The organism is Microcoleus sp. B9-D4, assembly GCF_036705105.1.
GTDB lineage: Bacteria > Cyanobacteriota > Cyanobacteriia > Cyanobacteriales > Microcoleaceae > Microcoleus.
Genome location: NZ_JAUBTS010000013.1, coordinates 1 through 115,343, shown reverse-complemented (window position 1 = coordinate 115,343; position 115,343 = coordinate 1). Strand labels below are relative to the sequence as shown.

General features: G+C 45.1%; 70 protein-coding genes, 1 tRNA gene and 2 pseudogenes (1 of these 73 running past the window's edge). 25 read left to right on the top strand and 48 right to left on the bottom strand.

Annotated features, from left to right (window positions below; all coding sequences use genetic code 11):
• On the top strand, positions 1-2,355 hold the 3' portion of the coding sequence (locus QUB24_RS11005; RefSeq protein WP_333153211.1) for a CmcI family methyltransferase. It extends 66 nt beyond the left edge of the window; 2,355 of the gene's 2,421 nt are visible here — the last part of the coding sequence; its start codon lies off the left edge, out of view; it ends in the stop codon at positions 2,353-2,355.
• A 9-nt stretch (positions 2,356-2,364) separates the two neighbouring features.
• On the opposite strand, the gene QUB24_RS11000 is transcribed toward QUB24_RS11005, so the two are convergent.
• From QUB24_RS11000 to QUB24_RS10970, 7 genes are all read right to left on the bottom strand, one after another.
• Positions 2,365-3,027 (bottom strand): TylF/MycF/NovP-related O-methyltransferase, encoded by a 663-nt coding sequence (locus QUB24_RS11000; protein WP_333153210.1) that lies wholly within the window; start codon positions 3,025-3,027, stop codon positions 2,365-2,367.
• A gap of 73 nt (positions 3,028-3,100) precedes the next feature.
• Entirely contained in the window at positions 3,101-5,350 is a 2,250-nt protein-coding gene (locus QUB24_RS10995) for an N-acetylneuraminate synthase family protein (protein ID WP_333153209.1), read from the bottom strand.
• Positions 5,340-6,029: an acylneuraminate cytidylyltransferase family protein gene (locus tag QUB24_RS10990; RefSeq protein ID WP_333153208.1), complete on the bottom strand. Its 690-nt coding sequence runs from the start codon at positions 6,027-6,029 to the stop codon at positions 5,340-5,342. Before QUB24_RS10990 ends, QUB24_RS10995 begins: the two co-directional genes overlap by 11 nt.
• A 78-nt stretch (positions 6,030-6,107) precedes the next feature.
• Positions 6,108-6,797, bottom strand: coding sequence for a hypothetical protein (locus tag QUB24_RS10985; protein ID WP_333153207.1), 690 nt, complete (start codon positions 6,795-6,797; stop codon positions 6,108-6,110).
• Between the two features lie 128 nt (positions 6,798-6,925).
• Complete coding sequence (locus QUB24_RS10980) at positions 6,926-11,674, bottom strand: tetratricopeptide repeat protein (RefSeq protein ID WP_333153206.1); 4,749 nt, start codon at positions 11,672-11,674, stop codon at positions 6,926-6,928.
• A gap of 121 nt (positions 11,675-11,795) precedes the next feature.
• Positions 11,796-12,368 (bottom strand): hypothetical protein, encoded by a 573-nt coding sequence (locus QUB24_RS10975; RefSeq protein WP_333153205.1) that lies wholly within the window; start codon positions 12,366-12,368, stop codon positions 11,796-11,798.
• Positions 12,369-12,554: 186 nt separating this feature from the next.
• On the bottom strand, positions 12,555-17,144 hold the full coding sequence (locus tag QUB24_RS10970) for a tetratricopeptide repeat protein (protein WP_333153235.1): 4,590 nt from the start codon (positions 17,142-17,144) through the stop codon (positions 12,555-12,557).
• Positions 17,145-17,483: 339 nt separating this feature from the next.
• Between QUB24_RS10970 and QUB24_RS10965 the strand changes: the two genes are divergently transcribed.
• Positions 17,484-17,618: a hypothetical protein gene (locus tag QUB24_RS10965; RefSeq protein WP_333153204.1), complete on the top strand. Its 135-nt coding sequence runs from the start codon at positions 17,484-17,486 to the stop codon at positions 17,616-17,618.
• 280 nt (positions 17,619-17,898) lie between these two features.
• Here the strand turns inward: QUB24_RS10965 and QUB24_RS10960 are convergent, their stop codons facing one another.
• The 4 genes from QUB24_RS10960 to QUB24_RS10945 form a co-directional block, all read right to left on the bottom strand.
• Positions 17,899-18,501, bottom strand: a complete 603-nt coding sequence (locus QUB24_RS10960) for a 50S ribosomal protein L25/general stress protein Ctc (RefSeq protein ID WP_333153203.1) — start codon at positions 18,499-18,501, stop codon at positions 17,899-17,901.
• A gap of 64 nt (positions 18,502-18,565) precedes the next feature.
• A complete protein-coding gene (locus QUB24_RS10955) occupies positions 18,566-18,934 on the bottom strand; it encodes a hypothetical protein (RefSeq protein WP_333153202.1) in 369 nt (122 codons plus the stop codon).
• Positions 18,935-18,971: 37 nt separating this feature from the next.
• On the bottom strand, positions 18,972-19,343 hold the full coding sequence (locus QUB24_RS10950; RefSeq protein WP_333153201.1) for a hypothetical protein: 372 nt from the start codon (positions 19,341-19,343) through the stop codon (positions 18,972-18,974).
• Between the two features lie 406 nt (positions 19,344-19,749).
• A complete protein-coding gene (locus tag QUB24_RS10945) occupies positions 19,750-21,090 on the bottom strand; it encodes an adenylosuccinate synthase (protein ID WP_333153200.1) in 1,341 nt (446 codons plus the stop codon).
• Positions 21,091-21,490: 400 nt separating this feature from the next.
• Here QUB24_RS10945 and QUB24_RS10940 point away from each other — a divergent pair, with 400 nt between their 5' ends.
• From QUB24_RS10940 to QUB24_RS10920, 5 genes are all read left to right on the top strand, one after another.
• Positions 21,491-22,528 (top strand): adenosine deaminase, encoded by a 1,038-nt coding sequence (locus tag QUB24_RS10940; protein WP_333153199.1) that lies wholly within the window; start codon positions 21,491-21,493, stop codon positions 22,526-22,528.
• 249 nt (positions 22,529-22,777) lie between these two features.
• The gene (locus QUB24_RS10935) at positions 22,778-24,082 is read left to right on the top strand and encodes an aspartate aminotransferase family protein (protein WP_333153198.1); all 1,305 of its coding nucleotides are present in this window, start codon (positions 22,778-22,780) and stop codon (positions 24,080-24,082) included.
• Positions 24,083-24,349: 267 nt separating this feature from the next.
• Positions 24,350-25,828, top strand: coding sequence for a TldD/PmbA family protein (locus tag QUB24_RS10930; protein WP_333153197.1), 1,479 nt, complete (start codon positions 24,350-24,352; stop codon positions 25,826-25,828).
• 125 nt (positions 25,829-25,953) lie between these two features.
• On the top strand, positions 25,954-27,300 hold the full coding sequence (locus QUB24_RS10925) for a TldD/PmbA family protein (RefSeq protein WP_333153196.1): 1,347 nt from the start codon (positions 25,954-25,956) through the stop codon (positions 27,298-27,300).
• Between the two features lie 232 nt (positions 27,301-27,532).
• The gene (locus tag QUB24_RS10920) at positions 27,533-28,657 is read left to right on the top strand and encodes a THUMP domain-containing protein (protein WP_333153195.1); all 1,125 of its coding nucleotides are present in this window, start codon (positions 27,533-27,535) and stop codon (positions 28,655-28,657) included.
• 207 nt (positions 28,658-28,864) lie between these two features.
• Here the strand turns inward: QUB24_RS10920 and hpxZ are convergent, their stop codons facing one another.
• From hpxZ to QUB24_RS10905, 3 genes are all read right to left on the bottom strand, one after another.
• The gene (hpxZ, locus tag QUB24_RS10915; protein ID WP_333153194.1) at positions 28,865-29,257 is read right to left on the bottom strand and encodes an oxalurate catabolism protein HpxZ; all 393 of its coding nucleotides are present in this window, start codon (positions 29,255-29,257) and stop codon (positions 28,865-28,867) included.
• Between the two features lie 91 nt (positions 29,258-29,348).
• Complete coding sequence (locus QUB24_RS10910; protein WP_333024554.1) at positions 29,349-29,768, bottom strand: peptidylprolyl isomerase; 420 nt, start codon at positions 29,766-29,768, stop codon at positions 29,349-29,351.
• A gap of 236 nt (positions 29,769-30,004) precedes the next feature.
• Positions 30,005-30,874, bottom strand: a complete 870-nt coding sequence (locus QUB24_RS10905) for a prohibitin family protein (protein ID WP_333153193.1) — start codon at positions 30,872-30,874, stop codon at positions 30,005-30,007.
• Positions 30,875-31,009: 135 nt separating this feature from the next.
• Here QUB24_RS10905 and QUB24_RS10900 point away from each other — a divergent pair, with 135 nt between their 5' ends.
• Together QUB24_RS10900 and QUB24_RS10895 are read left to right on the top strand one after the other, a co-directional pair.
• Positions 31,010-31,810 carry an RNA ligase family protein gene (locus tag QUB24_RS10900; protein ID WP_333153192.1) on the top strand — a complete coding sequence of 267 codons (801 nt, stop codon included), beginning with the start codon at positions 31,010-31,012 and terminating at the stop codon, positions 31,808-31,810.
• Positions 31,811-31,935: 125 nt separating this feature from the next.
• Positions 31,936-33,090 (top strand): AAA family ATPase, encoded by a 1,155-nt coding sequence (locus tag QUB24_RS10895; RefSeq protein ID WP_333153190.1) that lies wholly within the window; start codon positions 31,936-31,938, stop codon positions 33,088-33,090.
• 86 nt (positions 33,091-33,176) lie between these two features.
• Here QUB24_RS10895 and QUB24_RS10890 read toward each other — a convergent pair whose 3' ends face one another.
• A complete protein-coding gene (locus tag QUB24_RS10890; protein ID WP_333153189.1) occupies positions 33,177-33,386 on the bottom strand; it encodes an acetyltransferase in 210 nt (69 codons plus the stop codon).
• Between the two features lie 27 nt (positions 33,387-33,413).
• Complete coding sequence (locus QUB24_RS10885; protein ID WP_333153188.1) at positions 33,414-34,580, bottom strand: zinc-dependent alcohol dehydrogenase; 1,167 nt, start codon at positions 34,578-34,580, stop codon at positions 33,414-33,416.
• A gap of 686 nt (positions 34,581-35,266) precedes the next feature.
• Between QUB24_RS10885 and mutS the strand changes: the two genes are divergently transcribed.
• The 4 genes and pseudogenes from mutS to QUB24_RS10870 form a co-directional block, all read left to right on the top strand.
• Positions 35,267-37,894 (top strand): DNA mismatch repair protein MutS, encoded by a 2,628-nt coding sequence (gene mutS, locus QUB24_RS10880; protein ID WP_333153187.1) that lies wholly within the window; start codon positions 35,267-35,269, stop codon positions 37,892-37,894.
• 235 nt (positions 37,895-38,129) lie between these two features.
• Positions 38,130-38,456, top strand: a complete 327-nt coding sequence (locus tag QUB24_RS33600; protein WP_445300399.1) for a hypothetical protein — start codon at positions 38,130-38,132, stop codon at positions 38,454-38,456.
• Between the two features lie 141 nt (positions 38,457-38,597).
• A pseudogene (locus QUB24_RS33595) lies at positions 38,598-38,765 on the top strand (ISKra4 family transposase); the annotation flags it as partial.
• A 19-nt stretch (positions 38,766-38,784) separates the two neighbouring features.
• Positions 38,785-39,144 (top strand): annotated as a pseudogene (locus QUB24_RS10870) (IS1 family transposase); the annotation flags it as partial.
• Positions 39,145-39,392: 248 nt separating this feature from the next.
• Here QUB24_RS10870 and QUB24_RS10865 read toward each other — a convergent pair.
• Positions 39,393-39,474: transfer RNA gene (locus QUB24_RS10865), tRNA-Leu, on the bottom strand.
• A 432-nt stretch (positions 39,475-39,906) separates the two neighbouring features.
• Positions 39,907-40,617 (bottom strand): peptidoglycan-binding protein, encoded by a 711-nt coding sequence (locus tag QUB24_RS10860; RefSeq protein WP_333153186.1) that lies wholly within the window; start codon positions 40,615-40,617, stop codon positions 39,907-39,909.
• 612 nt (positions 40,618-41,229) lie between these two features.
• On the opposite strand from QUB24_RS10860, the gene QUB24_RS10855 reads away from it, so the two are divergent.
• Positions 41,230-41,370 carry a hypothetical protein gene (locus tag QUB24_RS10855; RefSeq protein WP_333153185.1) on the top strand — a complete coding sequence of 47 codons (141 nt, stop codon included), beginning with the start codon at positions 41,230-41,232 and terminating at the stop codon, positions 41,368-41,370.
• Positions 41,371-41,417: 47 nt separating this feature from the next.
• Here QUB24_RS10855 and QUB24_RS10850 read toward each other — a convergent pair whose 3' ends face one another.
• The 13 genes from QUB24_RS10850 to QUB24_RS10790 all read right to left on the bottom strand — a co-directional run bounded on the left by QUB24_RS10850 (position 41,418) and on the right by QUB24_RS10790 (position 63,547).
• Positions 41,418-43,838: a sucrose synthase gene (locus QUB24_RS10850; protein WP_333153184.1), complete on the bottom strand. Its 2,421-nt coding sequence runs from the start codon at positions 43,836-43,838 to the stop codon at positions 41,418-41,420.
• Positions 43,839-43,966: 128 nt separating this feature from the next.
• Positions 43,967-45,490 (bottom strand): carboxypeptidase M32, encoded by a 1,524-nt coding sequence (locus tag QUB24_RS10845; RefSeq protein WP_333153183.1) that lies wholly within the window; start codon positions 45,488-45,490, stop codon positions 43,967-43,969.
• Positions 45,491-45,569: 79 nt separating this feature from the next.
• Positions 45,570-46,772, bottom strand: coding sequence for a tetratricopeptide repeat protein (locus QUB24_RS10840; RefSeq protein ID WP_333153182.1), 1,203 nt, complete (start codon positions 46,770-46,772; stop codon positions 45,570-45,572).
• A 422-nt stretch (positions 46,773-47,194) separates the two neighbouring features.
• Positions 47,195-47,938, bottom strand: coding sequence for a Uma2 family endonuclease (locus tag QUB24_RS10835; RefSeq protein WP_333153181.1), 744 nt, complete (start codon positions 47,936-47,938; stop codon positions 47,195-47,197).
• A gap of 90 nt (positions 47,939-48,028) precedes the next feature.
• Positions 48,029-48,430, bottom strand: coding sequence for a type II toxin-antitoxin system Phd/YefM family antitoxin (locus QUB24_RS10830; protein ID WP_333153180.1), 402 nt, complete (start codon positions 48,428-48,430; stop codon positions 48,029-48,031).
• 148 nt (positions 48,431-48,578) lie between these two features.
• Positions 48,579-51,263 carry a tetratricopeptide repeat protein gene (locus tag QUB24_RS10825; protein WP_333153179.1) on the bottom strand — a complete coding sequence of 895 codons (2,685 nt, stop codon included), beginning with the start codon at positions 51,261-51,263 and terminating at the stop codon, positions 48,579-48,581.
• 185 nt (positions 51,264-51,448) lie between these two features.
• Positions 51,449-51,967, bottom strand: a complete 519-nt coding sequence (locus tag QUB24_RS10820; RefSeq protein ID WP_333082593.1) for a Ycf51 family protein — start codon at positions 51,965-51,967, stop codon at positions 51,449-51,451.
• A gap of 154 nt (positions 51,968-52,121) precedes the next feature.
• Positions 52,122-53,180: an adenylate/guanylate cyclase domain-containing protein gene (locus QUB24_RS10815; protein WP_333153178.1), complete on the bottom strand. Its 1,059-nt coding sequence runs from the start codon at positions 53,178-53,180 to the stop codon at positions 52,122-52,124.
• A complete protein-coding gene (locus QUB24_RS10810) occupies positions 53,177-53,551 on the bottom strand; it encodes a response regulator (RefSeq protein ID WP_015177895.1) in 375 nt (124 codons plus the stop codon). The genes QUB24_RS10815 and QUB24_RS10810 overlap by 4 nt, the downstream gene beginning before the upstream one ends.
• Positions 53,544-57,272, bottom strand: coding sequence for a response regulator (locus QUB24_RS10805; RefSeq protein ID WP_333153177.1), 3,729 nt, complete (start codon positions 57,270-57,272; stop codon positions 53,544-53,546). Before QUB24_RS10805 ends, QUB24_RS10810 begins: the two co-directional genes overlap by 8 nt.
• Before the next feature lie 848 nt (positions 57,273-58,120).
• Entirely contained in the window at positions 58,121-60,631 is a 2,511-nt protein-coding gene (locus tag QUB24_RS10800) for an MASE1 domain-containing protein (protein WP_333153176.1), read from the bottom strand.
• 572 nt (positions 60,632-61,203) lie between these two features.
• Positions 61,204-62,544: an ABC transporter substrate-binding protein gene (locus QUB24_RS10795; RefSeq protein WP_333153175.1), complete on the bottom strand. Its 1,341-nt coding sequence runs from the start codon at positions 62,542-62,544 to the stop codon at positions 61,204-61,206.
• A 52-nt stretch (positions 62,545-62,596) separates the two neighbouring features.
• Positions 62,597-63,547 (bottom strand): RsmB/NOP family class I SAM-dependent RNA methyltransferase, encoded by a 951-nt coding sequence (locus QUB24_RS10790; protein WP_333153174.1) that lies wholly within the window; start codon positions 63,545-63,547, stop codon positions 62,597-62,599.
• A 421-nt stretch (positions 63,548-63,968) separates the two neighbouring features.
• Here QUB24_RS10790 and fmt point away from each other — a divergent pair, with 421 nt between their 5' ends.
• Complete coding sequence (gene fmt / locus QUB24_RS10785) at positions 63,969-64,967, top strand: methionyl-tRNA formyltransferase (RefSeq protein WP_333153173.1); 999 nt, start codon at positions 63,969-63,971, stop codon at positions 64,965-64,967.
• A gap of 93 nt (positions 64,968-65,060) precedes the next feature.
• Here the strand turns inward: fmt and QUB24_RS10780 are convergent, their stop codons facing one another.
• From QUB24_RS10780 to QUB24_RS10770, 3 genes are all read right to left on the bottom strand, one after another.
• On the bottom strand, positions 65,061-66,302 hold the full coding sequence (locus QUB24_RS10780; protein WP_333153172.1) for an exonuclease SbcCD subunit D: 1,242 nt from the start codon (positions 66,300-66,302) through the stop codon (positions 65,061-65,063).
• 192 nt (positions 66,303-66,494) lie between these two features.
• Positions 66,495-67,070 (bottom strand): Uma2 family endonuclease, encoded by a 576-nt coding sequence (locus tag QUB24_RS10775; RefSeq protein ID WP_333153171.1) that lies wholly within the window; start codon positions 67,068-67,070, stop codon positions 66,495-66,497.
• 89 nt (positions 67,071-67,159) lie between these two features.
• Entirely contained in the window at positions 67,160-68,437 is a 1,278-nt protein-coding gene (locus QUB24_RS10770) for an ATP-dependent DNA ligase (protein ID WP_333153170.1), read from the bottom strand.
• A gap of 328 nt (positions 68,438-68,765) precedes the next feature.
• Between QUB24_RS10770 and QUB24_RS10765 the strand changes: the two genes are divergently transcribed.
• From QUB24_RS10765 to QUB24_RS10755, 3 genes are all read left to right on the top strand, one after another.
• Complete coding sequence (locus QUB24_RS10765) at positions 68,766-69,071, top strand: glutaredoxin family protein (RefSeq protein WP_333153234.1); 306 nt, start codon at positions 68,766-68,768, stop codon at positions 69,069-69,071.
• A 200-nt stretch (positions 69,072-69,271) separates the two neighbouring features.
• Positions 69,272-70,774 (top strand): UDP-N-acetylmuramoyl-L-alanyl-D-glutamate--2,6-diaminopimelate ligase, encoded by a 1,503-nt coding sequence (locus QUB24_RS10760; protein ID WP_333153169.1) that lies wholly within the window; start codon positions 69,272-69,274, stop codon positions 70,772-70,774.
• A gap of 169 nt (positions 70,775-70,943) precedes the next feature.
• On the top strand, positions 70,944-76,460 hold the full coding sequence (locus tag QUB24_RS10755) for an AAA family ATPase (RefSeq protein WP_333153168.1): 5,517 nt from the start codon (positions 70,944-70,946) through the stop codon (positions 76,458-76,460).
• A gap of 180 nt (positions 76,461-76,640) precedes the next feature.
• Here QUB24_RS10755 and QUB24_RS10750 read toward each other — a convergent pair whose 3' ends face one another.
• A complete protein-coding gene (locus QUB24_RS10750) occupies positions 76,641-78,257 on the bottom strand; it encodes a HAMP domain-containing sensor histidine kinase (protein ID WP_333153167.1) in 1,617 nt (538 codons plus the stop codon).
• Positions 78,258-78,660: 403 nt separating this feature from the next.
• Here QUB24_RS10750 and QUB24_RS10745 point away from each other — a divergent pair, with 403 nt between their 5' ends.
• Complete coding sequence (locus QUB24_RS10745) at positions 78,661-80,067, top strand: TldD/PmbA family protein (protein ID WP_333153166.1); 1,407 nt, start codon at positions 78,661-78,663, stop codon at positions 80,065-80,067.
• 305 nt (positions 80,068-80,372) lie between these two features.
• Here the strand turns inward: QUB24_RS10745 and patX are convergent, their stop codons facing one another.
• The gene (patX, locus tag QUB24_RS10740; RefSeq protein ID WP_333153165.1) at positions 80,373-80,585 is read right to left on the bottom strand and encodes a heterocyst-inhibiting protein PatX; all 213 of its coding nucleotides are present in this window, start codon (positions 80,583-80,585) and stop codon (positions 80,373-80,375) included.
• Positions 80,586-81,439: 854 nt separating this feature from the next.
• Complete coding sequence (coaE, locus tag QUB24_RS10735; protein WP_333153164.1) at positions 81,440-82,165, bottom strand: dephospho-CoA kinase; 726 nt, start codon at positions 82,163-82,165, stop codon at positions 81,440-81,442.
• Between the two features lie 207 nt (positions 82,166-82,372).
• Between coaE and QUB24_RS10730 the strand changes: the two genes are divergently transcribed.
• Positions 82,373-87,520, top strand: a complete 5,148-nt coding sequence (locus tag QUB24_RS10730) for a CHAT domain-containing protein (protein WP_333153163.1) — start codon at positions 82,373-82,375, stop codon at positions 87,518-87,520.
• Positions 87,521-87,612: 92 nt separating this feature from the next.
• Here the strand turns inward: QUB24_RS10730 and QUB24_RS10725 are convergent, their stop codons facing one another.
• From QUB24_RS10725 to cobA, 7 genes are all read right to left on the bottom strand, one after another.
• Positions 87,613-88,245 (bottom strand): restriction endonuclease subunit R, encoded by a 633-nt coding sequence (locus QUB24_RS10725; RefSeq protein WP_333153162.1) that lies wholly within the window; start codon positions 88,243-88,245, stop codon positions 87,613-87,615.
• A gap of 204 nt (positions 88,246-88,449) precedes the next feature.
• On the bottom strand, positions 88,450-89,028 hold the full coding sequence (locus QUB24_RS10720; RefSeq protein WP_333153161.1) for a Uma2 family endonuclease: 579 nt from the start codon (positions 89,026-89,028) through the stop codon (positions 88,450-88,452).
• A gap of 39 nt (positions 89,029-89,067) precedes the next feature.
• Positions 89,068-89,646 carry a Uma2 family endonuclease gene (locus tag QUB24_RS10715; RefSeq protein WP_333153160.1) on the bottom strand — a complete coding sequence of 193 codons (579 nt, stop codon included), beginning with the start codon at positions 89,644-89,646 and terminating at the stop codon, positions 89,068-89,070.
• Between the two features lie 87 nt (positions 89,647-89,733).
• Positions 89,734-90,924: a tetratricopeptide repeat-containing serine protease family protein gene (locus QUB24_RS10710; RefSeq protein WP_333153159.1), complete on the bottom strand. Its 1,191-nt coding sequence runs from the start codon at positions 90,922-90,924 to the stop codon at positions 89,734-89,736.
• Between the two features lie 226 nt (positions 90,925-91,150).
• Positions 91,151-91,513, bottom strand: a complete 363-nt coding sequence (locus QUB24_RS10705; RefSeq protein ID WP_333153158.1) for a type II toxin-antitoxin system death-on-curing family toxin — start codon at positions 91,511-91,513, stop codon at positions 91,151-91,153.
• 16 nt (positions 91,514-91,529) lie between these two features.
• On the bottom strand, positions 91,530-91,721 hold the full coding sequence (locus QUB24_RS10700; protein ID WP_333153157.1) for a DUF2281 domain-containing protein: 192 nt from the start codon (positions 91,719-91,721) through the stop codon (positions 91,530-91,532).
• Between the two features lie 32 nt (positions 91,722-91,753).
• Complete coding sequence (gene cobA, locus QUB24_RS10695; protein ID WP_333153156.1) at positions 91,754-93,340, bottom strand: uroporphyrinogen-III C-methyltransferase; 1,587 nt, start codon at positions 93,338-93,340, stop codon at positions 91,754-91,756.
• Positions 93,341-93,530: 190 nt separating this feature from the next.
• Between cobA and QUB24_RS10690 the strand changes: the two genes are divergently transcribed.
• The gene (locus tag QUB24_RS10690; protein WP_333153155.1) at positions 93,531-96,749 is read left to right on the top strand and encodes a glycosyltransferase; all 3,219 of its coding nucleotides are present in this window, start codon (positions 93,531-93,533) and stop codon (positions 96,747-96,749) included.
• A gap of 73 nt (positions 96,750-96,822) precedes the next feature.
• On the opposite strand, the gene QUB24_RS10685 is transcribed toward QUB24_RS10690, so the two are convergent.
• The 3 genes from QUB24_RS10685 to QUB24_RS10675 all read right to left on the bottom strand — a co-directional run bounded on the left by QUB24_RS10685 (position 96,823) and on the right by QUB24_RS10675 (position 108,943).
• Positions 96,823-106,743 (bottom strand): tetratricopeptide repeat protein, encoded by a 9,921-nt coding sequence (locus QUB24_RS10685; protein WP_333153154.1) that lies wholly within the window; start codon positions 106,741-106,743, stop codon positions 96,823-96,825.
• A gap of 148 nt (positions 106,744-106,891) precedes the next feature.
• Positions 106,892-107,887, bottom strand: a complete 996-nt coding sequence (locus QUB24_RS10680) for a homogentisate phytyltransferase (protein ID WP_445300398.1) — start codon at positions 107,885-107,887, stop codon at positions 106,892-106,894.
• Positions 107,888-107,986: 99 nt separating this feature from the next.
• Positions 107,987-108,943: a methyltransferase domain-containing protein gene (locus tag QUB24_RS10675; RefSeq protein WP_333153152.1), complete on the bottom strand. Its 957-nt coding sequence runs from the start codon at positions 108,941-108,943 to the stop codon at positions 107,987-107,989.
• 222 nt (positions 108,944-109,165) lie between these two features.
• On the opposite strand from QUB24_RS10675, the gene QUB24_RS10670 reads away from it, so the two are divergent.
• Both QUB24_RS10670 and QUB24_RS10665 read left to right on the top strand, forming a co-directional pair.
• The gene (locus tag QUB24_RS10670) at positions 109,166-110,500 is read left to right on the top strand and encodes a TrkH family potassium uptake protein (protein WP_333153151.1); all 1,335 of its coding nucleotides are present in this window, start codon (positions 109,166-109,168) and stop codon (positions 110,498-110,500) included.
• 140 nt (positions 110,501-110,640) lie between these two features.
• The gene (locus QUB24_RS10665; protein ID WP_333153150.1) at positions 110,641-111,336 is read left to right on the top strand and encodes a TrkA family potassium uptake protein; all 696 of its coding nucleotides are present in this window, start codon (positions 110,641-110,643) and stop codon (positions 111,334-111,336) included.
• Positions 111,337-112,650: 1,314 nt separating this feature from the next.
• Here QUB24_RS10665 and QUB24_RS10660 read toward each other — a convergent pair.
• The gene (locus QUB24_RS10660) at positions 112,651-112,920 is read right to left on the bottom strand and encodes a hypothetical protein (RefSeq protein WP_333153149.1); all 270 of its coding nucleotides are present in this window, start codon (positions 112,918-112,920) and stop codon (positions 112,651-112,653) included.
• A gap of 275 nt (positions 112,921-113,195) precedes the next feature.
• Here QUB24_RS10660 and QUB24_RS10655 point away from each other — a divergent pair, with 275 nt between their 5' ends.
• The gene (locus tag QUB24_RS10655; protein WP_333153148.1) at positions 113,196-113,795 is read left to right on the top strand and encodes a sulfite oxidase-like oxidoreductase; all 600 of its coding nucleotides are present in this window, start codon (positions 113,196-113,198) and stop codon (positions 113,793-113,795) included.
• Positions 113,796-114,422: 627 nt separating this feature from the next.
• Positions 114,423-115,115 (top strand): PEP-CTERM sorting domain-containing protein, encoded by a 693-nt coding sequence (locus QUB24_RS10650; protein ID WP_333153147.1) that lies wholly within the window; start codon positions 114,423-114,425, stop codon positions 115,113-115,115.
• The last annotated feature ends 228 nt before the right edge of the window (positions 115,116-115,343 follow it).

The window sequence follows — 115,343 nt, the reverse complement described above, 5'->3', positions numbered from 1 at the left end:
GAATATGGAAAAATCATAAAATATAATCCATATTTTTATACTGCTCACTATGAAATGGGTATAGCCTTAGCTAAACATGGTAAATTAGACGATGCAATTAAGCAATTACAACTAGCTATTAAAATCAACCCCAACTCTGCTTTATCACACTATTATTTAGGGGAATTTTTCCTTACCAAAAGTGACTTAACAGGTGCAATTGAGTCTTATGATAGAGCCATCAAAGTTAATCCTAATGTTTATCGATTTTATGAAGGTTTAGCTAGAGCTTTGGCTAAAACAGGAAATGTAAAAAGAGCTAGAGATACTTATCAGCAGGCTGTGAAGTTAAAGCCTGATTTGCTAATCCGAATTAGTGATATTAATTTGTGGGTTAATCAATCCCTAAGTCAATCTTCTCAAGTTCAGTATTTGCCTTTGATTTTTGGTGACATTGAATCAGCAAAAACAGTTTTAGGTATTGAAAAAGCTGATGACTGGGTTGAAATTTATTCGAGAGCTATTGAATCACAACTGATTAAATATATTCCGAATACAAAAAACAATGGATTGCCTAGTTATGATTCACTTGTTGCTCATTATTCCAGTGACGGAGAAAAAATTATTATCAGTAGTGAGGGTCACAAAGAACAACGAGTTTGCCTAATTAGGGATGAGTCTGGCAATGGGAATCATTTGGTTCAATCACAACTGAATCAAATGCCTATTTTTCAAGATGGGCTTAATAATAGAGGCAAACTCAGATTTGATAATGTTCGTCAAACTTTGCTTAAAAGTTGTGGTAATTTAGCCATTAATAAACCTCAAATTACTTGGTTCACAGTGTTTAGTCTTGGAATTGAATACAATCATGATAAACAACTGCCTCATGGTGCAGTTTTTAGAGCGGAAGTTAATAATTTCCCAGGGTTTTATGGTACTTTTATTGGTAATGACAAGGGTTTATATTATTTAGCAATCAATTGTCGTAGTGAAAATAAAAATTTTCATAGTATAAAAGAAACTAAAATTATGACAGGTAAAATTTACTTATTGACTGCTACTTGGGATGGTATAGGAGATAGATTTACTCTCAGAATTAATGGTTGTGTGGTGGGAGAAATTAATAATGTTGTACATACAGAAGATTTTAATCATGGCTTAATTGGTATTGGTGCAGATACCAATAATAACCACAACTTTAATGGCGATTTTTATGAACTACTTGTATATAAGTCAGTTTTACAATTAGATGATATTGTTGCAGTTGAAAAGCACCTATGCCAAAAGTGGGGTATAGAACATCCTATATTTAAAATTGATATTTTGTCTTCTCAAATTACAGAAAATCCTAATTTTTCTTGGCATTACTATTATTTGGGTGAATATTTTGCTAAACTAGGCTATTTTGGTAAGGCTATCGAAAACTATAATTTAGCATTTACGTTAAATCCTGAATCTAGCTTAATGAGGTATAAGTATGGGAATTTTATAGCTGAATATTTTAATCCAGAAGATGCTGTTGAATGGTTGGAATCAGCAGTGAATAAATCTGCCAATACTCCGGTTTCGTGTTATGTAAATCTCGCTGATATTTTAGAAAAAATAGGCAGACTTGATGAAGCGATTTATTGCTATCAAAAAATACTATCCTTAAATATTACACAAAATCCCTCCCTTTATTTTAAGAAAATAGATGACTTAAAATCTAAAAAAGATCAGAGTCTATTTTTGAAAATCAAGACTGAAATTATTACTTATTCTAATCAAATGTTGTCAGCCGGCACATCTAATGAATTAAAAAACAAAATAGAAGAAAATATAGACGGCAGGTGTTGTCATCATAAAGTAATTGTTTTAAAATTTATAAGAGATTTTTTTGCCAACAGAATTAAGCGATATTTAGAAATTGGAGTTCATAATGGTACTTCCATGAGTTATGTACTAAATTCCAATATTCCAATTGTGGCTATTGGAGTAGATTTGTTTGAGGATACCTACGGATATTATCAGCAACATGATCACATTAATATAAAACAAACTAAAAACAATATTAAAAAAAATAACCCCTACAATTACCAGTTCACCTTGATCAAAGGTAATGCTTGGGATACCAACACATTTGATCAAGTTGAACAGACTTTGCAAGGAGAACCAGTAGAACTATTATTTATTGATGGAGACCACTCTTATGAAGGTGTCAAAAAAGATTTTACCATTTATTCCCCTTTAGTAACTTCAGGAGGTTTGATAGTCTTAGATGATTATGAACCCCGGTATCCTGGTATTTTAAAATTTGTAGCTGAAATTGATTGGAATCAGTACATTGTGTTAGGAATTTTTCAGGAAAATGAGTTAATTTTGCAAAAGAAGTAAATCTGATTTTCACGACTTAACTACATAACAAGGAGTCATACAAAAAGGGAACTTATAAATTTTTACTCCTATGTCCTGAAAATAGTCATCAATGGCTTTTGTTTCTCCAGGAAACACGGAATAATCATCAAGAATCAAAATTCCACCGCTCACAATTCTAGGGAATAAATGTTCTAAAATTGTCACTGCCGGCTCATAAATATCAGTATCTAAATTGAGCAAAGAAATCTTTAACTCTGGATGCTTTTCTACATAACCAGGAACAGTATCTAAAATATTACCTGCGATTAACTCCACATTTTTGTCAACTCCCTTATTTTCCAAAACTGCCATTAACTGCTCCGTCGCAATACTTTGTTCTCCGGCAGCCTCCACAAACTTTTTTCGTGGCTCGATATCCGCAGCAAAATTTGTTTCTGGAAAGGGGCCAAACATATCAAAGCCAATAATTTTTTTAGAGTAAGCACTTCCCAGTAAATCTCTAAACATAGCAAACCGTGCCAGAGATGTTCCCTTGAACACTCCACATTCAACAATTGCACCGGGTAAATTTTCTACTTGTTTATAAAGTTCATAGTGGGCGATTAATTTTCCGATTCTAGTAGGATTACAAGAAAGGTAAAAATCGTTCTCGTATTCAAAAGCATTGTTAAAATTCGGTAGTTGAATCATAATTAAGCAAAGTGTTTTTAGAAATTGATATGGATGTGGATCAAAGCTATGTTAACATTAGCTATCTTAACATTTATTGTGAAAAATATTCAAGCCGTTCTAAAGAAATCCAAAAACCCTCCCCGTCGTTTTTATGACCTTGCCAAATTTCAGGAATAAAAGAAGCATTGGGAGCAACACTGTTCAAAGTCTGGAATAATGAATAAAAATCCATTTCTCCATCTCCAATCTGTAAACCTTCCCCGTCAGTGCCTTCTGCATCAGCTATATGCAAATGAGCTACATAATCGCCGACTTGTTCAATAAACTTTCTAAATGACCAACCTCCATAATTACAAGCAAGTTGAGAGTGGGAGACATCTAAACAAACACGATATTTGTACTGATGACAGAATTCAACTATTTCTTGGGGTTCTACAAAAATATTATGATATCTTTGCCCGCCAAAATGCCAGGGAAAAGGTGGCATGGTTTGAGGAATTATTTCCACCCCCGATAAATGTAGTTGCGATAAGCTGCTAACTAACCTCTGATAAAGTTGTGACTTCTCAGAATTTGGTAAAATCTTGTCTATCGTAAACCCACCAATGTTAGTTACAATTAATGGGCGAGTAGCTTTCTTAAAGAATGAAGCGATTTGCTTAGTTAAGTTAACAACTCGTTGCAATTCATTAATAGAGTGTTGACGATAGCTTTCATCTTCAGCACATAAATCAAGAATGTGGTCTCCAGCAAATAATTCTGGACTATGTACCACCAGATCTAAATCATAAGACCGATCAAAATATTTATGAATATCTTCCTCTAAATCTTTATAGCTTAAATGAAATTCCAGAAGGTTAGGGTTAGACTTAGCCAATATTGCCTTAAAATCATGGTAGCGCACAGGTACGCCCCAAGGACGATTAAACTTGTAAGGACGGGCTTTTACCTGTTCCTCCTCTAAATCGCTAAGGAAAAAGAAATCTCCTGTCCTAAAATTTCGTTTGGCTTTTTTACCAATTAATTCTGATTTACGGTTAGGTTGTAACCCCCGCCCAGGACTTTTGACCTCTATCATCTTGCCTGTGATTTCTTGTCCTACCGTCAAATCACAATTAATAACTAAACTCTTAGCTAAATTTTCTCGGTTCATTAACTCGCCTTGGCTGGGGCGACGCTCTCCTGCTGTTCCTAAAGCTTGTTCGACTTGGCGAATCCCTTCTACCATTGCTTTAAACTCTTCTGGCAACAGGCTCACCTTATGGTCGTTGCCTTCCATTGTTTTATCCAGGGTAAAGTGCTTTTCAATGACTTTGGCTCCTTTAGCTACGGCTGCGATCGCCACATGATAACCCCGCTCATGCCCCGAATAACCCACTGGACAATTCCCGATTTGAGCTAACTTATCTAAATAATTTAAGTTAATATCCTTAAAAGGAGCAGGATAAGTAGAGTTACAATGAAGCAATATATACATTGCCCCCATTTTTTGCAATAATCCGACTGACTCCTTAATTTCTGACTCGGTAGACATCCCTGTAGAACAAATGAGGGGTTTACCTGTGTCTACCAAGGCTTTAAGTAAATCGTGATTAGTCAAGTCTGCGGATGCGATTTTATAGGCAGGCATTCCATAGCCTTCTAGGAGTTTGACGGTGTTAAGATCCCAGGGTGTACAAAGAGGTAAAATTCCGCGTTCCTGACAATAATCAAATGCTTGCAACATTTCCTCGGAGGTTAACTGAAAACGCGAAAGCAAATCTAAAGTATATTGCGCTCCCAAGTCTTCTTTTGCGTCATTAGCATCGCCTGCATTACGATATAAGGATGCCATATCCCGCATTTGGAACTTAGCACAATTAGCACCCGATGCTATTGCATGGTCTATCAGCCTTTTCGCTAAATCCAAACTGCCATTATGGTTAATGCCTATTTCAGAAATAATAAATGTGGGCGAGTTGTCGTCAATGGTGAAATCACCAATTTTTATGCCAGCCGGTTCCTGTTTAGCGATCGCGACTAGGTGGTTATTTTCATCTACGATGGGAATAAATTCAATCCCTTGAGAAAAGTAGGAATGGATTTGAGTCGGTTCATCACTAATAAAAGCAAATTTAAAATGCTTATTAGAAGCCACTGAAACAGGTTGATTGAGGTCAGTAGTTTCCTGTTCTATCAGCCAACGCCTAAAATCACCATCGGTTAAAACTCCGTCTAAAACACCTGCTTCAGTAACAGAAAAAATGATTCTATGTTTGTTATCACTAATTTTTTTCAGAGCATTAATCAAACTATCCTCTGAAAAAACAATATATTGAGATAGGTTTCTATCAATTTGCATGGTTTGTGTGTTGTTTGGTTAACAAAAATTCAGCAATTTCAAAATCTAACATCGAATCAATATCAACACATGGCTCAGCCATAACATATAAAGATATTTTACCACCCAATCTATTATTATATTCCCGCAACACCCAAGGTTTAAAGATATAAATCGAGCCATTTTCCCTGAATTGTGGATTCATTTCTTGCCTTCGAGGTCGGTTACGGTAGTCATAGTTAATTGATCTAGCCACCCCATCAATTTGTTCCCATAGGAAGGAATGACCAGGAGAAACCGATAGCAAGGAATCTGCTTGCTCTTGCTGAAACTGAATAATGGCTTTGTCAATATCATCATCTTTTCTCAAGGGTGATGTACATTGCAGAAAAACCACTAAATCGGGTTCATAATTTTCTGTGTCTTTAAGGTAGTCGAGAGCATGAATAAGTGCTAACTCCGAAGAAGCAGTATCTCCGCTAATTTCTGCGGGACGCACGATAACTTCCGCACCATAGCTTTTAGCGACCGTGGCAATTTCTTGGTCGTCAGTGCTGATGATAGTGCGATCGGCATGAGATGATTGTTTTGACTGTTCTATGCTGTAGAAAATGAGGGGTTTGCCTGCAAGGGACAAAACGTTTTTGCGAGGTATGCCTTTAGATCCACCTCTACAGGGGACAATGGAAACTATGGTCATTTTTATTTTATCTTAATTTGCTCTGAACAATTAAAAGTCGATTAATTTGATTTTTAAGATTTTATTTTTACTCTATACTTATGTATAAGTAGAGGACTTGACAAAAATAGACGTAATGTGTCTTTGTTGGTGAGTGGGTATTAGTTTTATATCTAATTCTTCAAACTCTTTTTCTTCAAAACCTAGATTAAAAAGTTTGAATTTCTGATTCTGCATTGTTTGTGATTCCATATTATCAATACAAACAATCAAATTAGGATTTTTCTTGATGTAGATTAAAGTTGCATCTAATGTTTGTTCTCTAATAGCACCATCTATTAAGACGAAATCAATTTTTTTAGGTATTTCCAAACAATAATTAACCTGTAAAAGACGATGATCATCTTCTGAAATGAGCTGACTATCATTTTTCCAATGACTCCAAGGTTGGTATTTATAACTATTATTAATTTTGTGCCAGTCACAGTTAGAAAAATGCAAGCACCACTTGGATATCAACTTTGGTTTTTTCGACATATATTCAATCAACAAAATAGCAAACTCATGATTAGCTTCAAAAGTGTGCAATTCTTTTAACTGATTCGCAAACCAAGGGGTAGATGAACCTCCACCAAACTCTATTCCTACCATTTCTTGGTTTAGGTTTTTACTTAGCCATTCTATAGCTCCTCTAGTCAGCCAAGGAGTTGGGTTTGTAAAAAATGGTTTAACCGTTTCAGATGAAACTAACACATCTACAAATTTGTTTTTAGTTTTTTGATATTCCATAGCTATTGTTCCTTTTTCTCTTTTAGTTAGTAGATTTAGATTCAGATACACTGCTGATTGTAAGTTTATGAAGTACAGTAGTACAGGCAGACACAGAGTTAATTCCTTCAGGAAACCTTCTTGATACTTCACTTGCCTGAAAAGTGCTGTATGTATTTTACACAGTTGGCAAGGCGAAATGCAAGCATTTCAGGAGTATATAAATTATTATACCTTTTAATCAGATTGTCATCAAATAAATTGCCAGATTCTATTTTTAGCAAATTAATTATTTTTTTAGCAGCAGCATCAATATTAAAAGGTTCAATTATCGTACCATATCCACCTAAAGCTTCAGGAGTTCCTCCCACATTGAAAGCCACAATATTACGCCCTGTACACATGGCTTCTAGTATAGATAATGGGAAAGGGTCATCACGACTGGACAAAAAGAAAACACTAGCATTTCTCAAATAGTATTCCCAAGGAGATTCTATATGACCAGGAAACAAAATCCGCTTTTCCAAACCAAGAGATTTAATTTTAAATTGACATTTTTCATATAATTCTTTCCCCATAGGAATAACTTTTCCTAACCAAATAAACTTTACTGTAGAATGCTCCTGACAAACTTTAATTGCAGTGTCTACAAATAAATCAGTTCCTTTACGTTCTTGGACACTAGCAATATTCAGCACAAAGAGATCAGAGATAGATAGATTTTTTTGTAATCCCAGATTATAATTCTTAGGAATATCAGTACATTCATGAATTTTATATATATTTTTAGAGTTAGGATAAGATTTTTTAATTGCTTCACTACAAGCATCTGAAACGGTTAGATGAGCAAAATTAGGATTAGTAGATATGTCTATAATGCTTTGATGAGCAATAGTATAATTTCGCTTCCACTGGTTGAGTGTCCAATCTGTTTCATGCCAATAAATAAATACTGGAATGTTGAGTTTAGCAATTAACTTTACAAAGTTAGGATGATTCCAAGAACGGAGAGATGCGGCACTATTAAAAATGACGAAATCATACCAGTGTAACTTGTGGGCTATTGTTTTACTAAGAGATTCTAAGTGACTTGAAGAGTATTCCAGATATATGCCATGATTTTGAACTAAGTAGGGGGCAACAATTTGAATACTTTTATTCATGCCAAGCGGAGGCTGTTCCATAGAATTAATGATTACCAAACCTCGTAAATTTGATTCTCCATTCCATTTTCTCTGCAAAATTGACTGACGAAGAGAAGAATAAAAATTAAGTTCAGTTGCTCGGTAATAGTTAGTAATAGATTCCTCTCCTTTGCCTGATATGGCTAACGCTTTACCTAAATCATAGTAAAAGCCAGAAAAATTTGGAGCAAGCTGGGTCGCTTTATCGAACTCAGAGACTGCTGATTGTTCGTTGTTTAAAGACAAATAATGTTGACCCAACTGATTATGAAGCCAGGCTGAGTGTTGTAACTTGCTGAAAATATACCTTGGATTCTTATCTGAATTATTTTTGAGTCCTTCAAGTTTTTTAGCTGTTATTAAAACAGGAAACTTGGGAAACTTATTGTTATACTCGACATCCGCATGTTGGATCGGAGAAAATGATTGCCTGTAAGCTTGTTGAGTTTGTAAATATATCACTCTTTGCTTGATATCCCATTGAGCGTTATTCATTGTGTTGGGTTTAAACTTAGCTATAATATCTTCATCTAAACCCATTACAATTTCGCACTGACAAAGATATCCAATAGATATACTACAGGTGGACAATACAGATAACAATCTTGTAGGATTGATTAAAATTGCGAATAATTCCAAAGGCACATCATCAAATTTGTCTTCCACCTCAACACATTGACGACCATTTTCTTTAAGTTTTTGAACCAATACTCTCGATTGCTTTTGTGCTTTTAACGATGGATGAGCTTTAATAAGAACTGTATCTTTTGGGGTTGTATACTTCAAAGCATAGGATAAATAAATCTCCATTTCTTTCTCAAAATCTTGCACTTCAGGAGACTGAGCAAAGTACGATGTCGGAAGAAAAACTATTGACGAACTAGCTTTCTCTTTAATGTGTTCACAATACTCAACAAATCCACAAATAGTTTTAGCACTGTCTTTTACTACTGATTTGTAATACTGAGGCTCAATAAGGTTTATTGAACAGTGACTAAAAATTTCCTTAGTTTCTTCATAAGGAGCAATTAGATAAGCTTCACTAATCGCTACAGTATCAGAAGGATTAAAGCGCCTGCTAATTGAATGTTTCTTTAAAATTCCAAGGGCATCACCGAAGCAGATTTTCCGGGAATTTGGGTAGAGAGACCAAATAATATCATCTGTTGCTGACCAATGATACACAACATCAACGGCTTTTAAACCAATATGACATCTAATCAGTTCTTGTACTGTTGCAATACTAAGAATATTTAATGAATCCTCAGATCGTAAAAAATTGTAAAATTTTCCTATGTTTATGATTTTTTTAAATCGCCATATCTTGGCTATTTGAAGTAATATATTGACTCCTTGTGGATTACCTCCCGCTAAAATCAGATAATCATCACAGTTCTGATACTCTCCACTAGCTTGCTGAGAGCGTAAAACAGATAAGACAGTCAGAATCTTATGGGGGACAGAAGCAACAACAAATATTAACCTTTTATATCTATCTGTTGTTGCGGAAACTATTGAATCATATTCTTGTTCTTCGAGTTGAGATTGATGAATCCTCACTTCCTCATTTATTTTATATTCGTAATGATTATTTTGAATATTTAAGTAGTTTTCATAACAAGTAAGAGCTTCTCTTAAATTTCCTTGCCTTTCCAAATAATTACCCAAGTTAATATATGTATGAGATAATTCTTTTGGGTTGATTTTAATGGGTAATTTCAAACCTAATTCATTCGCAGATTGTTTAGTATCGGATATGTCTTTTTCAAAATTTAATTTGAACCATTGTATGGGGTAAAACTTACCATGATAGCTTTGCATTACCTGTAAAGAGTACGCCAAGGTTAGAAAAAATATTTTTTGTTTCCAGTAAGCTGTATAATTCTCGGTTTTTTGTTCAAGATTCAAGTGATCTAATCCTATTACTACTTCTGTTTTCCATAGATAGGCTAATAGTAAGCAACTTGCTGAACAGAAAGTGATAGCTCTCTTAAATTCTACATAGACAGCAAAAATTTCTATAGGTATCAATCTAAACTCTTTTAACTCAATAATATTCCAGCCAAGATTTTCTAAACGTTGCTTTAAAATAAGAGATTGTTGGCTATGTTCTCTAGGATGACCTTTAATCACTATAGTTTCTTGTGAATCACAATATTTTTGAATATGAGACAAATATAAGTCTATCTCTCTTTCTAACGTATCAACAATACCAGCTTCTAGGAAATAGCTTGTTGGAACAAAAGTTACAGATTGACCGAAAGATTCGGCTTGTTGATTAATTATCAAACAATAATCCTTAAATCCTTTTATAGATTCTGCACTATCAGTAAGAACTTGCTTAAACTCTTCAGGATCTATCAACTTAACTTCACACAAATCAAAAGCTCCGGGATTTCCTTCCAGAGGAGCAAGTAAGTAAGCTTCATCGACTTTAATTCCTTCTGGAGAGTAAAGTAAGTTGCTTTGATTAACATTAGAAATTAACTTAAGCTCACCCAAACCATCTCCAAACACAATCTTTCGAGCGTCTGGGTAAGCCAATAAAATAACCTGATAAATCCACTCATGGTTAGATTGCAAATAAATTGTTGAATCTTGTCCTAAATTTAACTTTTCTCGAATCCAATCTACAGTTGCATTGAAATCCAACAATTGGCGATTGTACAGAACCTCTGTACTATGTAATCCATAAACTTTACTAAAATTCCAAATTTGAGCTACTTGTAATATCAACTCAGCATTCCTTTTTGCATCATCACTACTGAGATGCTTTAATCCTCCACTAATAACTAAAATATCCTCCGTGTTAATATCTGGCTCTGAAATATTCTGCTGTCTGAGAATAGTAATAGCTTTCAATAAATCTAAAACAGTAAATACTAAAATTACTCGCTGAACCGTTGGGGCAGATATACTGCTTGATTGAATAGTTTTTTCTTTCAATAAACTTTGCCAGTGATGCTCTATATGTTTTTCGACCTCATGAGACTGTAGTCTCAAAAATTCTTGATAATGTTTTTGTCCTTCTGTTGTTTTTCCTTGCTGAGTTAGGAATTGATATAAACGATAATGCCCTTGAGCATACTCAAAATTAAAATTTACGGTTTCCTGATAATAGGCAATTCCTTCTTGAATTTTATTATTTTTTATTAATAAACAATCGAGTTTTTGCCGAACTTCAAGAAAGTTCGGATGAATTTTTAAAGCATTACGATAAGAGGCAATAGCTTTATCTAAAAAATTTTGCTCCTGATAAGCCTCTCCTAAATTTACATAAGCATGAGAATTATTTGGATTTAACTCAGATGCTTTTTTTAAATTTGGAATTGAGTCATGATTGACTCTAGCAATAGTTTTTTGATCGGATTGTAAAAATTCATTAGATATAACTTTTTGTTTGCCAATATTAAATTTGATATCAGAGATTTTTTGATAAACCGTGATGACTTCTTTCTTTTTGCCGAACTTCTCCAACAACAAACCCAACTCTTTATGCAACCAGGCAGCCGACGGTTTCAACTCGATCGCTTTCCGATACATTTCAACCGCTTCATCCAAGCGTCCCAACTTCCCCAAGGTTTCCCCTAAATTCTCATAAACACCATAAAACTGCGGATTCTGCTCGATCGCCAGTCGATAAGCCACCACCGCCTCTTCTAACTTTCCCTCTCTTAACAATTTGTTGGCTTGCTGAAAGGCTGTCACAGTCATGGGTTTTATACTCTAAAAAAATAAGGGTTGCCAGTCTGGGCTTTAGTCAACGTCAAACATCTTATCACAAATTCCACATTGAAACCGACAGGGGGGATTGGCAGCATGACGATTAACCCACTCAAAAGTTCCGAGGTTCTACCGAAAGCTGTTCACGGTTCAGCAAATCTGTTTTTACAGACTGCACAAACACCTTAGAACGCTCCAAATCCGCTTGAATCCGTTGTAACTTCAACTGTATGCCCTCTACCCCTGATGCGGCATCCTGTTGAGGCAAGGGAACCTCCGCCATAGAGGAGTCCGATCCCAATTTAACCATAACTTCTGCCATCTTAACCAGACTCTGATCCCGTAAAATCCCATATATTGTTAACTGGTCTTGCTGATCAATTATTTTACTCAAATCTAGGGTGGCTCGAAACCCACTAATTCCTGCTTCTGCCAATTGGGGATAAATTTGGGCCACATCAGGACGAGGAACATTCACCGCAATGGTTTTCAACACTCTCCCCTGATGAATCACTTCAACCGCGATCGCCGGAGACATTTTCCCCAGAACCCAACCCCGAAACTCAACGGCCCCAGCATTAGTTTGAGTTCCTGTTTCTGGTGCATCGAGATTAAACGCTAGTAACCCTTGAGATTCTGCGAGGGGGACACTAAGCACTTCTACAACGTCAATCATTTTTTTCATTTCAGATTGCTGAATCCTGAGTTAATTGGTTCCTTAAGCGTAGGGCGGATGATTCCAGAGAGACGGAGGGTTTTACTGTTCAGTTGATACCACTGGGGGATGCCAGAGGGAGCGAGACTTTAGTATAAACCAGAGAGACAGAGGGCTTTAGACTTAAGTTGACACCCTAAACTCATAGGGATGTTCCTAATGACTCCCCCGCCAATTCTCGTCCTCCAATCTAATACCGCTATCTTGACAAGCTCTGGTTAAATGCGGGCTGTAGTAAGGGTCATTCTCAATATATTTTTGCCACCTGCTTTCCATCAGCTTCGATTCCTGCCTCAGCCGCTCTTTCTTTTCAGGCGAGTCTTCGTAACCCCGGCTTTTAGATTCGTGGTGGTAGAGAACTACATGAGGCAGGTAAATATTTCGGTACCCTTTCTCTAGCATTTTCAAACACAAATCCACATCATTGTACGCCACTGTTAGCTCTTCGTCAAACCCCCCTACACTTTCAAATACTTCGCGGCGACACATTAAACACGCAGCAGTTACGGCTGAAACATTATTCAGGCCTACCACATTCCCGAAATACCCTGGTATTGATCGCGGCATATGGTAATAACTGTGACCCGCCACACCGCCGCCGAGCCCCATCACCACTCCCGCGTGCTGGATTTTGTTATCTGAGTATATCAACAAATTGCCCACAGCCCCGATCGAGCTTCTCTGAGCTTGTTCAACCATCCCATCAATCCAATCGGGAGTAATTACCTCTGTATCGTTATTCAAGAACAGCAAGTAATCTCCCTCCGCTTTGCTAGCAGCGTAGTTGTTAATCTTAGAGAAATTGAACGGAATATCTAGGCGATAACTTTTAAACCTCGCTGATTCCTTAGCCCTCCATTTAGCCAGAATTTCCGCCGTGTGTTTCTCTTGACTGCCGTTATCAATGACAATAACTTCGTAGTTGGGGTAGACGCTCTTAGTAAAGATAGACTCCAAGCAATTGTCCAAAACATCGCCTAAATCCCGCGTCGGAATAATGATGCTGACCCGCTTGTAATCCGCAATTTTGTAGCGTGCAATAAAGTGTCCCAAAAAGTAGGGAACGCCTTCAATTTTCCCCGGTTCGCCCCGGCGTTCGAGCGCCTCTTGCAAAGCTTTTTGCCCTGCATCATAGGCATAGGGTTTAGCCTCTACCCCGCCAGCCGCCGAACCCGCGTGCATTCTCCAGTGGTAAAGAATTTTAGGGATGTGAAATATTTTGTCAGTTTTTTCCGTAAACCTCAAAACCAAATCATAATCCTGAGCTCCCTCAAAACCTGGTCTAAAACCGCCGATTTCATTAATTAGCGATCGCCTGTAAGTTCCCAAATGGCAAGTGTACATCCGAGATAAAAATGAATCCGGGCTCCATTCTGGCTTGAAGAAAGGATTTATCAGTTCCTGATCCTGATAAATCTTGTCTTCATCTGAATAAATCATGTCCGCTTCCGGGTGCCGATTCAGCAACAGCACCACTTCATACAAGGCCTCTGGTGTCAGTGTATCGTCGTGGTCTAGCAAAGACACAAATTCACCCGTCGCCAACTCCAAAGCAGAATTAGAACAGTGAGAAATGTGACCGTTTTTGGTTCTGTAAGCTACTTTGATCCGGCTATCTTTGGCTGCATATTCTTGCAAAATTTGCTTGACATGAGGCGCGGTTGATGCGTCATCCGCAATGCACAATTCCCAATAAGGATATATCTGATTTAGAACTGATTCTATTGCCTCCTGCAAATAATTTTCTGGCGTATTGTAAGCCGGCATGACAATACTAATCAGCGGCTTGTAGTTAAAGATTTCTAATATTTCCGCCATTTTTCGCAAATCAGCTTCTCTGGGGCTGTTCTTAGCGCGCCACTTCGTGTAAGCTGGGTCTTGACCGAGGAATAGCGAATCTCGCAAGTTTTGATAATCCAAACCAAAAAGTTTCGGATCGAGTTTGCTCGCCGTCTGATACTCTTCCAAAGCTTCCGAAAGCTTATCTTGTTTAGCTAAAGTTTTGGCTAGATTGTAGTGAGACCAGCCAAAGTCAGGAGCCACCTCGATCGCTTTCCGATAAGCAGCAACAGCTTCATCAAGCCGACCTTCTTGTTGAAATACATCCGCTAAGTTGTGGTGCGACCAAACAAAATTTGGATTCAGTTCTGCCGCTTTCTGATAGCTTTTAATAGACTCATCAACTTTACCTATCCATTTCAGGACATCGCCTAAATTGTGGTGAGTTCCAAAGTAATTTGGATTAATAGAAATTGCTTTGCGGTAGGCAGCCACAGCCTCGGCAAATTTACCTTCTTCTTGTAGAGAAGTCCCTAATTCGTGGTACTCCGTAGCTATCCCAGGGGTGTGTTCGATCGCCTTTCCAGACTGTCCGTGAACAGCGCGATCGCTCTTTTCCGCCCCCCTACTTACACCCTTTTTTTTTAACACCTCTTCTAACAGCCCAGAAATAGCCTTGTCATCAGGCCGAATCTGCAACGCCATTTGATAAAAGACGATCGCCCCATCCGACCAATTCTTCCGCACCAAAGCATTAGCCAACTCAACATAAAGGTCAGCATCATTCGGCGCAATCTCCAGCGCCTTGTGATACAACTGCACGTCATCACGATTATCCTGAATCGCCTTTCTGTACAAACCCATCGCATCCCGTAAATCCCACTGCGATCGCATCCTCAAAGCATCAGCCAACTTTTGCGAAAGCCACGGCAAATCCGCCTGAATTTCCGCAGCGCGGCGGTAAGCGGCGATCGACTCATCCCACCGTTCCAGATTCTCAAAAGCCGTTCCCATGTTGTAATAAGTCCACGGAAAATCGGGATTTAACTCGGCTGCGCGCCGGTAAACATCGATCGCCTCATCCCACCTTTCCAGTTCTAGCAGCGCGTCGCCCAATTTGCTCTGCGACCAGAAGAAATTCGGATTAACTTCGTTAGCACGCCGGTACGCAACAACTGCCTCATCCCAACGTTCCAAATTCACCAGCGCTTCTGCTAAATTGTTGTGCGCCCAAAAATGGTCAGGATTGAGTTCGATCGACCTTTGGTAAGCCGAAATTGCCTCATCCCACCTTCCCAGTTTAATCAGGGCGTCTGCTAAATAGTTGTGCGCCCAACTGAAATCTGGATTTAATTCTGTTGCTTTCCGGTAAGACTCTACAGCTTCTTCCCACCGTTCCAGCTTCAGCAACACATCGGCTAAATTGTTGTGAGACCAGCTAAAATCAGGATTTAATTCGATCGCCTTGCGGTAAGCATTTACAGATTCCTCCCACCGTTCCAACTTAACCAGCGACTCAGCTAAATTGTTGTGCGACCAAGAAATATCAGGATTATTTCTAATGGCATTAGTGTAAGCATCTACCGCCGCTTCCCACTGTTCTTGCCCCTTAAGAATTTCGCCTAATTCGTGATATGCTGCGCCTGAATTTGGGTTCAACTCAACCGCGCGCCGGTAACACTCAATTCCCTTATCTACCTTACCTTGCTCGATCAAAGTTTTGGCTAAATTCTCGTGTTCCTCGGCGGTGCCGGATTTGGGGTCGATCGCAAATGCTCGATACCAAGCCTCAGCCGCCTCCTCCGACTTGCCTAACTGCGTCAAAAGTTTCGCATAATTGCGGAAAGCACCGGCAAAATCCGGTTTCATGGCGATCGCCTTTTCGTAAGCAGAAACTGCTTGCTGCCACTGTTCCTGCTGGGCGCAAACGCTGCCGTAATTAGCGTAAGCTTCGGCAAAATTTGGGTTAATTTCTATTGCTTTGACATAGCAACTTTTAGCTTCATCAATTTTGCCGCCAGCTTGTAGCGCGTTGCCTAGCATTTTGTAAAGCGGCGCTTCCGGCTTAATTTGCAGTGCCTTCTTGCAAGCTGCGATCGCCTGTTCCACTTTGCCCTGAGCAAAATAGCCTTCTGCCAGTATTTTGTATGCTTCTGGATCTTCTATATTAATTGTAGAATTAACTGCCTGCTGAACTGGCGGCTTAACTGGGGGCTGCACTGGCGGCTTAACTGCGGTTGCTGCGGGCTGCTGCTTAACTGCACCGTTTGTCGCCGTTGCACCCGCCAAAGTTTGCTGTCCCTCGCTGCCGTTTCTGGCATTAGCTGCGTTGAGTTCAATAGCTTTGCGATAATATGCTGTCGCTTCCTCTAACTTGCCTTGTTTTTTTAGCGCTTCGCCCAAATTTTGGTAAGCCGTCGCCACATTAGGATTTAATTTTATAGCGCGATCGTAACAGGCGATCGCTTCGGGGAATTTTTCCTGCCGAAAAAAAGCGTCGCCCATATTCAAGTGTTCCCCTGGCGCTACTTTTTCCGGTTCCAAACTAAATGCTTGATACCAGCACTGCTGGGCTTCTTCCGGTTTGCCAATTTGTCCGAATACTTTTGCTAAATTCCGGTACACTCCCGCGAAATTCGGCTTAATGGCGATCGCCTTTTGATAAAATCCGATCGCCTCCTGCCATTTTTGCTGCTGCGCGCCCAGGCTGCCCAAATTCGCATATACTTCCGCAAAATTCGGTTCTATTTCAATCGCTTTAGCGTACCAGTGCCGTGCCTCTTCCATCCTGCCTTGAGCTTGCAGCGCGTTGCCCAAAGTCTTGTAAGCTGGTGCAAAATTGGGGTGAATCTTCAAAGCTTGCTCGCAGGATGCGATCGCTTCTTCTATTTTTCCTTGGGATAAGTATGTTTCTCCCTGTTGGTTAAATTGAACCGCTGTTGATTCTGTATTCACTGTTGATGGCATATGGGCGGCGGCTCCAGAGGCAGGAATTAAATAGGGTAGTCTAAACGTTTCACAATTATACTCGCGTTTGACACTAACAGTAGCGGGCTTGTTCCCCCAATTCTTAATTTTTTTGATTCCCGGTGCTGGCGAGGAACCGGGATTCTCGGCTGATTTTTTGATTTTACGGCTAAATATGTAAGAATCAGTACGGTTTCTGGCAGATTTGCGCGCCCGTTGGGACTCTTGTAGCGAAAGAGTTGATCGCCCGTGTTGTAAAGAAAAGTAAACACTGCCCACATCTTGCACCATTCTCAAGAACGGGTTCTCCGGCCCGTTCCACAAGAGATGAATTTTCTTGTGGAACAGGCCGAAAAGCCTGTTCCTAAACGGGTTCTCCGGCCCGTTCCACAAGAGATGAATTTTCTTGTGGAACAGGCCGAAAAGCCTGTTCCTAAACAAGTAATTGAGAATGGTGCAACATCTCAGTTGTAAGATGGTTTCTTGTAGCCTGGGCAAGGGAGATTGCACCCTTTTCTATAGGCTTTTTAGCGGCGTGCTAGAAGCCCAACCCCTACTCCCCAAAAGAAAGTCATTCACTATTTGTGGAACAGGCCGAAAAGCCTGTTCATAAAAGGCTAATTGACAATGGTGCAAGATGTGCGATCGAACCCAAATTAGAATATCCTTTTTAGCAAAAAACGATCGCCCTTTTGGGAGAAAGCGATCGCCCTTTTTTTGCAACCATTAGTTAACAACTATTAGCAATTACTAATTAAGCTGCTGCTGCGTCTGCTTCTGCGTCTTCGGCTTCAGAACCTGCTTGAATTCCTAGGACGCTAACAACCACCTGATCGGGTTCGCCGAGAGCTACCACTCCTGCGGGCAAAACTAACTCGTGAATGTGCAGCGCATCCCCAACCTTTAAATGAGAAATATCTACTTCAATTGCTTCAGGAATGCTGTCAGGTTTGCACTTAGCTGCGAGTTGCGTCAGCACGGTATCCAAAATGCCGCCTTCTAACTTGACGCCGACAGGTTCGCCGACAAAACGCAGTGACAATTCAACTTCCAGGCTGTCTTGAGTCGCCACGGAGAAAAAGCTCAGGTGGTAAGGATAGCCCTTCCAAGGATGAACTTGCACTTCCCGGAGCAAGGTTTTTCCGCTCCAAGAGAGGTCGGGAATGCTGAGGTCAATTAGGGCATTGTTGACTACGTGCTTTTTGAGCAGGTGTTCAACTGTTTTGGCTTTGATGGTAAGGGAAATGGATTCAGAGCCTTTGTGGCCGTAGAGGACGGCGGGAATCAATCCAGAGCGACGGAGGGCGTTAGGTTTGCTGCCTTCTGCCCGCTTTTGACATTCTACTGCGAGTTCCATTTTATGACTTTCTGCTGATTGTTTTCACATTTTACCAGAATTGTGATATTGCGATCGCGCTCAATTAAATTCGCTGAAGGTATTGATAATTTTCGTTTTCCACACACTTCAGCAATTCCAGCATTTTCCTCAAACGGTACGTTCCTGCTTGATACTCTTCTTTTGAAGGGGAATCACCCAGCTTAGTAAGAACTGCATCGCTTTCATTGATGATTGCTTCGCTGAAAATTTTCTTGAACTGCTGGCGAATATCTTGATTTAATTCAACTAGAGGCAGAATTACATTTTCTTCATCTAGGTAAATTTCGGTGGCGATTGATGCCCCGCCTATTTTTGAAAATGCTGATTTTGCTAACCACTCGTAAGTAGCTGCTGTTATTCTTACACTATCGGACGGTTCACCATGGGCTGAATAAAAACTGATGTCAAACATTGGGATTACTCCTTCTGGTAAACATCCAGAAACTCATTCAAAGGACTCGCTGAAGATACTGATAATCTTCGTTTTCAACACATTTTAGCAAGTCCAGCAATTTCCTCAAACGGTAGGTTGCTGCTTGATATTCTTCTTTGAGAGGGGAATCTCCCAGTTTGGTGAGGACGGTATCGCTTTCGCAGATAATTGCATCTCGGAAAAAATTTCTGAGCTTCTGGCGAATATCTCGATCTAACTCAACTACAGGTAGCTTCTCCTCTTCTTCATCTATCAAAATATTTCTGGGAACTGATTTGCCAATTTTTGAAAATTCTGATTTTACCAACCACTCGTAAACCTCTTCAGACATTTCGACATAGTGTGGTGACAGTTCGGTTTTGAAGGCATAAAAAATAAAATCTAACATTAGCTTTCCTCTTGACCAAGAATTTTTTGATGGTACCCGCCACGTGATTTATCCGTGGAATCAATCCAAAATCTAAAATCTCAAATCCTCAAGCCCCCGAATTTATCCGTGGGGTCAATCCAAAATCTAAAATCTAAAATCTAAAATCGAATGACCTTCCTGATTTAACAACTTACTTTCGGGAAAATATTACAAGTCATTAGTGTCAACTTAAGGCTAAAATCTTTGATAAATCTCACTTTTATTGTAGTCTAGATCCCCCTCGCATCCCCATTAATAAGGGGAGTAGGGGTTGACTTTGAGAAGAGTCTTGTCCCCCCCTTCTTAAGGGGGGCTAGGGGGGATCTAGATTTAATAGTCAAACAGCAGTCTCTGACTGGGTTTGACGTTAAGTTTAGACCAATGATTACGAGTGTGCTGCTACTGGTGTACCGTCAGCAGAGAGCAAAGCGCGCTTTGGCCCGTGAATCGGGTCTTCTACAATAATAGTTTGGTCGCGGCTCGCACCGAGAGAAACGATCGCGATCGGCACTTCCATCAAATCTGCCAAAAACTTCAGATAATTCAAAGCTTGCGGCGGTAAATCTTCCAAATTTCGGCACTCTTCCGTAGACTGTTTCCAACCGGGAAGGGTTTCGTAAATAGGTTGGCACCGAGCAAATATCCGGGAACTTTTCGGGAAATCAACACATTTTTCGCCGTCAATTTCGTAAGCAACGCAAACTTTTATTTCTTCTAATTCATCCAAAACATCTAGTTTGGTAATTGCCAGACAGTCAAGGCCGTTGATGCGGACTGCGTAGCGGCCGATTACTGCATCGAACCAACCGCAGCGGCGTTTGCGGCCGGTTGTCGTGCCGAATTCTGCACCTCTATCGCCCAAAATTGCGCCAACTCCATCTACCATTTCGGTAGGGAAGGGGCCTTCCCCGACGCGGGTTGTATAAGCTTTTGCTACACCAATTACGCGATCGATCGCTGTTGGGCCGACTCCGGTTCCCACACAAGCCCCACCAGCGATGGGATTGCTGGAAGTAACGTAAGGATAAGTACCGTGGTCTAAGTCTAATAAAGTGCCTTGCGCGCCTTCAAACAGAATATTTTTCCGCTTGTGAAGTCCCTCATAAATCTTCAGGGAACTATCAACTACGTGCGGCCGCAAACGTTCGGCATAAACTCGATATTCATCAATTACATCTTGGGGATTGAGAGGCGGCAAATTGTAGAGTTTTTCGAGAAGGACATTTTTACAATTAATCGTCCATTCCAATTGTTCTTGCAACCCGTCCAAGTCCATTAAATCGAGCATCCGAATGCCAGTGCGTTCGGACTTGTCGGCGTAAGTAGGGCCAATGCCGCGTCCCGTCGTCCCGATTTTATAATTTCCGCGCTGGGTTTCCGATGCTACATCAATTAATCGATGATAGGGCATCGTTACGTGAGCCGTCTCCGAAATCATCAGCGAGGTTGTCGAAATATTCAGTGCCTCTAGCTGATCTAACTCTGCAATTAAAACTTTCGGGTCGATGACCGTACCGCAGCCGATAATACACTCTTTATCAGGGTAGAGAATCCCGGAGGGAATTAAGTGCAGCTTGAAAGTCTGACCGTTTACTACCACGGTGTGACCGGCGTTGACGCCCCCTTGGTAGCGGACAACGATATCTGCGGATTTGCTGAGCAAATCGGTAATTTTGCCTTTTCCTTCATCGCCCCACTGGGCGCCGATCACAACTACGTTAGCCAAGGGTTTCTCGCGTTCAGTTCAGGTTGACACAATCTCCGATTATGTATGAATGCGTCCGAAATGTCAAATAAATTTTTGTTACAATTGAGAGACTTGAGGCTGTATTGCTCTCAAAAACCAACTTCCAGCCCTATCGGGGGACTTGGGAAGGGAGAGTAGGAGAGGGGAAGAATGGGTGAGGATTGGACGAGTTTTTAGGGGAATCCCATGTGCAGCTTAAATGTGGAAGAGTTTACCGGCTGGAGGTTGTTGGCTAGTATTTGGGAAAACCCGGTTTCTCACCACTGATGCGTATAGGACTAAATTACAAATTCTTCAATCCTTCAATTCTTCAATCCTTCAATTCTTCAATCCTTCAATTCTTTCAATCTAAAATCTAAAATCTAAAATCTAAAATCGCATGACTTTACACGCTGAGTTGCACCGCCATCTGGGTGGTTCTGTCGTTCCTAGGGTGCTGTGGCGGTATTTCGATCGCCACAATGCTGAGATGGTTAATCGATTTCAAGAATACTCGGAGTTTGAGGAGTTTTACACTCGTCCGCGCAATACTCTCAATGAGTATTTGGAACTGCACACGCTGGTAGAAAGCGTTCAAACTGTTGAGACGTTGCCTTATTTCATCTATCGGTTGATGCGGGGCGCTTACGTGTTTGAAAATCTGGCTTATTTGGAGTTGCGCTATACCCCTTATTTGCGGACTCCAGAACATTTGAATCAGTCAGAACGCATTGATTTGATGGCAGAAATTGTACAGGTTGTGGGCAAGGCAAGTCAAATTAGCGATTGTCCGATTGTTACTAGCCAAATTTTGTGTATGCACTCGCGTTTACCCTATGAAGTGAATCGGGCGATCGTAGATTTGGCGGCCGGGATGGGAGAATATGTTTGTGCGATCGATATAGCTGGTGGCGATGATTGTATTGGCGATCGTTTGGAGGAGTTTGTCGGATTGTACCAGTACGCGAGGTCGATCGGCATCAAAACTACCGGCCACCTCTACGAAACTACCTCTGGCTGTTATCCCGAACTTCTGCCCTATCTGATGCGGATCGGCCACGGGATTCAAATTCCCTTAAAATATCCCGAACTGCTGCCAGAAGTCGCGCGCAGGGGTCAATGCTTGGAAGTTTGCCCGACTACCTATCTCAAAACGGGTACGTTGCAGGATATGCGCGAATTGAAGGTTGTGTTCGATCGATGTTTTGAAGCTGGTGTCGATATTGCCATTTGCACCGACAACGCGGGATTGCACAACGTGCGATTACCTTTCGAGTACGAGAATTTGTTAACTTTGGATATCATTGATTTTCGGCAATTGCAAGCGTGTCAAGAAGCTGCTTTCCGCCATGCTTTCGCGTGGCCCTACGGGGAGCGGCCTGTGAAAATGCTAACCGGTTTGTTGCAGCCTGAGTCTGTGGGGGCGATCGTTAATTAAAGAATATCTATTTAATGAACCGCGAAGGAGCGAAGGAAGAGAAAAAAGAAGATAGGTAGATGTCTTCAAGCAAAAACTCTACTTGGAAATAAGAAAAAGCTCTTTCTTCTCTTCCTTCGCGCTCTTTGCGTCTTCGCGGTTCGTTTAAAAGAGATGTTTGTAAAATTATAATAAGTGTCCGGCACTCTCCAATGGGTAGCAAGTTATAGTTTGAAGGCAGAATCATCAATATAAAAAGATAAAAAAACGATGACAAATATGGACGCTTACTGGATGCCGTTCACCGCCAACCGACAGTTTAAAGCGAATCCGCGAATGTTGGTTTCTGCCAAAGATATGCACTTTACAAGCGATGATAACCGCTCAATTTTGGATGGTACTGCGGGGCTGTGGTGCGTGAATGCAGGACACGCCCGCGAGACAATTGCCGAAGCAGTTAAACAGCAGGTTTTGCGTTTGGATTACTCCCCGGCTTTTCAGATGGGACATCCGGGGGCTTTTGAATTGGCGGAACGTTTGGTAAAGATGATTCCGGGCAATTTCGATCGCGTTTTCTTTACTAATTCGGGTTCGGAATCTGTAGAAACTGCTTTAAAAATTGCGATTGCTTATCACCGGGTGAAAGGTGAAGGAACTCGCCAACGATTAATCGGTAGGGAACGCGGCTATCACGGCGTTGGTTTTGGGGGAATTTCTGTCGGCGGTATCGGTACAAACCGCAAGTTTTTTGGCAGTTTGCTGACGGGAGTCGATCATTTGCCTCACACTCACAGTCTCGAACACAATGCTTTTAGCCGCAAACAACCGGAATGGGGAGCGCATTTGGCGGATGAATTGGAGCGGATTGTCGCTTTGCACGATGCGTCGAATATTGCAGCGGTAATTGTCGAACCTGTGGCTGGTTCTACAGGTGTTTTGATTCCCCCGAAAGGTTATTTGGAGAGGCTGCGGGCGATTTGCGACAAGTACGGAATTCTGCTGATTTTTGATGAGGTAATTACCGGATTCGGGCGTTTAGGTTCCAGTTTTGCTACGGAATATTTTGGGGTGGTTCCCGATATTGTGACGGCGGCGAAAGGGATAACTAACGGTACGGTGCCGATGGGGGCGGTGTTTGTGAAACAAGGCATTTATGATGCTTTTATGAATGCTCCTGAAAATGCGATCGAGCTTTTTCACGGTTATACTTATTCTGGTCATCCTCTGGCTTGTGCGGCTGCTTTGGCTACGCTGGATATTTATGAGGAAGAAAAGCTGTTTGAACGAGCCGATAAGATGGCTGGTTACTGGGAAGATGCGGTGCATTCTTTGAAGGGGGTGCGGCACGTAATAGATGTCCGCAATCTGGGACTGGTGGCAGGTATTGAGTTAGAATCTATTGCTGGAAAGCCTGGTAAACGGGCGTTTGATTGTTTCTTGCAGTGCTATGAAAAAGGGTTGCTAATTCGGACTACGGGTGATATTATTGCTTTGTCGCCACCGCTGATTATTGAGAAGGAACATATCGATCGCATTGTGGAGATTTTGACAGGGGTTTTGCAGGAGATGGAGTGAGATTAAAAGGAGATGTTGCCCAATGATCAAGAACAGGCTTTCCGGCCTGTTCCACAAAGAGTGAATTTATTGTGGGGTGGTATCCGGCCCGCGATTAAACTCACTCTTTGTACTATTTTTAAGAACAGGCTTTCCGGCCTGTTCCACAAAGAGTGAATTTATTGTGGGGTGGGCATCCGGCCCGCCCAGAGAAGGCTTATTGAAAATGGTTCAAATAATTAAAAAGCGCTATAATAATTGATAACTAACGACGAATGACGAATAACTATGGTGCAATTAACTGCAAAAATCTCTGCTAACGAGTTAGCAAATTTGGCTGTAGATTTGATTCGGAAAACAGGTTGCGAGTACGGTGATGTACGTTTTTGCAGTTACCGAAGGCAGAATCTTTACGCGCGCGATCGATCTTTAAGTCAACTGTCAGATAATGTAAGTTCCGGTTTTGGCGTGCGAGTGCTTCTAGACGGTGCTTGGGGGTTTGCTGCCAGTCACAGCAAAACGCCGGCAGAGGTTGCAAGAATAGTCGCTTTGGCTGTAGAAATCGCTAAAGGCAGCCGCTTAACTCAGAAGGAACCGGTGCGGTTAGTGCCTGTCGAAAAATATGTTGATACCTACATTACTCCCATCGCCATTGACCCTTTTTCTGTACCCGTTGCTGAGAAAGCTGAACTGCTGCTAACTATCAACGAGCGGCTGCTAGCACACGGCGCACAAGGCATCAAAAAAGCTTCTTCTTTTTTGCATTCCAGCCGCGAAGACAAGGTTTTTGCTTCTACAGAAGGCTCGCTAATCGAACAAACTATCTACCGCAGCTATCCGGGTTTTGGCTGTACGGCAATTGCGGGCGGCGATGCCCAAAGTCGCAGTTACGAACGCCCGCCGCTGAATATCGGTTACGAACATATTAATCCCGATGATTTGTTGAGTCAAGTCGAAAGAGTTGCCGCCGAAGCTATTGAGAAAGTGCGCGCTCCCAAAATCCAGGCTGGTATTTGCAAATCCCTGATTCTTAAACCGACAAATTTGTTTTTGACAATTCACGAATCAGTCGGGCATCCAACTGAATTAGACCGGGTTTACGGCTACGAATCTAATTTTGCTGGCACGAGCTTTGCTACTACTGATAAGTTAAATAAACTGCAATATGCTGCGCCTTGGGTGAATTTTAAGTGCGATCGCACTCAGCCAGGGGGCCGCGGTACAATGGGTTACGATGATGAGGGCGTAAAATCACAAGAGTGGTACGTTGTCAAGGATGGAATTTTAGTTGATTATCTCACTGACAGAGAGACGGCTTATCGCCTCGGACGCGGTAGCAGCAACGGTTCTGCTTGCGCTGACAGTTGGTCGAGCGTGCCGATGGTGAGAATTCCCAATTTGGGATTGGAGCCGGGCCCGGATGGCGGCAGCCATACTGCTACTTTGGCAGAGATGATTGCGGATACGGAAGACGGGATTTTAATCGACGGTATGGGTAGTTATTCGATCGACCAGCAGCGGCGCAATTTTCAATTCGGCGGCGATGCTTTTTGGAAGGTTGAAAAAGGTAAAGTGGTCGGTATGTTGAAGGATGTAACTTATCAGGCGATGACTACTGATTTCTGGAATCAAATAGATGCGATCGGGCCGGCTTCGGAGCTGGTTCAGTGCGGTACTCATATATGCGGAAAGGGCGAGCCGATGCAGGTGGCTCAAATGACTCACGCTTGTGTGCCCGTGCGAGTGAGGGATATTCAAATTGGGTAATAGGGCATGGGGCATGGGTCATCGGTTCTTAGTTATTAGTTAATTGCTAACAATGCCCAATTCCCAATGTCCAATTTGCAGTGCCCAATTCGCAATACCCAATTCGCAATGCCTAATTACCAATCATGATTGTAACAACATCGCCCGCAACTTTAAGTGAAGACCAAGCCTTATCTGTAGTAGAAAAAGCAGTCAAACTATCCAAAGCAGAGGAAGTATTTGTCAGTATCTCTACTGGCGAGGAATCTCTTTCGAGATTCTCGGAAAATCAAATCAGCCAAAATATCAGCAAAACTGTGTTTAGCCTGAGCATTACTAGCTATTTCGGTAACAAAAGTGCCTCTGCTGCTGTTACAGAATTTGATGAAGATGCGATCGCCTCCGCAGTCAAGCGATCGGAAGAATTGGCCCGAATTGCGCCGGCAGACCCCGAATGGATGCCGCTGCTGCCGCCTCAAACCTACGATTTGCGATCGCCCGCCTTCGACACAGCAACGGCAACTGTATCGCCTCTAGCGCGGGCCGAAATGGTGCAGCAAGCGTGCGCGAGAGCCTCCCAGGGGGGCGCTCATGGTTCCGGCACTTTGAGCACTGAGGCGTCGCTGTACGCGATCGCCTCGTCAACCGGACTCCGTGCCTGCAACCAGTCTACAGATGCGGATTTCAGCTTTACTGCTCGCGTTGAAGACGGTTCTAGTTGGGCGAAGAGCACTGCTTGGAGTATCAACGAATTGCCGATCGCCCAATTAGCAGAACAAGTGCTCGATCGGGCGATCGCATCCCGCAACCCGCGCCCCATCACTCCCGGCGTTTATCCGGTAATCCTTGACGGTGCTGCTTTTGCGGGCTTGCTACCGTGGGTGATTTGGAGCTTGGATGCGAGGGCGGCGGATGAGGGGCGATCGTTTATGTCGATCGCCGATGCAGAGGGAAAACCAGCGGGAAACCGCGCGGGGGAACAACTTTTTAGCCCGTTAGTGCAAGTGCAGCGCGATCCGGCTCATCCTTTGTTGCGATCGAATACTTTTTTCGACGACGGATTAAGCAATAACTATTTGGAAATCATCAAAAATGGCATCCCTCAAAGTTTGTCTTATTCCCGCTACTGGGCCGCACAAAAACGCAAAGAGGCAAAAGGTGCTTATTACCCGATGGTGATGAGAGGTTCCGACCAAAGTTTAGCAGATTTAATTGCTCAAACCGAGCGAGGAATTTTCGTCAGTCGAGCTTGGTACGTGCGTTACGTTAATCCGAAAACATTGGAAGTAACGGGAATGACTCGCGACGGTACTTTTTGGATTGAGGATGGCAAAATTGCTTACCCGATCAAAAACCTGCGTTTCAATCAAGTTTTACCTGATATGTTGCGCGATGTGGATGCAGTTAGTGCGGTGAAGCGTTACGGCGGTAGTGTCGTGCCCGGAGTGCGCGTGAAAGCTTTTAATTTCACGAGTATTACTGACAGTTTGTGACTCACACATTTCTAACAATCTGTAGGGGCGGGTTTCACAAACAATCACAGCCAACAAAGAACAATCTCTCAAACCCGCCCCCACCCAGATTAATGCGAGTGATTTATCGTAAAGGTAGAGTATTTATTTTGATAGTTAGGATTAAAACCAGCTATTATAGTCATCAGTCTGGTGTCTGTTGTTAGTAACAATTCCCAATTCCCAATTCCCAATTCCCAATTACCAATTATCAATGAATCAATATTTTGCTACAGTTGCGCGCGGTTTAGAAACTATTGCCGCCCAAGAATTAGAACGTTTAGGGGCCCAGGATGTTAAGCCAGATTTTACAGGGGTTTACTTTGCGGGCGATCGGGCTTTATTATACCGCGTCAATCTTTGGTCGAGAACAATTTTTCGAGTGCTAATGCCGATCGCCGAATTCCGGTGTTACAACTCGGATATGCTCTACCGCGAAGTGCAGAAAATCCCTTGGGACGAATACTTATATCCCGACAATACTTTAGCAGTAAACTGCACCGGCGGCAACGAAAAGTTGAACCACACTCACTTTACAGCTTTGCAGGTCAAAAATGCGATCGCCGACCAACAGCGCCTTCAATTTAACAAGCGTTCTAATGTTGATGTAGAGCATCCCGATTTGCTAATTAACCTTCACATTCATCAAGATAGAGCTATTTTAAGCTTAGACAGTTCTGGCGGCAGTTTGCACCGCCGGGGATATCGACCGGCGATGGGGCTTGCTCCCCTCAAAGAAACCCTAGCTGCGGCTTTGTTGGAGATGGCAGAATGGACGCCTGATTTGCCGTTTTTAGACCCGATGTGCGGTTCTGGGACTTTGCCTTTGGAAGCGACTTTAAAGGGATTGAATATTGCACCGGGATTGTTTAGAGAAAAGTTTGGATTTATGACTTGGCGGGATTTTGACGAACCTTTGTGGGATGAATTGTGGGCCGAAGCTGAAAATAGTGAGTTACCGGAACTTAAAGAGGTGATTGCCGGGTGCGATCGCGATTCCGATATGTTAACTCAAGCTCGCACGAACGCGCAGCAAGCTGGTATTTCCGGTAAGATTCAGTTTGCTCAAACCGAGTTATCTCAGTTGGAAGCACCCGCAGACAGAGGCGTTTTGATTTGCAATCCTCCCTACGGAGAGCGCCTGGGAGATGCTAGCGAATTGGGAGATTTGTACAAGATGTTGGGGGATATTTTCAAGAATCGTTTTAAAGGTTGGAATGCGTTTATTTTGACTGGGAATAAGGAGTTGGGTAAAAAGGTGGGACTCAGGACATCGCGGCGAATTCCGGTTTTTAATGGATCGATTCCGTGTACTTTGCTCAAATATGAACTGTATTAGGGGATTCGGAGCAGGGAAAATAGCGGTAATCAGGAAGCTACTGCAAAAGTGGATAACCAAGAAAGCAGAAGATAGGTGAGAAGGCAGAGAGAGGCACTAATAGTAAAGGAAAAAAAGAATATCTGCCGAATTAAATTGCTCAGCAATAATCAAATTCAAATACCGACTGGGGAAATTATTTCACCTTGATCTGAGGTATGTCACCGCTCATCCCTCGCTCGGCAACAAAGAAACGTGAGCGGAAACAATCTTCCACCCTTGAGGAAACTTCCGCCACATCTGACTCTGCCGCCCCAGGCGCACCACTCCATCCATTACACGGCGAAATTCCAGCGTCACAGCCGCCGTGTCTGCATCGAATGTCACGACTTTGAGGTTGAACATTTCTCGATCGACATTTACAGGCGATCGCCCTTTGCGAAAAGCCCTCACCTCATCACTCCCGTACAGGTTCTCCGTCACCCCAAACCGCACGACTTCCGGCGCATCCCAGAACAAATTATCGAGAGTTTCAATATCATTCGTACAAAGAGCTTTTTCGTATTTTAAATATAGTTCAGTTAACTCAGCCGCCACAGCAGAATCATTTATTACACTCATAAATTGTAGATTTTAAAACTCTGAACTTTCACAAATTTTGTTTGCAATAAGGATTTTAGCCCTTATTGCAAACACAACTAATTACTGGAAATTAATGCTCAATTTTGAGCGAAATAATCTTGTCACCTTGGCGGATAGCATTGACGACAGACATATCCTCAGTTTTGCCAAAAGTTGTGTGAACTCCATCTAGATGAGACTGGGGAGAATGGCAAATAAAGAATTGGCTACCACCCGTATCGCGGCCTGCGTGAGCCATCGATAAAGTTCCTGCTAAATGTTTGTTGGAGTTAATTTCGCACTTGATTTTGTAGCCGGGGCCGCCCGTTCCATTGCCTTTTGGACAGCCACCTTGAATCATAAAGTTAGGAATGACTCGGTGAAAAGCCAATCCATCGTAAAAACCTTTTTCCGCCAAGTCAACAAAATTCTTCACTGTGTTAGGCGCATCCGCATCGAACAATTCCAAATTGATTGTGCCTTTGTCGGTTTCCATAATAGCGCGGGTCATGATTTCTCCTGGCTTCCTAAAATGAGTGTGTTGCCTGCGTTTTAATTGCGGACTTCGCTTTTATAACCACAGGTTTCAAACTGTCGTTATATTGTGGCTTTCAGAAGTGTAGCATATTCCCGCAACTCTCATAGGAGTTATGTGCGCTTTCTGAGGAAACTCGGTTTATTGCGAGATTTCTGGTTAGCAAAGCCAATATTTTCGGAGGCACCGAGTTTGTAACCCTCAGCCATATTTTAATTGTTGGTCACTTGCGGGCGATCGGGTTCTTCCTGAATATCGTTCATATTAAAAATGAAAGGAACCCGACTCGAACCGCTGCCCATCACCAACACTTTTGGCATCTGAGCGCCGCCGCTTCTCCAAGCTTCGATCGCCTCTTTTTGCAGCACTAAATCGCCGCCTTGGGCCTTCAAAGTTTCAGCCAAAAGTCTTTGAGCTTCCGCCCTACCTTGAGCGCGGTTAATGTCAGCTTGAGCCTGTTGTTCTGCTTCCTGAGCAACATAAACAGCCCTTTGCGCCCGCTGTTCAGCGACCTGTTTCTCCTCAACCGCTTTCGCAAAATCTGCCGAGAATCGAATGTTAACAACGCTCGTATCGAGTACGATTACATCATACTTTGATAGCCTCTCTTTCAGCGCCGTATCAAAGTCTCGCTTCAGTTCACTTCTTTGAGTAATAGATTGTTCGGCGGTTCTCAGTGCAGCCGCTGTTTTAAAGGCTTCTTGCGTCTGAGGAGCAATAATTTTTGAGACTATATTCTCCAAAGTTCCTTGAGTCCTTCGGACATCAACTATTCTCGCAGGATCGAGGCGAAAGTTGATCGCAAAACTAGCATTTAAATCCTGAAGGTCTTTAGTAGCACTCTGGGCGGGAACTTCAAACTTTTGCACTGTTACATCGTACACATCTACCTTGGATATTAGCGGGGGTCTGAGGTGAAACCCCTCTAACAATGCTCCATCTGTGGCTTTTCCTAAAACACTGACTACCCCTGCTTCACCGGGATTGATGACGACAAAAGAGTTTAATCCCAGGAGTAGCGCGCCTACTAATAGAATCCCAGCGAATGCTGATGATATGCTCTGGAAACTTTGACTTTTCAACTTAGACGCTCCTTTGTGATCATTCCATTATAATGGTTAAATGGATTGGGCAGCCTCTAAAGTCTAAAATCTAAAATTAAAATCAAAAATGGATGGGGTCGCCTCTCAATTCTAAAATCTAAAAGGGATTGGCTGATGCTCAAAATTGTTAAATATCCTAGAACTTATCACATCGAAGGTTCGCGTTTCCAACCAGGCGATGAAGACCTCGACAGCGTGCCATTTAGCGCTTTGATCGATCGCCCTCTAATTCTAGAAGAAAAGGTAGACGGCGCTAATACAGGCATCAGCTTCGCACCAGACGGACAAATGCTGCTGCAAAGTCGCGGTCACTATCTCACCGGCGGGCCGAGGGAAAAACACTTTAACTTATTCAAACAGTGGGCTTTCAGTCTCAGCGGAACCCTGGGAGAAGTGCTGGGAAATCGCTACATTCTTTACGGCGAATGGCTTTATGCCAAACACACTGTTTTTTATGATTTTTTGCCGCACTATTTTATGGAATACGACGTGCTGGACTTAGAAACCAGTCAATTTTTGAGTACAGAATCCCGCCAAAAGTTGTTAACAGGACTGCCGTTAGTGTCAGTTCCCGTGCTGTTTTCTGGATTGCTGAAATCGCCCCAGCAAATGATGCAGTTTATGGAAAAATCTAATTTTATTCAACCGGGACATTTGGAGCGGTTGCGTTTGTACTGCGGGGAATTGGGATTAGATGAAGAACGATGTTTGAAAGAGACTGACAAGAGCGAGATTATGGAGGGTCTGTACCTTAAAGTCGAAGAAAATGGCATAGTAAAGGCGCGTTACAAATACGTGCGTGCCAGTTTTTTGACTGCTATTAAAAATGCCGAAGGACATTGGCTAAATCGCCCAATTGTACCCAATATTCTGCGTCCCGGTGCAGATTTATTTAATTTCACAGGACTTATGTAAGACCTCTAGCTATTAGAAAAATCTGCGGTTAAAAGCGCTCCTACTAAATTTTTGTCCCTCTCGAACTAACTAAAAAATCAAGGTGCTAATTTCACACCTTACCATATTAACAAACAGGTGAAACCATGACTTATCTATTATCACAATCCCCTACTTGGACTTTTCCCTTTTGTCCCGAACCCCCCGATTGGTTTCTGGATTGGGACAGCATTCAAAATCATTTCGATTGGATTCAAAAATTAAAAAGCTGTCAGCAAGACCCGATTTATCACGCCGAAGGAGACGTTTTAATTCATACCAGAATGGTCTGCGAAGCATTAATATCTTCCCCGAATTGGCGGCAACTTCCCGAAAAAGAACGATCGATACTTTTTGCCGCCGCTTTGCTGCACGATGTCGCCAAACCAGCCTTTACAAAAATCGAAGCCGACGGCAGAATTAGCTCAAAAGGTCACGCCCGCCAAGGTGCGAGAATGGTCAGACAAATTTTATCTCAATTCCAGCCGCCCGTGCAGTTTGAGATTCGCGAAACAGTTGTGGCGATCGTCCAATTCGGCAGTTTACCCATCTGGTTAATCGACAAACCCAACCCGCAGCAGTCTGTAATTAAAGTTAGTCAAGTTGTCCGCTGCGATTTCCTCGCACTTTTAGCCGAAGCAGACGTGCGCGGCCGCCACTGCGCCGACAAACAAGAATTGCTCGATAAAATAGAACTATTTCGGGAGTTTTGTCAAGAAAATAATTGTTTGGATTCTCCCCGACAATTCCCCTCGGCACACAGCCGATTTATCTACTTCCGCAAAGAGAACGGCCACCCGGATTACGAAGCATTTGACGACACTAAATGCGAAGTAATTTTGATGTCTGGCTTGCCAGGAAGCGGTAAAGATTATTGGATTCAGAAAAATCTCCCCGATTTGCCAGTAATCTCGCTGGATGCACTGCGAAAAGAGATGAATGTCCCTCCCGACGAAACCCCTGGAAATGTGGTCACAGCCGCGAAAAAAAAAGCACGCGAATACATGAATGAGGGGCGTTCTTTTGTGTGGAATGCTACAAATACAACCAAACAAATGCGCCAGCAATTAATTAATTTTTTTGCTGCTTATCAAGCGCGAATTCGCATTGTTTATCTGGAAGTACCTCTAGAAGAAATATTGCAGCGGAATCGATCGCGCACAGCAACAGTACCGGAAGCAGTTATTCGCAAATTAGCGGCGCGACTAGATATTCCAGACATCACAGAAGCGCATCAAGTCGAGTGGATCGTTAACAATTAATCTCCCTTTTTACCTCAAACTGTTAGAGCCCCGACTTCTTTAAGAAGTCGGGGCTCTGGGCATTAGGTTTGGGGCTTCCCTTGATATCAATGAGTTTGATAATTTTCCTCAGTCCAACAGCGGGGCAGATCTTCACCGGAAGGAAAGACTAAATTACTTTTTGGAAAAGTTGCTTTCTCTTGCTCTTCTTGACCTGCTTGATTTTTTCCCGGCACTTCATTTTTTGTAGGGCTGATTAAAGCCTCTACATCCAGGATTTCTATCAAGTCGCCTGATTCTTTTTCTTGTAAAAGCATAGTTTCTCCTTGTCAATTGAATGCGAATTAGGGTTTGAGGACAACTTTGATGCAGTTGTCTTTTTTGTTGAGGAAAATCTCGTAGGCGTGGGGCGCTTCATCCAATTTCATTCGGTGCGTAATTACGAATGACGGGTCAATTTCGCCTTTTTGAACGCGATCGAGCAAAGGCCGCAAATAGCGGTGAACGTGCGTCTGTCCCATTTTCAGGGTCAAGCCTTTGTTGAAAGCTGCACCTAACGGCACTTTGTCAACAAAGCCGCCGTAAACGCCGGGAATTGAGACTGTGCCGCCTTTGCGGCAAGCTACGATTACTTGTCGCAGGGCAGTGGGTCGATCGCTCTCCAACCGCACGGCTTGCTTAGCTTTGTCGTACAAAGCGTCGAGGCCGGTGCCGTGGGCTTCCATCCCCACCGCGTCGATGCAGGCGTCAGGCCCGCGTCCCCCCGTCATTTCGGTGACGGCTTCCCCGGCGTCCATTTCTTCGTAATTGATAATTTCAGCTTTCGCCGCGGCCGCCATTTGCAAGCGTTCCGGTATGCGGTCGATCGCAATTACTCGATCGGCCCCCAGCATAAACGCGCTTCTGATTGCAAATTGTCCGACCGGCCCGCATCCCCAAACTGCTACCGTATCCCCCGGCTGAATGTTGCAGTTTTCGGCCGCCATGTAACCGGTCGGAAAGATATCCGTGAGGAACAATACTTGTTCGTCCGAAAGTCCGTCGGGAATTTTTAAAGGACCGACATCTGCAAACGGAACCCGCGCGTATTCTGCTTGACCTCCTGCATAGCCGCCCGTTAAATGCGAGTAGCCAAACAGTCCTGCCGGCGAATGACCGTAGATTTTTTCAGCCAGCCCAGCATTGGGGTTGGAGTTGTCGCACAGCGACCACAAATCCCGGTTGCAAAAGAAGCAACTGCCGCAAGAAATAGTAAAAGGAATCACGACGCGATCGCCCTTTTTTAAGTTCTTGACTTCGCTGCCGAGTTCGACTACTTCCCCCATGAATTCGTGGCCCATGATGTCGCCCGATTGCATGGTGGGGATGTAGCCGTTATAGAGGTGCAAATCTGAGCCGCAGATTGCTGTAGACGTGATTTTAACTATGGCATCGCGCGGATTGATAATTGTTGGGTCTGGTACATTATCAACTCGCACATCATTTGCTCCGTGCCAGCAAAGAGCTTTCATTATTTTTTTTCCTCTATTTAACTACTAGCTAGCAGATTTTTGATTCTAAATCTTACCTTTACTAAGCCGATAAATTACTCGCTTCGATGTTTTTAATTCTAAGCATATAAAATGTTTTATCTCTCTATCCGAGGTATAATTTAAAAATCTATCTTTCGGCTGTTTTAAATAACAAAAATGTAAAGTTTATGCCCCTAAAATGCGGAAACTTTGACCTTATTGTGTTAACGCCCAACCTTTATAGCAAGCACGCTCGACGGTTAAGACGTTCCTAATTGCTGAAATCATTGCGGAAGATTGCTTCTTCTTTCTTTTTACCGTGAGCGAACTTGAAAGGCTTTCAACATCTGCTATAACAGTTAATAAGGAGATGGATGAGTTTGCTTTTGTGACTCGCCGATCCCTATCCTCTCACAATAGATAAAATATCCGCCATAAGTCTCACTGTAGCGGCTGCTTGGACTCACATTAGATAAGTAGCGACATAAAAATTCTCAACTAAAAGCGGGTTTATCGATTATTAAGTAGGGTGCGTGACTTTTGTATAGCTCAACACTCTTCACCAATATTGACAATCACGCACCCTGCTTAAGGAGGATTAATCGTCAAATATTGTATATTAGTTATAGCTAAAAGCCGAGCTTGCGCTAAAGTTGTTAAAGATTAAAATTTATCGATCGCCTTTTATGCCTTACACTGCATCTACCCCAACAGACCCCCATCAACCCAACATCCGCAATGCCGACCACCGCCTACTAGAATTCACCAAGCTGACGCCGATGATGCAGCGGTATGTGGAAGTGAAAGAACAGTATCCCCACGCACTTTTATTGTTTCGAGTAGGAGATTTTTTTGAGTGTTTTTTCCAAGATGCAGTTACTATTTCGCAGGAATTAGAACTTGTTTGTACTAGCAAAGAAAGCGGCAAGGAAATCGGCAGAGTGCCGATGACAGGAGTGCCGCACCACGCCCTCGACCGCTACACCTCAATGTTAGTAGAAAAAGGCTATGCTGTGGTAGTTTGCGACCAAGTGGAAGATGCCTCTATTGCTGCTAAAGAAGGCCGCCAAGTCAAGCGAGAAATTACCCGCATTCTCACTCCCGGAACCTTGACTGATGACGGAATGCTCAAACCCAGACAAAATAATTTTTTAGCAGCAATCGTCATCGCTGGGGAACATTGGGGATTGGCTTATACTGATATTTCTACGGGAGAATTCGTCACTACCCAAGCAGACAGTTTAGAACAATTAACCCTAGAATTGCTGCGTTTGCAGCCTTCGGAAGTCTTGGTACCGACTAATGCGCCGGATTTGGTGACTATGTTGAGGCCCGGAGAGAAATCCGAGCATTTGCCCGATTGTTTGCCGAATTCGTTTTGCTATTCTTTGCGATCGCAAATTCCGTTTACTTTGCCCGAAGCCAAACAGAGAATCCTGCAAAAGTTCAAAGTGCGATCGCTTGAAGGTATGGGATGCGGCCATTTGCCCCTCGCAGTGCGCGCCGCCGGGGGTTTGCTGCAATATATCGAAGAAACTCAAAAGGAAAAAGCAGTTTCTTTGCAAAGATTGCATACTTACACTCTCACCGATTTTCTCATACTCGACTACCAAACCCGCCGCAATCTCGAAATTACTCAAACAGTGAGAGATGGGGTTTTTCACGGTTCGCTGCTGTGGGCGATAGATAAAACCAGCACCGCAATGGGAGGCCGCGCTTTGCGCCGCTGGGTTCTGCAACCTTTGCTCAACATTAAAGGCATTGGCGCCAGACACGACACGATCCAAGAATTAGTAGAAAATAACGGTCTGCGCCAAGATTTTCAGCAGTTGCTGCGCCAAATTTACGACATCGAAAGACTGACAGGCCGCGCCGGTTCGGGAACAGCTAGCGCGCGGGATTTGGTCGCTTTAGCTGATTCTCTCTCGAAACTGCCGGAATTAGCCTCGATCGCAGCCCAAGGGCGATCGCCCTATTTGAAAGCGCTGCAAAATGTACCGCCAATTTTAGAAGAATTAGCAAGTAAAATTCACGCTCATTTAGTTGATGAACCGCCGATTCATTTAAAAGAAGGAGGTTTGATTCGAGCTGGAATCAATGCCATGCTAGATGAAATGCGCCACACTGCATCAGCCGACCAAGAATGGATTGCCAATTTAGAAGCAACTGAGAGAAAACGCACGGGAATTTCTAATTTAAAAGTAGGCTACAATAAAGCTTTCGGCTATTACATCAGCATTACCAAATCGAAAGTAGACCAAGTGCCGAAGGACTACACCCGCAAGCAAACTCTCACCAATGAAGAACGTTATAGCACTGAAGAATTAAAAGAAAGGGAAGTGCGAATTCTGACAGCGCGGGAAGATTTAAATCAATTGGAATACGATATTTTTGCTAAAGTGCGATCGGAGGTAGGAGAACACGCCGAAATTATTCGCAACGTTTCCCGCGCCGTGGCCGCGGCGGATGTTTTGTGCGGTTTGGCAGAAGTAGCAGTTTACCAAAATTACTGCCGCCCGACTATGACAGAAAGTCGGGAAATTAAAATTATTGAAGGTTGTCATCCGGTGGTGGAAAAGTCTTTGCCGCCGGGATTTTTTGTACCTAATTCTGCTTTTTTGGGTCGGGAAGAATCGCTAAACCGCCCAGATTTAATTATTTTAACAGGCCCAAATGCTAGCGGCAAAAGTTGTTATTTGCGGCAGGTTGGTTTGATTCAGTTGATGGCGCAGATGGGCAGTTTTGTGCCGGCGAAAGCTGCGAGTTTGGGAATTTGCGATCGCATTTTTACCCGCGTCGGCGCAGTAGATGATTTGGCAACCGGTCAATCTACGTTTATGGTGGAAATGAACGAAACTGCAAATATTCTCAATCACGCGACGCCGCAATCATTGGTGTTGTTAGATGAAATTGGCAGGGGAACGGCGACGTTTGACGGACTTTCGATTGCTTGGTCTGTGGCAGAATATTTAGCAACTGAGATTCGGGCGCGGACAATTTTTGCGACTCACTATCACGAGTTAAATGAGTTAGCTTCTATTTTGGATAATGTCGCAAATTATCAGGTGACAGTGAAAGAATTGCCGGATCAAATCGTATTTTTGCACCAAGTTCAGCCTGGAGGTGCTGACAAATCTTACGGAATTGAAGCGGGCAGATTAGCTGGTTTACCGCCGTCGGTGATTGACCGGGCGAGACAGGTGATGAGGCAGATTGAGAAACATAGCAAAATTGCGATTGGGCTGCGGAAGGGTGTTAAAAAAGATGGCAAAAAAGAGTCTGAGGGCGAACAGTTGGATATTTTTGATGATTAAAACTTTAAGGTGATAAAAAAGTTTGTAGATGCGTAGATGTGTAGGGTGCGTCAGATCGTCCAAACCTGTTAAAATCGAAAGGATCGATATCTGACGCACCATAACCATACAACTGCGACACTTGCATCTGCCTGGGAGCATCCCACTTTGGTAATCAGTATAAATATTCAGACAATTGTCTGGCTAAGCTGATGGCATAATAGAAAGCAGATAAATTACCATAATCCAAGTTAGCATGACCCCAGAAGAACAACAGAAGCTCAAAATAAATCTCCAAGAAATAGCAGAGATCCTTTATAAGAATACCCCAGTAGACAATCTACAAAGCTTTGAATCCGTAGAACTGAGTGTGAGGGAACATTTAATTAAGACAGTAGCACCAGAAATTAGCTGTTTTTTTTCACTCGGCGGGGGGAAAAGGTTCGGGAAGAAAAAGAACCATAAAAAGTTGTGTAGGAGAAATAACTCTATCGAGCAAACAAGCCCAAAGGCAGGGAGTGAAGAAGGGAAGTCGCCTGAGTCCGAATCTGGAGAAATGTTGTTTATTATTAGTGGGAAATGAGTCTTTTGCCAATGCGGAGAGAGACCTCAAAATGTTGACAGGAATTTATGTACCCCACAGTACACAACATCGGCTATTAGATCCCTGCAAATTGCTGCCGCCTGAAACTACTGAGAAAGTAGAAGCATGTTCGTATAGACGGAGGAAACGATTGATATTGGTTCGGGGGCTGTAGAGTCTTTAATTAAACAGATTGGAGCAAGAATTAAGATTGTAGGTGCACAGTGGAACGAAAAAAATGTGCCTCAATTTTTAAGACTCAGATGTGCATATTTAAATAATGAGATTAAAATGGGTAGGTATGCTTAGTTAAAAAGCGGGATGATCCCAATGGGTGTGGTTAGCAATGGATAGAGAAACCAGAGAAATTATTGGTGTTTATATTGGCGATCGTAGCGAAGAAGGAGCAAAACAATTATGGAATTCTCTACCTCCTGTATATCGACAATGTGCTGTTTGCTATACAGATTTTTGGCAGGCTTATGCTTGTATTTTTCCTTCGCTACGCCATCAGCCAGTTGGGAAAGACAGTGGAAAAACTAATCACATTGAAAGATTGAATAATACTTTGCGCCAACGTGTTTCTCGTCTAGTAAGAAAAACTCTTTCATTTTCTAAAAAGTTAGAAAACCATATTGGTGCTATTTGGTATTTTATTCATCATTACAACTATGTTTTGAGCCAATGAATATCTAATCACTACATATTTATGACTACCCTTTAGAGCAAGCTGCCAACCAGGCAATATCAGCGCCACCAATTCAACATCAAACACAAGTGTCCGAAATTTCGGACATCGAACCAGTGCTAGACAAATTGCTAGAAACTAAGCTACACACTAAGCTAGCGGCTAAATTAGCGAAGGATGAGCGGAAAGCGTAAGTTTTAATGGCCTAACCAACCTGAAACTATTGATTTACAAAGCGTTAACAGTAGTGCGGATAAAAGGACTTGAACCTTCACTCCTCTCGGAACCAGAACCTAAATCTGGCGCGTCTGCCAATTCCGCCATATCCGCATTTTGACACTTAAATACTATAGCACACCACAGAGCGATCGGTCAATAGATTTTAGATTTTAGATTTTAGATTGAAGGAAGCGACACACTGATAAATCCGCAGGCTGATGACCAAATATAGCCTTTCTCAGTAACAGGAGGTGATCATAGGCCTCCGTGGCCTCCGTGGCCTCCGTGGCCTCCGTGGGCATAGGCATAGGACTCGCCCCCATACCTCACAACGCGATCGAACCGCTATAGCTCGATCGCCCAACATCGATTTTAGATTTTAGATTTTAGATTTTAGATAAAATAAAGCGACCCACTGATAAATCCGCAGGCTTATGACCAAATTGCTCGATCGGTCAACATCGAGAAACCCGGTCATTTGGGGACACCGGGTTCAATCGTGAGTTATCGCCACAGCAATTTTCCGTTTTTTTCACTTGTCACTTACTTTTGGCCGAGCGCTTTCCAGGTTGTTTCGTCCACCATGCCGCTAGCGGTCAAACCCTTATTCTCCTGAAAGTTCTTGACAGCCGTAGCAGTGCGACCGCCAAAAATGCCGTCGATCGGGCCCGGATCGTAACCCTGTATTTCCAAACGCACCTGTAGCGTCTTCACCTTGGAACCGACGGCGCCTTTATTTAGAAGAGTTGGAGGATTGCCGGGAACAGCAGCATTGCTCAGAATTGGAGCATTGCTCTGCACAGTTTCAGGAGCCGACGCTGGATCTGCTGCTAAAGCTGTCCAAGTTTCTTTATCCACAATGCCATCTGCGTTCAAACCCTTAGACTGCTGAAAAGCACGAACCGCCGATGTAGTGCGAGAGCCATAGGTACCGTCGATCGTCCCCACCTTGAAACTGTGAACCTGCAAGCGCTGCTGTATGGCTGCAACTTCTGGCCCGTCAGCACCCGCCGAGATAGTTTTTTCCTTTTTCACTGGCGGCTGCTCGCCCGCGTAAAAAGGCTTGTTAAACATATCTGCTTGGGACTTTCCGTCAGGCGATGCTGACGCACCCGGATCGGCGGGAGCCGTAAAGTCTCTGCGGTACTGTTCCTGCACCAAGGGTTCGGAGTCAAAAGCAGCAATTGCCTTTCGGGTTAAGCCGGGAGCGAGCAGAGCGATCAAGCTGAAAATCGTAACAGTAGTCACACGCATAAATTTCATCCTGTTGGTAAGGTTTGACAAGGTTTCCCTGTTTTCTAGTTTCTAAATCTAATTGTATTACCCGGACTGCTTTATGAGACATATAGCAAAAGCAAGAAGGAAGAATGCCTTTCGACTTCGCGATCGGGTAACAAAAAGTCCTAGGGAAGGGGTAATAGACCGCATTGGTTTGGGCCATTAAGAAAGTTCTAAGCGTCTGGCGCGGTTGCTATATCTGCCCCGGTCTCTAGAATTTCGGCAATGGGGACACCAGCAATCAGAAGTTACGTGTTAGAAGTAGGGGCCGGTTCGCACTATTCCTAATAAAGCCAGTTGATTCCGAGATGTTTCGTTACCAAAGCTCATATTTTCGTATAAACCATGTTTTTTAGCCTCAGTCTTATGGTACAAAATCGGCTATTATTCACAAATCTTTACAGGCGGATTTTGTACAAAGTTGATCTATCAAAGGCGAAGTTTTTTCCTTCAATCCTCCCGTAATATCAATTTCGGTTGTATCTGAGATGTTGCACCATTCTCAATTACTTGTTTAGGAACAGGCAAGATGCCTGTTCCACAAGAAAATTCATCTCCTGTGGAATGGGTCGTTTAGGAACAGGCAAGATGCCTATTCCACAAGAAAATTTACTCTTTGTGGAACAGGCATCTTGCCTGTTCTTAAGAATGGTGCAAAATTTAAGTTATATCGGAATTATTAAACCCCTCTGGACGCCGAGGATAGAGAGAAAGGGAAGAGAGAGATGAATAATTCCGATACCAACGGATTTGATATAAAAAGCAAAACTCGGCAGTTATCGGTTCGCGTGTTCTGCCAATAAAGCCTTCGCTCTTGGCTTGTAAATGAGATAAAACAGCGATTCTATGTAGCGGAGCATATCTTCGCGGTTTTCCTTCGACGAGTAGTTCCAGAAACCGTAAGTCCGCGCCAGTGTCAGCAGCTTGGTAGTGTGAATTTTCCAGGTATACGTGCTGTAAACTCGGTCAATTCCTCGCGTTGAAATTTCATACCAATAGTTGGGATTGTGTTCGCATTTCGATAAAAAATCTAGAATTTTTTGGGCGGTTTCCGGGTGGTTTGTCGGGTTGATATAAAACCCATTTACCCCATCTTGAATGATTTCCAGCGGGCCGCCAAACTGCGTCCCGAAAGTGGGAATGCCGGTAATCATTGCTTCGAGAATTGTCAAGCCGAAAGCTTCAAATAATGCTGGCTGAACAAATATACCTTGGGCGTCGGCGATTACCCGGTAGATTTCGCCCGACAGGCTTTTGGAAAGCCTCACTCCCAGCCAGCGAATTTTACCGTGAAGGTTGTATTGGTCGATAATTGCGTAGAGTTTTTTAATTTCTTCTGCTTCTTCGTAGTCTTCGGTTTCTTCTACCCGCAGCTTGCCAGCTACTAGAATTAAGTTGCATTTCTCTTGCAGTTCCTTGCTTTTTCCAAACAATTCTGCTAAGCCTGTCAGGTTTTTAATGCGATCGAGCCGGGCCATCGAAAATAAAGGGCGCTTTTGCGGGTCGTCGAGTTTGCCAAAGACTTGTTCGGGGTCTTCTAGAGTAAACAGCAGTTCGCCCGGCCGATCGCGATCGGCTTGCACCCGGTCTTCTATCCGCGTGTAGGGAAAGTACACACTTTCGTTGACTCCCGGCGGTACTACGTTGAATTTAGGGCTGAACAGTTCAATCCCGTTCACAACGTGGTACAAATCCGGCATCGTAAAACAATGGTAAGATTCGTACTGACCGACACTATCGGGTTGGCCCACAATCTCTTGATAAGTGCTGCTGACAATACAATTAGCTGCATTCATGGCAATTATATCGGCCGTAAATTGCAGCGAAAAATGGTACTTTTCTTCGGATTCTTGCCAGTATAGATTGCTTAACAAATATTTAGATTTTTCCAGCGCATGGGCAATATTGCACTGAGTAGTTTTGAGTTTGCGAGACAGCAAAAACGCTACCAAGTTGCCGTCGGAATAGTTGCCGACAATTAAATCTGGTTTGCCCTGAAACTCAGCCAGCAATTCTTTTTCTGCATCGATCGCGTAAGTTTCCAAATAAGGCCAAATCTCAAATCTAGAAATCCAATTTTGAGTCAGTTTGGGATTGAACTCCCGGAAGGGAACCCGCAAAATCCAAGCATTTTCTGTGCCGTGAACTTTTTCCAAACGTTCGTTGCAGCGCGTGCCGTCGCTGTTAGGAATTAACCGGGTGAGAATAATTACTTTAGGTTTGACTCCTAAACTATCGAGACCGGCAAGATGAATGTCTTCTTGCAGTTGTTTCTCTAAACTCTTGGCTTGATCGAGGACATAAACTACCTGACCTCCCGTATCTGGTCGCCCCAAAACTCCTTCTTGGCCGAACCAGCCGTGAGGAGAAACTAGGACGATTTTGAAAATCATCGGGATGCGAGAAATAAATGCTTCTAGGGTTTGCGGATCGGGGGCATCAATTAATTCGTCAAGAAGTCCTAGGGTTTCATGCACGCGGGCTGCGGTATTTCCCCAACCTGCCTCTAAACCCATCATTTGCAGAACTAATCGAAATTTTTCGTAGGGTTCTTGTTCAGAAAGTTCGCTGACAAAGGTGAGGGCTTTTTTGATTTGTTCGGAAAGTTGTTCTTGGGATTTTATGCGCTCGTTAATTAATAATTGTACGCCGTTGCAGCGGTGAAGGCGCAAGAAATTAAATAGAGTTTCCTGCCACTGTCTGGGGTCTTGAAACAGTTGGCTGGACAGGTATCGGTTGAGGAATTGCACTCCTTTGCCGATGTTTTTGGGGTCGCGAATTGTGGGGGAATAATCGTAAAAAGGGCCAAAATCTAGTTCAAGAATGTCGCCTTCTTGGGGGTGAAATTGGTTGACGAAGCGATCGCGCACATCGAGCAATTCTTGCACTGTCATCTGCTCAACCGTCAAGTCGTCTGCAACTCGCACAATTTCCATACTAGCAATTTTTGGCCGCAGCAGGACGCAAAGGCTGCCATCTTCGAGAATAATTTCCTGAACGTAGAAAATCAGTTTGCTTAAAAGAGAAGATTGATGGAACTGTTCGGGCTTTTCGTATTTGGTGCAGTAGGCGGCAAAAGCGTTAACTATGTCGTTTCGCAGTAAATAGTTGTTTCCCAAAGCGCGTAAATCGCTGGCAAACTGACGCAAGTCGGCTTTTTCGTCGCTGGCAATCACAGCCTGAAAAAGTTCAGACATACATACTCCCTTATTTAAGACTTTTTATTCCCGCTTCAAAAAAGGGCGATACTCAAACAGTATCGCCCTTTTTTGAAGCGGCTACTTTTTTTGTAATTTTAAAGTCTACAATCTGAACTTGCTATCCCTCAAATGACATAAAACTCCCCGTATTTGTGGCGAATGTAACGGATAAAGGGATCGATAGTTAAAGGTGAACCTGTAACCCGATCGATCAATTCGACAGCGGTGTATTTACGGCCGTGCTGGTAGATGTTTTGTTTTAGCCAGTTGTGGAGTACGCTAAAATTGCCCCGTTCTATTTCTACGGGAATTTCAGGATTGATTTTTACTGCTGTTTCGTAGAATTGGGCGCTCATCAAGTTGCCGAGGGTGTAACCTTGGAACATTCCGCCGATCGTACCAACATACCAGTGAACATCTTGCATCGCGCCTTCGCTGTCGGTAGCGGGGACAACGCCGAGGTCGGTTTTATAGCGTTCGTTCCAGGCTTCGGGGAGGTCTCGCACTGCTAGTTTTCCCTCTACCATTGCCAATTCTAGGTCAAAGCGGATGGCGACGTGGAGGTTGTAGGTTACTTCGTCGGCGTCGGTGCGGATGAGCGATCGCGAGACTTTGTTAATTGCCCGGTAAAATGCGTCAGTGGATACGTGTCCCAACTGTCGCAAAAATATCCCTTGGAGTTGGGGGTAGAAACATTCCCAAAAACCGCGGCTGCGCCCGACCATATTTTCCCAAAGTCGCGATTGACTTTCGTGGACGCCGGAGGAAATGCCACCTGCCAGAAGCGTGCCTTCAAATTCCGGGGAATTTCCGAGTTCGTAGAGGGCGTGGCCAGCTTCGTGGATGCTGCTGAAGAGTGCTTGATCCAAGTGGTCTTCATAGACGCGGGTGGTAATTCGCACGTCGTCTATGGAGAAGTTGGTCATGAAGGGGTGCAGGGTGGTGTCTTGCCGTCCCCGCTGGAAGTCGTACCCCATGCGTTCTACGACTTTGCGAGTGAATTCTAGTTGCTGGGATTCTGGGAATTTTTGGTGCAAGCAGGAGTCGTCGGCGGGAGGTTGGGAGGTGATGGCTTCGACTATCGGCACTAATTCTTGACGCAGTTGGGCGAAAAGCGGGCGCAGCAGGGATACTTTCATGCCGTAGTCGCTACGATCGATCAAAGGATCGGCGATGTGTTCGTAGCCGGGGAAAAAGTCGGCGTATTGCCTGCTTAATTCTAGGGTTTTTTCGAGATACGGCTCGACGGCTGCGAAGTTGTTGGCTGCCCTGGCCGCAGCCCAAGCTTCGTAGCAGTCGGCTTGGTGGCGGCAGAGTGCGGACATGAAGGTTGCCGGGAGTCGGGCGGCGCGATCGTAGTCTCTGCGGGCTATGCGGATCAGGCTGGCTGCGGTGGAGTCGTAGGGGAGGGTTTGTTCGTAGAAACGCAAGTCTTCTAGGAGTTCACCTATTTTTGGATCTGTAAATTTTTCGTGGGATATTTGTTTGAGAGTAGCCAACTGGCGGCCTCTGGCACTTCCACCTTTGGGGGGCATATAAGTTGATTGATCCCAATGCAGCAGCGACGAGGCTGATTCGATGTCGTTAACTTCTCTGAGGTGGGCTGCCAGTTGAGCGAATTTTGCTTGAGTTTTATCTAGGGTTTGCATGATTGGGGTTTATGGTGCTGTTTTACCTACAAAGGTTGCAGTGCGGCATCCGTATCCATCAATCATAGCTACCCTGAAATCAAGCTAAAAACCGCACTTCTTCCCGTATTGTACGCAATTTAGAGTCATTTTTGCATAATTTCCGGTATTTATGCGGATTGAGTTCGATCGCCTTGGATAAGTTTTCGATCGCCAGCCGGATGCTGGTAGCAACAAGTTCCTGGCTGTTTGTGAGCTCGCCTGCTTCTTTTTCCAGGGCGTAAATGCAAGCTTTTTGATAGTAAAGGTTTGGATCGTCGGGTGTGAGTGCGATGATTTTATCGTAGGAGGCGAGCGCGTCGGTAAATCGTTGAATTTTTTTGAGGGCGACGGCGCGGTTGTACCAGGCTTCGGTGTTGTCTGGCTGCAACTCTAGGGTTTTGTCCCAAGAGGCTATTGCTTCTTCAAAGCGTTGTAAGTTGGCGAAGGCTAAGCCGCGGTTGTAAAAGGTTTCGCTGTCGTTTGGCTTGAGTGCGAGGGCTTTGTCCCAGGATGCGATCGCTGATTCAAATTGTCCCATTTGTGCGATCGCCGTGCCGCGTTTGTTCCAGGCTTCGGCGGAATTCGGCCGCAGTTGCAGGGTTTTGTCGTAGGAGGCGACGGCTTCCGGGTAGAGTTTTTCATCGGCTAGGGCTAAGCCCCGGTTGTACCAGGCTTGATGCAAGTTTGGTTTGAGTTCGATCGCTTTATCGTAAGAAGTTATCGCCTCTGTATTTTGGTCTGATTTTCTCAGGGCAAATGCTTTGTTGTACCAAGCTTCGCAGTAGTCTGGTTTGATGGCTATAGCTTTCTCGTAGGAGGCTATCGCTTCTGATAATTTTTCTAAGCTGACGAGGGTGTTGCCGCGGTTCGTCCAAGCTTCGGGGTAGCTGGGGTTGAGTGCGATCGCCTTTTCGTAGGATGCGATCGCTTCTGAGAGTCTGTTGAGCTTCCGCAAAACGTTGGCACGATTATACCACGCTTCGGGATTGTTGGGTTTGATTTGTAGGGATTTGTTGTAGGCTGCGATCGATTCTTCTAGCTGGCCCAATTTTTTGAGGGCTACGCCTTGGTTGTACCAGGCTTCATAAAATGTTGGTTCAAGTTCGATCGCTTCTTCCCAAGATTCGATCGCAGCTTGGAATCGTCCCATTGCTTCTAGGGCGTTGCCGCGATCGTACAATGTTTGAGCCTTTTGGGTGTTGACTGCTATGGAATTTTCCCCTGAGTCGATCGGCTTTTCTATGCTGGCTAATTTTTGCAAGGGGTTTCACCTCATTATTTTTTGTCTAATTGATTCTTTTCTTTTTTATATGCGATCTTTTTCGCTCTTGAGTGCTTTCGATCGCGACTATTTGGTTATTTATGGCAATTTTACAGGAATTTGGGGACTTTTTCAATTTTTTTTATTATACTTCTAGAGCTTGGATTGGTAGGTATAGATTAATACTATTTTTTTGAGCTGACCGAAACCATCCAGGATGCAAGCCCCCGATTTTATCCGTGGGGTCAATGCTTCAATTCTAAAATCTAAAATCTAAAATCTAAAATCGCGCAATCGATTGACTGGGTAGAAAAGAGGAAAGGGCGATCGGGCTGACAGGATTACGTTAAAACCACAAATAACCGCGATCGCCACCAACCATATTTTTAAAACAAACCGGGCTTATGAGCATTTATTCGGGGTTAAATGCTATCTGGATCGATGTTTAATTCGCGCAGTTTAGCTGCTAAACGTTGAGCTTTTTGATCTGCTTGTTCGGCTCTTTGATTGGCTTGTTCGGCTCTTTGATTGGCTTGTTCGGCTCTTTGAGACTCTTGTTCGGCTCTTTGAGACTCTTGTTGTAGGCGCTGACGATCTAATAACCTCTCTTCTTCTAATTCCGCGTATGAAAGAAACTTTTCTCCATTAGGTCGATAAATTTCTAACCCATCTTCTCCCAACTCAAATCGCACACCTAATCTCGGACTAATCCATCCCTCCATCGGCTCAATAACTTCTAAATCTCTCTCAATTCTTTGCCAACCTTCCAGTTCATTTATTTGTGGATCGTAAAGGTAATACTCCTCAACCCCATGACGCTGGTAAAATGAAAGTTTTTTATTCATTTTAGTGTTACTGTCGTTGTGGGAGCGAATCTCAAAGACGACTTGAGGGCCAATATTATCCTCTCGATGTTGTATGTAGGAAGGGCGATCGCCTTTTGGTCTCCCAAATATCACCATCGTATCAGGTGCTTGAGAAATTTCAGGTTTCCCCTCAACGGGATACCACAGTAAATCGGCGGCCACAAAAACGTTTGGGTCATCTCTAAACAGCGATTCGCAACCTTCTTTGATTTTGACAATTAATTCGTATTGAATTGTGCTTTCTGCCATTGGTTGACCGTCGCTGGAAGGATAAATGATTTCTTGGGTTGTGACTTGCATAGTCGTTGTCTCCGAGAAGTATCTAACAAGACTTACATGATGAGGCTCTCTATTTGCACCTATTTAATAGGAAACGGTACTAGGAAAATCTTACCATTGGTCATGGAATGGTTTACCGTCAGCTATGGTATAAATGTCTTCTTCTGGGTCGAGTATCGAACCAAAATTAGGATCGATCGCTACTGTTTTAATCCATTCTGAGTCGTGGAATGGCAAGCCATCAGCTAAAGTGTAGATATCTTCCGCTGAGTCTCTGAGAGAATCAAAGGCCGGATTGCATATCGCAGCTTTTAGCCAGTCATATTCTTGTAGTTTTGCTTTGTTAATGAGGGCAGCTTCTAGTGCTTCTAGTCGCTTCAGGTCTGCATAAGTAATGATAGCAGCGATCGCCCTTCCTTCCTGTTCTATGACGATTCGTTCTCCAGTATCCTCAACGCGGGCGATGAGTTCGGGAAATCTGTCATTAGTTACAGTTACATTTAGTTGAGTCATCTTTTACCTCACTATTAATTATTCTATCATATCGTGTGTACTAGCTTCGGTTGAAAAGTGTTTTTGATGCTGTAGGGGCGGGTTCGCCAACAATTTCTGCCAATAACTAACAATCTCAAAAACCCGCCCCCACTTGGGCGGCAAATCCCTATTCTTGAATCAAGGCTTGAAACCGAATATCAGATCGAATGCTGTCAAAATCCGAGTTAGTTTTTGCCATCTCTCGGTATTCGTCAGGATTCAGATCGATCGCACGCTGCAAATTCTGAATTACTTGGTAAATTTGACTGCGTAACCCATAACAGCAAGCTTTATTATAAAATGCTGGGTGATAATCTGGTTTGAATTTTAAGGCTTTGTCGTAGGAGGCGATCGCATCTTCAAGCCTGCCTAAATTACCCAGTGCACAGCCCCGATTGTACCAGGCAACGTGTAAATCTGGTTTGATTTCTAAGGCTTTGTCGTAGGAGGCTATCGCATCTTCCAACCTGCCTAAATTATACAGTGCACAGCCCCGAGTGTTCCAGGCTTCGTGATTATCTGGTTTAATTTCTAAGGCTTTGTCGTAAGAGGCGATCGCCTCTTCTAGCCAGCCTAAATTATACAGTATATAGCCCCGATTCAACCAGGCTTCGCGATAATCTGGTTTGATTTCTAAGGCTTTGTCGTAGGAGGCGATCGCATCTTCAAGCCTGCCTAATATACCCAGTGCAACGCCCCGATAGAACCAGGCTTCGTGATAATCTGGTTTGATTTCTAAGGCTTTGTCGTAGGAGGCGATCGCATCTTCCAGCCTGCCTAAATTATCCAGTGCAAGGCCCCGACTCAACCAGGCTTCGTGATAATCTGGTTTGATTTCTAAGGCTTTGTCGTAGGAGGCTATCGCATCTTCATCTTCAACAAGCCTGCCTAAATCATCCAGTGCAATACCCCGATTAGACCCGGCTACGTGATAATCTGGTTTGATTTCTAAGGCTTTGTCATAGGAGGCTATCGCATCTTCATGCCTGCCTAAATTACGCAGTGCAACGCCCCGATTGTTCCAGGCTTCGTGTTTATCTGGTTTGATTTCTAAGGCTTTGTCGTAGGAGGCGATCGCTTCTTCATGCCTGCCTAAATTACCCAGTGCAACGCCCCGATTGTACCAGGCTTCGTGATAATCTGGTTTGATTTCTAAGGCTTTGTCGTAGGAGGCGATCGCATCTTCATGTCTGCCTAAATTACCCAGTTCAACGCCCCGATTAATCCAGGCTTCGTGATAATCTGGTTTGATTTCTAAGGCTTTGTCGTAGGAGGCTATCGCTTCTTCATGCCTGCCTAAATTATCCAGTGCAAGGCCCCGATAGAACCAGGCTTCGTCATAATCTGGTTTGATTTCTAAGGCTTTGTCGTAGTCGGCGATCGCATCTTCTAGCCTGCCTAATTTACCCAGTGCAATGCCCCGATAGAACCAGGCTTCGTCATAATCTGGTTTGATTTCTAAGGCTTTGTCGTAGTCGGCGATCGCATCTTCATGCCTGCCTAAATTATACAGTATATAGCCCCGATTCTTCCAGGCAACGTGATAATCTGGTTTGATTTCTAAGGCTTTGTCGTAGTCGGCGATCGCATCTTCATGCCTGCCTAAATTATACATTGCATTGCCCCGATTCTTCCAGGCAACGTGATAATCTGGTTTGATTTCTAAGGCTTTGTCGTAGGAGGCGATCGCTTCTTCAAATCTTCCTAAATTACACAGTGCAAGGCCCCGATTGTTCCAGGCTTCGTGATAATCTGGTTTGAATTCTAAGGCTTTGTCGAAGTCGGCGATCGCATCTTCATGCCTGCCTAAATTACCCAGTGCAACGCCCCGATAGAACCAGGCTTCGTGAAAATCTGGTTTGAATTCTAAGGCTTTGTCGTAGGAGGCGATCGCTTCTTCTAGCCTGCCTAATTTACGCAGTGCAATGCCCCGATTCTTCCAGCCTTCGTGATAATCTGGTTTGAATTCTAAGGCTTTGTCGTAGGAGGCGATCGCATCTTCATGCCTGCCTAATATACCCAGTGCAACGCCCCGATAGAACCAGGCTTCGTGTTTATCTGGTTTGATTTCTAAGGCTTTGTCATAGGAGGCGATCGCTTCTTCTAGCCTGCCTAAATTAACCAGTGCATTGCCCCGATTGTTCCAGGCTTCGTATAAATCTGGTTTGATTTCTAAGGCTTTGTCGTAGTCGGCGATCGCTTCTTCTAGCCTGCCTAAATTAACCAGTGCATTGCCCCGATTGTTCCAGGCTTCGTGTTTATCTGGTTTGATTTCTAAGGCTTTGTCGTAGTCGGCGATCGCATCTTCATGCCTGCCTAAATTACCCAGTGCAACGCCCCGATTGTTCCAGGCTGCGTGTTTATCTGGTTTGATTTCTAAGGCTTTGTCGTAGTCGGCGATCGCATCTTCATGCCTGCCTAAATCACCCAGTGTAACTCCCCGATAGAACCAGGCTTCGTATAAATCTGGTTTGATTTCTAAGGATTTGTCGTAGTCGGCGATCGCATCTTCTCGCCTGCCTAATTTACCGAGTGCATTGCCCCGATTGTTCCAGGCTTCGTGATTATCTGGTTTGATTTCTAAGGCTTTGTCGTAGGAGGCGATCGCTTTTGCGTATTCTTCACCAAAGCTATACAATAAACCTTGTTCTAAAAACAAATCAGCTTTTTGTTCTGGTGTTGGCTCATACTCATCAATTAAAACTTGAATTCTCACCAATTCCCGTTTCCGTTCTTGAGGAGTCAAAGCTAGATCATCTTCTTGGTTCCATCTTTTCCAACAAGCTTGCCTTTTTTCAGATTCTTGAGTCATAATTTGATATTTTTGTGATAATTTTAAAGTATTTTTTGTAGCCCATCTTAGTCCGCGCTTGAGTGGACTTCGTTTGTCTAGAAGCGATTTCAATCGCCGCATCATCTAAGTTGGGTGGGGGCGGGTTTTTGAGATTGTCGGTTTTCGGCAATTATTATTTGTAAAACCCGCCCCTACAGCATTTATCAGGCTTGGTATTTTTTCAGAATAGCAACTTTTTCGGGGAAGATTTCGATCGCCATTTTGTCATCATAACGAGTCGCGAGCGATCGCCTCACCTCGCCCAAAAACAGCGGCTGCGACAGCCCAGGTTCAGGATGTACCACTGTACGAACCCGGATGGTCATGTAGTCTCTGCCGCGCCCAGAGCGCCCTGGAGAGTACAAATCCGCAGCCGCTTGCTGCATCGTTGCTTCTAATTCCGATTCGGTGATCGTAGGTGGCACAGTAACTACTGTTTGAGCGCCGCCAGTATCGTAAACTAAAGAATAGCGCACCGCACCAGGAATTTCTGTACGGGAAAACAGTCCCAAACCGAGACCAAATATACTCGCAGCAATTACTCCCATAAAGCTTGTCACTCCTACCAATCGGAAGCGAAAACCCCATTTGAAGATAAATGCTATAACTGTTAAAATAGCCAAAGCTACTGTCAGAATTCCCGCCCATTGGGCGTACATTAAAAGGTTAGAATTTACGCTCATTTGATGATTTGTTGACTGTTGACTGTTGACTGTTGACTGTTGACTGTTGACTGTTGACTGTTGACTGTTAACTGTTGATATTAGTTACCGATGCCCAATGCCCAATGCCCAATGCCCAATGCCCAATGCCCGATGCCCAATGCCCAATGATTAATTAAGCCTTTCGGGCCACAAGCAGATAAGTCATCATATCGCCTTTCCCCTTCACTGGAATCACGCCACGCTCCTCAAAAACGTACTTATCCCGCAGGCGCTCGTAGGTAGCAACTGTCACCTGAATGCTGCCGGGGACGCCTTGAGATTCCATGCGGGAAGCTGTATTTACCGTATCTCCCCACAAATCGTAAGTAAATTTTTTAGTACCGATTACCCCAGCTTCTACCGGGCCTGTGTGGATGCCGATGCGGATGCTGAGGGGCTGACCTCCCTTGGTACGAATCTTAGGCATTGCTGCTTGAATTTCCAGCGCCATTTCGGCGATCGACTCGGCGTGGTCTTCGCTGGGCGTCGGCAAACCGCCAACCACCATATAAGCATCGCCGATCGTCTTAATTTTCTCAAGTCCGTAGCGCTCGGCCAACTCGTCAAAAGCCGAAAAAATCTCGTTGAGCAACTCCACCAATTGCGCCGGCGATAAATGAGCCGAAAGCTTAGTAAAACCGACCAAATCGGCAAACATCACTGTTACCTCAGCGAAACTGTCTGCGATCGTAATTTCCCCGTGTTTCAGGCGCTGTGCGATCGCCTTCGGTAAAATATTTAACAGCAAACGCTCGGACTTTTCTTTTTCCTGAGCCAACTCATGTAAATAGGCCTGTTCCTTATCCCGCAGTCGCTTCTTTTCCAGACAAGCGCTAATTCGAGCCTTGAGCAATACCGGATTGAACGGTTTAGAAAGATAATCCTCCGCCCCCAACTCTATACACCGAACGATACTGTCGATATCGTCCACCGCCGAAATCATAATCACCGGGATGTAGCGCAAATTCTCGTCCGCCTTCAGACTTTCGAGTACCTGATAGCCGTTCATTTGCGGCATCATAATGTCTAGCAGAACCAAATCAAAAGGAACGCTTCGCAACATTTCCAGAGCTTGCAGACCATCTTCAGCAACAGTCACCACATGGCCTTGACGCTGAAGTCGGCGGGCCAGCAAATCGCGGTTTACCTCATTGTCGTCAACAACCAGCACGCTGCCCTCGTCACCTTTCATGTCAGGGCCTCTTTCAGAAGAGTTTCAATTTTACCCAAAAGTCGGGGAAACTCGACCGGTTTAGTGTCATAGTCATTGCAGCCTGCAGCAAGACACTTTTCACGATCGCCCGCCATTGCGTGAGCCGTCAGCGCAATCACCGGAATCCTGCTAGTTTCAGGAGCCGCCTTAATTTGCTGCGTTGCTTGCCACCCGTCGAGAACCGGCAGACTCATATCCATCAGAATCAAATCCGGTACTTTCGCGAGCGCCATCGACACTCCCTCAGCACCGTCAACAGCAATAAAGACCTCATGTCCCTTGCGGGCCAGACGCCTAGAAAGCATATCCCTATTCATTTCGTTATCTTCGACCAACAGGATTTTAGCCATTGGTGTTCTCCTTGCCTTTCGAGTCGTACCTGCGATCGAACCTGTCATTTACTATAGAGCGAACATCGTGCAACAAAGTATCGCAACTGTAGACTCCCTTTTGTAGTACCCGCTCGACGTAGCCGTTTAGCTGCTGGCTTTCTGCAGGTGTCAAGTTTTTCCCCGTGATCACAACAATCGGTATAGGATCTCCCGAATGGGATTTACGAATTTCCCCGATCAACTCAAAACCATCCATTTCTGGCAACATCAAATCCAGTAATATCAGGTGCGGGCGAGCAACTTTTAGCCGATCGAGAGCAGCGCGTCCGCTATCAGCTTCCGTTACTGCCCAGCCTTGTGTTTCTAGTACGCATCGCAGTATTTCGCGCGTGGCAACGTCGTCTTCCACAATTAGAATCTGACAGGTCAAATTGTTACTTGCAACGCCGTCTTGGTCGCGTCGGTACTTGTTCAACAAGGCAGCCAGCCGTTTGCCGTCCACTGGTTTGGTGAGGTAGTCCGAGGCACCCAATGCAAAGCCGAGGCTTTTGTTGCCCACAAAGGATAGCAGGATTACGGGAATTTCGGCAAGGTCAGGATCTGCCTTCAGCGCTGAAAGTACCGCCCAGCCGTCCATTCCGGGCATGATCACATCCAGGGTAATGGCGTCTGGCCGTAGTTGCTTAGCGAGCCGGAGAGCTTGCTCGCCACCGCCGGCGACTTCTACGTGCAGTCCTTGGCGACTGAGGGTGCGCTGGATTAAATCCCGCGAGATCGGGTCGTCGTCCACTACCAGCACCGTGCCGACCGCGGGGGCGTCCAGAGGGCTAGTGCTGTCGTGGACTTTGTTGGGGATTTCCGGCTGTTTGATGGCGCTGGGCAAGATCACGGTGAAAGTGGTGCCGGAGCCCAAGGTGCTGCTGACCTCAATGCTGCCACCCATCATCTGACAGAAGCGCTGGCTGATTGCTAGTCCCAAACCGGTGCCACCGTACTCGCGGGTAGTCGAGGCATCAGCTTGGGTGAAAGGTTGGAAAACTCGCTCCAATTGCTCTTGTGTCATGCCGATGCCGGTGTCGGCGACGCGGAAACTTAAAAATTCGGAGTTGGAAATTAAAATTTGGGAAGATTCCTCTTGATTTTTCATTTTTAATTGTTCATTTTTAATTCTTTCCACTCCGATCGCAATTCTCCCGTTTTGTGTGAATTTGGCAGCGTTGCTGAGCAAGTTAAGCAGCACTTGCCGCACTTTGGTCATGTCCGCGTGCATGGTGTCGAGGTTGTCTGGACAGTACACTTCTAGGGTATTACCGTTTTTCTCTACCAGCGGCCTTGCCGTGGCAACAGCACTTTCAATTAAGCTATGGATGTCGAAGGTTTCTAAGTAGAGATCCATTCGGCCTGCTTCAATTTTAGAAATATCTAGGATGTCGTCAATCATGGACAGCAGGTGTTTGCCGGCGCTGCAGATTTTTTCGAGGTCGGGGACGAAAGCTTCATCGCCCAATTCTTCGGCTTCTTCTTGGAGCATTTCGCTGTAGCCGATGATGGCATTGAGGGGTGTGCGAAGTTCGTGGCTCATGTTGGCGAGAAATGTGCTTTTTGCCCGGTTGGCTGATTCTGCTGCTTCTAGGGCCAACTGCATGGCGGATTCTGCCTGTTTGCGATCGGTGATGTCTTGGACTGTGCCTTCGTAGTACAAAACCCTGCCGTTTTCGTCGCAGATGCTGCGGGCGTTTTCAGAAATCCATATCGTGCTACCGTCTCGGCGGTATATTTGGGATTCAAATTTTGCCACTTGGCGGCGCGCGCCCAATAGGGCTATAAACTCGGCGCGCCGATTGGGGTTAACGTAAAATTGACGGTTGATATCGGTGAGTTCGGCGAGCATTTGGGTACTGGATTCGTAGCCGTAAATTCGAGCTAGTGCGCTATTGCCGCTGAGGTAGTACCCGGTCGGCGTTGTCTGGAATATGCCTTCGACTGCGTTTTCAAAGATGCTGCGGTATTTTGTTTCGGATTGTCTCAAGGCTGCTTCTGCTCGCTTGCGCTCTAGGACATTGGCGAGCATTTCTCCTACCATTTTTAGCTGTGTGGATATTTCGGTTGCTCGACCTGCTGTTTGCTTTAAGCCCTCGAATCCGAGAAATCCTACTAGGTTTTTACTACAACCAATTAGGGGAATAATTATCAGCGATTGGATATTTTTTAGCGGTTTTTGTGATTCTAAATTATTTAGGGAAGCGCCCATTGCAGGTATTGAGGCGATTGCTGTTTGATTGACTGTTTGGGATGGGGAGTCTGTCTGGAATTGGGCTGGATTTTGACCGATAAAATAGGCAATTTCGGCGATTGCTGAGGGCGGGAGTTCGCCAATTTCTGGAATAGAGAGGCATTCGGCGCGATCGAGCTTTTCTGCAATCCAAGGGATTTGTGCGATGTCTATTGGTTTGTCGGTGCTGTTTTTGACTGCCGGAATGCTTTCGCCGCACCACTCGTAGGTTTTGTCGGCGCGGGTTTTGTCGAATGATAACAGGTAGATGTAACTGCGGTCAAACCCGCTCAATGTGGTGATCGCTTCCAGGGTTTGATCGATGCCTTTGTCTATTTCTGATAAGGGCTGGCTGATGAAATGGGTTGACAAACGGGCAATCAACTGAGCGAATTCTATTCGATACTGCAAAGATTCTTCTACTTTTTTGAGTTCGGTAACGTCTCGAAAGCTCCAGACTCTACCGATTGTTTTCGCTCCGACTTTTGATGGCAACGAATTTAATTCAATAATTCTTCCGTCTTTAAATTCTAATAATTCGCTGATTTGAGTATCTGAATCTGCAGACACTTTGAGCAGGTTTTGGAGAAATCCTTGCGGGTCTTTTAATTGTTCCCTGTCGAAGGGGAATCCTGTTTTGAGCGTTTTTTTGACTGTGCCGAAGGTCGATCGGCTCAAGTTTCCTTGGCTGGCGGACAAACCCCACATCTCTAGAAATTTCTGATTATAATTACATATATTGCTGTTTCTGTCAACCGCCAGAATTCCTGCATCTGTAGATTTTAGAACTGCTTGCAGTATCGAGAGCGATTGCTTGTGTTCTCTAATGTCAATGTCAAAAATGTCAAAAAACACCAAGACTGATATTTCGCTGCCCTCTACTGCGGGATGAAAAAAATAGGAAACTGGTAAAATCTTGCCGTCGCGACACAAAAACTCGTCGTCCCAATTGTTGCAAGGTTGACTGGAAGCGATCGCCTCTTGTAAATCTAGTGTAGGTGCGATCGGCCTATCTTCAGTATTGCGGGGCGACTGTTTCGGAGCCGTCAAAACTTGGGATTTGTTGCCTTTGTTTTGCTTCCCGATGCGGTCTAGCAGGGAAACGCCTGCAAGTTCCGACTCTCGCCACCCCAGCAAGCGTTCGGCTTCTGGATTCACCGAGATTACACAGCCCTTTGCGTCAAGGATACACAATCCCGCTCCCCAACTGTTGACACTCGCCCGCAGTCGATCGAATTCTGAAGCTGTTGGAGAGTCTTGAGGGGACTGGGGCGAGTCAGTTAAATCCTTGAGAGCCACCGTCTCCGAGTTCAAGCAATCCTGCTGCTGAAGTTCTTGCTGACTCAGAGCTCCGTCATAGCTACAACTTACCTGCTCTAATAAAAGCTGCCACTGCTCAGCAGTGGGAGGGGGAGACTCGCCGACTAAACCGAGCTGTTCGAGTTGGCGCTGGAGGTGGGGGTGCATATTTTCTGGCGCTTTGTAGGCAACTTTCTACAGTATATCTTTTTAATTAATAGTATATATATGTAGGTATACGGTTAGGGGAAAAGTACGCGATCGAAGTCTCTAACAGGTTTTCTTGAGAAGCCGAGGGATCATCTCTGCTATCCAAAATCTTTCAAACTGCGCTAATTATATTAATTATCAGAACTTTTAAGGGTTGTCAACCAACTAATCCTCTGAATGTCGGCAGCACGCTCAAAAATAATATCATCTTATCAAGTCAATACTCAGGAAAGTTGTGGTAACGACACTACAAGGTTTACAGGACAAGGATCATAAAAAGTCGAATTAAATGCAAGGCCGGGGTGGAGCTGACATTGATTTAATTATCCACAGTCGATCAAAGTCAAGCGAGAATAAGCCCTTGGGCCATAGAAAAACGGTTCGGAGTATTAATCCAGTGAACTTACCCTCAAAAACTAGGTGGTCGCCAAAAAAACGATCGCGGACGCGGGTACTGGACAGGAAAAATTATTATTCCCCGGCCACCAGCAAAGATTTCAGCACTTTTCGTATTTACTCATAAATTAATTATGGTGATCTAACCCGCCCTCATCTTCTACCTGTATAGCAATTCTAAATTATTTGTAAATTTATTACTCCCTAGCAAGCGAGTTCGGGTAGGGTGGGGGTGGGGTAAAATTTTTACGATTAATTTAAGATTACTCTCTATTATAAAAACCTCGTAAAAAACTGAGTTTTTAATGTGATAAATTATGTGTAAAATCTCCCTATCGGCTAGCGAAATAATCAGCCAAGTGTGGAGAGTAATAAATTGTTCATGTCTCGAAAATAACTGTAAAAAAATATTATCTATCAGACTTTTCGGTTGAGATTGAAAGGTCGGTGAAAATAGCTGGCAGCCGAATAGTAAAGGTAGAACCTTTGTCCACCTCGCTGAATGCGGTAATGTCTCCGCCCATCATTTCGCAGAATTTCTTAGTAATCGTCAGCCCCAAACCAGTGCCACCGTACTTCTTAGTAGTTGAGGAATCGGCTTGGGTGAAAGGATCGAAGATTTTGGCTAACTGTTCGGGACTCATGCCAATGCCGGTATCTTTGATTGTAAAAACGATCCATTCTTGAGAGGAAGACAAGAGAGACAAGGTATTTTCAGCTTTGCCACCTTCTCTATATGCTCCAAGTTTTTTGCTTTTCTTTGCAGTGTCGGCGGGGGTTTCGGATCGGGTAACGGTGAAGGTAATCGCGCCGGAGCAAGTAAATTTCGCGGCATTGCTGAGGAGGTTGAGCAGAGACTGCCGGAGTTTAGTCAAGTCGGTCTGCATCGAGCCAATATCCTGGGGGCATTGTATTTCTAGGATATTGCTATTTTTGTCGGCCATCGGCGCGATCGTGGCAACTACTTCCTCAACCAGAGTTGAAATGGTGAAGGTTTCAAGGTGGAAGTCGATGCGGCCTGCTTCAATTTTGGTCAAGTCGAGAATATCTTTAATCAGCGCGAGTAGGTGCTGGCCGGCCGTGTTAATTCTCTGGAGGTCGTCGATGAACTCTTCGGCACCCAGCTCTCGGGCGTCTTCTTGCAGGATCTCGCTGTAGCCGATGATGGCGTTGAGGGGGGTTCTGAGTTCGTGACTCATGTTAGCGAGAAAAATGCTTTTGGATCTATTTGCAGCTTCGGCGGCTAATGCGGCGCGACGGAATTCTTCGGAACGCAAGCGTTCGGTGATGTCGGTGGTCATGATTAAAACGCACTGAGTGCTGCCGAGGTGGATGAGTTCCACTGACAGCAGCCAGTCGCGCACTTCGCCGGCTTTGGTGCGAATTTTGATTTCTTGGTTGCTGATCGAATTTTGTGATTGCAAAATCTGGGCGAGCCGCCCCCCGTCTTCTGAATTGACAAATATTCCTAAGTCGCTGGGAGTGCGGCCGATAAATTCGTGCCGCAGCCAGCCTAATGAGCGCAAAAAGCTTTCGTTGGCATCGAGGAAGCATCCGTCTGTGAGGGTGCAGATGCTGATCCCGACTGGGGAGGCGTGAAAGGCCTTGGAAAATCTTTCTTCTGAAGAACGCAGGGCGGCTTCGGCTTGCTTTCTGTCTGTGATGTCTTGGACGGTGCTGGTGATGTAGAGGGAGGTGACGGCGGCTTGTTCGTAGACTGTGCGGTTGCTACCGTCGGGGAGTATGAGCCTGTAGTCGATGCTGTAAGGCTGTTGCTGAAATAAAGCGGCTTCGATCGAGGTTTTGACTAATTCTCTGTCTTCAGGGTGCACGTATTCCAAGAAGACTTCCAGGCTGGGTTCAAAAGTTCCCGGTTGCTGTCCCAGGATGCGGTAAATTTCCTCTGACCATCGCAATTGCTGGGCGTTGCGGTCTAAGTCCCAGTTGCCTAGCTGGGCGATGCGTTGGGCGTTAGCGAGGCTGGCTTCGCTGGCGCGCAGGGAGGCTTCTGCTTGGTGGCGTTCGGCGACGGTGGCAGCTAAGACTAAGCCGGTGACGGCGATGACGGCGATGAAGGCTTGGAGGGATAACAGTGCTTGGGGGATACTGCTGGCGTGTTTGAGGAAGGGGCCGCTGCCTCGGGCGATACCCCAGATGGCGAAGCCGCAGAGGATGAAGTTGGAGAGGGCGGTGTAGCGCTGACCGAATCGAAAGGCAGCCCAAACTACTAGGGGAAATGGTAAGTATTCGAGGGGATAGCGGGCGTAGGCGGCGCGGGTGCGGGAGCAAAAGACGAGCCAGCCGACTGCGAGTAGCAGCAGCAGCCAAATCGCTCGTTCAGCTATCTGTTTGCGATGGGTGGGGACTTTGGGCAATTGTTGCCACGTCAGCAGCAGCGGGGCGACGAGCAAAATTCCCATAGCGTCTCCTACCCACCAAGTCCCCCAAATCGTGCCAAAATTGCTCCAGCTAGATAAACCGGTCAGGCATACGACGATGCTGCCGATGGTGGAGTTGATTAGGGTAGATCCCAAGGCTGCTAGTCCGACTATTCCTAAAACGTCTTTGAGCCGATCGAGCCCGGCGCTAAAGTTAATGCGCTGCAGTAGATAAGTTCCCGTCCACGCTTGCAGGGTTCTGGCGCCTGCGGAGATCAATGCCGTGCCGATGTTGGCCGACGGTACGCTCATGCTGAACAGGAAGCCTCCGATCGCGATTCCCGGCCACAGTTGCCGCCCGAACAGCAGCAGGGCGGCTTGGGCAATTCCTGCTGCCGGCCACATCGGGTAAATTTCTGAACTGAGGGTGAGGCTGGAAATGGCGAATTGCGAGGCCCAATAGTAGACCAGGGCGATCGCGCCTACTGCGAGGAAGTACCGCCAGGAATGTCCTTTGATTGCGTTAAGGAACTTTGTCTGCATTGTCGTTTGGGGAAAAGGTGGACGGTGGTTGGGATCTCAGGATGTGGCACGGGACAGGCACAGGGTAGAGAAAATGTTTCTATTAGGTGATGGTAGGTCATGGGTGGTAGGTAGTGGGAGAAGCTTTTGAGCTAACTTTTTGTGGTGCCGTTGAGGGAGCGGTTTTTTTGTTCGATCAAATCTGCCCATGAATTTCGGGAGTATCGCTTTTTTGTAAATATATCTCTAATGGCTAAGCAATTGGTTTGTAAATTTTTGGTTTTTGTTAAAAATTTATTACCGAGGGACAGGGGGTGTCTTTTTTTGTCGGGCGATCGTAACTCAATTCACCCTAACATCTTGCACCATGCTCAATAATACCTAAAATACCTAAAATACCTAAAATACCAATAACAGCGACGTAAAATCTCTGCTTTTAGGTATGTTTGGGGCCCGAAACACGGTTTCTGATTAGAATTGCAGGCGGTAGTGATTTTCCCTAGATTTTTAACCAATTAATCGACGCTTCAAGTCTGGCGATCGAATACAGTGAAAGCGGATAATTTACAGTTAAGAAAAATATTTTTTCTGGTCTATTTCTCTTTGGCTGTTGCAATATCTAAGGTTAGTGTCAAACGCTCTTGAGATTCTTTAAGAGCGTCTTGGGGGTTGCGGCCGAGAAGGGTTGCCTCTATTGCGCGACCGAGGTTTTCTGATAGGCGGGAGTAACCTGATATAATGGGTCGCGCTCTGGCTGAGTTCATTTGTTCTAAAAATACTTGCAAAACAGGGTTTTTTTCCACAAAGCTTTGATAAGCTTGGCTCTGTCTCGATTTTAAGTTAATGGGTAAATAACCTGTTCCCAATGCCCATGCTGTTTGGAATTCTTCACCTATAACGTATTCTAAGAATACTAGGGCTGCTCGCTCTCGTTCTGGCGAGGTTTTCATTAAAAATAGGTTTTCACCCCCAACGACGGCTGCGGGGCGTTTGAGGATCGGTAAAGGCATTGCTGCGTAGTCGATCGCGCTTTGCTGCAACTGTGCTAGCGTCCACGGCCCGGTGATTTGCATGGCGACTTTCCCGGCGATGAAGTTGTCGAGTTCGTAACCGCGTTCGGGTGCTGACAATATTGCTGAACCTTCTTTTAACAAGTCTCTCCACAATTCTAAGGCAGCGTGAGAACCGGAATTATCTATTTGGGGTACAGGACTTTGAGGTATTTCGCCTTTGAGTTCGCCGCCTGCGCTGAACATGAATGGCAGCCAGGTAAATACTGTCCATTCTCCTTTGCCTAGGGGGAGCACTATGCCGTGTTGATCTGTGCGGCCGTCTCCGTTGGTATCTCGCGTGAGCGATCGGGCTACTTGCTTTAATTGCGCCCAATTCTGGGGCACTTTTTTGATTCCTGCTGCTGCAAATAAGCTGGGACGGTAAAATATGGCGACGTTGTTTGTGCCTAGGGGAACTGACCAAGTGTGTCCGCCGAGTTCCATTGACTCGAAGAGGGCCGGGTCGATTTCGGCTTTCCGGGGCGATTTGTCGAGCCAGTTTTCTAAGGGCACAATTGCGTTGAGTTCTGCTAGTTTTCCGGCACTTGTAGGGCTATTCCACAGCAAATCCGGCGGGGCATTTCCAACTATTGCTGTTAGTATTTTTGGGAGTTGTTGGTCTGGCTGGCCGATGTAAACTGGTTTAATCTGGATGTTGGGATGTGTTTTGTTAAATTGGTCTGTGAGGGTTTGAAATACGTCGCGGTTTGGGGGGGGATTGATGCCGTGCCACAGTGTGAGTTCGATCGGTTCGCCGTTTTTTGAGGCTGGGGTTGTGCTGTTTTGACAGCCGCTTAATATAAGCAGATTTAAGGTAATTAAAAGGCTGATCGCTAGTTTGATTGGCTTTTTAATGGCTTTGGATAATTGGGATAAAATCATTTGTTAGTGGGATTCAGGGAAGATTTTTTTTACCGCAGATGAACGCGGATAGTTAGAGGTTGGTAAAACGAGCTAAATCTAGAAAATCTGCTGGTAGCTGATTTCTCTCTCCATCGGAGGTGTTTTGAAACAAAACGGTGAAAGCTCCTGCTCCTAGTCTATCTTGCGGCCACATCCGATAGCAAGGAATTTCTGTCAAATGCGATCGATATTTTTCTAAATGAGGAACAGTGACTGGCCGAAATTCGGGGAATTTGCTTAACAGCCATTCGCTGACTTGTTCATTTTCTGCGGTTGAATAAGTGCAGGTCATGTATGCAAGATAACCTTGGGGCGCTACAATTTTAGCAGAATTGGCTAAAATTCTTTTTTGGCGGTTGGCATTGCTGTTGATGGTGACATGATGAAAGCAGCCTGGTGCTTTGTCTCCTTTTGCTAAGAGTGATTGACCAGTACAAGGAGCATCTACTATTACTAAATTAGCCGTTTGTGGCATCTTTTCGGCAAGTATTTTTGAATCGACGTTGGCGGCGGCGGATGGTTGAATTTGGCACCGTCTTAAATTAGAGCTCAGCATTCCCATGCGTTTGCCTATAACTTCGTTACACAACAGCAATTCTGGGTTTAATGTTTTCCAGGCAAATATACTTTTTCCTCCGGGGGCGGCGCACATATCTAAGATTAGTTTGATGGGCTGGGGTATTGTTAATAGTGTGGAGGCGGCGAAGATTGAGGAAAAGTCGAGACAGTAGTAATGTCCTGCTTGATGTAAGGAATGTTTTCCCGGCTGGGATTCTAAGGCTAGTCTATCTACAAATTCGGGTTGCCAAGAAACTGGAATTTCGAGATTAAATGGGTTTTCTGTTGGTTTTGGTTGCACCCACAAGATGGCAGGATTAAAAGCTTGGGGATTGGTGACGGCATGAATAAACTTTTCTTGTTCGGCGGTGTCGGCAAATAAGCTGCGGCTGAGTTTAAGCAGGAGATTCGACGGTTTTTCCATGTTCGAGGAGATATGATAAGATTGAGATTAGCAGTGACAAAGGTATATTAGAGGCTAATTATTAGTGTAAAACAGTTATAGTTAACTTGGGAAGCAGGGATGCAAATGTTGTTGCGTTTATCAAACTCATTGCTTTTGAGCGTTCGAGTCGGGCTGCACCTGAGTATCAATCGAGATTTTTTTTGCCGATCGCACAAGTCGGAACTATTGTCAAAGTGTATAATCTAGGAGCCAACTACTATTGTTTGAGCTGACAAATAAACATTACATGAGTCCGGAAGGTAAAAATACTCATAAAGTCGCTTGTATCATAGCTGCTACGCGCTGAATAGTCTGTATAATATACTAGGGTTTTTTGCCATTACTTACTTGATGACTAATGAGTAATGACTGAGGACTACTTACTAATAACGAAGAATCTATGAAAATTGTTTTTTTTGGCACTCCCGATTTTGCTGTTCCTACTTTATCCAGTTTGCTAAGTCACCCAGAATTTGAGGTTGTGGGTGTGGTGACTCAGCCGGACAAACGCCGGGGAAGAGGTAATCAATTGATGCCTTCACCTGTAAAAGATGTGGCTTTAAATCACAGTCTCCCGGTTTGGCAGCCGCAGCGAATTAAGAAGGATGCGGAAACAATTGCCAAATTGCGAGAAGCGGAGGCGGATGTGTTTGTGGTGGTGGCTTACGGCCAAATTCTTTCTCAAGAAATTCTGGATATTCCTAGTTTGGCTTGCGTTAATGTTCACGGTTCAATTTTGCCGAAGTATCGCGGTGCCGCGCCGATTCAGCGCTGTCTTTTTGACGGGGAAAAGACAACAGGAATTACTACTATGCTGATGGATGCTGGGATGGATACTGGGGCGATGCTATTGAAGGCTTTTGCTGGTATTTCACTGTTGGATAATGCTGATTCTTTGGCGGATAGGTTGGCGGAAGTTGGGGCGGATTTGTTGATAGAAACTTTGGTAAAATTGAGGGACGACAAAATTGAAGCTGTTGTTCAAGATGATGCTGAGGCGACTTATGCGCCGATGATTAAGAGTGCGGATTATGTGCTGGATTGGTCGAAAAGTGCGATCGACCTTCACAATCAAGTTAGGGGCTTTTTCCCGGATTGCACGACAACTTTTCGCGGCAATTCTCTGAAGGTGATAGCTACTGTACCCGTCGGGCCGGAATATTGGCTGCAAATGCCAGCGGATTTGAGAGTTTTGGAACGCGAATGGCCTGTTTTGTCGGAGTTATCGGGGGAAAATGGGGAAGTTGTTAAGGTTGTGAAGGGGTTGGGGGCGATCGTCCAAACCGGTGATGGTTTATTATTATTGCGGGAGGTGCAGTTAGCGGGGAAAAAGGTGCAGTCTGGGGTGGATTTTGCGAATGGAACTCGGTTGGTTATAGGGGAAGTTTTTGGGAGTTAAATAGTATGTTTAGGGCGGGCAGGATGCCCAACCCCTACTCCCCACAAGAGTTGGAATAAAAATAATCCTGTAATTAGATGCGCGATGCTTGACTTAAAATTCGACCAAAACTTCCTCCGCGCCGCCCAACAAACCCTGCGCGGCCTCCAACATACTCTCAGCAACATCTTTCAAATCTTCGCGACTGGCCAGATAAGTTTTCAAAGCTTCTAACGGTTCTATACTATTATTAGCATTCAATTCTGGTAAACGCGGCCTCGCTAACTGACTGACTAATTCCGGCTGGATGGTGTAGCTGTGCGCTTCCCCCAGAAGTGCGTGCAATTCTGCGTTGTCGATTAAATCTAATTGTTCCGATCGCAATTGGTAAATCAATCTCACAACCGCGTCTTGTATCTCTTTCTTGCCAATAGCTTTAACTAACTCGGCTTGCGGGTTTTCCGATTCGGAAACATTCACTTTAATCGTCTGAAACACCCGCACTGGCAAAGTGCAAAATTCCCACTCTGCTTTCCCCCGTTCCAAATTAACTAACACAAAACCTTTATCTTCTTTCTCTTCACTAAAGTCAACTCGTTCGATACTTCCGGGATAAATTACGGGCGGATTGTTGGAAGCATTGAGATTTTGGTGTTTGTGAACGTGACCGAGGGCAACGTAATCAAAACAAGGGCGAGTTAGCATGGAAACGGGTATGTTAAAACCTTTGCCAACTGCTAAAAAACGTTCGGCGCCCAGACTGGCTTTATCTGCCATTAAATGCGCTAAAAGTACGGTTGGTATGTCGGGGTTGAGGCGGCGAATTTCGCCTTCCATTGCGATCGTCAGTTTTTCGGTTAATAATTGGTTAACATCGCCCATAGACAGGCTTTCAGTCTCGGAACGTGTCATTAAGGTCGATCGAGTCAACCAAGGTAATGTTACCACCTGTACGGGCCCGCTGCGGGTTTGAATGAGGTGAGTGTCCAGGCGATCGCCTACAATAAACTTAGGTATCCCCAAAGTCCGATAAATCCCCAAACTCGCGCCACCTTGTCCCTGAGAATGTTGATCGTGATTTCCTACTAGCAAAACAGTCGGAATTTGCGCCTCCACCAAGCGGCTGAATTGGCGGGCAAAAGCCTCTTTGACAAACGGTGGAGGCGTCGAATCCGGGAAAGCATCGCCGCCAAATATAACTAAATCTACGGGTTCAGAAATTGCTCTATCCATACATTTACTCAGCGTCGCCGCGAAGTCTTCCAGCCGCGTATTTAAACCTGTTTCGGGATTAATCCGGCCGTGGGAAAAGCCGCTACCCATGTGAATGTCTGAAAGGTGTAAAATTTTAATCATTGTTTTTTTCTTGGTAACTTATCATTTCGGTTCGTAGTAAAAAGTTCAGTATTGAGCGGTTTGTAATTAGGATTTTCGTTCTGATTTAGCTTGTAAATAAAAACTAAACTATTTACTACTACGAACTTGGTTTAAGATTCTTGGCCAGCTAGATACGAGACAAATTTACTACTAAAAATCTGGTTTCATACATCACAGTACCATGCCTGGTACTTTTTGATAAACTTGTGCGATCGGGCAGCGAAAATCTATACTCGTTAACTCTAACTCCTCTCCTAGTCGGTAAGTCTGAGAAACCCAATTTCCCTCAGCGTTGACGCGAAAACACTCGATTTTGATTTCTGATTGAGTTATGAGTACGTATTCTTGCAAACTCGGAGAAGTTTGGTAATCGGCAAATTTATCGCCTCTGTCGAAAGCTGCCGTTGAGGGCGACAATACTTCAACAACTAAAGATGGATATAAAATAAAATCTTCAGTAGTTAAGGTATCCCTTTCGTCGCAAGTCACCGCTACATCAGGATAGTAATAGCAATTTGCCTCTTGCAATCGGACTTTTATATCTGATGATAAAACTAAGCATGGCGTATTCAGAAGATGATTTCCCAGCAGCCGAACTAAATTACTAGCAATAATAATGTGAGGCTTTTTTGCCCCTGTCATTGCATAAACGTGTCCGCGTCTGTATTCGTGTTTGATGGGGCTGACTCGTTCGCCTTCTAGGTACTCTTCTGGGGAGATGTAGAAATTGTTTTTGCTGATAACCATTGATTTTTAATCCGCTGATTTTATCTGATGCTATGTGTTGGAACTCACATATTTGGGGAAGGAAACGGCAGTGCCGTTTCCCTACAAATTTAACAAAACTCCAGAAATCGTGCGTGCCATAATTTGCCGCTTTCCGTCAAACCCTGCGATCGCACTTTAATTTTGACACTTTTGGGGTTAGCCTCGTAGAGTCGGGCAATTTCCTGCATTTCCTCCCCGCTAAACCCGGTTCCCACGGTTCCTATCGGTACTAATTTGCCATCAACTTCTTGCGCTACTTTGACGGCGCTAAACGGCCGCCCCGCAACCTTTGTCGCCGTCAAACCCACAATAAACAAATCGTGTTCTTGACAGTATTTAGTTCTCACCATCGGATATTTTTTAACATCTTTTCCGCCGACATATTGGCAGTTGTGCAACACCCAAACTTCGCCTTCTTTATTTTCAGATTCCTGCTGATTTGCCAGGGCGAGTTTTTCTGCGGTGGTGCGAAATGTCGGTACAACTTCAAAGGCTGGGGATAAATTCGCCAGCATTTCGCCAACTTCAACTCCCGCTGCAATTCGTTCGGATTCTGCCACGCTAGTTAAATCATTGCCTTTGAAAAACAAACTTTTAAAAATGGCATAAATTGCGCTGGGCTGGATTGTCGGAAAACCGCTTTCAATATTAACTGTAGCAGCTTGCGCGCCCGTGCGGTGTTCGGTGCCGGTACAGCTTTTGTAATACAGTTCGCCGTCTAAAACAAAGGTGCCAATTTTAGTGGCTATGTCGATTAATGTGCGATCGATCTCAATCGATGCCTGTTGCCGCAGGTTAGTCGATCGCGATTGGTAGTATACTTTATCTGGCGTCGCAATGACCACTACTCGATTGCCGTCGCGCTTTGGCTGTCCCCAATAATCGGGATTTTCGATATAATAAGAACGATCGCTCGGCGCGTCCACCGGCTGCATCGTTACAATTCTTCCCGGCTGTAAGTGCGGCGGCAATTCGGCAACAATGGGATTGTTGGCAGTTTCTATTTTTGGGGCGGAAGTTGATTGTTTAGCAGGAGCTAAATCGGCGGTAGAATTGTTTGGAGTATTGAGGGCGATCGGCTTTTCTCCGGTTTCCAATTCAAACGCTCTTTTCCAAAAGCCCATCGCCATTTCCGGGTATCCTTCCGACTCCGCGCACAGTGCAAAACCAATAACTTTTGCCGTACCAATTCCGCGCCCGTAATCAGCTAAATACTGCACTGCCCCTGCTTCTCCCATCAAGTGCAATCCTCTTGTCACGATGCGATTGTTCCAGCGTTCTCGAATGTCGGCGCTAATTTTTTTAGCTGCTTTTCGCTTGGCTTCTGCGTATTCGGTGCAGTCCATACTGCCTCCTTTATGTAGGGCTATTTATATACTATACTAAAAATTGATTTATTAGTCAAGGTTGAGTTTACAATTAGGTTATGTGAATAAATTTAACTCTTTCATTTGTGAACTAGATTTATTTTTTAACCGCAGAGGCGCAGAGGGCACAGAGGAAGAGAAGAAAGAGATAGTCAAGCGCGGTAATCTGTTGGCTCCCAATGCTAAGATAACTTCGATCGCGCATTGCGACCAATAAAGCCGTGAGTTGTGTCTTACTCGCGTTGGGTTCGCCAACTGGCGATCGCAGGTTTGAGAATTTAATATCGAGTTTAATCTTACTGTTATGATGCGATTGATTTTGTACAGCAAACCCGGATGCCACTTGTGCGAAGGGTTGCAAGAAAAACTCGAACAGATTGAAAGCCTGAAGTTTCAACTCGAAGTCAGAGATATTACCGAACGCGATGACTGGTTTCAAGCTTATCAGTACGAAGTTCCAGTTTTGTTTAAAGTGCAGCCCCAGCCAATAAATTCTGCTGGCGAGGCTGCATTCTCCCCTGAAGAAGTGTTACCCCGTCCTTCTCCCCGCTGTAGTGTCGCCCAATTGGAGCAAATGTTACAGAAATATTTGCAAATTGATCGGTCACAATAATACGATTCACCCAAAAACTCAGGTTTTAATCCTGACTTCGGGGTGCTCGGTGTGCAGCTTACTCTAGGCCGATAGATTTTACAGCCCGCATATAAAAACCCCTAGGGTTTGCACCGCGCACAACAAAAACCTGTAAATAGTGGCTCAAACAATGTGTTCCGCCAGTCATATTCAAGACATCCAAGTGAGGAGTTTTTCAGATGAAATTGAGAGAATTATTAGCAGCAGTTCCCAGCATTTCCTTTGATGCTAAACATCCCGCCCTCGATGCCGAAGTCAAGGGTTTATCCACTAATTCCCACGCTTGTCAGGCGGGGGATTTGTTTTTGGGAATGCCGGGAACTCGGGTTGATGGGGGAGATTTTTGGCAAAGTGCGATCGAATCTGGTGCAGTTGCCGCCATAATTTCCACTCAAGCCGCCGAGAAGACACCTTCCGAAGACGGGGGTAGTTGCGTCATCGCAGCAGCGGATATGGCTCAAGTTTGCGGTCAAATAGCAACTGCTTTTTACGGCAATCCAGCTAGCAAATTAAAACTTGTCGGCGTTACCGGGACTAATGGCAAAACTACAACCACTCATTTAATCGAATTTTTGCTCAATGAAACGCAGTTGCCGACGGCGATTTTCGGTACGCTTTACACTCGCTGGCCGGGCTTCCAACAAACTGCACTTTACACCACACCTTTTGCAGTTGACCTACAAAAACAATTAGCAGAAGCTGTAGCAGCCGGATGCAAACACGGCGTGATGGAAGTCAGTTCCCACGCTTTAGCGCAGCAGCGAGTTTTAGGGTGTAGTTTTGAAGTTGCTGTGTTTACAAATTTGACTCAAGACCATCTCGATTATCACCGCGATATGGAAGATTATTTTGAGGCAAAATCGCTTTTATTTGGTTCTGATTACCTCAAAAATCGCGCTATCATTAATATTGACGATCCCTACGGACAGCGGATAGTTGAAAGTTTAAATTCCGACCTAGTTTGGAGTTATAGCACTGTTCTGAAAACCGCAGATTTGTATGCTTTTGATTTGGAGTATCAGCCCAATGGAGTTAAGGGAATGCTGCACACTCCGAAGGGTGAAACAGCTTTTTCTTTGCCTTTAGTCGGTCAGTTCAATTTATCAAATATGTTGGCTGCTGTCGGTGCTGTTTTAGAATTGGGTTTAGATTTGTCCGCAATTGTGGAGAAATTATCTCAGTTTTCTGGAGTTCCGGGACGGATGGAACGGGTGCAAATTAGTCCTGACCAAGATATTAGCGTTATTGTGGATTACGCGCACACTCCCGACAGTTTGGAGAACTTGTTGAAGGCGTCGCGGCCGTTTATTCCGGGTCAGATGATTTGCGTGTTTGGCTGCGGTGGCGATCGCGATCGCACTAAGCGGCCGATCATGGGTAAAATCGTTGCACAATTAGCCGATTTAGCGGTTGTTACTTCCGACAATCCGCGCACTGAAAATCCCGATCGCATTTTGGAGGATGTTTTAGCAGGAATTCCCGCCACAGTAAAGCTGATCGTGATGTGCGATCGAGCCGCTGCAATTCGCACTGCTATTATGGACGCTAAACCGGGAGATGGCGTGCTGATTGCAGGGAAAGGACACGAAGATTATCAAATTTTGGGCACCGAAAAAGTTCATTTTGACGATCGAGAACAAGCGCGAGATGCCTTAAAAGCCAGAATGAATTCAGTTAAATGAATTCGGTTAACTGTTAACGGTTAACCGAATTCGGTTAACTGTTAACGGTTAGCTGTTCGCGGGCTGCGAAATTTGTTATATTTTTAAGTATTAATACGAAGCTAGAATGTGATTTGCACTAGATTATAATAGTAAAACAAAATATTTTAACAGCAAAATAATTATTGTTATGATAGAACTAACTGGCTATCAAATTCTCGCTCGAATTTATTCAGGCACTCGCACCCTAGTTTATCGCGGAACGCGCCTCTCGGACCAAAAACCGGTCGCCATCAAAGTCTTGCGAAACGAGTATCCCAGCTTCAGCGAACTCTTGCATTTTCGCAATCAATACACGATCGCCAAAAACCTAAATTTGCCCGGAATTATCCAAACCTACAGCTTGGAACCCTACCGCAACGGCTATGCGCTGATTGTGGAAGACTTCGGGGGAATTTCTCTGAAGGAATGGACGGGGAAAGGAAAAACCGTGCAATCTCTGGTTGATTTTTTCCAAATTGCGATAGATCTAAGCAATACATTAGATATACTTTACCGCCACCGCATCATTCACAAAGACATTAAACCCGCCAACATTCTGATTAATCCTGAGACTAAACAAGTCAAACTGATTGACTTTAGTATTGCATCTTTGCTGCCGCGAGAAACTCAAACACTGATGAGTCCCAACGTAATCGAAGGAACACTCAGCTATATATCTCCCGAACAAACAGGAAGGATGAATCGCGGCCTTGACTACCGCACAGATTTTTATTCATTAGGTGTAACTTTTTACGAATTGCTGACAGGAAAATTGCCATTTCAATCCACCGATCCGATGGAATTGATCCACTGTCATATTGCCCAGCACCCGCCATCTGTACGTGAAATTAATCCCGAAATACCCCTTGTCCTCTCGGAAATTGTCAGCAAATTGATGGCAAAAAATGCCGAATCTCGCTATCAGAGTGCATTAGGGCTGAAAGCGGATTTAAAAAAATGTTGGCAACAACTCAATGAGACAGGTAAAATTGAGAGTTTTGCCATTGGGCGGCGGGATTTTTGCGATCGCTTTATCATACCCGAAAAACTCTACGGCAGAGCAACCGAAGTCGCTGCATTATTAGCAGCATTCGATCGAGTAGCCAACCCCTCTAAATCTCGTTCCCCAGAAGAGGCTGGGAACCAGAGAAACGAGGGAAAAGAAGACTCACCCCTTACTAACGGCGGCTGGGCGGCCTCGAACTTATCCCGCAGGGAAATGATGCTAGTTGCCGGATTTTCCGGCATTGGGAAAACCGCTGTAGTCAACGAAATTCACAAACCCATAGTTCGGCAACGCGGTTATTTTATCAAAGGCAAATACGACCAATTTCAACGCAACATTCCCTTTAGTGCTTTTGTGCAAGCCTTCCGAGATTTAATGGATCAATTACTCTCAGAAAGCGACGCTCAGCTAGAACGATGGCAAAGGAAAATTATCAAGGCTCTTGGCGAAAACGGTCAAGTTATTGTAGAAGTAATTCCTGAATTGGAACGAATTATTGGCAAACAACAGCCTGTCTCGGAACTTTCGGGAAGTGCCGCCGAAAACCGTTTCAATTTACTATTTCAAAAATTTATCTCGGTTTTTGCTACAAAAGAACATCCCTTAGTGATTTTTTTGGATGATTTGCAATGGTCAGATTCAGCATCCCTGAAGCTTTTGCAAGTGTTGATGAGTGAAAAAGATAGTCAGAATTTGCTGGTAATTGGGGCATATCGAGATAACGAAGTATCTCCGGCTCATCCATTTATGTTGGCAGTAGCAGAGATGGAAAAATCCCAAGTAACGGTAAATACTATTACCTTAGAACCTCTGAGTCAAGTCGATATTAACGATTTGATAGCAGATACGCTCTCGTGCGAGATCCTTCTTGCTCAGCCATTAACCGAGTTAGTTTATCAAAAAACCAAAGGCAATCCATTTTTTGCCACGCAATTTCTCAGGGCGCTACAGGAAGATGGGCTGATTGCGTTTAACTCCACCCCCTTTTTCCAGGGGGGAGAGAGGCGGGTAACAGGGGGGTGGCAGTGCGATATCGCCAAAGTCAAAGCCCTCACTATTACCGATGATGTAGTGGAGTTTATGGCGGTGCAATTGCAGAAGTTACCGCCAGAAACTCAGGATGTGCTGAAGTTGGCTGCGTGCATTGGAGCGCAGTTTGATTTGAATACATTGGCGGTAGTCAGCGAGAAGTCGCCGGAAGAAACTGCTGCCGATTTATGGAAATCATTGCAAGAAGGATTCATCTTACCAACTAGTGAAATTTATAAGTTTTATATAGGGAAAGAAGAGGGGAAAAGCACCCCCAACTTGCCCAATACCGCCGCTCAATTACCTCACTACAAATTTCTCCACGATCGGGTTCAGCAAGCTGCTTATTCATTAATTCCTGATGACCAAAAGCAAGCCACCCATCTCAAAATAGGACAGTTACTTCTTCCGAATTTCTCTGAGGTTGAAAGAGGAGAAGAAGTGTTCGATATTATTAATCATTTTATTATTGGCTCGGAGCTAATAACGCAGCAAGAAGAACGAACCAAGCTCGCTAAAATCAGCCTCTTTGCAGGGCAGAGAGCCAAACTCTCAACGGCTTATGAATCGGCGATAAAATATCTTGCTTTCGGTTTAAGTTTCCTACCTGGTAATAAATGGGAGTCTGCCTATAGATTAACATTTACGATGTATTTAGAAAGCCTTGAGGCTGAATTTTTGGCAGGTAATTTTGAGCAAGCTGAAAATTTGATACAAATCGCATTTAGTTATGCCAATTCGAGTCTCGATCGAGCAAAAATTATTGCTATTCAGCTAACTCATTATCAAAATAAGGCTCTGTATCAAAAGGCGATTCAGGTAGGAATTGAAGGCCTGGAACTGTTAGGCTTAGAACTGGCGATTATGCCAAATGAAGCAGAGTTAGAAGGGATGGCTCTGGAAGTTAAAAAAACCTTAAATCAGCGCGCAGTTGCAGGACTAATCGACGCACCGCTCATTGTCGATGAAGAACGCCAAATGCTGATCAAACTGCTAATGAACATGGTACCGCCCACTTACCTAACTAATCAGGAGTTGTTAGTGTTGGTTGTTTTACACATGACCAATCTCTGTTTGCAATACGGGAATACAAATGTGGCGGGTTTTGTTTATGTTTGGTATGGAACAATTCTCTGCCAACGCTTTCAAGACTATGAATTGGGCTATGAGTTTGGACTTTTAGGGTTGAAGGTGAATGAAAAATTTCATAACACCACCCTGAATGGCAAAATTTATATGTCGTTCGGTAACTTTATCAACCATTGGCGCAAGCACGTCAGTTCCAATCTTGTTCTGCAACAAGCTGCTTATCAGGGGGCAATGGAGGTAGGCGATTTTTCTTGGTGTCATCACAGTGCTCTGTTCAGTTTCTGGCAGCAGGCGATCGTCTCAAGCGATATTCACAGTTTGCTGGCTCGACATGAAAAGTACATCAGCTTTGCGGAACGAACGGAGATTACGACAGCCTTTGCCCTAATTCTTCAGTGCAAGCTCCTAGAGAATTTGCAAGGGCTAACGATAGGGAAGTATAGCCTTAGCTCTGAAACATTTGATGAAGAGTCGGCGCTAGCAACATTCAATGAAATTGGCTATGGCTATGGCAGTAGCACTTACTATTTCGCTAAAGCATTTTTGTTTTTTACCTATGGTGAGTATGCTAAGGCTTATGAAATGTTAGTAGCCGGCGCCGAGTTTTCTAATACACTTTATGGACAATTTCAACGTGTTCTGCATTGTTTTTATCAGTCTTTGACTGTCTTGCAAATTTATGGGGAAGCACCGGAAAAACAACCCAAAGATTATCAAGAAGTTGTTCAGAATAATCGGCAACAACTTCAAATATGGGCACACAACTGTCCTGAAAACTGTCTGTCCAAATTTCTGCTTTTAGAGGCGGAGATGGCTCGTGTTGCTGAAGAAAAATGGCCGGCTGCTGAGTTGTACGATCGCGCCATTCAACTCGCTAAAGAAAACCAATTCCTCAACGAAGAAGCCCTCGCCCACGAACTCGCCGCTAAATTCTACCTCGGCTGGGGCAAAGAAAAAGTCGCTGCAGGCTATATGCAGGAAGCTTACTATTGTTACGCTCGCTGGGGAGCAAAAGCCAAAACCGATGACCTAGAAAAACGTTATCCCGATCTGCTGCGCCCCATCTTACAACAGTGCGTCCAACCCTTCACTATTTTAGAAACCCTATCCACCCTCACCAATCCCACCTACTCAATTCCTTCGATCACCCATCACACTGCCTCAAGCACCTCCATTAACCAGGCTCTAGATTTTTCGACCCTGCTGCAAATTTCCCAAGTCATCTCCAGCACGATCGACCTGGATGAGTTGCTGCAAATTCTGAGCCAAACCATGCTACAAAACTCTGGAGCCGATCGCTGTGTACTGATGCTGTGCCAAGATCAACAATGGCAAGTGCGGGCGATAGCTACGTGGGAAAACATTAGCCTGCAAACGGAACCCCTAGAGAACAATCCCACCGTTCCCGTTAAATTAATCCAGTATGTCAAAAACACCCTAGCAGCAGTTGCCATCGATCACCTCAAAACTGATCTGCCTGTGATTGACGATTATTTAGAGCACCACCAACCAGAGAGTTTGCTGGGTTTGCCAATTCTAAATCAGGGGAATTTGGTCGGCATTTTGTATCTAGAAAATCGGATAACCAGTGGAGTGTTTAGTCGCGATCGCCTCCTAGTGCTGAATTTTCTCTCTAGTCAAGCGGCGATCGCTCTGGAAAATGCCCGCCTCTATCACCAAGTGCAGCAGACTTTGAATGAACTTCAGCAAACTCAGATGCACATGATCCAAAGTGAAAAGATGTCAGCATTAGGTAATCTAGTGGCTGGGGTTGCCCATGAAATCAACAATCCCGTTGGTTTCATTGCCGGGAACATTAATGAAGCTCATGCTGGAGTCCAAGACTTAATTGATTATGTGCACCTCTATCAAGAAAAGTTTCCGCCATCGGAAGCAGAATTGATTGAGAAAGCAGAGGCAATAGATTTAGATTATCTAGTAGAAGATTTACCCAAAATGCTGAGTTCCATGAAAATAGGATGCGAGCGCATCAAAAACATCAGCACCTCCCTCCGCACCTTCTCTCGCGCCGATACGGCCCATAAAGTTGAGGCTAATATTCACGAAGGCCTCAATAGCACTTTGATGATTTTACGCCATCGCCTGAAAGCGAACGACAAGCATCCGGAAATTGAAATCATTAAAGACTACGGCAATATTCCCAAAGTAAAATGTTATTTGGGACAATTAAACCAGGTATTTATGAATTTGTTAGCAAATGCGATCGATGCCTTAGAAGACTCGAATCAAGGACGGAGTTTTGCCGATATTCAAGCCCATCCGAATCACATCACTATTCGGACAAAAGTAGAAAGTGAAAAAGTAAAAATTTCCATCGCCGATAACGGAAAAGGAATGTCAGAAGAGGTGAAAAATCGGATCTTCGACCATCTATTTACCACTAAAGATGTGGGCAAAGGAACGGGGTTAGGACTGGCGATCGCGCGTCAAATTGTAGAAGAAAAACACGGCGGCAAACTGAGTTGTTTTTCTACACCGGGAGAAGGAACGGAGTTTGTCATTGAGATTTTAATTGATTGAAGGTTAGTTGTCCGTTGTCCGTTGTCCATTGTCCGTTGTCCGTTGTCCGTTGTTGACCGATATTATTAATCTCTCTCTTCTCTTCCTCTGCGTTCTCTGCGTCCTCTGCGGTTAAATTATTCCGATGCAACCGCAATTGATATGACAACCAACAACTGACAACCAACAACTGACAACTGACTATTGCAACGGCAAAAATACCGTCATCACCTCGCCCTTTTGGGGTCGCTGGCGAATTACCAACTTCCCGCCAGCAGCCCGAAATAAATTCTTAGTCACGCTCAAATTTAAACTCAAACTTCCCGTCTCCGGCTGCACCATCAACAAAGGCCCGATCGATCGCAAAGGAGCATTCGCCTTAGCTGCAAAAGTCGATGCGACATTACCTTCAGGTAAGTGTTCCGATTCCAACTGCAACTTTAACTGATCGCCCGCCAATGTCACCTCCACCTGAATGCGACTCCCGGAAGGCAAAGTTCGAGTAAAATTCTCAATCAAATTAGTTAAAACCTGATCCAGCATCGTCGGATCGCTGACTACCGCCGGCAACTTTTTCGGCACAATAACTTCCAAAGTGTGGTTTCGCACAGCAGCCTGTTTTTGCCAGCGGGGAATGCTATTTTGTAACACTTCACCGAGGGACATTGCTGTTAGCTGCACGCCAGAATTTTTAGCTTGCGACATTTCCAATTCCACGGCGCGGAAAATTAAACCGAAGCGATCGATCTGAGCGGTACACTCAGCATCAATCGTTTCCAAACGCTTGACCACTACCGCATCGAGTTTGGGACGTTTCAGCAGCAGCCGAGTCAGCGTGCGGATAGTAGCCAAAGGAGTGCGGACTTCGTGGGCGATCGCCTGTAGCAATTCCACCTCTTTAGTAGCCAGAGGAATTGGAGATTTGCAGTTGATATCTGTAGGCGATAACTTTTGATGTCTATGGTTCAAACCATCATCACTTCTTTCATCTTTTATCCTGCCTGCTTCATCTTTCCCAACCGGCAAATTATGCAACAGCAAGCGGCTGAACTGCATGACTGTTTGATAATTCGGCTCCACAGGCAAAAACTGCTGGAACAGCGCGTCTAATTTAGTAGAATTATTAGTTAATTTGCTAACTGGTAAATTGAAGCTACCGTCAGAATTGGCAAGCAAACATTCGCTTTCAGTCACCCTGCGCCGCAAAACCTCCCAAGCTTTGGCGACTACTTGCGGATCGAAAGAAAATAGAAAAGCCGGAATTCCCGCAGAATTTTCACCCAAAACCATCACCAGGCTAAAACTAGCAGTTAAAACCAAACAAAACTGCTCGTTCGCTAGGGGATCGCCACTTGCCAAAGCCAAAGCCGGGGCCGCTGCCGGCACCGAGGTTTGCACATCAGCCGCCGGCATTAAAGCTAAAGTTTGTCTAGCCCGAAAAGACCACAAAGCTGCATCGTTGTCGGGAATACTGGTAAAAATCCAATTGGCAAAGCCGTTGGCCAAAGCGGGGTGAGTCAAAACCGAAGACGGGCCCGACAACACCAATCCCTGACAGGAATTGGGGATTGTCGATCGACAATTTGCTCGATCGGCATCTGTTTTCTGTCCTGCTTTTTGCCGATCGAGCATTTGATTCAAAGCTGCGATCGCCCCGTACCATTCCTGTTCAGCTTTCAGCCGAGAAGCCCCACGGCTTGCAGGACACCGATGGCGGTTGTTTTCTCCCGCCAACTTAGCATCAAAGAGACTGATGTCATTTTCTTGGCCTTCGGAGGCTAAAATTTCGCTTATTGTCGGTAAAAAGTAAGTATTCACAGTTATAAACCCACCTTCGGAGGCATGAAGGGTGAAGTATTTATGTATAGGAAAGTTCAGGAGTTAGGAGTCAGTCGATTTTAGATTTTAGATTTTAGATTTTAGATTTACCCCACAGATGCAATCTGGGAGATTGAACTTTGGTCTAAAATTTTTATCTTTCCACGACAGGAGTACGTGGCACGGTATCCGTTTTTGGGCTGGGTCAAGCACCAGCACGATCGAAAAATCCCGCATAATTTCTTGCGCCTTCCTCCTAACTCACAGGATATCCACATTTGTCAACTAACGATATTGGCAGAACCGTACCAATAAGTCGCAATCTCCGCGCTTGGGGCGATATTTTGGACGATCGCCCTGACAAAAGTGCAAAATGAAGTAAGTTAAACACCGCGCTTTCCTTATGCCCACCTCGATCGCCGACTCGAAAAATCTGCTGTCAGACTTAATGGCACGCTACCGCAACCAAGTCGATTATCTGGCAATTCGACTGGAAGAAGCCGAAGGCACCGACATCCTGCTGCGGGGCGAAAAAATTGAAACCCTCAGCGAAGGAGTCTCAATTGGCGGCCAAGTCAGGGCTTGTCACAAAGGCGGCTGGGGCTTTGCCAGTTTTAACCGACTTTCCACCCTCGCCGAAAGAATCGAAGAAGCCATCGCCGCGGCAAAACTGATCGGCGAAGAAGAAACGATTCTGGCACCTGTCACCCCAGTACAAGACATTTGCTTGCTGCCGCTGACAGGAACAGACCCCCGTCTGGTTCCCCTAATTGACAAAAAGCAATTGTGCGATCGCTACGCGGCCATTCTCCGCAGCATTGACCCGCGCATCGCCACAATCTCCGTGCGCTACGGCGACAGCACGCAGCGGATCATCCTCGCCACCTCCGAAGGCACCATGCTCGAACAAGGTTGGGCAGACATGGAAATGCGCTTTGCCGCCACAGCCCGCAGCGGGGAAACCGTACAAACCGGCCGCGAAACCACCGGTTCCCGCAAAGCTTACGAAGACTTAACCGATCTCGATATTCAAGTTCGCAGCGCCGCCCAGAGAGCCGTAGATTCCCTAGCCTTACCCCCCGTCCAAGGCAACACCTACACCGTCGTCATCGACCCAATTTTGACCGGATTATTCGTCCACGAAGCCTTCGGACACCTTTCCGAAGCCGACATGGCCTACGAAAATCCCGACATTTTGGAAATTATGACCCTCGGCCGCCAGTTCGGCCCAGAAAACTTGCAAATTTTCGACGGTGCATCGCCAGAAGGACACCGGGGCAGCTATTTCTACGACGACGAAGGCACTCCCGCGACTACTACTCAGTTAATTAAAGACGGCGCTTTAGTCGGGCGATTGCACTCGCGGGAAACGGCGGGCAAATTGGGAGAAACGCCTACTGGCAATGCTCGCTGTTTGAATTATCATTATCCGCCGATCGTCCGCATGACGAATACTTGGATCGAACGCGGTGACACGCCAGTTGCTGACTTATTTTCTGGTATCAAAGAAGGAGTTTATGCGCGCAATTGGCAAGGCGGCATGACTAACGGCGAAATGTTTACTTTCAGTGCCGGCGAAGCTTGGATGATCCGCGACGGAAAACTCGACAATCCGGTGCGGGATGTTACTCTTTCGGGTAATGTTTTCAGCACTTTAGCTGATATTGAGGCGATCGGCGACGATTTCTACTGGGATGAATCCGGCGGCTGCGGCAAGGCAGGACAAAGCGGTTTGCCCGTCGGCTGCGGCGGCCCGAGTTTGCGGATTCGCGATGTCGTTGTTGGTGGCGAAGCTGCAGAAGAAGATTAAAGCTGCAAAAGTTGAAAAAAAAAAGGTAAAGCGTAAGATTCCTACTCGCGCTTTACCTTTCTTTTTTTTTTGAGTGCAACATTTCCCGCCCGTTGGTGGTGTCTGATATCTTGAGGACGCTTGGCCAAAAAATCGGAATAGCGAACAATTATGCTTTGAGTCGTCAAATACGGCTGAAAAATCGGTTTTTTTGCTACGCAGTACGTAAGTCCGCAATTAATGGCTCGAAATATTCAATTTTTCTCTTCTTATCTCAATTTTCTCTTCTCCCATTCTCCCCCTAATTCCCTGCAATTATCGCTTTTTTAGGCTTTATCTTTCCTCCCATCCCCTGGTCGTGGCGGCGTATCTTGGTCGTTATCGTACAAGCTTTGAGTCTCAGCTCGATTGGTTAAAATTTCTGGAGCAGAGTTGTCTTGAGCAAAAAAGGTCGATCGAGTTTCTAAGCTTTGAGCATTAACTGCGCCAGCACTCAGTAACAGGCTTGACATCAGGATGGAAGAGTAAACGCGCATCATAAATTTTGGTGTTTGTATTTTCCCCTTCTTAATACGCAGTCTGTACTCTGCTATCAGGATAAAAAAAATAATTGTGGTGAAATCATCAATTAGTAAGTGACGGCACCTGCAATTTTTTTGAATTTTGGTTAAAAGCGGGTTAAATCCATCATCTAGCTCGCCTGTTAGCTTGTAAGCTCGAGTTTCCTGCTGCTTGCTCGCAAGCAGCAGAATTCAACCGCTGGAATTTTCTTGAAACACTCTTCATATCATGTCCGATGATTGACCATAATATCCCGGCCGGGCGGGTTTTTGAGATTGTCAATTATTGGCAGATATTATTGGTGAACCCGCCCCTACCTGATTTCGGGTAATCGACCGGACATGATATCAAACAAGGAAACTACAACCGCAAATTGTAATTTTTCCTACTTTTATGATTAACTTCATAATTTATTGATGTGAAGCCGCAACCCAAGGATTAAAGACAAAACAGGAGAATACCCAGGCGCGCCATCAGCACCCTACATATAAATATCTTGGTGAATGAGATTGCTTAAGGCGGGCAACACCTAATTTTTCACATTAACTTCATAAGTGGTTGCTATTGTATTTTTAAATGAATTGTGAACCTTTTATCTTTTATTTTATTCTCTTTTCTTCTATTACAGCGGTTCTCAGGAAAGTAACGTACTATTATCGCGGAGTCAATCTCAAATCTCAAAGCGACTGACCGAAAGCATCGAGGATACAAGCCCCCGGATTGATCCGTCCAGAAATAAAAAACCTGTATCCGATAGACAAGCCCCCGAAGTTATCCGTGGCGTTAATGCTTCAATTCTAAAATCTAAAATCTAAAATCTAAAATCTAAAATCTAAAATCGACTGACTTGCACATCTACCTGCCGGAATAGCGAGTCGAGGGTTGACGAGTTGTCCAAAATAACATCAGCTTGTTGACACTTTTGAGCTAGTGGCAACTGGGCGTTAATGCGGGCATTAGCTCGATCGTAACTTAAGCCATCTCGCTGCATTAGTCGTTCTAACTGCACTTCGGGTGAACAGTACACTACCCAAATTTCGGTACACAAGTCAGTCATGTTAGCTTCAAACAGCAGCGGCACTACCAAAACCAAAGTCAACGTGTCAGCCTTGGCACAGAAACCGGATTTTTTTTCAACAATACTCGGTTCTAGCTTTTGGTGAAAAAAGCCGATTTCTTGAGTCTTTGTACCTAAATCCTGTGTGTCTTGGGATACCAAACTCGATGCAGCAATGCAGCTTTGAGTTTCCTCAAGTAATCGGCGCCGCACGTAAGGGTGAATCTGTTGTTCCAACCACTGCCGCTCGGCTGCGTTACAAAAAATAATATTTCCCAACTCGGGCCGATTTAAATTGCCGTCCGGGAGCACAATACCCGCGCCGTATCGTTTTACAATAGAGTCAAGTATTGGCGAACAGGGGTTCACAGCTTCGCGGGCGAAAATATCGGCATCTAAAATCGGAAATCCACAGACATCTGCCAGATAATTAGATATAGCGGTTTTACCAGTGGCGATGCCCCCAGTTAAACCAATCAGACGGATAATTCGATCGCTCATAATTTTCAGGCGTTTAAACGGAACTGTGTTTCGACACTTACTGTCAGTCTTTGCTATGTTGGTGACACAATCAAATTTAGACTTAAAATTTAAGATTTGCGATCGAGAGTTCGCGTTAGGAAGTGTCAGCATTGGGGTGCGATCGACTCTTTTTTACCTAAAATCTCAATTTTAAACTCGAATTAAGGTCTAGACCGAGGCAAACTTATGAATGCTCAACGTGCTGTGCGGTCGATTCTGGCAGCAATTCCCCTTGCTGGATTTTTGATAGTAGATTTTTTACCCAACCTGGTTTTCCTCAAAGAAAACAGCAGCGGATGGGTACTCGTGGCAATTTATCCCCAATCTCAAATTGCTGCGGCACAATCCATTACTCCAGCCCCAGACGGCACCGGAACCAATGTCACCGCCCCAGGTACAGCGTCGCCCCCTCGCTACGACATTCAAGGCGGCACTACATCCAGAGACGGAGCAAATTTGTTCCACAGTTTTACTCGGTTTGGCCTGAATTCTGGCGAAACTGCCAATTTCATCTCCAACCCAAGCGTTAAAAATATCCTCGGCCGGGTTGTCGGCGGGGATGCTTCCTTAATTAACGGTTTAATTCAAGTTAGTGGCGGCAATTCTAATTTGTTGCTGATGAATCCCGCAGGGATTATTTTTGGAAGGAATGCCCGACTCGATGTGTCCGGGTCTTTTTTTGCTACCACCGCTAGCGGTATCGGTTTTGACAACGGCTGGTTCAACGGTACTGGGGCGAACGACTACGCCGCCCTAGTCGGAACGCCGAATGCTTTTGTTTTTGGCCCACAGCCCGGAAGTATTGTCAATGCCGGTAACTTGGCTGTCGGAACCGGGCAAAATTTGACTTTGCTGGGCGGTACGGTGATCAGTACGGGGCCACTTTCATCCGCAGGCGGGCAAATTACTGTGGTGGCGGTTCGAGACAAAAATCTGGTGCGCTTGAGTCAAAACGGACTTTTGCTGAGTTTAGAAGTTTCTCCGGCAGCCGGAATGTCGGGTTCCGAAGGTGTTCCCTTCTCTCCCCAGAGTTTACCTCGGCTGCTTTCGGGCCCCGGCGTGGCTAACGCTACGGGTATAACTACGAACGCTCAAGGTGAAGTCGTGCTCACAGGGGGCCAAACAGTGCCTGCAGGTGCTGGAACTGCCCTGGTAGCGGGTTCTGCGGACGTGTCTGCCAGGGGGGGCGTCGGAGGCAGCGTCAACGTGTTGGGCGACAAGGTAGGGCTGTTGGGAGCGAAGATTGAGGCTTCGGGGCCGGACGGTGGCGGAACGGTGCGGATCGGGGGAGATTACCGAGGCGAGGGAACTGTGCCGAATGCCAGGATGACTTACGTGGATGGCAAAAGTTCGATCGCCGCCAACGCAACTGAATCAGGCAACGGCGGCAGAGTCTTTGTCTGGGCTGACAACACAACAGCATTTTTGGGCAGCATCAGCGCAAATGGCGTTTCTGCAACAACCACCGCAGGTGTTGGGGGGTTTGTGGAAGTTTCGGGCAAGCAAAGATTGATTTTTAACGGTACTGTTGATACCTCTGGGACAAACGGTTTGGGGACTTTGCTGTTAGATCCAGAAAATATTTTAATTACAGATTCCCCAGAAGGTGCGGGCGATGCGGCAATAATTGCCAACAATAATATTTTGGCAACAGGAACGGTAGCAGGACAGGAAAACAATTCTGAGCCTTCGCTGACAATTTCGGCTAAAGCTTTGGAAAGTATGTCGGCGACTGCAAATGTGGTTCTCGAAGCGCTCAATGATATTACAATTGCTGATTTGGCGGACAATCAGTTGAGCTTTCAAGCAACTACTGGTTCGGTAACATTGAGAGCAGATGCCGATCGCAATGGTGCGGGTGCTTTTTCGATGAATTCTGGAGATACAATTAGCACGGCGGGCGGTGCGATCGCCCTGGAGGGAAGTCAAATTACTGCGGGCAATTTGTCAAGTAACGGCGGAAATATTAGTTTGATTAGTCCGGGTTCGACTGTTGCCAACAACATTTCTTCATCCAATCCCAGCACCGGCAGCAGCGGGAATATTGCGATCGACGGCCTGAACGTAACGGCCCAAAAACTTGATGCCAGCGGCCCGGAAGCGGCGGGAAATGTAACTGTGACGGCTCGGAATGTTCTGGGAGTGAGATCGATCGCAGCGGGATCGGGAAACATTACTTTGACTGGTAATGAAATTAATTTGACTGGTGCCAAAAATTCACTCAGCGGTACTGGCTTTTTGGTACTGCAACCTTGGAGTCCCGGTCAAAATATTGCGATCGGCGGTTCTGGAGATGTCGGTACTAATATTTATTTGAATCTGACGGCAAGCGACCTCGGAAGTTTGGAAAATGGGTTTGCTGGAATTACGATCGGGCGCAGCAACGGTATCGGTTCAATTCTGATTGCTAACGATTTCACATTTTACGATCCGCTAATTATTCAATCGCCAGCGGGTTTGGGAACAATCACTACCACAAGTTCCTTGACAGGGGCAGACAATGCCTCAATTACTCTCAAAGCTGACGGCAATATCCGTACCGGAAATATCACTACCAACAATCAGGAAATTAGCATCGTCAGCACCGCAGGCAATGTCACAACCGGTCAGCTACTTACTGGAACGGCCCGCACCATCAACACTTCTGTCAATCCTTCCGAAGATATAGGCACTTCGGCGGGAGATGTTAGTGTTACTGCACAGGGTACGGTGACGGCCGGGGCGATCGACACGAGGGGCGATCGCGCGGGGAATGTGACGCTAACGGGGCGCAATGGAGTCACAGCAGGCGCGATCGAAGCTGGCGGCTCGAAAACACCAGGAAATATTACTTTAACCGGCAGCGATATAGACTTGACGGGTGACAAAAATTCGATCGCCAGCAACGGCAATCTGGTGCTGCAACCGGCCGATCCTAGTCAAAATATTATAATTCAAGGTTCGGGCAGTACAGAAGCTCTGAACTTGACTGCTGCTGAATTGAACACTTTTCGGAATGGGTTTGCTTCGATCGCGATCGGGCGCCCTGACGGTAGCGGTGCGATCACGATTGGTTCTCCAGCGCCCAATTCAACGCCGAATTCCACGCCAGTAGCGGTGACATTTCAAGATCCGACGACGATTCGATCGCCGTCGGGCACCGGCGCGATCGTGGGAACGAGTGCGATCGTCGGCACTGATAACGCCACGATCTCTCTGATGGGCGGTACTGTAGCCGTCGGAGACGTTACCTCGACTGCGGGGATTAACATCACTAGCAGTCAAGGCAAGTTGACTGCTGGTACGGTTTCATCTCGCTCAACTTCCGGGGTGGCGGGCCCTATCAATATTCGCAGCACCGGTGCGGTAGAAACCGGCAACATCGATGCTTTTGGTGCCAGAAGCGGGGGAGATATTTCGATTGCGGCGCCGGGCCGGATCGTTACAGGGGTGATCAACTCGAGTTCGCAATCGGGAAGTGCCGGTTCGAGCCAAATTACCGGCAAGAAAGATGTTGAAGTTGTTTCGATCAAAGCTCGCGGCAATACGGGCGGCGATGTGGCAATCGAGGCTGGGGGAGCGTTTCGGGCTGCGGGAACAGGAACGGCTGCTGAGCGTGTCCAGGTCAGCATTTCTACAGACGGGCTGGCTCGATCGGGTTCACAGACGCTGCTGCAAAGCACTTGCTCGTCGGGAACCTGCACGGCGGCGACTGTTGGGACGGGAAACTTGAAGTCGAACACTGCGACTTCCTCAACTGCGATCGGGCCGCTGGCGATCGTGCCGAGTCCGGCACCAACTACCAGCGTGGAACTGAAAACTACAGCCAATTCTCAACAAATTGTGACTCAGGTGAGTCTCGGCCCCGCAGCGCCGGTGCCAAAGAGCAGTACCACAAATGTCTCGCCAGAACCGACTGCTGCGCCTGTTGAGGCGCGGTCGAACGAGAGTGCTGCCGGCCCGGTACTGCTGTCGCCGTCGGTGTTACAAGACAATTTGGCCGCGCCTGCAGCGACAGAAAACGCCAGCTTGCAGGCAACTGCACAGAAGCCCGCGAGTGCGGTGACAGCAGAAAGTATCGGGAATGTGAGGGTTCCTGAGATTTCTCGATCGAACTCGATCGCGCCGATAAATCCGATCGACGCAGTGCAGCAAAGGGATAGAACTCAGGGCCGGGAATTTGAACGTTACTTTGGGGGCACTGTCACTGAAAAGTCAGTCACGCAGCAAAGTATTCGAGATACTCTCAACAGCGTCAATCAGTTGACTGGGGTTAAACCCGCCATCCTTTACGTGTGGGCGAAAGAAAAACATTTAGAACTTGTGTTGTTATTGCCAGACGGCAAAAATGTTTTTAAAAGCGTGCCTGCAAGCCGCGAGACAGTCCTGCAAGTTGCTAAAAAATTCACTAATGCTATCAGAAGTCCCAGGAGATTGAATGCTGTTGATTACAAGGAACCTGCCGAGGAACTTTACCAGTGGTTAATTGCACCGCTGCAACCGGAATTGGAGGCTAATAAGATTGACACTTTGGTGTTTTCGATGGATGTCGGTTTGCGAACTTTGCCTTTGGCTGCTCTTTACGACGGCAAGCAGTTTTTGGTAGAAAAGTACAGTTTGGGCCTGATTCCGAGTTTGAGTTTAACTGATACTCGCTATGCCGATGTTAAGGGTTCTGAAGTGTTAGCGATGGGTGCGTCGAATTTTCCGGCAAAATACGATCAAAATCCTTTGCCTGCGGTGCCGCTGGAAATATCGACAATTGTGGGCAAGATTTGGCCTGGTTCGTCTTTTCTCAATGAAGCTTTTACTTTGGCAAATTTGAAGCAGAAGCGCAATCAACCGCAATACAAAATTATTCATTTAGCTACTCACGGCGATTTTCAGCCTGGGGGGGCCCAAAATTCTTACATTCAGTTTTGGGATACTAAGTTGCGGTTGGATCAGTTGGATCAGTTGAAGTTATCTAACCCGCAGGTGGAGTTGTTGGTTTTGAGTGCGTGTACTACGGCGGTGGGAGACGAACAAGCTGAGTTGGGGTTTGCGGGGTTGGCGGTGCACGCGGGGGTAAAATCGGCTTTGGCGAGTTTGTGGTATGTCAGCGATGTCGCTACTTTGGGGCTGATGACTGAGTTTTACCAGGAGTTGCGTACAGCGCCGATTAAGGCTGAGGCTTTGCGGCAAGCGCAGTTGGCGATGCTGCGGGGTGAAGTGCGGTTGCAAGATGGTTATTTGGTACGATCGGGCAACAATCAAGCTCTGCCTTTACCGTCGGAGTTGGTCACTAGGGGCGATCGAAATTTCTCGCATCCTTATTATTGGGCAGCTTTTACTATGATCGGTTCGCCGTGGTAATTCTGAAGACAGAAGGAAGAAGGAAGAAGGAAGAAGGAAGATTAATGCCCCATGCCCCATGCCCCATGCCCAATCCCCTGTTTGGCCAATAATTACTGACTAATCACTATTTGACTCAAGCGTTTGAGGATGCGGAGTACATCATGTAAATTATTGGTGCGATTGTTAATTCCAAATAAATCAGATGTGCTATATCGAGGTGATTCTCCTTTCACTAATTTAACAAAGATGAAACTTCCGCCTGTAGCAATCATGCCGTAACTAGGTTTGTCCGGGTTGGGATTTGCCAGCATATAAGCTAAGATTTGCGCCAATCCCGCTTCGATAGAAAATGAAACTCGTTTCGATTCTATTACCATCAGCCACAACTGCTCTTTTAAAACTAAAGTATCAAGGCTGCCTTTGATGATAACGCCTTCATCTTCTTCGTAAATTTCGACGGATTTTTCTGGTTTAATGTAGAAAGGATGCAGATAAAACTCGCCTGCAAATAACAGCGGAGAGACGATCGACAAACTAATGGTTTTTTCCAGCATCGGCGGATACGACCGCATGTTGAAGTAACCCGCTTTAATCTGATCTAGCTGTCGTTTTTGAAAGTCGGTAATTTCTGGTAACTCATCTTGCCATTCTCGGAAAAATTGGTCGTCTGTGACAAGTTGAAGGTCAAAAAGTGTTTTTAATTCTTCTAATGTGACATTTTTAGCTTGAATTGTTTGAACCATAATTCTAGCGCGTTAATTTTATGGGTACTTATAATTTTATCAAATTTCCCGGTAATATGATGTCCCGTCGAGCGATAATAACAAAATTGGTTCGTAGCGAGGACGGAGAGTCCTGACCCAATTCGCTCGGAATTGCATTCCTCACTAGGAAATGGTAACGGTTATTTTATTGAAGATGATATAATAAGTCAAAATTAAATTCTGCTAATTCCAAATTTTTTGCAAATTGAGAACAAATCCCGGCAAAACATTCTCCCCAGAAAGGGTGAGAGGAGATTGTAAAACTTCCACATCTTGATCGGGGCGATAAATTTCAACTTCCCGTTTTTTGCGGTTAATCAGCCAACCCAAACGGCAGCCATTTTCCATATATTCTTGCATTTTTTCCTGAGTCTTTTTTAGGCTGTCCGTTGGGGAGAGAATTTCGACAGCAAAATCGGGACAAAGCGGGATAAATTTTTCTCTTTGTTGAGGTGTCAAAGCTTCCCAGCGGGATTTCTCTACCCAAGACGCATCAGGAGATCGATCGGCTTTATTAGGCAGAGTAAATCCTGTGGAGGAATCAAAGGCTTCACCGAGTTGGGTTTGTTCGTTCCAAAGTCCAATCTGTAAGTTAAATTTTGAGTTGCTTCTTCCCGTTTCTCCTCCGGTTGGCGGCATGGCGATTAATTCTCCGTTGGCGCTGCGTTCTAATTTTAAATCGGGGTTTTCTTCGCACAGTTGATAAAACTGTTCGGAAGTTAGTTTAATTATGGAGTTGAGGTTTAAGGTTATAGCACTCATAGCATTTTTTTGAATTTTTAAAACTATTTATAACTCAAATTAATTCCAAATTTTTTGCAAATTGAGAACAAATCCCGGCAAAACATTTTCCCCAGAAAGGGTGAGAGGAGATTGTAAAACTTCTACATCTTGACCGGGGCGATAAATTTCAACTTCCAGTTTTTTGCGGTTAATCAGCCAACCCAAACGGCAGCCATTTTCCATATATTCTTGCATTTTTTCCTGACTTTTTTTCAAACTGTCGCTGGGCGAGACTAATTCAATGACAAAATCGGGACAAAGCGGGATGAATTTTTCTCTTTGTTCTGGCGTCAAAGCTGACCAGCGATATTTTTCTACCCAAGAAGCATCGGGAGATCGATCGGCTTTGTTGGGAAGGGTAAATCCTGTGGAGGAATCAAACACTTCGCCGAGTTCGGTTTGTTCGTTCCACACATCCAATTGTGTAGTCAATTTGACATTGCGTTTCCCTGTTTCTCCTCCGGTTGGCGGCATGGCGATTAATTCTCCGTTGGCGCTGCGTTCTAATTTTAAATCGGGGTTTTCTTCGCACAGTTGATAAAACTGTTCTGAAGTTAGTTTAATTATGGAGTTGAGGTTTAAGGTTATAGCAGTCATGGTTATTTACCTGCTGTTTTTATGAACTACATTAAGAATTAAAAATGGGATTACTCATTTTTAATTCTTAATTATTAACTTCTCATTCTACTGCAATTGCTTGATTCTGTTGAGCGCGTCTTGATAGGCGCTGGTTCTTCCGCCTTGCTTGTAAAGTTCTGCTGCTTTTTGAAAGTCGGCAATTGCTTTCGGTTGGTCTTGGTTATCCAGGTAAGCTAAAGCTCGGTTGTAGTAAGCGTCGGCAAAACCGGGATTGGCTTCGATCGCCCGCGTGTATGCTTGAATCGCAGTGGAACCGCGAGTGGCACCGAGTTCGGGCAAGCTGGCGGTGATGAGAGTGCGGGCATTACCGATATTAAAAAACAATTCAGGGGTATATTTGGGCTTGAAAGCGAGTGCTCTGTTGAAATCGGCGATTGCCTCCCAAGCATCTCCTTGATCTAACAGCGAAAGTCCTCGAAAATAATAGGCTTGGGCGTCTTGGGGATTGGCGGTGGATACGGGGCCGATCGTTGCGGGAGTATTGTCTACTTTCAACTCGGATTTGTTTATTCCCGCCGCCACTAGCTTGGCGATAAATGTATTGATTGGAACTGCTGCGTTAAATCCAGTTTTAATCGGGGCGACTTCGCCGGAACTGGTTTGAGCAAAACCGAATTCCCCTTGTCCGTGTAAACCGATGACTCGGCCTTCGGAGTCAAAAACTGGGCCGCCACTCATACCACTCCAAGTTACGGCCTGATACCGCAAAGTGTAACCTTCTGGGCGGTTGCGTGGGCGGCTGGTAACGAGTCCGGGAGAGAGTTCGGGTTCTCGTTCGGCGCCGAAAAGTCCCCCGGTAGCGGGATAGCCGTAAACGAAGATTTGAGTGCCGATGACGGCTTGATCGGAATCTGCGATCGTCGCGACTGGATATTCTTCGGGACTTTCAAATTTGACTACGGCTAAATCCGGGTCAGTTTCGGCGGTTTGCAAACGGGTGACGGAGGTTGCTTGATAGTTTTTGCCTTTAGACGTGCGAACGGTGTATTTCACGTCTGCTTTTTCTACGACGTGGTTGACTGTTAAAACTGTGTAAGTTTTGCCTGTTTTGGCAATAATTACCCCAGAACCGTCTCCGAGGGAACTGTTAATTTGTACTGTCAGCGGCCCAGCAATGCTGGCAACTTCTTGGGGAGTTTTGGCGATCGCGGGCTGGCTGATGACTATGGTTAAGGCTGCGGTAGTTCCTGCTAGCAGGGTGGCTAAGGTGTCGTAACGAGAAAAATTTATATTCATGGCTATTGCTAATTAGTAGCTGGGTAGCGGGATTTGGTGGAGGAAGGGCGATCGGCGGTTGGTGCTATTTTCTGTTTAGTTTTATTACTGATTTGACGCAAAGGATCTCGGCTTTGTTCTTTAGTGATAATTTTACTCGCTTTTTTGTTCCGCGATTCGCTATTTCAATGTAGCGTGAGTACGCCGCACCTTACTTAATCTCAACGTAGGCTGCCCAACTTACTTATTAAAACTTAAAAATACCTGACTCGATCTCGGTGGTTAGTTCTTCCTTAGTTATGCTTCCCCGCGCGACTCGCATGACTAAATCATATACTTCATCGTCGGTCAAATTCAGAGCGCAACCATTCAAACGCAAAAAGGTATCTGTCACTGCAAAAGCCGTTCGTTTATTGCCGTCAATAAAGGGATGATTCATCGCTATGTGATAGAGATAGGCGGCAGCTTGTTCGCTAATCGTTGAATGCAAAAATTGACCGCCAAAAGTTGCTTGCGGTTGAGCGAAAGCCGACTCCAACAAGCCTTCATCTCTAACGCCGGGAGTGCCGCCAAACATCTCTATCTGTCTGGCGTGGATACTTAAAACCATACTTTTGCTGACAAAATTAGGAGTTGGCAAGGCGACGGTAAACCTCCTTTCTTTCGTGTTCGGAATTTAGATATGCCTGCCATGCTTTGGCTTCTAGTTTTTGTTGTTCTTCTTGAGTCTTTAAGGAACGGACAAATTCAAGCACTTTCAGCAGCACGGGTTCTGGTACTTGGTCTAGTTCTTGAAGAAGTTGGTCTTTTGCGGTCATGTTTCTTTCCTCCTAATGATCGTACAACTATTTTACAACCTCGCTTGTGCCCATTGGACGATCGCCTCAGTCAATCCGTCTAAGGTATATTCTTTGGCTTCTACGTCTAACTTACCCAATAATTTCTGACAGCTTTTAGAAGTTTCAGGGCCGATGGATGCGATGCAAACGCTTTCTAACCAATCCTGAGACAGGGATAAGTCTGGGCTTTTTTCGAGGAGATTGCAAAAGTTATGCACAGTTTTGGAACTGGCAAAGGTTATGATATTTACGGCTTGATTTTGGAGTGCGGATAGGGCGATCGGATCTATAGTTTCGGGACAGCAAGATTGGTAAGCTGGCACTTCTATTACTTGCGCTCCTTTGGCGGTAAATTCTTTAACTAAAACTTCTCTGCCGCCGCTTTCTACTCTCGGAAATAGGATTTTGCAGTTTGTAGGGGCGGTGCCCCCGTGCCCGCCCTGCCAGGGGAAGTTCTCGACTAGGGAATCGGCGACAAAGTTGGGGGGAATAAAGTCTGGTTGTAGAGAGTGCGATCGCAAACTTTCTGCTGTTTTTTTCCCGACAACTGCGATTTTAATGCCAAACAAGCTGCGGGCGTCTTTGCCTTTGGCTTGTAATCGTTGAAAAAAGCAGTCTACAGCGTTGTGGGAAGTGAGAATTAACCAGTGAAAGCTTGACAATTGTGCGATCGCACTGTCTAATGGTTCCCAAGTGGACGGTGGCCCAATTACCAAGGCGGGCATTTCGATCACGCGGGCTCCTTGTTGCTGGAGTCGATCGCTAAATTCAGCCGACTGAGAAACCGATCGCGTGACTAAAATGGTTTTTCCTGCTAGCGGCAATTTGCTGTTGTTAGCGGTGACTGGTGTATCGATCATATTTGTGCTTTCTGGCTGGATTAAATATTCGCGCAATCTAACTACTTCCCCAATTACGATCACGCAAGGCGATAGAGATTGACCTGCTGTTTGCTGTACAATGTTGGAGAGATTTCCCAGCCAAATTTGCTGTTCTGGGCGGCCGCAATCTCGGATAATGGCGATCGGAGTTTCGGGCGATCGTCCGTGCTTTTGCAATTGCCAAATTATCTCGCTTAAATTTCGCCCTCCCATCAATATTACCAAAGTTTCTATCTGCACTAATGCTTCCCATTCCAAAGCATCCGGTTCATGGGCGCTCATCACTGCAAAACAGCGGCTCATCACCGGATCTGTGAGGGGAATTCCTGCTAGTAAAGGTGCGGCTAATGCGGAGGAGATTCCGGGTATTACTTCAAAGTCGCAGCCCGCTATGATTAATGCTTGAATTTCAGAACTGGAGCGACCAAAAATAAACGGATCGCCGCTTTTTAAGCGGATTACTTGTTTTCCGACTTGGCAATTTTCTACCAGCAAGCGGTTAATTTCTTGCTGCTGGGTGGAAGGTTTGCCGCCGCGTTTACCGACTTCGATTTTTCGACAAGTTGGTGGGATTAATTCGAGTTGCGGGATGTCGATGAGAGCATCGTAAATTAAAACTTCGGCTTGGGATAGCAGTTTGTGCGATCGCACTGTCATCAAGTTACAATCTCCGGGCCCCGCACCGACTAAATAAACTTTCCCTTTGTGGTTTTTCACAATTCCTCCTCGATCGTCTCGATAGTATAGTTTTATGAATATTGCGGTGCTTGGGCGCACCCTACCCTATCCTATAATTTAATCAGACTTTTCAAGCAGCCTGTAGGGGGAGGTTCACCCCTTCTCCTCAACGGTGCAAACAGGTTACATAAACCCGCCCCCACCCAACGAGATGCACCCGTTACTATTTATGCAGATTATCATCATCACGGCCGCCGATGCAAATTACTTTGAATTGGTGCAAGGTACTATTTTATCGGTGCGGGAAAAACCAGAGGGTGAGAATGTGGCGATCGGCTTTTTCGATCTCGGCTGCACTCCCGAACAGTTGCATTGGTTAAAAACACAAGTTAATATCATTCAAAAGCCTGATTGGGACTTTGACTTTCCTGGTAGAAATGAAGCTCCTCACTATCTCAAAGGACTTTTAGCGCGTCCGTTTCTCCGTCGATATTTTCCTAGTTCTGACATCTACCTTTGGATAGATGCCGATGCTTGGGTGCAAGATTGGCAAGCTGTTGAACTGTTAGTTAAAGGCGCGGCTAAACGCGGTTTAGCAGTTGTTGCAGAACTCGACCGGGGTTATTATTTAGCTTACGGCAAACTGCCTTGGTACTGGCAATTTGTTTACCGGGATTATCAGGCAGCTTTTGGCGAAGAAGTAGCCCAACAGTTGCACAGCTATCCAACCATAAATGCAGGTATTTTCGCGCTGCAAAAAGACGCACCTCATTGGGAAATGTGGGCAGAATATCTGGCAGAGGGATTGCAGCGACACGTTTCTTTAATGACCGACCAAATAGCTTTAAATCGGTTAGTTTACGGCACTGAAATGTTTGACAAAACAGAGATGCTCCCGGCTCGGTGCAACTGGAGTTGCAACTTTGGTTTGCCTGTTTGGGACAAGCACCAAGCCTGTTTTGTCGAGCCGTATTTGCCACAAGAAAAAATCGGTATCCTGCACCTGACTGGATACAAACACGACTTAGTAAAATTAGCAACGACGGACAGAAATCAAATAGAAATTAGTCTCCGCTACCAACCGATAAACAAGCAAAACTATCCTAATTTAACACCAGAACAAATGACATTACTGCCGTTATTGGAAATCACAAACAATACTTGGCTGCCCGCCGGAGATTACGTCTCGCCCGGATTGAAAGTTATTCTCCCCGATGCGTACTTCCCCAACATGATTGTTGGGGATACTCAGACTTGTTCGTGGCCTTATTTGCGCCGGGAAATCAAGCACAATTGGTATGTCGATCGCCGTGCTAACTCAGTCGGATTTCTCAGCCGCGACGAAGCACATATTCTTTACAATACGGCTCTGCAATTCAAAGGTAAAAAAGCATTAGAAATAGGTTGCTGGCTGGGTTGGTCTGCCTGTCACTTAGCACTCGCCGGAGTTGAATTAGATGTTGTCGATCCGCTGTTAGAAAGAGAAGACATCAGACAAAGCGTCATCGATTCAATTCAAGGTGCTCTAAATGCGTCGGGCGTTCAAACATCAGTCGAGCTAATACCAGGCTATAGCCCCCAACGAGTAGAAGAATATTCCGCTCAATTCAACCGCAAATGGTCGTTAATTTTTATTGACGGAGAACACGGAGGTGATGGGCCGTTAAATGATGCCATTGCGTGTGAAAAATTGGCTGAGGAAGATGCAATAATTTTATTTCACGATTTAACCGCTCCCGATGTTGCTAAAGGTTTAGACTACTTGAAAGAAAGGGGATGGAATACTGTAATTTATCAAACAATGCAAATTATGGGTGCTGCTTGGCGGGGCAAAGTCGAGCCAGTAAAACATCAACCCGATCCCAAGATTTCCTGGCAGTTGCCAGCACATTTGCACGGGTACAAGATTAGCAGTTTAGAGACAACTAATTCTCAAACAGCCAGCCAAACTAATCAAAACCAACAGTCATTTTATACAAGAGATTTTTACCAATTAATCGGAGAAGGAACTCGCACTTCTGCTAGAGAAATTATTCCCCTGCTGTTAGACTTGCTGCAACCCATTTTACCTAAAAGTGTGGTGGATGTGGGCTGCGGTACGGGAAGCTGGTTAGCTGCGTTTCACAAGTTGGGAATTTCTGATTGTTTGGGAATAGATGGCGATTATGTCGATCGCACTATTTTACAAATTCCTTTAAATCAGTTCCAATCCGCCGATTTAAAGCAACCGCTGCAAATAAACAGAAAGTTTGACTTAGCAATTTCTCTGGAAGTTGCCGAACATTTACCGGCTACCTGTGCCGAAAACTTTGTTAATTCTCTCACTCAACTAGCACCAGTGATTCTGTTTTCTGCTGCGATACCATTTCAAGGAGGCGTCGAACACGTTAACGAACAGTGGCCACAATATTGGGTTTATTACTTTCAGCAAAACGGCTATGCAGTTATTGACTGCTTGAGAAAAAAAATATGGAACAATGAAAAAGTCGAGCCTTGGTACGCTCAGAATATCTTGATTTTTGTTAAACAAGAGCACTTGTCGGGATATCCGAGGTTAGTAAATGAGTATCAAAATACCGATCTGAATCAATTAGCGATCGTCCATCCCAAGATTTATTTTTATAGCTTGCAAGCTGCTCGAAATTCCGCCCAAAAATTACAGTCAGAAAACGTCAAAAAAGTTGCAGCACCCCAGTTGGAATATCGGCCTTTAATATCTGTGATTATTCCCTGTTACAATCAAGCTCATTTTTTGTCGCAAGCAGTAACTAGCGTTATCAATCAAACTTACAAAAATTGGGAAATAATCATTGTTAATGATGGCAGCTTAGATACTACTAGCACAGCAGCCAAAAATTTGATAGCAACAAATCCCCAGCATCAAATTAGGCTAATAGAACAAGCTAATCAAGGGATATCAATGGCTAGAAATACTGGCATAGCGTCAGCAAACGGCCAATACATAATGCCCTTAGATGGCGATGATATTTTATCTCCAAATGCCTTGATGTGTCTTTTAGAAATATGTCTAAAATCCAAAGTACCTTGCATAGCATTTGGTTCTTATCAACTTTTTGGCGGCAATGAAAATCACACAATACCCAGTTATGATTTATATTCACCCAAAAATATCAAACAATCTAATATGATTTGCACGTCTTCATTGTATCACAAGTCAGTTTGGAATTTGGTCAACGGTTATAAAGCAGAGATGAAAGAAGGTTATGAGGATTGGGAATTTTGGGTTAATTGTCACAAACATAGCATTCCTTTTTTGGGAACGAGAGAAATAGTTCTTAATTATCGTCGCGTTCATGGTTCGAGGAATGAAAAAGCTCAAAGTTACCATCATAAATTGGTAGCACAAATTGTTTCTTACAATCCAGAAATATACGATATTGAAAGTGTAAATAGTGCTAACAAACTATTGGAATCAATCGAAAATTAATCTTTTTAAGAATGACTAAAGTCTTTACTACGAACAATTTTCCGAAAGTGTGTAGTCAGGACTTTAGTGTTATCTACATATCGGCAATCACATCCAAAAAACGCTTAACCTGTTTTTCCCAAGTCCAATCCAGCATAAAATTAGCCGCAGCTAAACCGCGACGTTTTGATTCTTCGCGATTAGTATAAACTTGTTCCAACGCCTCGACAACTTCTGCAACATCAGACTCTCCCCAACCTTCTACACCGGAAAAAGGAGGAGTTAGTTTAACTCGTCCTTGACTCCATAAAGGATAGCAAATGTTGCTGTAAATTAAGTCTAAATGACCAGTATTTGCTGATAAAATAGTCGGAATTCCGCACGCCATACTTTCCATCGCGACCAAATTAGTGCCACCTTCGCAGCGGTTAGTGAAAACAGCGCAGTCGGCTTCTCGCAAAAGTTGTCCAGCGAGGTAATTGGGAATTAAGCCGATGTCGATAAAAGAGTCAATCGGCAAACCGTTCGCCACTAACCATTGGGAAATTTCCAAACTTCCGTCGCGGTTGATATTGGGAAGTCCGGCCACGTTTCCGGTTTGTTCGATTCCTAACATATACTGAGGCCAGAAGTTGTGCCATGTTGTTAGTAACAAAGCCTCTGGATGTTTGGCGCGAAATCTTTTGAAAGCGGCAATTACAATATCTTGACCTTTGCGATATTCCAATTTGCCGCCGGAGAAAATGACGAAGCGATCGCCAAATAGATTAGATTTGGGTGCAGGATGGAAAATTGTTGGGTCAATTCCTTGATGTACCATCGCCACATTAGTCAAGCCGCGGCTTCTCAAAACATCCGCATTCCAGTTAGAACCTGCGACAATCACGCTATATTTTTTGGCCGTTTCTAGTGCTTCTGCTGTGATTCGTGTGTCTTCAAAAAATATGACTCCTATTTGACAAGCGCTGGTAATTTGATTGTCAACTCCAGAGGATGCTAAATTATTCCCCAAAGCGTAAAGTACGGGAAAATTACAACTGATTTGTTTGTCGGAATTGGCTGCTACTAATTCCTGAAAACTTTTGTGCTTTTCAATTACAGGTAACAACAGCGATTTATGCAGCGGATTCATTGATTCTGAGGTGATTGATGGCGGTGCTAAAAGTGCAACTTCCCAGGCAGGATTTTGCCGCAGTTGTAGTGTTAAATTCAGGGCGTAAATTCCCCAGCCACTGGTGATGCTGATCGGCCAACTAATGCCGATTCCGGTAATTTGTGGGGAAGTTTCTGGGGGGTTAATTTGAGGCGGAGTTTCTGGGGGTTGAAGCCGAGGCGGAGCCTCTGAATATGCGTTACCAGGCTCTGCCTGGTAACGAGTAGATTGTAGGGGCGGTGCCCCCGTGCCCGCCCTCTCTAGCAAGGCTGCTTTTATACGATCGCAAACTCCATCCCAATCACCAGCTTTTTGCTGCCTAAACAACCGCGCAGTGGGATACCAAGGGCTATCTTCGCGTTCCAACATCCAGCGCCAATCGGGAACAAAAGACAGCAAAATCCAGACGGGTTTGCCCAAAGCACCGGCCAAATGCGCGACAGAAGTATCTACACAAATTACTAAATCGAGTTGCGAAATAATTGCTGCTGTGTCGGCAAAATCGACGCAATGTTCGCTCAAATCTTCAATTTGGTGTTGCTTTAATAAAGTGCGTGAAGCGCAGCTATCCTGTAAGGAACCGCCCCCTGACAAATCTTTCTGAAGACTGTAAAAACTCACTCCCGGAACATCTACAAATTTCAGAAAATCGCTCAATTTACACGATCGCTGATGATTGTTGCGGTGCAGCGGGCCGCCCGCCCACACAATACCTACTTTTAGATTATTATTCGGCTTTAAATAAAATTTAAAATCCTGTGGCGGAGCTAAATAAGGAATATTCGCCGGTATATTTTCCCAAGTAGTTCCCAGAATTCTGGGCAAACTTAGCAGCGGGGCTTGCACTTGAAAATCAATCAAATCGCTCGGCTTGACTCCTACTCGATCGACTCCTGCAACTCCTTCAAATAAACGCTTCAGCAAGACATGACAAGCAACAATAACTTTGCCGCCTTTTTGCTTAACTAAATGCGCGTAGCGGATAAATTGTATCGTATCGCCAAAACCTTGTTCAGGGTGCAATAAAATTGTTTTTCCCTGCAAATCAGAGCCGTCCCAAAGTGGTTTCTCAAAAGAGCGCCGATCCAATTGTTGAGTTTGCCAGCGCGATTCGTACTCCGCAAAACCACGCTCAAAATTTCCAGTTAAGAGCAAAGCTAAGGCTAGTCTCAAGCGCCAATTTGGCGAGTTGGGACGTAGTTGAATTGCTTTATTGTAGAAGTCGATCGCCTCTGCGACTTTTCCTTGTTCTTCGAGGGCAGAACCCAAATATAAGTTTGTTTCGCTCAGGTTGGGATTGGTTTCTAGCGCTTGTTTGTAGTGCGAAATTGCCTCGGCTATTTCCCCGTTTTCCTGTTTGAGATCACCTAAACAACTGTGGGCTTCTGCGTGGCTGGGTGAGACAGCAATTACTTGTTCGTAACGAGCGGCTGCCTCTGCTTTTTTACCTTGTTTTTGTAAAGCATTTGCTATGTAAAATTGTACCTGTGCGGGCGATAAGGCAAATCGAGGCGAAGCTTCGGTATCTGCGTTACCAGGCACAGCCTGGGAACGAGTAGATTGTAGGGGCGGTGCCCCCGTGCCCGCCCTCTCTAGCAAGGCTGTTTTTATGCTCTCTAGCAAGGCTGTTTTTACGCGATCGAATACTCCCTCCCAATCGCCCGGTTTTTGCTGCCGAAACAGCCGCGCCGTCGGATACCAAGGGCTATCTTCGCGTTCCAACATCCACCGCCAATCCGGCATAAAACATAGCAAAATCCATACCGATTTACCCAAAGCACCAGCTAAGTGCGCGACAGCAGTATCAACAGAAATTACTAAATCTAGTTGCGATATCACCGCCGCAGTATCGGCAAAATCGTTCAAATTGTCGCTCAAATCTATCACAGGAATTTGAGTTAATAAACTACGATTTTCAGGCGATAAGTCTTTCTGAAGACTGTAAAAACTTACACCGGGAACATCTAAGAATTGCAGGAAATAGCTTAAATCGCTCGATCGCTGAAAATCCTTCAAATGTTCCGCACTTCCCGCCCACGCAATCCCAACTTTGAAATTGCGATCGGAATTTAGAGAAAATTGCCAATTCGGCGGCCCAGCTAAATAAGGAACATTTGCCGGTATATTTTCTAAATTTGTTCCCAGAATATGCGGCAAACTCATCAGCGGTGCTTGCACTTGGAAATCAGGCAATTCATCCATCCGAATCACCACTTGTTCTATCCCAGGAATCTGCTTAAATAAACGCTTCAGTTCTTGATAGCAAGAAAGGATTACTTTGCCGCCTTTTTGCTGGACAATGGCCGCGTATCGCACAAATTGAATGGCATCGCCCAAACCTTGTTCGGATCGGAGCAAAATAGTTTGCCCATTCAAATCTGAACCGTCCCAAACTGGTTGGTCAAAATTCAACCGTGGCAATTTTTTCGCCTGTTCTGTTTGCCACCGCCACTCGTATTCTGCTAAACCGCGCGGCAAATCCCCAGTCAACAGCAAGACTAAGCTTAAATTGAAGTGAGCTTTAACACAATTTGCATCAAGTTCGATAGCTTTACTGTAACAAAAAATTGCTCGATTCACGTCTCCTAATTGTTCAACAGCACTGCCTAAATTAGTAATAGCTTCTATATAATTAGGGTGCAAAGATATGGCTAGTTCCAAGCTAGAAATTGCCTGTTCTATTTTGCCCGCAGCCAAGCATAACGTTCCCAGGTGATAGTGTCCTGTAGGATTGTTTGGTTCGGATTCAATTGCCAGCTCGTAAAGGCGTTCAGCCTCGGCTAGCTGAAATTGTGTTTGCATGGCCGCACCCAAATTTACCAGCGCTGGCGCATAATTGGAATTGACAGAAAGTGCTTGATGAAAACAGGCGATCGCACTTGGCAACTCGCCCTGCTGCTGGAGTATCGCGCCGAGATTGTTGAGAGCTTTGACGTAAACCGGATTCAGGGCGATCGCCTTTTGAAAGCAAGATATAGCAGCCATTATATTGCCTTGATCTTGCAGCAAAATACCCAAGTTATTGTGAGATTGAGCGCAGTTAGGGTCGATTTCGATCGCGCGCTGATAATAGGCGGCAGCTTCGGCTAAATCGCCTGTTTGGTGCAGCGTCACTGCCAAATTAGTTGCGGCTTCTATCGAATTTGGCTGCAAAACCAAAGCATTTTTAAAATAAGCGATCGCCTCGGAAAATCTTCCTTGCGACTTGAGAATATTTCCCTGATTAAACTGTTTGTGATATAATTCAATATTGGTTTGAGTTTCTCTGGGCGGTAGATATTCTTGATGCTGACAAATTTTTTCTCTCAGCGCCAAAGCAGCTTCTTCTAAAACTCCTTCCCAATCTCCCGCTGTAGACTGGCGAAACAGTCGCGCCGTGGGATACCAAGGACTATCTTCGCGATGCAACATCCACCGCCAATCCGGCACAAAACACAGCAAAATCCACACGGGTTTGCCCAAAGCACCAGCCAAGTGCGCCACAGCAGTATCGACACTAATGACTAAATCCAGAGCCGATATTACAGCCGCAGTATAGGCCATGTCTTGCAAATTAGAGCTTAAATCTGTTACGGGCATTTGCTCTAACAAAGCGCGATCGTCTGCTGTCATTTCCTTTTGCAAGCTGTAAAATTCTGCTCCCGGAATATCTAACAGTTTGGACAACAAATTTAGCGGTAACGATCGCACCTTATTTTGGGAATGTTGAGAATTTCCAGACCACACAATCCCTATTTTCAAATTAGCAGTTTGGCGAATAGTACATTCCAAACCGGGCGGCGAAGCTAAATAAGGAACCTTCGCCGGTATAGTTTCTAAAGTTGTTCCCAGAAGGTGAGGCAAACTCATTAGCTGCGCGCGCACTTGAAAATCCGGCGCATCCTCTGGGTTAACTATTAACCCATCGATTCCCGCAACTTGTGCAAACAAGCGGTGCAAGTGCGGCAAACACCAAACAATTACCCTACCGCCTTTTTCCTTGACTAAATCTGCGTAGCGGATAAACTGAATTGCATCGCCTAAACCCTGTTCCGGGCAAAGCAAAATAGTTTTTCCTTGCAAATCTTTGCCGTCCCAAACCGGCTGTTGAAAACTGTAGCCCGGGTACTCTTTTTGTTGAACCAGCAGTCGCCATTCGTACTCGGAAAAACCGCGCTGAAAATCTCCCGCCAGCAGCAAAGCTAAACCTAAATTTAGGTGAGATTCGGGGCTAGCGACATTGAATTTAACTGCTTGGCTGTAGTAGGTGAGAGCATCCGCAAATTGTCCGCGATTGTGGAAAGCACTTGCCAAACTGTAGAGGGGATTGATATAGCCGGGTTTGAGTTCGATCGCCCGATGGTAACAATCGATCGCCTCTGCCATTTTTCCCGCTTCCTCAAAAGCTTGGCCGAGATTGTTCAAAGCTTGTGGAAAGTCGGGTTTCAGGCTCAAAGCTTGCTGATAGCAGCCGATCGCATCTTCAATTTTGCCCTGTTTCTGCAGGACAATTCCCAGATTGCAGTGAGCCTGTGCACTGGCTGGCAATTTCTGAATCGCCTGCTGGCAAAAAGCTAGAGCCTCATCTAACTTATCTTGGTTTGACAGCCAACTCCCCAAAGCAAGATCGGTTTCTGCCAAATCCGGTTGCAGCGCCAGAGCTCGATCGTAGTATGCGATCGCATCTGCAACTCGCCCCTGTCGGATCGAGGCGTATGCTAAGTTGTGCAAGGCATCTAAATAATTAGGCTCGATCGCGATCGCCCGTTCGTAATTCGCGATCGCCCGTTCGTAATTCGCGCCCGCTGCCGCTTCCTCCCCTTGTTCCTCCAAAGCAATTCCCAAATTCAAATAAGCCGCCGCGCAATTAGGATTGACTTGAATAGCTTGCTCGTAGCAGCTTATAGCCTCCGCCACATCTCCTTGCTCTTCCCGCAGCAGCCCCAAATTAATCAGCGCTTCCGGGCAATTCGGGTTCAAAGAAAGCGCCCGTTCGTATTCTGCGATCGCCTCTTCAGTCTCCCCTGCTTCCGCAAGCGCGCTGCCCAAATTGCTCGCAGTTTCCGCCAAATTCCGGTCGATTGCTAGCGCTTGTCGGTAGTGCGCGATCGCTTCTTGTAGCCTGCCAGCGTGCTGTTTGACAACACCTAAATTGCTGTGCGCGGCCGCGTAATTTGGATCGATCGCGATCGCTCGTTCATAACATGCGATCGCAGCGCCAAAATCGGCTTGCTGCTGCAAATCCACGCCCCGCCGAAACTCTGCATCCGCCGAATCCGACGGCACAAATGCAGCAGCAACCGCGCCTAGAGCTTCCGCCACCCGATCGAAAACGTCCTCCCAGTCGCCCCGCTGATGCTGGCGAAACAGCCGCGCCGTCGGATACCAAGGACTATCTTCACGCTCCAACAGCCACCGCCAATCCGGCGAAAACGCCAGCAAAATCCACACTGGTTTGCCCAAAGCGCCCGCCAAATGGGCGACAGCGGTATCGACACTAATGACTAAATCCAGTTTGGCGATCGCAGCAGCAGTATCAGCCAAATCGCCAAAATGCGGGCTCAAATCTACGATCGACCTTTGATTCAACAGCGCGCGATCTGCCTCGGAAACCTCTTTCTGCAAGCTGTAAAAACTTACCCCGGAAACGTCCAAAAGCGGCAGAAACTGACTCAAACTGCAAGAACGCTGCTTGTTTTTGCGGTGTTTTGGATTCCCCGCCCAGACAATGCCAACTTTCAAAGTGCGATCGGGCAAAAGTCCAAATTCAGCACCCGGTGGCGGAGATAAATAAGCAGTATTTGCCGGTATTGTTTCCAGATTTGTACCAAGAATATAGGGCAAACTCAACATCGGCGCTTGCACGTCAAATTCCGGCAGGGGCTCCCCTTTAACTATTAGCAAATCAATGCCCTCAACCGTTGCAAATAAACGGTGCAATTGCGGGTAACAGCCAACAATAACCCTACCGCCTTTATTTTTGACGATCGCAGCGTAGCGAATAAACTGAAGCGAATCACCTAAACCTTGTTCGGCGTGCAGCAAAATAGTCTTTCCCACCAAATCCGCACCGTCCCATAGCGGCCGATATTCTCTCGCCGAAACAGTATTTTCCGCTCCCGCCAAAAAACAGGAATGACCAGTGTGAAATTCTTTAATTTGCCAGCGCCACTCGTATTCAGCCAGACCATTTTCCAAATCTCCCACCAACAGCAAAGCCAAGGATAAATTCAGGTGAGCGCTAGCGTGATTTGGACTTAAATGAATCGCTCGTCTGTAGCAGGATATTGCATTTTCTACCGCGCCTTTTTCCAGAAACGTCCTGCCTAAATTGTTGATAGCTTCCACAAAATCCGGCAGCAATTCTAGAGCTTTGTGATAATAGTCCAGCGCATCTTCTAAATTGCCCTGTTCTTGCAACACTGTTGCCAGATTGTTGTAAGCTTCCCAGCTATGCGGATGAATTTCCAGCGCTCGCCGGTACAGCTCGATCGCCCTGAAAAGTTCGCCTTTTTCTTGCAGCGCCACGGCTAAATTAATTAACGCAGGTACGAAATCCGGTTGAGCTACAAGAGCTTGCTCGTAATGTGCGATCGCCTCTTCCACTTGACCTTGTTCCTCAAAAATCTTTGCCAAGTTGTAAGCTGTTTGAGGAATATTTGGAGCGATGGCTAAAGCTTCTCGGTAATGCGGGATAGCGGCTTCTAATTCGCCCTTTTCTTGCTTGAGAAAACCAAAATTAATCCGCGCTTGAACGCAATTTGGCTCAAGAGATATGATTTGTTCGTAAAGGGCGATCGCCTCTTCCCGATCTCCTGTTTCCATCAAATGTTCTGCTTGCCGCAATAAATCCTCTAAAACAACCGGGTTATCGCCACCCGTTGCGATCGCAACCGATGTCTCAATCCCCTGCGATTGCTTAGCTGTGGAGCGTTCCGCTAACCCTTCGCTCGCCATCACAAATATTTGTTTACTCTCTTGAACCACGCTTGCACCTGTCATTTTGACACCCACCGAATCGAGGTCAGGCGTATTATTAGCAGTCATGGCGAGTGAAACGAAGTCAAGCGAATCTTTGGCAGAATACTCGGAATAACTAGCAGTATTGGCGCTCGCAAATAAACTCAAAGCCGCCTGCACTTCCTCAAACAATTCTTGCCAACTTTCCGGCTGACTTTGGCGAAAAAGCCTCGCAGTTGGATACCAAGGATTGTCTTCACGATCCAGCAGCCAACGCCAGTCAGGAGCAAAAGAAAGCAGTACCCAAACCGGTTTTCCTAAAGCACCGGCTAAGTGCGCCACAGCCGTATCGACACTAATGACTAAATCCAGTTGAGATATAGCCGAAGCGGTATCAGCAAAATCGTTCAAATGCGGAGTTAAATCCGGCACTAAGTGTTGGTGCAACAAAGTGCGATCGCTCTCGGACAAGTTTTTTTGTAAACTATAAAAAGCAATTCCCGGAACATCCAAAAATCGAATAAAATCGCTCAAGCTGCAAGAACGCTGATTGTCTTTCCGGCGCTTCGGACTCCCCGCCCAAACAATCCCTACCTTCAATTTGGCATCCGAAGAAAGCGCAAACTTGCACTCAGCAGGCGGATATAAATAAGGAACATTGGCAGGTATTGTTTCCAGAGTTGTCCCGACAATTCGCGGCAAACTCATCAGCGGCGCGTGAACGTCAAATTCTGGCAAACCCTCAAGACTCACTGATAAATATTCAATGGCGGCAACTGTCGCAAACAACCGCATCAGTTCTGGATAGCAAGCCACCATAACTTTAGCCCCTCGGCTGCGAAGAATCGGCGCGTAGCGAATAAACTGAATAGAATCGCCGAAGCCTTGCTCGACGTGGAGTAAAATAGTTTTTCCCTGCAAATCCGAACCATCCCAAACCGGCTGTTTAAATTGCCTCGGTTGTAGTTGCGGAGTGCGCCACCGCCACTCATATTCAGCAAAACCGCGCTGAAAATCTCCGAACAATAGCAAAGTTAAAGCTAATTCCAGGTGGGCGATGGCGTTCTCTGGCTGCAATTCCAAGGCTCGACTGTGACAAGAAAAAGCTTCTTTAAATTCTCCTAAATCGACCAAAGCGTGTCCGAGATTGTTAATAGCCTCCACGAGGTCTGGCTTTAAGTTTAATGCTTGTCTGTAGTAGGATATTGCGACTTTTACATTGCCTTGTTCGTGGTAAAATGCTCCTACATTGTTGTGAGCTTCGGGATTGTCTGGCTCTAGTTTTACAGCTTGCTGGTAGCAGTTGAAAGCTTCGGCTAATTTACCTTGCTGCTGCAAAACTGTTCCCAACCCCATCAGGGAATATGTCAAATTTGGATTGATTTTTAAAGCGTAGACGTAATAAGCTATCGCCTCGTTTAATTTATTTGTTTGTTTAAATAAATTTCCTAAGTTGTGCGCTGTTTCGTGCAGCTTTGGGTCGAGTCGCAGCGCTGTTTGGTAATATAAAATAGCCGATTCTATTTCGCCTAATTGCTGTTTTGCCCAGCCCAAATTATTGTAAGTGAGTGCGGAATTTGGCTGGATTTTGATTACTTGTTCGTAACTGGCGATCGCCCTTTGATATTCGCCTACATCCAGCAAAAGATTAGCTTTATTTAAATGTGCTTCTACAAAATTGGGGTTTTGGGTGATCGCCTTTTCGTAAAAGTCGATCGCCTCTGCAATCTTTCCCTGCTGTCTCGCGGCTATTCCCAACAAACACAGCACGTTTGCTGATTCCGGCTGCACTTCTATTATTTGCCGATACAAATTCTCAGCTTCTAACAAACGGCCCGCTTGGTGATGTTCCCAAGCTAATTTCAAAGAGTCTTCGGCACCCAGTTTGCAGGCAGATTTCCGCGATTTTTTTTGAGAAGCCATAGTTGTCTTAGTTGTTTGGGAGTTCGCTAACTTGTAATTGCCAACTTCTTCTAATTTGTTAACTCTTCCTTCTTCCTTCTTCCTCCTTCCCCCTTCCCCCTTCCTTCTTCCTTCTTCCCCCTTCCTTCTTCCTTCTTCCTTCTTCCTTCTACCCCAACAAACAAGCGGCGGGAAAAATCAGATATTCTAAGAAAAACAACTTCCAGATAAACTGATAAAATGCCGCAATTTCTATTTTATCGTCCAAATCAACTTTGACGCTCCAAAACCACATCAAACCCAAAGCCGCCAAATGAGAAACTGCCAGAAACACTAAATTAACATTAGACAATACGATCGCTCCAGCCAAAGTCGCGCCCAAATAACAAACCGTCAACACCCAGCGAGATAAATTAAAGACGGCAGGCTTGCCCAGCTCAATCGTAAACGTAGTAATATTATATTGCTTGTCGCCTTCCATGTCGGGGATATCTTTAAAAATGGCGATCGCAAACGTAAACACCACAACAAAAACCGTCAGCACCCAAACTTCCGCAGGAATCTCAAAAGACACACTCTCCAAAATCCAGCCCGAAAAAGCGCTTTTCGCCCCTCCCAAACCCAACACCCAATTAAAGTGCAAAAATAACCCTAAATTTACGATCGCGCCCCGCACAGTAAAAATGCACAGCGCCGCCCACAAAGGAAAGCGTTTCAGCCGAATTGGCGGCAGAGAATAAGCAGTCCCAATCGCCAAACTAACGCCAACGGTAGCCAGCAAAAACGGGCCTTGTAAAACAGCAGTCAAAATTGCTATAATTCCCGTTGCAATTACAATTAATTCCCCGGTTTTCCGAGAAAACACTCCCGATGCGATCGGCAAATACGGCTTATTAATTTTATCAATTTCAACATCTTCTAACTGGTTCAATCCCACAATATAAATATTGCCGCAAATGCAAGCCAACCAGGCAAAAGCTAGGGCCCCAAATACAGGATTCACAAACAGCCGCGCACTTTGGGCGATCGCGTACAAAGCCAATACACTCAAGCTAGTCCCCACAATTGTGTGCGGCCGACAAAACTCCCAAAATGCCCTCAGCCAGCTTTGCTGAGCCGAGCCATTTTTATCAATCCAAGACTTGCCAATCGAATCATTGCCCATAAATCTCACACCCGCACCACACAAATAATATTTTCTAAGGTGTGCAATGCACACCTTACTCATCAACTCAACACTCAAAACTTCTCTGATATATGCCTGCTATTTTACAGCACAAATCATCCCAAAACGAATCAACCCGCTCTGATACCCACGGCTCATCAATCCGAGAGCAAGTGCAGCTTGAATAGTCGTCCACCCGCTCGTTAGCAAACCCCAAATCGCGCTCGGAGTCAAAGCAGAATCGATCACCACATCCCAAAAAGGAGCAACAGCTTTTGACCAATCAGCCGTGCGAATACTTGTCAAAGGCAAACTGCGGACAATTTCCTCATATTCCGGCAAAGAAATCACATAAGGCAAAGCATAAACCCGGTAAATTTCTGCCAATTCCTTTCTCTCTTCATCAGTTAATTCACCCGCCGCTTCTCCCAGCGGGCGGTGACACCAAGTTGCCAAAATCAAAGTTCCTCCCGGCTTGAGTACGCGACAGCATTCCTGCAAAAACTTAATTTTGTCGGGCATATGTTCGCCACTTTCGAGCGACCAAACCAAGTCGAATGACTCGTCAGGAAAAGGCATATTCAAAGCATCGGCTACCAAAAAATTCACATTGCTTTCAAGCCCAGCAATTTTAGCGCGTTCGGTCGCTCTGTTGGCCTGTACCGGACTCAGAGTAATCCCGGTCGCTGTAACGACGCTAGCGCCCGTTTTATTTGGTTCGGCAGATCTGCTAAAATCACGATCGCTCCTGCCATCCAACTTTAAATTATTTGCCGCGATCGAACTAAACTTTTGAGTCAAATACAGCGTGCTGCCGCCGATGCCGCAACCGACATCGAGAATGCGGTAAGATTCACAGAGTGCCTTCTCTGACGGTACTCCAGCCCAGCCCAGCAGTTCTTCTATCAAATCTATCTGAGCCTGTCGGCGCTCTTTTTTCAAATTGCCATCCGGGCCGTAGTAACCGTGGTGCATATGTTCGCCCCACACCTGCTCCCACAGACCGCTAGAAGCGTCGTAAAGTTGCTGAATTTGCTGGTAAAGTGTTGATGTCATCGCCGGATCGCAAGTTATTAAAGGAATTCTACCGTTATTTTCCCGATGTTGTCATAGAATTTGGCGATTGAGTTCGATCGGTCTCCGGCCTTCACCAAACAGAGATGTCCTGATTTCAAGCCCGACGCTCTATTTGTGGGTTCCCTCTCAAACCTCAAATCTCCAATCGATTTGTGGCTTCCCTCTCAAATCTAAAATCTAAAATCTAAAATCTAAAATCGAATGACTGTCTCGCGAACCATTGCTTTGGGCTTTCTCGCTGTCATCCTCGCAGGTGCTCTATTACTGATGATGCCCTTTTCCACAATTGATGGAACTTGGAGCGATCCAATAACAGCACTGTTTACCTCTACTTCCTCTGTCTGCGTCACGGGCTTGTCGGTTGTGGATGTCGGAAAATATTACTCTTTTTGGGGGCAACTGTGCCTAGTTTTACTGGTGCAAATAGGAGGTTTGGGCTACATGACAGCCACGACTTTCTTGCTGCTGTTATTGGGGCGCCGCTTTGGCTTGAAAGACAAAATTGCTCTGCAACAATCTCTCGACAAATCCGGGCTAGCCGGCGTAGTACAACTCGTGCAGTCAATTCTAGCAACAACGCTTTTGTTTGAATTAACAGGAGTGTTTTTGCTGATGACGGTTTTCGTCCCCCAATACGGATTTAAAGAGGGTGTGTGGTCTGCTATATTTCACAGCGTTAATTCCTTTAACAACGCGGGTTTTAGCATCTATTCAGATAATTTGATCGGCTACATCAGTTCGCCTATGGTTAACTTCACAGTCAGTGGTTTAATCATATTTGGGGGAATCGGCTATCAAGTAATTATGGAAATGTACCTGTGGCTGCGCGATCGTTTCAACAAAAGCCCTATCTGCACAGTTTTTTCCCTGAACTTCAAAGTTGTTACCACTACAACGGCTGTCCTTTTAATTTTAGGAACGCTAGCCTTTTTGGTGCTGGAATACGACAACCCAGACACTTTCGGCTCTCTAACTTTTCCTCAAAAGCTGATGGCCGCTTGGTTTCAATCTGTTACTCCCCGCACGGCGGGGTTCAATACAATTAGCATTGGCCAAATGAGCGAAGCCTCGCTATTTCTGACCATCGCGCTGATGTTTATCGGCGCCAGTCCCGGCAGCACCGGCGGCGGAATCAAAACCACAACTTTTAGGATATTGTTTTGCTGTACCACAGCAGTTATCGAAGGCCAGGAAGATGTGGAGTGCTATCAGCGCCAAATCCCGCCAGCAATGATTCTGAAAACCATTAGCGTAGTCTTCGGTTCCCTGTTAGTCGCGTTCACATCTGCAATTTTAATCGAGCTGACCAATCCCGAAGTAGAATTTATCGCAGCGCTGTTTGAAGCAGTTTCAGCTTTTGGCACGGTCGGTCTTTCCACTGGGATTACACCCACGATTTCAGCGATCGGTAAGTTGATTTTGATTGCTACAATGTACATAGGTCGGGTTGGGGTGCTGCTGCTGATAAGTGCTGCATTCGGCGACCCAAAACCCAGGTCTTTTAAGTATGCTGAGGAAAGTTTGTTAGTGGGATAAAAAAATCCTGCCTCGTTGCTGATAATCTAAACAATGGGTGACAACCCAAATCAACTTTTACTACTTACCCAAAAATCAAAAGGAGGCGGCGCTGTCTCTGCTAAAATGTAAACAGCAAGACGCTCAGCGCTGGAAATTTAGTGAACCTGTCATCTTTGAATTTTTTTCGCACTTTGCGCGCCGACAACAAGCAATTTGCAGTTATTGGTTTGGGACGCTTCGGCAAAGCTGTGTGTTCGACTCTGCACGGCTTGGGTTACGAAGTCTTGGGAGTTGACACCGATGAAAAAAAAGTAACTCAAGCTTTGAGCGAGCGCATTGCTGCTCACGTTTTGCAGTTAGATTCTACTGAGCCTAGCGCTCTTGGGGAAGCCGGTATATTTGAATTTGAAACAGTGATTGTTGCGATCGGCAATTACCTAGCAGAAAGCATTACCACCACCCTTAATCTTAAGGAAGGGGGGGTACGTCACGTAATAGCCAAAGCTTCTTCGGAAACTCACTTAAAACTGTTGAAAAAAGTCGGCGCAGATCATGTAGTTTTTCCCGAACGAGAAATGGGCTGCTCTGTGGCCCGCCTTCTTACAAAACCCAGCATTTTAGAACGCTTTGACCTCGACCCAGATCACAGCATCGTTGAGTTGCTCGTTCCTGAAAAGTTTGACGGTAAAACCATCTCCGAATTGGAGCTCCGGCGCAAGTATGGTTTGAACTTGCTAGCAGTCGGGCGCGCCGACAAGTTCGAGATTAATCCGGAGCCCAGCGAACGCTTGAGAAAGGGCGAGGTGATGGTAGTAATTGGTTCTAATAAAGATATCAGTCGCTTGCCAATTTAACTCAATCGGCGTAAGTCCCACGCTGTAATTGTACTCAATTGGGCGTTGGGATATAAGCTTTCGCAAGGTCTATGAAATAATCAAAAATTTCCTGATTTCTCACAAAAAGATGGTAAGATATAAGTGGTTGCGACCCACCCACTCGGCTGCAAACAACAGGTCACAGTAGCAGTAGTATGCTTACCAAGGATAACTGCGAGAGAAAGGGGGAAAAGACAGACCGCTGGTTATTGGGATACGTCAAACATGTGAAATACAATCCAAGTTTGTCCTACGGAATAGTTTTTTGCCTTGGGAAACAGGGTTTCTGCGTGGGTTCCCGAAGAAGGGATAAAGGCTGCAAAGCTTTCTTATGCTGTGTAAGACTTGGATCGTCTTAGGTGACGAATACCCAGTAATGGGATACCCAACGCCCGCAACAGCAAATGAGACACGAAGCCTACAGGCTCACCGCAAGGTTAGTGTTAGGTATTTCACCAGCTCGCCATTTTACGCACATACAGCAACATTCCTGGACTCAGAAACCCGGTTTCTTGTGTTCCGACTGTCTAAGTCCTAAGCAATTCTTGCGGGATGTTTGAAAATTTCAGCCCCCCACAAACCCGGTTTATCTAAGATGAACCGGGTTTCTCTGTCGATCTTGATATTCTAATTTTTAACCGAAATATTTGACACTCCCCTGCCTGAAGGCGAGGGGATTCTTGGTTCTGCGACCTACCTTAAAACTATCTATCCTTTCGGCAGTGTTTAAACCAGGTATCCGTTCAAAAGAACCAAATATCGAGCTTAATTTAGATAGCCTCGCGAGGGTTTGTCTCCCCAAGCTTTCGAGAATTGCTTCTCTTGTTTCTGTGTGCCCCACAGTACATTTTAGACAGTACATTTTAGAAATAAAAAGTTTAGTCTCTGATTTTGGCTTACATTAGTTAGCCCAGCTATGTTTTTCGTGGTTTTCGCCACCCACTAACCATTATTGTTTTGGGACCAGGCGTTTGAGCGTGGTGTCTCATGTGTATCGGCGGTTATTCTACCTGTAGTATGGCTATTGTACTCTACCATGAACACAATGCAAGAAAGTTCAAGAAAACAATTAACAAAAGTTGATAATTAATTAAAGCCGTCGAGCGAAGGACGGGGCTTTAGACCCAATTTCTTGGTAAATTGAATTTCACCAGTTCTGGGGTTGGTTCCGTCTTTGCGACCCCCTCTGAGAACCTAGCCAGACAAATTGCGAAAAATTTTAACAACGTATTTAACAACGTAGCAGCACCCGATCGCGCTCCCGCAAATCATAGGAGCGCTAGCCCAGAAAATTCAGCCGACTTTCAAGATTTTTTGCAAATAAGCTTTGCCGAAAACCAGCACCGCTAAGACTAGAGCGAGTTCAACAGGCCAAGGACACACCGCCACCAACCAAATTAACGAACACATTCCAATAATTGCAGCTATGGGAGCCGGAATTCCGTCTAGCGTTCTGTTGTCAGTCCCGGCAGTCACCCACCAAGCAATCAAGCATATCGTCAACGGAATCAAGCAACTTGCGATCATGATTTTTACCCCATCAGTTTTTTTTACATATGGCATCTGAGCATATTGTTACAATACATCAAAGATTCAGAAATGCACCATCAATTGCGATAAAATTTAAGGTTAGGTAATTCATACTATGGGGTGATATATTTTGGAATTTTTAGCTTAGCCTCTCTCAGAAGGCAGAAGTAGGTTGGCATCAGGCAGGATTGTGGGATTTTTATTTCGGCAGAAGTCCTGAAAGCTTTCTACCTTGAGATGAATTGCAATGCGGCCATCTCTGCAAGCTATACTCAGGATTGCAGTCAGTTACTGTAGAGCGTGAATCAATGCTGGGCAAATTTTTTCGCAAGCCAGAATCAGAAAACAGTGATCGCGTCCCCCCAGGTCAATACCTCGCCAACGGCTTTCCTGTGCTGACCTACGGCGATACACCCTCTGTCAGCATTGAAAGTTGGGAATTTAAAGTCTGGGGATTGGCAAAACCAAAAACCTTCACTTGGTCGGACTTCCAGGCCATGCCCCAAAGTAACTTTACTGCGGATTTTCACTGCGTCACCCGGTGGTCAAAACTCGACGTGCAGTGGACGGGAGTCAAAGTCACAGATTTTATGAACTATATAGAAGTCGATCCGAAAGCTATGCACGTCTTGGAACACTGCTACGGCGGCTACACTACCAACATTGCGATCGCCGACCTCCTCCGAGAAGAAAACTTTTTCGCCCACACCGTCTTCGGCGAACCTCTATCCGCAGACCACGGCGGCCCAATGCGGCTCGTAGTTCCCCACTTGTACGCTTGGAAAAGCGCCAAATGGATTAACGGCCTGGAGTTTACAGAAACCGAAGAACTCGGTTTTTGGGAACGCAACGGCTACCATCGGCGGGGCGAACCTTGGGCCGAGGAACGCTACAGCGGTCTGTTTTGATGCGGGCGATCGGGAGCAAAGACGGGCCCACAGCTTCTCCATACAATCTTTGTTGAGGGGCAATCCGGTCTTTTACCGCTTCAATCTGCTGAAATTGCATCTGGTCGATCGCATCTTTGGCATATCTCACGCCACGGGCTCTATTTAATTCAACCAAAATACGTAGACCCAACGATCCCATTTTGTAGGTAATTTACCCGATAGATAAACTACTTTAACTCCCCTATACAAGTCCCAAAAAAGAAACATTCCCAGTTTCGGGTTAATAGAAAACTCTTTTAACTGTCAGTACCCACGAATATTACCGTATTTATACTTAAGTGTTTGCTATTGAGGATTTAGACTTGAGAATATAATAAAAAATTAGCATAAGCCCCATCCCCATCACTTTGGCTGCCCCGCGCTCTCATGCCCGCGACTGCAAGGTTTCAAGCCACTATATTTATAATTATTTAGTGGGTATTAGGAGGGAGCGATCCTCCGCGGGCGGAGGATCGCGACAGCATTTATAAAGGATATGTAAAGGCTTGATAAAGAATATGTCAAACTTTACCTAAAGTGCTCCAAATACAAACAAAGTATCGCATAATGAAAATATTAAGACCCTCGCACAAAAGGAACAGGTTTATGAATACCAAACTATTATCCGCCCTCACAGCTACCGCCGCCGCCACAGCTCTGTTTGGCGCCGGAGCTCCAGCTCAGGCCTTCTCCTTTGGTACCAACGGCATCAAATTCGACCAAGATACAAGTGTCAACTTTAAGTTCAAAGAATCTCACGGTGCGTATACTTCCTCTTTGGGGATATACAGTGTGAACAACTCGGCGGTATCTCTAGTTAGCACCTTGTTTTCTGAAACTAAATCCTCAGACAACACCTGGAAGAACGAATGGAAAGGAACTCTGGGCAATACAGTCTTGGGTTCTGGATCGACAGTATTCACATTTTTGGCCAATCAAATTTATACTTTGGGACTCAACAGCGGCGGCAACGGCAGTGTCTACTCGACCTCAGCCTTGAACAGCGGCAGCCAGCAAGCGGTGTTTGGCGCGCAATCGCCACTGTGGAACGCACTCAACAAAGAAACCACGAACGTCTTCAAAGCTGCAGGACAATTCACCAACGGAACAGGTTCTCTGTTTAATGGAGGCACACTAATCTCCTTCGACGATCGTGGTAACAAGAACGATGCAGACTTCCAAGACTTCACCGTGAGCGCAGAAGCAGTTCCCGAACCGATGACAATGACTGGTTTGGCTCTCGGTTTGGGTGGCTTGGTTGCAGCACGCCGCCGCCGCGCTAGCAAGACGGCTTCATGATTTTTTTCAAATGGGAAAAATCTCCTCAATGACGTTTGACAAAATAAAATTCAATTAGGAGGCGCGCTAATGAGAAATCGGCTCGCCTTTTGCTTGATTTGAAAAGTCAGAAGGGAGCAATTGCTAGGATGATATTTTCCTAGACTTTTATGTAATACTCATGACAATTGGTGTAGACTGAAGTAGCCTGCATAAAACCATCAGTAATGATGACTTGGACTTTCTCTC

Bases quoted from the DNA above. Each gene is read 5' to 3' on its own strand.
- QUB24_RS11000 (WP_333153210.1), bottom strand. From the start codon at position 3,027: ATGATTCAACTACCGAATTTTAACAATGCTTTTGAATACGAGAACGAT.
- QUB24_RS10995 (WP_333153209.1), bottom strand. From the start codon at position 5,350: ATGCAAATTGATAGAAACCTATCTCAATATATTGTTTTTTCAGAGGAT.
- QUB24_RS10990 (WP_333153208.1), bottom strand. From the start codon at position 6,029: ATGACCATAGTTTCCATTGTCCCCTGTAGAGGTGGATCTAAAGGCATA.
- QUB24_RS10985 (WP_333153207.1), bottom strand. From the start codon at position 6,797: ATGGAATATCAAAAAACTAAAAACAAATTTGTAGATGTGTTAGTTTCA.
- QUB24_RS10980 (WP_333153206.1), bottom strand. From the start codon at position 11,674: ATGACTGTGACAGCCTTTCAGCAAGCCAACAAATTGTTAAGAGAGGGA.
- QUB24_RS10975 (WP_333153205.1), bottom strand. From the start codon at position 12,368: ATGAAAAAAATGATTGACGTTGTAGAAGTGCTTAGTGTCCCCCTCGCA.
- QUB24_RS10970 (WP_333153235.1), bottom strand. From the start codon at position 17,144: ATGCCATCAACAGTGAATACAGAATCAACAGCGGTTCAATTTAACCAA.
- QUB24_RS10960 (WP_333153203.1), bottom strand. From the start codon at position 18,501: ATGGAACTCGCAGTAGAATGTCAAAAGCGGGCAGAAGGCAGCAAACCT.
- QUB24_RS10955 (WP_333153202.1), bottom strand. From the start codon at position 18,934: ATGTTTGACATCAGTTTTTATTCAGCCCATGGTGAACCGTCCGATAGT.
- QUB24_RS10950 (WP_333153201.1), bottom strand. From the start codon at position 19,343: ATGTTAGATTTTATTTTTTATGCCTTCAAAACCGAACTGTCACCACAC.
- QUB24_RS10940 (WP_333153199.1), top strand. From the start codon at position 21,491: ATGACTTTACACGCTGAGTTGCACCGCCATCTGGGTGGTTCTGTCGTT.
- QUB24_RS10935 (WP_333153198.1), top strand. From the start codon at position 22,778: ATGACAAATATGGACGCTTACTGGATGCCGTTCACCGCCAACCGACAG.
- QUB24_RS10930 (WP_333153197.1), top strand. From the start codon at position 24,350: ATGGTGCAATTAACTGCAAAAATCTCTGCTAACGAGTTAGCAAATTTG.
- QUB24_RS10925 (WP_333153196.1), top strand. From the start codon at position 25,954: ATGATTGTAACAACATCGCCCGCAACTTTAAGTGAAGACCAAGCCTTA.
- QUB24_RS10920 (WP_333153195.1), top strand. From the start codon at position 27,533: ATGAATCAATATTTTGCTACAGTTGCGCGCGGTTTAGAAACTATTGCC.
- hpxZ (WP_333153194.1), bottom strand. From the start codon at position 29,257: ATGAGTGTAATAAATGATTCTGCTGTGGCGGCTGAGTTAACTGAACTA.
- QUB24_RS10910 (WP_333024554.1), bottom strand. From the start codon at position 29,768: ATGACCCGCGCTATTATGGAAACCGACAAAGGCACAATCAATTTGGAA.
- QUB24_RS10900 (WP_333153192.1), top strand. From the start codon at position 31,010: ATGCTCAAAATTGTTAAATATCCTAGAACTTATCACATCGAAGGTTCG.
- QUB24_RS10895 (WP_333153190.1), top strand. From the start codon at position 31,936: ATGACTTATCTATTATCACAATCCCCTACTTGGACTTTTCCCTTTTGT.
- QUB24_RS10890 (WP_333153189.1), bottom strand. From the start codon at position 33,386: ATGCTTTTACAAGAAAAAGAATCAGGCGACTTGATAGAAATCCTGGAT.
- QUB24_RS10885 (WP_333153188.1), bottom strand. From the start codon at position 34,580: ATGAAAGCTCTTTGCTGGCACGGAGCAAATGATGTGCGAGTTGATAAT.
- mutS (WP_333153187.1), top strand. From the start codon at position 35,267: ATGCCTTACACTGCATCTACCCCAACAGACCCCCATCAACCCAACATC.
- QUB24_RS33600 (WP_445300399.1), top strand. From the start codon at position 38,130: ATGACCCCAGAAGAACAACAGAAGCTCAAAATAAATCTCCAAGAAATA.
- QUB24_RS10860 (WP_333153186.1), bottom strand. From the start codon at position 40,617: ATGCGTGTGACTACTGTTACGATTTTCAGCTTGATCGCTCTGCTCGCT.
- QUB24_RS10855 (WP_333153185.1), top strand. From the start codon at position 41,230: ATGCCTATTCCACAAGAAAATTTACTCTTTGTGGAACAGGCATCTTGC.
- QUB24_RS10850 (WP_333153184.1), bottom strand. From the start codon at position 43,838: ATGTCTGAACTTTTTCAGGCTGTGATTGCCAGCGACGAAAAAGCCGAC.
- QUB24_RS10845 (WP_333153183.1), bottom strand. From the start codon at position 45,490: ATGCAAACCCTAGATAAAACTCAAGCAAAATTCGCTCAACTGGCAGCC.
- QUB24_RS10835 (WP_333153181.1), bottom strand. From the start codon at position 47,938: ATGCAAGTCACAACCCAAGAAATCATTTATCCTTCCAGCGACGGTCAA.
- QUB24_RS10830 (WP_333153180.1), bottom strand. From the start codon at position 48,430: ATGACTCAACTAAATGTAACTGTAACTAATGACAGATTTCCCGAACTC.
- QUB24_RS10825 (WP_333153179.1), bottom strand. From the start codon at position 51,263: ATGACTCAAGAATCTGAAAAAAGGCAAGCTTGTTGGAAAAGATGGAAC.
- QUB24_RS10820 (WP_333082593.1), bottom strand. From the start codon at position 51,967: ATGAGCGTAAATTCTAACCTTTTAATGTACGCCCAATGGGCGGGAATT.
- QUB24_RS10815 (WP_333153178.1), bottom strand. From the start codon at position 53,180: ATGAAAGGTGACGAGGGCAGCGTGCTGGTTGTTGACGACAATGAGGTA.
- QUB24_RS10810 (WP_015177895.1), bottom strand. From the start codon at position 53,551: ATGGCTAAAATCCTGTTGGTCGAAGATAACGAAATGAATAGGGATATG.
- QUB24_RS10805 (WP_333153177.1), bottom strand. From the start codon at position 57,272: ATGCACCCCCACCTCCAGCGCCAACTCGAACAGCTCGGTTTAGTCGGC.
- QUB24_RS10800 (WP_333153176.1), bottom strand. From the start codon at position 60,631: ATGCAGACAAAGTTCCTTAACGCAATCAAAGGACATTCCTGGCGGTAC.
- QUB24_RS10795 (WP_333153175.1), bottom strand. From the start codon at position 62,544: ATGATTTTATCCCAATTATCCAAAGCCATTAAAAAGCCAATCAAACTA.
- QUB24_RS10790 (WP_333153174.1), bottom strand. From the start codon at position 63,547: ATGGAAAAACCGTCGAATCTCCTGCTTAAACTCAGCCGCAGCTTATTT.
- fmt (WP_333153173.1), top strand. From the start codon at position 63,969: ATGAAAATTGTTTTTTTTGGCACTCCCGATTTTGCTGTTCCTACTTTA.
- QUB24_RS10780 (WP_333153172.1), bottom strand. From the start codon at position 66,302: ATGATTAAAATTTTACACCTTTCAGACATTCACATGGGTAGCGGCTTT.
- QUB24_RS10775 (WP_333153171.1), bottom strand. From the start codon at position 67,070: ATGGTTATCAGCAAAAACAATTTCTACATCTCCCCAGAAGAGTACCTA.
- QUB24_RS10770 (WP_333153170.1), bottom strand. From the start codon at position 68,437: ATGGACTGCACCGAATACGCAGAAGCCAAGCGAAAAGCAGCTAAAAAA.
- QUB24_RS10765 (WP_333153234.1), top strand. From the start codon at position 68,766: ATGCGATTGATTTTGTACAGCAAACCCGGATGCCACTTGTGCGAAGGG.
- QUB24_RS10760 (WP_333153169.1), top strand. From the start codon at position 69,272: ATGAAATTGAGAGAATTATTAGCAGCAGTTCCCAGCATTTCCTTTGAT.
- QUB24_RS10755 (WP_333153168.1), top strand. From the start codon at position 70,944: ATGATAGAACTAACTGGCTATCAAATTCTCGCTCGAATTTATTCAGGC.
- QUB24_RS10745 (WP_333153166.1), top strand. From the start codon at position 78,661: ATGCCCACCTCGATCGCCGACTCGAAAAATCTGCTGTCAGACTTAATG.
- patX (WP_333153165.1), bottom strand. From the start codon at position 80,585: ATGATGCGCGTTTACTCTTCCATCCTGATGTCAAGCCTGTTACTGAGT.
- coaE (WP_333153164.1), bottom strand. From the start codon at position 82,165: ATGAGCGATCGAATTATCCGTCTGATTGGTTTAACTGGGGGCATCGCC.
- QUB24_RS10730 (WP_333153163.1), top strand. From the start codon at position 82,373: ATGAATGCTCAACGTGCTGTGCGGTCGATTCTGGCAGCAATTCCCCTT.
- QUB24_RS10725 (WP_333153162.1), bottom strand. From the start codon at position 88,245: ATGGTTCAAACAATTCAAGCTAAAAATGTCACATTAGAAGAATTAAAA.
- QUB24_RS10720 (WP_333153161.1), bottom strand. From the start codon at position 89,028: ATGAGTGCTATAACCTTAAACCTCAACTCCATAATTAAACTAACTTCC.
- QUB24_RS10715 (WP_333153160.1), bottom strand. From the start codon at position 89,646: ATGACTGCTATAACCTTAAACCTCAACTCCATAATTAAACTAACTTCA.
- QUB24_RS10710 (WP_333153159.1), bottom strand. From the start codon at position 90,924: ATGAATATAAATTTTTCTCGTTACGACACCTTAGCCACCCTGCTAGCA.
- QUB24_RS10705 (WP_333153158.1), bottom strand. From the start codon at position 91,513: ATGGTTTTAAGTATCCACGCCAGACAGATAGAGATGTTTGGCGGCACT.
- QUB24_RS10700 (WP_333153157.1), bottom strand. From the start codon at position 91,721: ATGACCGCAAAAGACCAACTTCTTCAAGAACTAGACCAAGTACCAGAA.
- QUB24_RS10690 (WP_333153155.1), top strand. From the start codon at position 93,531: ATGCAGATTATCATCATCACGGCCGCCGATGCAAATTACTTTGAATTG.
- QUB24_RS10685 (WP_333153154.1), bottom strand. From the start codon at position 106,743: ATGGCTTCTCAAAAAAAATCGCGGAAATCTGCCTGCAAACTGGGTGCC.
- QUB24_RS10680 (WP_445300398.1), bottom strand. From the start codon at position 107,887: ATGGGCAATGATTCGATTGGCAAGTCTTGGATTGATAAAAATGGCTCG.
- QUB24_RS10675 (WP_333153152.1), bottom strand. From the start codon at position 108,943: ATGACATCAACACTTTACCAGCAAATTCAGCAACTTTACGACGCTTCT.
- QUB24_RS10670 (WP_333153151.1), top strand. From the start codon at position 109,166: ATGACTGTCTCGCGAACCATTGCTTTGGGCTTTCTCGCTGTCATCCTC.
- QUB24_RS10660 (WP_333153149.1), bottom strand. From the start codon at position 112,920: ATGCCATATGTAAAAAAAACTGATGGGGTAAAAATCATGATCGCAAGT.
- QUB24_RS10655 (WP_333153148.1), top strand. From the start codon at position 113,196: ATGCTGGGCAAATTTTTTCGCAAGCCAGAATCAGAAAACAGTGATCGC.
- QUB24_RS10650 (WP_333153147.1), top strand. From the start codon at position 114,423: ATGAATACCAAACTATTATCCGCCCTCACAGCTACCGCCGCCGCCACA.